This window comes from Paenibacillus sp. 1SOY10, assembly GCF_056836745.1.
Genome location: NZ_JBXENK010000001.1, coordinates 115,343 through 230,685, shown reverse-complemented (window position 1 = coordinate 230,685; position 115,343 = coordinate 115,343). Strand labels below are relative to the sequence as shown.

Annotated in this window: 94 protein-coding genes and 1 pseudogene (2 of these 95 running past the window's edge); 77 read left to right on the top strand and 18 right to left on the bottom strand. The window is 50.8% G+C overall.

All coding sequences use genetic code 11. The features are described from left to right. The 3 genes from AC1VOR_RS01020 to namA all read right to left on the bottom strand — a co-directional run. On the bottom strand, positions 1 to 671 hold the 5' portion of the coding sequence (locus tag AC1VOR_RS01020) for a 1,4-dihydroxy-6-naphtoate synthase (RefSeq protein WP_482615215.1). The gene continues 184 nt to the left of window position 1, outside the view; 671 of the gene's 855 nt are visible here — the first part of the coding sequence; the start codon lies at positions 669 to 671; its stop codon lies off the left edge, out of view. Continuing rightward, positions 668 to 1,375 carry a futalosine hydrolase gene (locus AC1VOR_RS01015; RefSeq protein ID WP_482615213.1) on the bottom strand — a complete coding sequence of 236 codons (708 nt, stop codon included), beginning with the start codon at positions 1,373 to 1,375 and terminating at the stop codon, positions 668 to 670. The genes AC1VOR_RS01020 and AC1VOR_RS01015 overlap by 4 nt, the downstream gene beginning before the upstream one ends. 168 nt (positions 1,376 to 1,543) lie before the next feature. Further along, complete coding sequence (gene namA / locus AC1VOR_RS01010) at positions 1,544 to 2,554, bottom strand: NADPH dehydrogenase NamA (protein WP_482615211.1); 1,011 nt, start codon at positions 2,552 to 2,554, stop codon at positions 1,544 to 1,546. 221 nt (positions 2,555 to 2,775) lie between these two features. On the opposite strand from namA, the gene AC1VOR_RS01005 reads away from it, so the two are divergent. Next, a complete protein-coding gene (locus AC1VOR_RS01005; protein ID WP_482615209.1) occupies positions 2,776 to 3,852 on the top strand; it encodes a glycosyltransferase family 4 protein in 1,077 nt (358 codons plus the stop codon). A gap of 170 nt (positions 3,853 to 4,022) precedes the next feature. Here AC1VOR_RS01005 and AC1VOR_RS01000 read toward each other — a convergent pair whose 3' ends face one another. Next, a complete protein-coding gene (locus AC1VOR_RS01000) occupies positions 4,023 to 4,799 on the bottom strand; it encodes a YheC/YheD family protein (protein WP_482615207.1) in 777 nt (258 codons plus the stop codon). A 214-nt stretch (positions 4,800 to 5,013) separates the two neighbouring features. Here AC1VOR_RS01000 and AC1VOR_RS00995 point away from each other — a divergent pair, with 214 nt between their 5' ends. Both AC1VOR_RS00995 and AC1VOR_RS00990 read left to right on the top strand, forming a co-directional pair. Then, positions 5,014 to 5,442, top strand: a complete 429-nt coding sequence (locus AC1VOR_RS00995) for a MarR family winged helix-turn-helix transcriptional regulator (protein ID WP_482616369.1) — start codon at positions 5,014 to 5,016, stop codon at positions 5,440 to 5,442. Positions 5,443 to 5,493: 51 nt separating this feature from the next. Further along, the gene (locus tag AC1VOR_RS00990) at positions 5,494 to 6,729 is read left to right on the top strand and encodes an MFS transporter (protein ID WP_482615205.1); all 1,236 of its coding nucleotides are present in this window, start codon (positions 5,494 to 5,496) and stop codon (positions 6,727 to 6,729) included. Positions 6,730 to 6,793: 64 nt separating this feature from the next. On the opposite strand, the gene AC1VOR_RS00985 is transcribed toward AC1VOR_RS00990, so the two are convergent. Both AC1VOR_RS00985 and AC1VOR_RS00980 read right to left on the bottom strand, forming a co-directional pair. Further along, positions 6,794 to 6,976, bottom strand: a complete 183-nt coding sequence (locus AC1VOR_RS00985; RefSeq protein ID WP_482615203.1) for a hypothetical protein — start codon at positions 6,974 to 6,976, stop codon at positions 6,794 to 6,796. 91 nt (positions 6,977 to 7,067) lie between these two features. Continuing rightward, positions 7,068 to 10,361 carry a DEAD/DEAH box helicase gene (locus AC1VOR_RS00980; RefSeq protein WP_482615202.1) on the bottom strand — a complete coding sequence of 1,098 codons (3,294 nt, stop codon included), beginning with the start codon at positions 10,359 to 10,361 and terminating at the stop codon, positions 7,068 to 7,070. 222 nt (positions 10,362 to 10,583) lie between these two features. Between AC1VOR_RS00980 and AC1VOR_RS00975 the strand changes: the two genes are divergently transcribed. From AC1VOR_RS00975 to AC1VOR_RS00965, 3 genes are read left to right on the top strand one after another with little or no spacing between them, the layout of a single operon-like run. Then, entirely contained in the window at positions 10,584 to 11,636 is a 1,053-nt protein-coding gene (locus tag AC1VOR_RS00975) for an ABC transporter ATP-binding protein (RefSeq protein ID WP_482615200.1), read from the top strand. Further along, entirely contained in the window at positions 11,629 to 12,432 is an 804-nt protein-coding gene (locus tag AC1VOR_RS00970; RefSeq protein WP_482615198.1) for an ABC transporter permease, read from the top strand. Before AC1VOR_RS00975 ends, AC1VOR_RS00970 begins: the two co-directional genes overlap by 8 nt. 7 nt (positions 12,433 to 12,439) lie before the next feature. Beyond that, positions 12,440 to 13,225 carry an ABC transporter permease gene (locus AC1VOR_RS00965; protein ID WP_482615196.1) on the top strand — a complete coding sequence of 262 codons (786 nt, stop codon included), beginning with the start codon at positions 12,440 to 12,442 and terminating at the stop codon, positions 13,223 to 13,225. Positions 13,226 to 13,318: 93 nt separating this feature from the next. On the opposite strand, the gene AC1VOR_RS00960 is transcribed toward AC1VOR_RS00965, so the two are convergent. From AC1VOR_RS00960 to AC1VOR_RS00940, 5 genes are all read right to left on the bottom strand, one after another. After that, positions 13,319 to 14,194, bottom strand: coding sequence for a YitT family protein (locus AC1VOR_RS00960; protein ID WP_482615194.1), 876 nt, complete (start codon positions 14,192 to 14,194; stop codon positions 13,319 to 13,321). Between the two features lie 131 nt (positions 14,195 to 14,325). Beyond that, positions 14,326 to 15,537: a Ger(x)C family spore germination protein gene (locus AC1VOR_RS00955; protein WP_482615192.1), complete on the bottom strand. Its 1,212-nt coding sequence runs from the start codon at positions 15,535 to 15,537 to the stop codon at positions 14,326 to 14,328. Positions 15,538 to 15,541: 4 nt separating this feature from the next. Next, a complete protein-coding gene (locus AC1VOR_RS00950) occupies positions 15,542 to 17,089 on the bottom strand; it encodes a spore germination protein (RefSeq protein WP_482615190.1) in 1,548 nt (515 codons plus the stop codon). Positions 17,090 to 17,105: 16 nt separating this feature from the next. Beyond that, a complete protein-coding gene (locus AC1VOR_RS00945) occupies positions 17,106 to 18,236 on the bottom strand; it encodes a GerAB/ArcD/ProY family transporter (protein WP_482615188.1) in 1,131 nt (376 codons plus the stop codon). 175 nt (positions 18,237 to 18,411) lie between these two features. After that, on the bottom strand, positions 18,412 to 19,641 hold the full coding sequence (locus AC1VOR_RS00940) for an aminopeptidase (protein WP_482616368.1): 1,230 nt from the start codon (positions 19,639 to 19,641) through the stop codon (positions 18,412 to 18,414). Positions 19,642 to 19,812: 171 nt separating this feature from the next. Here AC1VOR_RS00940 and AC1VOR_RS00935 point away from each other — a divergent pair, with 171 nt between their 5' ends. The 14 genes from AC1VOR_RS00935 (at position 19,813) to AC1VOR_RS00870 (ending at position 37,426) form a co-directional block, all read left to right on the top strand. Then, positions 19,813 to 20,961, top strand: a complete 1,149-nt coding sequence (locus AC1VOR_RS00935; protein ID WP_482615186.1) for an NAD-dependent epimerase/dehydratase family protein — start codon at positions 19,813 to 19,815, stop codon at positions 20,959 to 20,961. A 12-nt stretch (positions 20,962 to 20,973) separates the two neighbouring features. Continuing rightward, positions 20,974 to 22,158 carry a glycosyltransferase family 4 protein gene (locus AC1VOR_RS00930; RefSeq protein WP_482615184.1) on the top strand — a complete coding sequence of 395 codons (1,185 nt, stop codon included), beginning with the start codon at positions 20,974 to 20,976 and terminating at the stop codon, positions 22,156 to 22,158. A 168-nt stretch (positions 22,159 to 22,326) separates the two neighbouring features. Then, on the top strand, positions 22,327 to 23,073 hold the full coding sequence (locus AC1VOR_RS00925; RefSeq protein ID WP_482615182.1) for a DeoR/GlpR family DNA-binding transcription regulator: 747 nt from the start codon (positions 22,327 to 22,329) through the stop codon (positions 23,071 to 23,073). A 2-nt stretch (positions 23,074 to 23,075) separates the two neighbouring features. Next, positions 23,076 to 24,050, top strand: a complete 975-nt coding sequence (gene pfkB, locus AC1VOR_RS00920; protein WP_482615181.1) for a 1-phosphofructokinase — start codon at positions 23,076 to 23,078, stop codon at positions 24,048 to 24,050. Further along, positions 24,037 to 25,947 carry a PTS fructose transporter subunit IIABC gene (locus AC1VOR_RS00915; RefSeq protein ID WP_482615179.1) on the top strand — a complete coding sequence of 637 codons (1,911 nt, stop codon included), beginning with the start codon at positions 24,037 to 24,039 and terminating at the stop codon, positions 25,945 to 25,947. Before pfkB ends, AC1VOR_RS00915 begins: the two co-directional genes overlap by 14 nt. 253 nt (positions 25,948 to 26,200) lie before the next feature. Then, a complete protein-coding gene (locus AC1VOR_RS00910; RefSeq protein WP_482616367.1) occupies positions 26,201 to 27,745 on the top strand; it encodes an acetate--CoA ligase in 1,545 nt (514 codons plus the stop codon). 75 nt (positions 27,746 to 27,820) lie between these two features. Next, on the top strand, positions 27,821 to 28,087 hold the full coding sequence (locus tag AC1VOR_RS00905) for a hypothetical protein (RefSeq protein ID WP_482615177.1): 267 nt from the start codon (positions 27,821 to 27,823) through the stop codon (positions 28,085 to 28,087). A 143-nt stretch (positions 28,088 to 28,230) separates the two neighbouring features. After that, positions 28,231 to 29,064, top strand: coding sequence for an AraC family transcriptional regulator (locus tag AC1VOR_RS00900; RefSeq protein ID WP_482615176.1), 834 nt, complete (start codon positions 28,231 to 28,233; stop codon positions 29,062 to 29,064). 113 nt (positions 29,065 to 29,177) lie between these two features. Next, entirely contained in the window at positions 29,178 to 30,167 is a 990-nt protein-coding gene (locus tag AC1VOR_RS00895) for an aldo/keto reductase (RefSeq protein ID WP_482615174.1), read from the top strand. Positions 30,168 to 30,344: 177 nt separating this feature from the next. Continuing rightward, positions 30,345 to 31,901, top strand: a complete 1,557-nt coding sequence (locus tag AC1VOR_RS00890) for an ABC-F family ATP-binding cassette domain-containing protein (protein ID WP_482615173.1) — start codon at positions 30,345 to 30,347, stop codon at positions 31,899 to 31,901. 378 nt (positions 31,902 to 32,279) lie between these two features. Further along, positions 32,280 to 33,002, top strand: coding sequence for a YebC/PmpR family DNA-binding transcriptional regulator (locus AC1VOR_RS00885; protein ID WP_059053212.1), 723 nt, complete (start codon positions 32,280 to 32,282; stop codon positions 33,000 to 33,002). A 212-nt stretch (positions 33,003 to 33,214) separates the two neighbouring features. Then, positions 33,215 to 34,963: a sensor histidine kinase gene (locus tag AC1VOR_RS00880; protein WP_482615172.1), complete on the top strand. Its 1,749-nt coding sequence runs from the start codon at positions 33,215 to 33,217 to the stop codon at positions 34,961 to 34,963. Then, positions 34,956 to 36,590 carry a response regulator gene (locus AC1VOR_RS00875; protein ID WP_482615171.1) on the top strand — a complete coding sequence of 545 codons (1,635 nt, stop codon included), beginning with the start codon at positions 34,956 to 34,958 and terminating at the stop codon, positions 36,588 to 36,590. The genes AC1VOR_RS00880 and AC1VOR_RS00875 overlap by 8 nt, the downstream gene beginning before the upstream one ends. A 5-nt stretch (positions 36,591 to 36,595) precedes the next feature. Continuing rightward, positions 36,596 to 37,426, top strand: a complete 831-nt coding sequence (locus AC1VOR_RS00870; RefSeq protein WP_482615170.1) for a helix-turn-helix domain-containing protein — start codon at positions 36,596 to 36,598, stop codon at positions 37,424 to 37,426. Between the two features lie 8 nt (positions 37,427 to 37,434). Here AC1VOR_RS00870 and AC1VOR_RS00865 read toward each other — a convergent pair whose 3' ends face one another. Next, positions 37,435 to 38,940 carry an FAD-dependent oxidoreductase gene (locus tag AC1VOR_RS00865; protein WP_482615168.1) on the bottom strand — a complete coding sequence of 502 codons (1,506 nt, stop codon included), beginning with the start codon at positions 38,938 to 38,940 and terminating at the stop codon, positions 37,435 to 37,437. A 180-nt stretch (positions 38,941 to 39,120) separates the two neighbouring features. Between AC1VOR_RS00865 and AC1VOR_RS00860 the strand changes: the two genes are divergently transcribed. The 8 genes from AC1VOR_RS00860 to AC1VOR_RS00825 all read left to right on the top strand — a co-directional run bounded on the left by AC1VOR_RS00860 (position 39,121) and on the right by AC1VOR_RS00825 (position 50,624). Further along, positions 39,121 to 40,350 carry a glycoside hydrolase family 130 protein gene (locus tag AC1VOR_RS00860; RefSeq protein WP_482615166.1) on the top strand — a complete coding sequence of 410 codons (1,230 nt, stop codon included), beginning with the start codon at positions 39,121 to 39,123 and terminating at the stop codon, positions 40,348 to 40,350. Between the two features lie 92 nt (positions 40,351 to 40,442). Then, positions 40,443 to 41,852, top strand: coding sequence for an ABC transporter substrate-binding protein (locus AC1VOR_RS00855; RefSeq protein WP_482615165.1), 1,410 nt, complete (start codon positions 40,443 to 40,445; stop codon positions 41,850 to 41,852). 70 nt (positions 41,853 to 41,922) lie between these two features. Further along, the gene (locus AC1VOR_RS00850) at positions 41,923 to 42,822 is read left to right on the top strand and encodes a carbohydrate ABC transporter permease (protein WP_059053197.1); all 900 of its coding nucleotides are present in this window, start codon (positions 41,923 to 41,925) and stop codon (positions 42,820 to 42,822) included. An 18-nt stretch (positions 42,823 to 42,840) separates the two neighbouring features. Beyond that, entirely contained in the window at positions 42,841 to 43,743 is a 903-nt protein-coding gene (locus tag AC1VOR_RS00845; protein ID WP_482615163.1) for a carbohydrate ABC transporter permease, read from the top strand. 52 nt (positions 43,744 to 43,795) lie between these two features. Further along, on the top strand, positions 43,796 to 44,806 hold the full coding sequence (locus tag AC1VOR_RS00840; RefSeq protein ID WP_482615162.1) for a glycoside hydrolase family 130 protein: 1,011 nt from the start codon (positions 43,796 to 43,798) through the stop codon (positions 44,804 to 44,806). Positions 44,807 to 44,833: 27 nt separating this feature from the next. Further along, entirely contained in the window at positions 44,834 to 46,213 is a 1,380-nt protein-coding gene (locus tag AC1VOR_RS00835; protein ID WP_482615160.1) for an FAD-dependent oxidoreductase, read from the top strand. Further along, a complete protein-coding gene (locus AC1VOR_RS00830) occupies positions 46,156 to 47,223 on the top strand; it encodes an SGNH/GDSL hydrolase family protein (RefSeq protein WP_482615158.1) in 1,068 nt (355 codons plus the stop codon). Before AC1VOR_RS00835 ends, AC1VOR_RS00830 begins: the two co-directional genes overlap by 58 nt. A 212-nt stretch (positions 47,224 to 47,435) precedes the next feature. Continuing rightward, positions 47,436 to 50,624, top strand: a complete 3,189-nt coding sequence (locus AC1VOR_RS00825; protein WP_482615156.1) for a 3-keto-alpha-glucoside-1,2-lyase-like domain-containing protein — start codon at positions 47,436 to 47,438, stop codon at positions 50,622 to 50,624. A gap of 94 nt (positions 50,625 to 50,718) precedes the next feature. On the opposite strand, the gene AC1VOR_RS00820 is transcribed toward AC1VOR_RS00825, so the two are convergent. Continuing rightward, entirely contained in the window at positions 50,719 to 52,200 is a 1,482-nt protein-coding gene (locus AC1VOR_RS00820) for an MFS transporter (RefSeq protein ID WP_482615154.1), read from the bottom strand. 221 nt (positions 52,201 to 52,421) lie between these two features. On the opposite strand from AC1VOR_RS00820, the gene AC1VOR_RS00815 reads away from it, so the two are divergent. The 3 genes from AC1VOR_RS00815 to AC1VOR_RS00805 are packed head-to-tail and all read left to right on the top strand — an operon-like array spanning position 52,422 to position 54,051. After that, positions 52,422 to 52,847: a DMT family transporter gene (locus AC1VOR_RS00815; RefSeq protein WP_482615153.1), complete on the top strand. Its 426-nt coding sequence runs from the start codon at positions 52,422 to 52,424 to the stop codon at positions 52,845 to 52,847. 29 nt (positions 52,848 to 52,876) lie between these two features. Continuing rightward, positions 52,877 to 53,575: a Crp/Fnr family transcriptional regulator gene (locus AC1VOR_RS00810; RefSeq protein WP_482615152.1), complete on the top strand. Its 699-nt coding sequence runs from the start codon at positions 52,877 to 52,879 to the stop codon at positions 53,573 to 53,575. Between the two features lie 14 nt (positions 53,576 to 53,589). After that, on the top strand, positions 53,590 to 54,051 hold the full coding sequence (locus AC1VOR_RS00805; RefSeq protein ID WP_482615151.1) for a DMT family transporter: 462 nt from the start codon (positions 53,590 to 53,592) through the stop codon (positions 54,049 to 54,051). A gap of 133 nt (positions 54,052 to 54,184) precedes the next feature. Here AC1VOR_RS00805 and AC1VOR_RS00800 read toward each other — a convergent pair whose 3' ends face one another. From AC1VOR_RS00800 to AC1VOR_RS00785, 4 genes are all read right to left on the bottom strand, one after another. Next, entirely contained in the window at positions 54,185 to 55,090 is a 906-nt protein-coding gene (locus tag AC1VOR_RS00800; RefSeq protein ID WP_482615150.1) for an aldo/keto reductase, read from the bottom strand. A gap of 17 nt (positions 55,091 to 55,107) precedes the next feature. Next, positions 55,108 to 55,968 (bottom strand): YitT family protein, encoded by an 861-nt coding sequence (locus AC1VOR_RS00795; protein WP_482615149.1) that lies wholly within the window; start codon positions 55,966 to 55,968, stop codon positions 55,108 to 55,110. A 167-nt stretch (positions 55,969 to 56,135) separates the two neighbouring features. Then, entirely contained in the window at positions 56,136 to 57,326 is a 1,191-nt protein-coding gene (locus AC1VOR_RS00790; protein ID WP_482615147.1) for a M14 family metallopeptidase, read from the bottom strand. A 112-nt stretch (positions 57,327 to 57,438) separates the two neighbouring features. Further along, positions 57,439 to 58,908, bottom strand: a complete 1,470-nt coding sequence (locus AC1VOR_RS00785) for a 4-hydroxyphenylacetate 3-hydroxylase family protein (RefSeq protein WP_482615146.1) — start codon at positions 58,906 to 58,908, stop codon at positions 57,439 to 57,441. Between the two features lie 200 nt (positions 58,909 to 59,108). On the opposite strand from AC1VOR_RS00785, the gene AC1VOR_RS00780 reads away from it, so the two are divergent. The 41 genes and pseudogenes from AC1VOR_RS00780 to AC1VOR_RS00580 all read left to right on the top strand — a co-directional run bounded on the left by AC1VOR_RS00780 (position 59,109) and on the right by AC1VOR_RS00580 (position 107,065). Continuing rightward, positions 59,109 to 60,128 (top strand): ABC transporter substrate-binding protein, encoded by a 1,020-nt coding sequence (locus tag AC1VOR_RS00780; protein WP_482615145.1) that lies wholly within the window; start codon positions 59,109 to 59,111, stop codon positions 60,126 to 60,128. A 69-nt stretch (positions 60,129 to 60,197) separates the two neighbouring features. After that, positions 60,198 to 61,208 (top strand): FecCD family ABC transporter permease, encoded by a 1,011-nt coding sequence (locus tag AC1VOR_RS00775; RefSeq protein WP_482615143.1) that lies wholly within the window; start codon positions 60,198 to 60,200, stop codon positions 61,206 to 61,208. Continuing rightward, positions 61,205 to 62,248, top strand: a complete 1,044-nt coding sequence (locus AC1VOR_RS00770; RefSeq protein ID WP_482615141.1) for a FecCD family ABC transporter permease — start codon at positions 61,205 to 61,207, stop codon at positions 62,246 to 62,248. The genes AC1VOR_RS00775 and AC1VOR_RS00770 overlap by 4 nt, the downstream gene beginning before the upstream one ends. A gap of 15 nt (positions 62,249 to 62,263) precedes the next feature. Beyond that, positions 62,264 to 63,112, top strand: a complete 849-nt coding sequence (locus AC1VOR_RS00765; protein ID WP_482615140.1) for an ABC transporter ATP-binding protein — start codon at positions 62,264 to 62,266, stop codon at positions 63,110 to 63,112. Then, on the top strand, positions 63,054 to 63,836 hold the full coding sequence (locus AC1VOR_RS00760; protein ID WP_482615138.1) for an IucA/IucC family C-terminal-domain containing protein: 783 nt from the start codon (positions 63,054 to 63,056) through the stop codon (positions 63,834 to 63,836). Before AC1VOR_RS00765 ends, AC1VOR_RS00760 begins: the two co-directional genes overlap by 59 nt. Positions 63,837 to 64,081: 245 nt before the next feature. Continuing rightward, on the top strand, positions 64,082 to 65,098 hold the full coding sequence (locus AC1VOR_RS00755) for an ATP-grasp domain-containing protein (protein ID WP_482615136.1): 1,017 nt from the start codon (positions 64,082 to 64,084) through the stop codon (positions 65,096 to 65,098). A gap of 20 nt (positions 65,099 to 65,118) precedes the next feature. After that, a pseudogene (locus AC1VOR_RS00750) lies at positions 65,119 to 66,495 on the top strand (diaminobutyrate--2-oxoglutarate transaminase); the annotation flags it as partial. A gap of 34 nt (positions 66,496 to 66,529) precedes the next feature. Further along, entirely contained in the window at positions 66,530 to 68,224 is a 1,695-nt protein-coding gene (locus AC1VOR_RS00745) for an IucA/IucC family protein (RefSeq protein ID WP_482615134.1), read from the top strand. A gap of 4 nt (positions 68,225 to 68,228) precedes the next feature. Further along, positions 68,229 to 70,013, top strand: coding sequence for an IucA/IucC family protein (locus tag AC1VOR_RS00740; RefSeq protein ID WP_482615133.1), 1,785 nt, complete (start codon positions 68,229 to 68,231; stop codon positions 70,011 to 70,013). After that, on the top strand, positions 70,010 to 70,789 hold the full coding sequence (locus AC1VOR_RS00735) for an HpcH/HpaI aldolase family protein (RefSeq protein WP_482615131.1): 780 nt from the start codon (positions 70,010 to 70,012) through the stop codon (positions 70,787 to 70,789). The genes AC1VOR_RS00740 and AC1VOR_RS00735 overlap by 4 nt, the downstream gene beginning before the upstream one ends. Then, positions 70,786 to 72,090, top strand: a complete 1,305-nt coding sequence (locus tag AC1VOR_RS00730) for a type III PLP-dependent enzyme (RefSeq protein WP_482615130.1) — start codon at positions 70,786 to 70,788, stop codon at positions 72,088 to 72,090. Before AC1VOR_RS00735 ends, AC1VOR_RS00730 begins: the two co-directional genes overlap by 4 nt. After that, a complete protein-coding gene (locus AC1VOR_RS00725) occupies positions 71,996 to 73,867 on the top strand; it encodes an IucA/IucC family protein (protein WP_482615128.1) in 1,872 nt (623 codons plus the stop codon). The genes AC1VOR_RS00730 and AC1VOR_RS00725 overlap by 95 nt, the downstream gene beginning before the upstream one ends. Positions 73,868 to 74,183: 316 nt before the next feature. Next, a complete protein-coding gene (gene abc-f / locus AC1VOR_RS00720; RefSeq protein ID WP_482615126.1) occupies positions 74,184 to 75,662 on the top strand; it encodes a ribosomal protection-like ABC-F family protein in 1,479 nt (492 codons plus the stop codon). A 63-nt stretch (positions 75,663 to 75,725) separates the two neighbouring features. Continuing rightward, complete coding sequence (locus AC1VOR_RS00715) at positions 75,726 to 76,253, top strand: RNA polymerase sigma factor (protein ID WP_482615125.1); 528 nt, start codon at positions 75,726 to 75,728, stop codon at positions 76,251 to 76,253. Then, complete coding sequence (locus tag AC1VOR_RS00710) at positions 76,243 to 76,575, top strand: hypothetical protein (RefSeq protein ID WP_482615124.1); 333 nt, start codon at positions 76,243 to 76,245, stop codon at positions 76,573 to 76,575. The genes AC1VOR_RS00715 and AC1VOR_RS00710 overlap by 11 nt, the downstream gene beginning before the upstream one ends. Further along, entirely contained in the window at positions 76,556 to 77,308 is a 753-nt protein-coding gene (locus AC1VOR_RS00705; protein WP_482615122.1) for a zinc ribbon domain-containing protein, read from the top strand. Before AC1VOR_RS00710 ends, AC1VOR_RS00705 begins: the two co-directional genes overlap by 20 nt. A gap of 252 nt (positions 77,309 to 77,560) precedes the next feature. After that, the gene (locus AC1VOR_RS00700; RefSeq protein ID WP_482616364.1) at positions 77,561 to 78,562 is read left to right on the top strand and encodes a FecCD family ABC transporter permease; all 1,002 of its coding nucleotides are present in this window, start codon (positions 77,561 to 77,563) and stop codon (positions 78,560 to 78,562) included. A 4-nt stretch (positions 78,563 to 78,566) separates the two neighbouring features. Next, complete coding sequence (locus AC1VOR_RS00695; protein WP_482615120.1) at positions 78,567 to 79,328, top strand: ABC transporter ATP-binding protein; 762 nt, start codon at positions 78,567 to 78,569, stop codon at positions 79,326 to 79,328. Positions 79,329 to 79,378: 50 nt separating this feature from the next. Beyond that, positions 79,379 to 80,434, top strand: a complete 1,056-nt coding sequence (locus AC1VOR_RS00690) for an ABC transporter substrate-binding protein (protein ID WP_482615119.1) — start codon at positions 79,379 to 79,381, stop codon at positions 80,432 to 80,434. A 50-nt stretch (positions 80,435 to 80,484) separates the two neighbouring features. Beyond that, a complete protein-coding gene (locus AC1VOR_RS00685; protein ID WP_482615117.1) occupies positions 80,485 to 82,200 on the top strand; it encodes an ABC transporter ATP-binding protein in 1,716 nt (571 codons plus the stop codon). Positions 82,201 to 82,505: 305 nt separating this feature from the next. Continuing rightward, entirely contained in the window at positions 82,506 to 83,567 is a 1,062-nt protein-coding gene (locus AC1VOR_RS00680; protein WP_482615116.1) for an NAD(P)/FAD-dependent oxidoreductase, read from the top strand. A gap of 227 nt (positions 83,568 to 83,794) precedes the next feature. Further along, positions 83,795 to 85,309 (top strand): response regulator transcription factor, encoded by a 1,515-nt coding sequence (locus AC1VOR_RS00675; protein WP_482615113.1) that lies wholly within the window; start codon positions 83,795 to 83,797, stop codon positions 85,307 to 85,309. Between the two features lie 34 nt (positions 85,310 to 85,343). After that, the gene (locus AC1VOR_RS00670) at positions 85,344 to 87,164 is read left to right on the top strand and encodes a cache domain-containing sensor histidine kinase (RefSeq protein WP_482615112.1); all 1,821 of its coding nucleotides are present in this window, start codon (positions 85,344 to 85,346) and stop codon (positions 87,162 to 87,164) included. 99 nt (positions 87,165 to 87,263) lie between these two features. Next, on the top strand, positions 87,264 to 88,637 hold the full coding sequence (locus AC1VOR_RS00665; RefSeq protein WP_482615110.1) for an ABC transporter substrate-binding protein: 1,374 nt from the start codon (positions 87,264 to 87,266) through the stop codon (positions 88,635 to 88,637). Between the two features lie 141 nt (positions 88,638 to 88,778). After that, complete coding sequence (locus AC1VOR_RS00660; RefSeq protein ID WP_482616362.1) at positions 88,779 to 89,582, top strand: carbohydrate ABC transporter permease; 804 nt, start codon at positions 88,779 to 88,781, stop codon at positions 89,580 to 89,582. Between the two features lie 5 nt (positions 89,583 to 89,587). Continuing rightward, entirely contained in the window at positions 89,588 to 90,418 is an 831-nt protein-coding gene (locus AC1VOR_RS00655) for a carbohydrate ABC transporter permease (protein WP_482615108.1), read from the top strand. A gap of 42 nt (positions 90,419 to 90,460) precedes the next feature. Continuing rightward, positions 90,461 to 91,531, top strand: coding sequence for a M24 family metallopeptidase (locus AC1VOR_RS00650; RefSeq protein ID WP_482615106.1), 1,071 nt, complete (start codon positions 90,461 to 90,463; stop codon positions 91,529 to 91,531). Positions 91,532 to 91,550: 19 nt separating this feature from the next. Then, positions 91,551 to 92,747 carry an NAD(P)/FAD-dependent oxidoreductase gene (locus tag AC1VOR_RS00645; protein WP_482615104.1) on the top strand — a complete coding sequence of 399 codons (1,197 nt, stop codon included), beginning with the start codon at positions 91,551 to 91,553 and terminating at the stop codon, positions 92,745 to 92,747. A 2-nt stretch (positions 92,748 to 92,749) separates the two neighbouring features. Then, positions 92,750 to 93,751 (top strand): proline racemase family protein, encoded by a 1,002-nt coding sequence (locus tag AC1VOR_RS00640; protein ID WP_482616361.1) that lies wholly within the window; start codon positions 92,750 to 92,752, stop codon positions 93,749 to 93,751. 27 nt (positions 93,752 to 93,778) lie between these two features. Continuing rightward, positions 93,779 to 94,804: a proline racemase family protein gene (locus AC1VOR_RS00635; protein ID WP_482615103.1), complete on the top strand. Its 1,026-nt coding sequence runs from the start codon at positions 93,779 to 93,781 to the stop codon at positions 94,802 to 94,804. Between the two features lie 46 nt (positions 94,805 to 94,850). Further along, the gene (locus tag AC1VOR_RS00630; RefSeq protein ID WP_482615101.1) at positions 94,851 to 95,741 is read left to right on the top strand and encodes a dihydrodipicolinate synthase family protein; all 891 of its coding nucleotides are present in this window, start codon (positions 94,851 to 94,853) and stop codon (positions 95,739 to 95,741) included. A gap of 26 nt (positions 95,742 to 95,767) precedes the next feature. After that, complete coding sequence (locus AC1VOR_RS00625; protein ID WP_482616360.1) at positions 95,768 to 97,204, top strand: aldehyde dehydrogenase family protein; 1,437 nt, start codon at positions 95,768 to 95,770, stop codon at positions 97,202 to 97,204. A 13-nt stretch (positions 97,205 to 97,217) separates the two neighbouring features. Beyond that, positions 97,218 to 97,490, top strand: coding sequence for a (2Fe-2S)-binding protein (locus tag AC1VOR_RS00620; RefSeq protein WP_482615099.1), 273 nt, complete (start codon positions 97,218 to 97,220; stop codon positions 97,488 to 97,490). A 2-nt stretch (positions 97,491 to 97,492) separates the two neighbouring features. Further along, the gene (locus AC1VOR_RS00615; RefSeq protein WP_482615097.1) at positions 97,493 to 97,825 is read left to right on the top strand and encodes a (2Fe-2S)-binding protein; all 333 of its coding nucleotides are present in this window, start codon (positions 97,493 to 97,495) and stop codon (positions 97,823 to 97,825) included. Further along, positions 97,822 to 99,051, top strand: coding sequence for an NAD(P)/FAD-dependent oxidoreductase (locus AC1VOR_RS00610; protein WP_482615095.1), 1,230 nt, complete (start codon positions 97,822 to 97,824; stop codon positions 99,049 to 99,051). Before AC1VOR_RS00615 ends, AC1VOR_RS00610 begins: the two co-directional genes overlap by 4 nt. A 200-nt stretch (positions 99,052 to 99,251) precedes the next feature. Then, the gene (locus tag AC1VOR_RS00605) at positions 99,252 to 101,225 is read left to right on the top strand and encodes a putative Ig domain-containing protein (RefSeq protein ID WP_482615093.1); all 1,974 of its coding nucleotides are present in this window, start codon (positions 99,252 to 99,254) and stop codon (positions 101,223 to 101,225) included. Positions 101,226 to 101,447: 222 nt separating this feature from the next. Continuing rightward, positions 101,448 to 102,506, top strand: a complete 1,059-nt coding sequence (locus AC1VOR_RS00600) for a suppressor of fused domain protein (protein WP_482615091.1) — start codon at positions 101,448 to 101,450, stop codon at positions 102,504 to 102,506. 53 nt (positions 102,507 to 102,559) lie between these two features. Continuing rightward, on the top strand, positions 102,560 to 103,360 hold the full coding sequence (locus AC1VOR_RS00595) for a hypothetical protein (RefSeq protein ID WP_482615089.1): 801 nt from the start codon (positions 102,560 to 102,562) through the stop codon (positions 103,358 to 103,360). Between the two features lie 120 nt (positions 103,361 to 103,480). Beyond that, positions 103,481 to 104,881, top strand: a complete 1,401-nt coding sequence (locus AC1VOR_RS00590; RefSeq protein ID WP_482615088.1) for a glycoside hydrolase family 32 protein — start codon at positions 103,481 to 103,483, stop codon at positions 104,879 to 104,881. A 202-nt stretch (positions 104,882 to 105,083) separates the two neighbouring features. Beyond that, positions 105,084 to 106,460, top strand: a complete 1,377-nt coding sequence (locus AC1VOR_RS00585) for an MFS transporter (protein WP_482615086.1) — start codon at positions 105,084 to 105,086, stop codon at positions 106,458 to 106,460. Then, positions 106,457 to 107,065, top strand: coding sequence for a TetR/AcrR family transcriptional regulator (locus AC1VOR_RS00580; protein ID WP_482615084.1), 609 nt, complete (start codon positions 106,457 to 106,459; stop codon positions 107,063 to 107,065). The genes AC1VOR_RS00585 and AC1VOR_RS00580 overlap by 4 nt, the downstream gene beginning before the upstream one ends. 70 nt (positions 107,066 to 107,135) lie before the next feature. On the opposite strand, the gene AC1VOR_RS00575 is transcribed toward AC1VOR_RS00580, so the two are convergent. Continuing rightward, a complete protein-coding gene (locus tag AC1VOR_RS00575; protein ID WP_482615082.1) occupies positions 107,136 to 110,195 on the bottom strand; it encodes a X2-like carbohydrate binding domain-containing protein in 3,060 nt (1,019 codons plus the stop codon). A gap of 425 nt (positions 110,196 to 110,620) precedes the next feature. Between AC1VOR_RS00575 and AC1VOR_RS00570 the strand changes: the two genes are divergently transcribed. The 5 genes from AC1VOR_RS00570 to AC1VOR_RS00550 form a co-directional block, all read left to right on the top strand. Then, positions 110,621 to 111,658, top strand: coding sequence for a stalk domain-containing protein (locus AC1VOR_RS00570; protein ID WP_482615080.1), 1,038 nt, complete (start codon positions 110,621 to 110,623; stop codon positions 111,656 to 111,658). Positions 111,659 to 111,753: 95 nt separating this feature from the next. Beyond that, complete coding sequence (gene hfq, locus AC1VOR_RS00565) at positions 111,754 to 111,969, top strand: RNA chaperone Hfq (protein ID WP_482615079.1); 216 nt, start codon at positions 111,754 to 111,756, stop codon at positions 111,967 to 111,969. 489 nt (positions 111,970 to 112,458) lie between these two features. After that, positions 112,459 to 113,472, top strand: coding sequence for a LacI family DNA-binding transcriptional regulator (locus tag AC1VOR_RS00560; RefSeq protein ID WP_482615078.1), 1,014 nt, complete (start codon positions 112,459 to 112,461; stop codon positions 113,470 to 113,472). A 16-nt stretch (positions 113,473 to 113,488) separates the two neighbouring features. After that, entirely contained in the window at positions 113,489 to 114,406 is a 918-nt protein-coding gene (locus AC1VOR_RS00555; protein ID WP_482615076.1) for a ribokinase, read from the top strand. Between the two features lie 135 nt (positions 114,407 to 114,541). After that, positions 114,542 to 115,343, top strand: partial view of a sugar ABC transporter ATP-binding protein gene (locus tag AC1VOR_RS00550; protein WP_482615075.1) — the 5' portion only. 710 nt of this gene lie beyond the right edge of the window; only the first 802 of its 1,512 coding nucleotides appear in the window; it begins with the start codon at positions 114,542 to 114,544; its stop codon lies off the right edge, out of view.

Genomic DNA, 115,343 nt, shown 5'->3' with positions numbered 1-115,343 from the left:
CTCATGACATACTCAGCAGAGGCCTCGGGATGAGCCCAGGCATATTCTACAGATGCCGTTGTCCAGCGGGCAAGCTGCTGTAAATCCAGTGAGCGCCGCGCGATGATGGCACCCAGCGGTATCGGCAGTCCTGTATCTTCTTCCCACCAACTACCAAGATCCTGTAGAAGGTCCAGACCGTAAGAGGGATAAGTAAAGCGAGCTTCATGAATGACCAATCCGGCATCGATATCTCCACGCTGTACAGCAGGCATAATCTCATCAAACGGCATTACGACAATTTCGCCTACGCCACCTGGAATATGCTTCGCAGCCCATAGCCGAAAGAGCAAATAAGCCGTTGACCGTTCACTTGGAACGGCAACACGACGGCCCGACAATGCCGCTGCACTGATAGCCTCGGTTGCAGAACCTTTGGTTAATACCAGCGGGCCACAGCCACGGCCAAGGGCACCTCCGCATGGAAGTAGTGCATATTCATCAAGCACCCAAGGCAGGGCAGCGTAGGATATTTTCAGTACCTCAGGGCCTTCTCCGGAAGCAGCAAGCCCATTAGTAATATCGATGTCAGCGTAGGTGACATCCAATTCGGGAGCACCCGGAATCAAGCCATGAGCCCAGGCATGGAATACAAAGGTATCATTGGGACAAGGGGAAAAAGCAATTTTCATGATGACAGCACCTCCGTTAATATAGTGATAGCTTGTTCCAAAGCCTGCAGGGCTTCGCCAATCTTCCAAGACTCCCGATCACGGGGGCCAACCACATTGGAGATGGCGCGAATCTCAAGCGCAGGCAAGTCAAACTGCCTTGCCGCTTCAGCAACGCCGTAGCCCTCCATGGCTTCTGCGCCAACCCCTGGGTAACGCAAGGAGAGGTTCTGCGCGGTTGCGGCCGTTCCAGTCACGGTCGAAAGCGTCAATACCGGCGCAAGGCTTGCAGCAAGGCCAGCGGCTTGCAACGCCTCGGTCCAACGATGGGAGAGATCCTGCTCGGCAGAGATACGTGAAACCCCGAATCCCAGTGTATCTACACTGACATAACCCTCCGATGTCTCGGCTCCCAGATCAGCAGCGATGATGTCGCTTGACACGACCAGAGAACCGATAGGTGCGATATCTGCAAACCCGCCACCAATTCCAGCGCTAATAACGAGATCAAAGCTGTTCCCGCGGGGGCGATCTTCTGTGGGAATGGACAGTAACCCTCCGGTCACACCAGCCAGAGCCAGAATTTTCGCGGTGGAAGCCGACGCTGATGCCGGGCCAACGCCCGCGATTCGCACTTCGGCACCTTCATAGCTGCCGAGTCCACGCATCACGGCAGCTCGTTCTGCCTCTACTGCGGTCATAACTAGAATGCGAAGCTTGTTCATGGATCAGTCTCACTCCTCGCCAAATTCACTCTCCAAATTATATAGCTGCACAGAAACAAAGCCAAGCTTATCTTTAAAGGCATACATAAAACAACCAGCCCCGTACTCACCGATAGGCAAGCAGGGGCTGGTTGGTAATCAGGCTAACCATTCATGGGATGAATTAAATTAAGCCCGTTCGTAAGGCGCAGGACGATCCAGCGTAGTATGCAGTTCCTTAGCTGCTTCATAAGCCCAATAAGGGTTACGGAGCAGTTCACGACCCAGGAACACTAGGTCGGCCCGATCATTGCTCACAATTTCTTCGGCATGGGCCGGGCTGGTAATCAAGCCAACGGCTCCGGTAGCCATATCAGCTTGGCGCCGGATTTGATCAGCCAGATTGACTTGATATCCTGGATAAGGATGGATGGATGCCGGGACCAGACCGCCAGAGCTGCAATCCACAAGATCGACACCTTGTTCCTTCATCCGGCGAGCGTAATCAATATATTGCTCAAGCGAATTGCCCTGTGGATCGTATTCGTCTGCCGATATCCGCACAAGGAGTGGACCCGACCATTCTGTCTTGACCGCTTCAATAATTTCACCTAATAGACGATAGCGTGCTTCGGCACTGCCACCATACTCATCCTCACGATGGTTGGTGACAGGGGACAGGAATTCATTCAAGAGGTAGCCGTGAGCTGCATGAATCTCAATAACATCAAAGCCAGCTTCTCGCGTGCGGCGGGCGGCATCCCGGAAGTCGGAAATAATACCCTGAATATCCTGGGCGTCCGCTGCTTTAGGCGTCTTCTTGTCAGGAAAGGGGATGGCCGAAGGGGCAAGAATCGTTTCCTCTAGTTCAGCCTTGCGTCCGGCATGGGCTAACTGAATACCGATTTTAGAGCCATTCTGATGAACCAGATCGGCAATTTCCTTAAGGCCGGCCACATGCTCATCGCTCCAAATTCCAAGGTCCTTATAGCTGATTCGCCCTTCAGGGGACACAGCAGTTGCTTCAATTATAATAAGCCCTACGCCGCCAACGGCGCGAGTAGCATAATGGATTTTATGCCAATCTCCGGCGATTCCATCTTGCTGGGGAGTTGAATATTGACACATCGGAGACATGACGATGCGATTTTTAAAAGTAACCTCTTTTAGGGTGAACGGGGTAAATAGTTTGGAACTCACGGGCTACCACTCCTTTTATTTATAAATCTAATGTGAATCGTTGTCTTTTATCATGGTAGACCACATGGTCCTAAGTTACAAGTACGCACAAATATGTAGTATAGTATACTTTTTTATACTATTGGATGATGAGGTTAGGTTTTTAACGGGGGTGCGGATTTCTCTTTTGACGCATATGGTGAATAGATACAGGCCATTTGGTGAGGGAGGACATAGGGCTCATGAATATTCTGATGGTGGCACCCGAGCAGTTCCCGGTTCCCGGCAACGGGTCGGTGGAAATATGTATGCTGGCTATTGCACGGCAATGGGCGGCTTCAGGCCATACCATTACCCTGGTCAGCAGACGGGCAAGGCATCTGTCTCGTATAAGCCGTATGGGTAATTTGACAATTATCCGGGTAAGCGCGGGGGCTCCCCGTACCTATATGGCCTCGGTGCTACGTTATGTCAGAGGACGGAATTATGACCTCATCCAGGTGGATAACCGGCCCTATCACATGGCGAAATTGAAGAGAGCCTTTCCTAAGATACCCGTATCCTTGTTTCTCCATTCCCTAACGTTTGTCAGACCGACAGATCAAATTAGCCAATGTTTGGCTAAAGCCGATATAATTATCGCTAATAGTGAATCGTTGAGGACCCGTCTGTCGCAGCGATTTCCTGAGGACATCAGCAAAATGGTTACGATTCATCTTGGTGTGGATACCGACCGATTCAAGCCCAATATGCAAAAAGCTCCGTCTGCCGGATTCCACATCTTGTTTGCGGGCCGGGTTATTCCACGTAAGGGAGTTCCGGTGCTGATTCGAGCAATCAGCTTAGTCCGGAAGGCAGGGAAGGAAGTTACCTTGACTGTCGTTGGCCGAGGTAGACCAAGATATATGAGAGAGTTGCATAAGTTGGCCCGTCACAAGGGAGTTCCGGTCCGCTTCACAGGGAGAATTCCCCATGTGGTCATTCATCGCCAATTTCAGAGTGCAGATTGTCTGGCCTGTCCTTCGCAGGAACATGAGGCATTCGGACTGGTCAACGTGGAGGCCATGGCGTGTGGCTTGCCGGTTATCGCTTCGAATATTGGCGGTATTGGCGAGATTATCCGCCATGGCGAGAATGGATATTTGGTGGATGAATACAAACAGCCTGAAGAGCATGCTCGCTGGATCTGGCAATTGGTGCAATACCGCGAAGCCGCGAAGGAGATGTCGGTGAAGGCGAGGGAACATGCGGTCAAGCATTTTGGCTGGAAGCAAACAGCTACGAAGTTGATGGCTGTCTATCAGTCATTTGTGATGTAAGGGGGAAACTCCAACCAACTATGTAGTTGAATAAAAGAAATCCGTACTAATCATATATAGAAGGACAGAACTCCGGAAGAGCGTACCGGATGTTCTGTCCTTTTAGATTTGCCTTTAGAAGCTTAGCTATGGTTGATACTCGTCTTCGCCGAATCAATACACTTGCTGGCTCATCGTGCTTTTAGCTTGCCATTGGCGCGAGCATATTGCATAACGGTACGAAACATGCTCTTGTCCTTGAGCTTGCGGAAGATAAAGGGGTCCGGAGAGGTGTTGACCTCAAGAATCCAGGGACGAAGCTTCTGGTCCAGGGCTACATCTACGCCAAGGTCCCGAATTCCGGGGAAGCGGCTGTTTAAATGCTCGGCGATGTCCTCACCCAGGCTTTCCAGAGTGGCAAGATAAGTCGGAAGGTAAGACTCTCTCAAGTGGGGAGCCAACAACTTCTCTACAGGCATTAGCTTCCCGTCATTATGGTAGTTGGTCACAATTTTACGAGGATGGGCTAGCCTGCCGATGATTCCAGTCGTTTTCCAGCCTTTGTGCGAGGTGCGCTGCACCATGACTCTCAGATCAAAACGGCGGTTTTGGTATTTAAGCAAATCGATGCCTTGCTGAATAAGATAACGCTTCTTGAACTTCCGCTTGCAAATGGCGGTATAAAGCTCGTCAAAGGAAGAGCAGGTGCGGACCGTCGTATCCAGATGATATTGATAAGTTCCTTCACCGGATGTCGAGACCATCTCTACCCGGATAACGCCTTTACCCCAAGTCCCGCTGACGGGTTTAACATAAACCATCTTATATTTTCGCAGCATGTGAAGTAGATGCTCACGGCTAAAGCGCATCGATTCCGGAAGATGTGAACGTATCGTTCTGTGCTGCATCAGTACCTCATTTTTCTTCCACTTGCTGACGACATGGCGTGGTTGCCGGGTGGTCTTCATAAACGCAAGTCCCCTTCAGTACGTTTTTAATAGCACGTTGTAGAACTAGTGTATTCGCGCAGGATGAAAAGGGAAAAGATGATTACCTAATCCGTAACAAATAAACACATAGGCGTTGGGGAGCGAGCACTCGTCGTTTGACAGATATAGTTGACCTATATATAATTGTCTAGACAACTATTTTTGAAAAAAAGGAGGAGGGTACGTGACTACCATGGAGCCAGAGAGAGAGCCGGCGATAGGATTTGTAATGGGCGTAGCTTATCGAAAGATTGCCTCCTTGCTACAGCAACGTTTAAAGGACTATGACATTACGCCGGAGCAGTGGGCGGTGTTATATCAGATTGATTTGGCGGACGGGCTCATTCAGAAGGAAATAGCTAATCGGTCAGGAAAGGATAAGCCCACGACAACCCGAATCATTGACCATCTGGAGCACAAAGGCCTGATACGCAAACAAACGGGCAAGCAGGATCGCCGTTCTTTTCTCGTGTACAGCACAGTCAGGGGGAAGGCATTAATTCAGGAGACCCTACCTTTAGAGCAAAGTGTCACCGAGGATGTGAAGCAAATGATGAGCGAGGATGAATACAGCATGTTAATGGAACTGCTGCAGCGAATCAACTTCCAGCTTAGCGTTTAGACAAAACAGCCTTCGTAAGAACAAGACTTCATAGGAGAGCAGGAGAGAGAAATGCCTTTACAACAAGCAGGAGAAGCCCTTTGGACGAAATCGTTTATCTCATTAACGGTCTCAGCGTTTTTACTATTTTTAAATTTGCATATGTTATTATCTTCATTCTCGTCCTATGCCAAAAGCGAGTTCGGAGCCAGTGACCTGGAGGTCAGCCTGATCACTAGCGTATTTGCCTTATCGGCTATATTGACGCGATTTTTGGCCTCAGCCTTACTGAGACGATACTCCCCAAATGTACTCTTATTGGCAGGATTGATTATTGCGGCCGGCATGACGGCGCTAAATGCCGGGGCAGATGGCGTTGGGGAATTACTGATGGTACGAGCTGGTTATGGCGTTGGCTTCGGGCTGGGCAGTACCATCTTGCCGACCTTGGTCTCAAGGATTATTCCCTTATCCAGAATGGGGGAGGGCATCGGCTATTTCGGCTTGTCCAGCAGCCTGGCCATGTCTGTAGGGCCGATGATCGGCCTCAACGTAATGAAGCAGTTGGGCTTTGACGTGCTTACGTTAGGGGGAACCGTTACGGTGTTGTTGATGATTCCACTGCTACTACTCAGCCGTGCGTTGCCCAAGACTCGGGCGGTTCGCCCCCATGCCGCCGCCAAGAGTGGAAAGGAACCCGGCGATAGGTGGATTCGCGGACTTTGGTTTCCCGCTTTTCTTAATATGCTGTTGTCCATCACGTATAGCGGGTTACTTAGCTTTATAGCTCTGTACGGCGAGTTTGTTCATCTGGAGCAGGTTGGCTTGTTCTTCTTATTCAACGCACTCACCGTCATGCTCATTCGCCCGATTTCCGGCCGCATCTTTGATGCAAAAGGCCCGGCAAGGGTTCTTATTCCGGCTGCTTTAGTGGTGGTAACCAGTATGCTGGTTCTGTCCTTTGCCACATCCATGCCTATGTTAATTTGTTCGGCTCTACTTTACGGACTTGGTTTCGGGGCCATTCAGCCTACAATTCAGGCGTGGATGCTACGGGTTTGTCAGCCGGAACAATATGGCTCGGCCAACAGTATGTTCTACAATTCAATGGATTTCGGCGTGGCCGTAGGGGCGGTTCTGCTTGGTGCTATCGCATCCATAACGAATTACGCCGTGATGTATCGATATTCTGCCGCATTTATGGGTCTGTTCCTGCTAGTATACTTCATGGTCTACACCGTGTCGGCCAAGAAGAGAGGGACCCGCGCAAGCGCAGCAACCACCCCAACCGATGCAACAACTCTGTAAATAAACAATAATCCGCAAGCAGCACTATAGGCTGCTGCGGATTATATACGTCATAAGTGAGTTATTACTCGGAGTCAGTATCGCCATCGGCGAAAGGCACCGGCTTGGCCACCCATTCATCGGCTTCCGGTTCAATATCTACTCCGTTTTCCATTTTCTTCTTCTCCGCAAGTGAATCCCCTTCATGATCCATTTTATTACGCAACTTGGACTCATCCTGCGGCTCATGCCCTTCATAATGTACCATAATGATCCTCCTCTGGCGATTGATGGCGGGGTTACCCCTCACATTAGATTGTCCCGAACTCACCAATTAAACACATACTTTCGCCGATTTGTCAGATCATTAATATTTCGCGAATATCCTCTTCCGAAAGTGCTGATAAAGCTTCCTGTCCCGGCTTCAGCACCTCTTCAATCAAATTCTTCTTCTTTTGTTGTAACTCGTACATTTTGTCCTCTACAGTGCCCTGGGCGACGAGCCGGATGACCTGTACAATATTTTTCTGTCCAATCCGGTGAGCACGATCTGCGGCCTGTTGTTCAACGGCTGGGTTCCACCATAGATCGTACAGAATTACCGTATCCGCTCCGGTCAAATTAAGTCCCGTGCCCCCAGCCTTCAGCGAAATAAGGAACAAATCACGTTCTCCATCATTGAAGCGTTGGCATAGTCCGACCCGGTCCGCTGCAGGTGTCTTGCCATCCAGATAGAAGAAGGGGAGACCCCGGTATCCGAGCTCACGTCCGATCAAATCCAGCATTTGTGTAAACTGTGAAAAAATCAGTACGCGTTTGCCCGCACTTTGGCATTCCTCAATCATTTCCAGCAGTTGATCAAATTTGGCGGAGCCCCCTTCGTAACCGTCCACGAATAGGGAAGGGTGACAACAAAGCTGCCGCAGCCGGGTCAACCCCGCCAGGATACGAATGCGATTTTGCCCGAACGAATCTGCATCCAGATGCTTTAATGTTTCCTGTTGGAGCTTGGCGAGGTAAGCCAGGTATAGCTTCTTCTGCTCCGGTAGCAGTTCGCTGGCTTGCAGGGATTCAATCTTTTCTGGCAGCTCCTTGAGCACGTCTGTCTTCAACCGCCGGAGCAGGAACGGCCGAATTCGCCGGGAGATCTGATCCCGGGACAACTCCCCAAATGCCTGCCGACTAGGGAAGAGCCCGGGAAATACGGCATTGAAGATGGACCACAATTCCTCCAACGAATTCTCTACCGGTGTTCCGGTTAAGGCAAACCGCTGCCGGGCTTGCAGGCTCTTCACGGCTTGCGCCGTTTGCGAGGCATGATTCTTGAAGCTCTGAGCTTCATCAAGAATCAGCGTATGGAAGGACAGCTCGGCAAATTGGTCAACATCGCGTCGCAGCAGGGGGTAAGAGGTAATAATAACGTCAGCCGAATCCGCTTCGCGCAACGCCCGCACCCGTTCGGCTTTGCTTCCGTCAGCGATGACCACTTTGACCTGTGGGGCAAACTTGGTCAATTCATTTTGCCAGTTATAGACCAGCGATGCGGGTGCGACGATCAACGCAGGCTGACCGGATTCAGCAATTTCCGGTAGCACTGACACGATGAAGGCGATGCTTTGCAAGGTTTTGCCCAGCCCCATGTCATCGGCAAGAATTCCTCCGAAGCGGTAATGGGCCAGGGTCTTCAGCCATTGGTAGCCATGGGCCTGATAATCGCGAAGCACCGGAGCGAGCTGAGGTGGAACCGCAAATTCCAGATTGCCGGGACGCCGCAGGTTATGCAGCAACTCGCGAAATGATTTGCCCAGTCGTACGGCACTGCCTTGCAGTTCTTCCTCCTTAACATGCAGCCCCCGCGTTAGCGGAACCCGGAAGTCCGAACCACCAAAATCTTGAGGACGTAGGCCAACCTCGTTCATAAATTGGATGATTTCCTGGAACTCATCACTTTCAAGCGGCATGAAGGCTCCGCCAGGCAACCGGTAGTAACGACGCTTCTCCTCCAAGGCTTGCAGCAGCCCGCGAATTTCGGACTCTCCAATATCCGACATACTGAAGCGGAATTCCAGCCAATCGGTCCGCTCATCCAGTTCGACCGATATTTTGGGCGGCCTGAGATCATGGATCATTCTTGTCTTAACGGCAGAAGTGGCATAAACCTCCAGCAGCTTCTCAAGCTCAGGAATGATGTGGTAAAGGAATTGATATTCCGATTCCTCATCATCAAGGAAGTAGCCGCTCTCTGTTCGCGTAAAGAAGCCCGATTCCATCCATTCAAGAATTTGCCGTTCTTTATCCCCATCCCGGAGCAGTATCAGATCCGTTCCCCGTTTGGGACCATGCTCTTCCAGCGGGTTGAAGACGATATCACCATACTGGAACTCCAATCCGGCCACCAGGCGGTCCTTGATGCGATCCAGGTAAAGCTTGGCCACAAGCTTGGTGCGCACCATGCGGCGGGCGACACTCTCTTCAATATCAACATTCCCGAGCTTCATCAGCCCCGGCAGCACTCTCTCAACAAAGGGTTCGATTTGCTCAGAAGAGATCATAATATGCCGCTTGCGGGCCGTCGCCAGCATATGCTTCATTTCGGCCAAGCGGCGAACCTGTGCCGGAGTCTGACGAATAAGGCGGCCATCAAAGAGAATAACACCGTAAGCCTCCATGACTGTGATATCATCGAGACCTTGGGCAGTGAATTCAAAGCTGTTATCACTGCTCTGATTCAGATCAAAATGCAAGGGGAGAATCTCCTCCGATAGCTCCAGTCTGCTCCACATTTGCCCATCCTGTTCAAGCTGCACCGCAGGAGCCTGCATGAGCAAGGGCAACACAGCTTCCCAAAGAAACGGCGGAATCGGCAATAGTCGATCGCCCGTTCCTTGCGACTTATGTCTGGAGAAGCTGCTAAGCGTCTCTTGATACATTTGCTCGTTGTGGTAGATGTCCACCATTTTCTGAATCAAAGCCTCATCCTGAGGATGGAAGCTATGCCGCGCAGGATCATAAATAAAGTGCTTGGAGAAGCTATAAGGCTCCCGGCGCGAGAGCTTGTCCAGAAAGTCGCGAATGTTCTTGACAATATAAAGCCGCTTGGAGCCAATTTTCATCTCCAGGCCAAACAAATGCTTGCGGTAGCCGTAGGGAAAGGGGCGCAGCGTAAATTCACTTTCCAGCGGCGTCCGGGCATCGAACCTCGTGCCTGTGTGCAGTGGCTGCTGCGCATCTTCTTCAAAGAGTTGCATCATATCACGAGTAATCCAGATATCACGGGAAGAAATATCCCGGCCACGCCGCTGATCCTCATGAGAGTGGGGCGGGTGCAGAAGCGAAGGATACGCGCGTACCGGAGCTTTGCCATTCTGCTGCATGTCGTGAACTCCCATCATGACGGCGGCGATGTGCTTGCAATAATTGTTGTAGGAATAGAAGGCAGGACAGTTGCATTCAGCCTGGACATCGCCATGTTGATCAAGCTGCAAGGAGACATGGTAGTGCCCGGTTCCCGATACCGTGGCTTCATACACCCGGGACCCATGGTCAATGCGCAGAAAAGTAACCTTACCCGTCTTATAGTAGGCTTCGCCCCGTTCATAGGAAATCCGGCCGCAAAGCAGCTTGATGACACGCTGCGTTAATGGAAAGCTCATGAGTCATTTCCTCTCTATACTCTTAATCTGTTCGTTATCTGTTCGTATGTTTCTCCTGCCCCTATGATAACAGAAAAAGCGGCACTATAACATGCGGAGCTAAAGAGAGCAAGCTGGGCCAGGGATAGCCACTTTGTTGCAGGGTATGGTGCTTTTGTGGAAGTTACTATATAATTTTTAGCGGGGTTTCAACAAAGAAGCAGAAATGAGGTACAGCATAACATGGCAGCTATAGAAGTGCGTGATTTGCGCAAAACATTCAAAGTGCAGAAAAATCGCCAAGGCCTCAAAGGGGCCTTCCTCGATTTATTCAAGAGGGAATACAACGAAGTAGCCGCCGTGAAAGATATCTCCTTTGACATTCCGCAAGGGGAGATTTGCGGCTACATCGGAGAGAACGGAGCGGGCAAGTCGACGACGATCAAGATGCTGACCGGCATTCTCGTGCCGACGTCCGGTCATCTATCGGTTGGGGGCTTTGTTCCTTATGCCGAGCGGGAGAAATTCGTCCAGCATATCGGCGTCGTGTTCGGTCAACGCAGCCAGCTTTGGTGGGATATCGGTGTAATCGAATCCTTTGAGCTGCTGCGCAAGGTTTACCGCGTACCGCAGTCCGACTATAAGAAACGGCTGGATGAGCTTGTGGAGCGTCTTCAGTTACAGGACCTGCTCAATCGTCCGGTACGTAAGCTGAGCTTGGGGCAACGTATGCGTTGCGAATTGGTAGCGGCGTTGCTGCACAATCCCTCCATTGTCTTTCTGGACGAGCCGACGATCGGTTTGGACATTGTAGTAAAGTCGGAAATCCGTGATTTCCTGCAGGATATGAACCGTGAGCATGGAACGACAATTTTGCTGACAACACATGATTTGCAGGACATCGAGGCCCTTTGCTCCAGAGTTATCATGCTGGACGATGGCCAGATTATTTATGATGGTGGGCTGGATGAACTTAAGGACCGCTGGGGAACAGGCAAGGAAGTATTGTTCCAGTTCGGCACCGCGACCAAGCTGGAGCAATTACGGGCCTGGACCGGACAACAACCGGTGATCTGGAGTGCTGAGAATGATCTGAACGCCAAGGTCTGGATTCCACGAGATATCGGCGTATCTGAAGTGCTTGGCCAGGTTGTCGGTCAGGCCGATATTACAGATATCAAAATCATAGAGACCAATACCGACGAAATTGTGCGTAGCATTTATCAATCCGGTTCAGCCGAGAACAAATCCGGGGAGAAGGCGGATAACCGCGAAGGAGCGGTGATTCATGTCTAACACGATGGGGGCTTACCTTGATTTTATCCGCATCCGTTTCCTAACGATGCTTGCCTACCGCATTAACTATTATTCCGGTATTCTGATCTATACGCTGAACATCGGGGTGTACTATTTTACTTGGAAAGCCATTTACGGTGGTGGTGGGGAACTCGGGGGCTTTACCGCTTCACAGATGACGACGTACCTCGCCGTTTCCTGGATGGCCCGGGCCTTTTACTTCAACAATCTGGATCGGGAGATTTCTACCGATATCCGTGATGGCAGCATTGCGATTCAGTTCATTCGTCCTTATAACTATATTATGGTCAAAATGATGCAGGGCCTGGGGGAAGGCATGTTTCGATTCATGATGTTAATGATTCCCGGGATGGCCGTAGCGATGCTGCTTTATCCGGTACAATTGCCTACAGCACCCGAGGCTTGGATAGGGTTTCTCGTCATGCTGTTCTTCAGCTTCCTCATTAATTCGCAGCTTAATGTGATTACCGGGCTGATGGCTTTTTTTGTGGAAAATAACGAGGGGTTCATGCGGATGAAGCGGGTGATTGTGGATCTGTTCTCCGGATTGATTATCCCAATTAGCTTGTTTCCTTCCTGGCTGTCGGGCATCATGACTTTCCTGCCTTTTCAGGCGATTACGTATTTGCCGGGCTCTGTCTTTACCGGACGGATTCAGGGGGCATCTATCTGGGGTGTATTAGGCATTCAGGTCGTCTGGTTCCTCCTGCTGCTAATTCCAATGATATGGCTATACCGCGCCTCGCGGAAGCGCCTGTTCGTGCAAGGGGGTTGAGCAGAGTATGTACTATTTAGGCTTGATCGGCGAATACTTGAAGAATTATATGAAGACCCGCTTGACCTATCGTGCCGATTTCTGGGTGGAGGTCATTTCCGACTTGCTGTTTCAGGCAACGAACCTGATTTTTATCTTCGTCATCTTCATGCACACCAACAGCCTCGGGGGCTGGAGTGAAAGCGAGGTCGTGTTCGTTTACGGGTTCTTTATGGTTCCGTTTGGCATCTTCAGTTGCTTTATTAACTTGTGGGGGTTCAGTGAACGGTATATCGTCAAAGGCGAGATGGATCGGATTATGACACGTCCGGCCTACAATCTGTTCCAAATCTTCCTTGAGAATGTGGACCCTCCCGCTCTGGTTGGTTCAATCATCGGGATGGTGATTATGATAATCAGTGGGGGCCAGCTTGGTCTTAGCATGGAATGGTGGACGATTCCGGCCATGCTGCTATTCACCTTGAGCGCAACGGCCATCTATACCGGTATCTACACCACGCTGACCTCGTTGTCTTTCTACTCGGATGCACCTACGGGTATCTTGCCCTTGATGTACAATGTGCAAGGTTATGGCCGTTACCCAGTGACGATTTACAATCGGGCGATTCAGGTGTTATTGACCTGGGTGCTGCCGTTCGCCTTCGTTGGCGTGTACCCCGCCTCGTTGTTCCTGGAGCGGGAGGAGATGCAGCAGATGGCCTGGTTGACCCCACTCGTGGGCATCGTCTTCCTGGCTATCGGGCTTACGGCGTGGAACTTCGGGGTCAAGAAATACCGGGGAGCCGGCTCCTGATATAGAAATTGAGCTAAAATAAAGAAGCTTACGTAACCGCAGCCTATCACATGGCGGTTCGTAAGCTTTTTTTATTATATATTGCCCACACACTTATACCTTGGGTGGTCTGGCGAAGCGACCAAAAATTTCAGCAGATTGCACGACGTTCATAAAGGCATTGGGATCAGCTTCAGCTACGGCCTTGCGGACCGCTGCCAGTTCGTAACGGGTAGTTACCGTCATAAGCGTGCAATTCTCTTCTTCGCGATATCCACCTTCGGAATGAATGCAGGTAATGCCATGATGGAGCTTACGTAGCCCGCAAAGCATTTGCTCCTTCTGCTTCGTGATAATGAAGCAGGTGACCTTGATGTGTCCAATATGAATCATGTCAACAACCTTGCCCTTCACGAAGGTGGACAGCATGGAGTAGAGGGCAAGGTCCCAGCTTTGGAAGAAGCCCAAGGCCAGGATGACAACCCCGTTCAACAGGAAGAGGATGTTACCCATCGGCCAATCGTATTTCCTCGTTAGAATGGAACCCAGAATATCCAGCCCTCCGGTAGAACCCCCGACTCGCAACGAGAAGCCGATGCCTCCCGCGGAGATAATGCCACCGAATACAGCAGCCAGAATCGGATCCTTGGTCAATTGAACCTCAGGAATGAGGGACATGAACCAGGTCGTGCTGACGACGGAGATACAGCTTAATACAATATAACGTCTTCCTACTGCCCTCCAGCCCCAGGCAATCAAGGGGAGGTTCACCAGGAAATAGACAAGGGAAATATTCCATCCTGTCATATAACCAATGATGGAGGCAATCCCGGCCACACCTCCCGATAACAGCTTATGGGGGATGAGGAACAGATTGAGTCCCGCTGCCACCAGCAGTCCGCCCAGCAGAACAATGGCGACCTCCTGCGCTGGTTTTAGAGACGCCTTAATCGGTTTGCGGAGGGCAGGAGTGTATTGCTTTAGATTCATGGTATAAGCCTTCTTTTCTGGTAGAGGTAGTTCAAAAAGTCGTCTTCTAATAAAATATTGTTATCAGCTTAGATTATCTTTTTTATCAGTATAGCAGACTATGACATTTGTAACACCATCTGGACAAGACCTCATTCCGCGAATTCCTGGTAGGATTGGTTGGTGAGTCCCACACGCTCAATGGTGATTTGGACCGTGGGCTTAAACTCGATATCCGCAAAGGCGTTCTCCCACTGATCCTCAATTTGCCGCCATTCCTTTGGATATTTTCGACGGAACATTTCGGCAAAGCCAACGACGTCTGCCTTCAATTCATGCACACCATTCCAGCCTTGCCACACAATGTCTAACAGTTGCTTCTTGATGATTTGTTCCAGCTTCTGAACATGCCCAGGATCTGTGGCATCCAGCTTGAACTCGGTATCGGTGATCATCCCTTCAACCTTCAGGGTAGCGTCCACGATGATTTTGTCCTGTTCCCGGCGCATCTTCAACGAAGTGGAATTTGCCGAGATTTCAAAGGTTGCCCCGTTTCTGTTTTCATTGTCTGCTTCAGGGAACGAGAAGGGGATGACAGCCTGTTTCACCCGATTGCGGATAAAGGCGATACCCAGTGCTTCATCTTGATTCAGCCATCCGGTTAATTTGCCTGATTTGAGCACGGCCAGTCCGCCAAGCTTGAGCTTGGATGCGGAAATCGTTGTCTCAAGCGCCTTGGTCGAGCCCGTCTCTACAGAACCTGAAAGCATCAGCTCAGGAATAATAGCACATTTGGAAGACCCTGCCAACTGATTTGCCAGATCAAACATATTGACTTTTGGCAAAATCGAAGTGGCTTTGTTTTCCTTATCAATCAATTTGTGAATGCCTTCGCCGGTATTCTTCTCCAGATACATAAGCTGGGATACCAGCAGCCTAGGATCGCGCTTCGAGACAAAAACATCTACGGTTTCTCTGGCCTGAGGATTACGCAAATACGCATCAATTAAGGAATTCAATCCATACTTAGCTGCTGCTTCACCGATGACCACGACCCGGCTGTTGCCAAGATGGAGATGACGAGTATTTTCCATTTCATTGTTGGAGAATGCCTTGCGCAGCGTCTCCCCTTGGGTAGACAGTACGCTGATGGGTGGGCCAGAACCTGGGCCACCGCTGGCATTGGCTGAGGCATTAGCTGGAGTAAGGATCTGATAAGTAAGCTCCCACTGCTTATCCTTCCAGTTCACTCCGCTCGCTGAGACGATGGCCAGGTCCGTTAATTCGGTCTGATGCCAGCAACCGGAGAGAGTGCCCATGAGGCCAAGCGAGCAGAACATAAGAGTCAACTTTTTCTTCGCCATAGGACTACTCCTTTCTCGATTTGACTTTTGGGGGCGCAGGCTTTTGGTCTTTTCCTACACGAATACGGTTAGGCCCGGTGACACCGGCGGGACGGGTGCGCATCTTCCACAGGGGAAGACGGATAAAGACATCCTTCAAATTTTTCCATACTAACGGTGCGAGCGGCATCAGGTAAGGTACACCAAACGAGCGTAAGGAGGCCAGATGAATACAGAGCACCATCAGTCCAACCATAATTCCATACAATCCCAGCCCACCTGCCAGGAGCATCAGCAAAAAGCGAATCAAGCCCACTGTGACCGACAGGTTCGTGGAGGGGAGGACGAAGTTGGAGATCGCGGTAAAAGATACGATGATGACCATAGCTGCCGAGATCAGCCCGGCTTCTACCGCTGCTTGTCCCAGCACCAGCGCCCCGACAATGGAGATGGCTGCCCCAATGGCTTTGGGCATGCGCACCCCGGCTTCCCGCAGAATCTCGAAGGTAATCTCCATCAGGAATGCTTCTATTAGAGCAGGGAAAGGTACTCCTTCACGCTGGGCCACCAGGCTGATGAGCAACGTAGTAGGCAGCATTTCGGGATGATAGGTGGTGATGGCAATGTATAAGGACGGCAGCAGCAGTGACACGAAGAAGGCACCAAAACGTAACATTCGCCAGAAGGACGCGATGTAGAAGCGCTGGTAATAGTCCTCGCTGGATTGGAAGAAGCTGAAGAACGTGATTGGAGCCAGCAGAACAAAGGGGGTGCCATCGACAATGATAGCAACCCGTCCATCCAGAAGTCCCGCCGTTGCCACATCCGGACGCTCCGTATTGAATATGGTAGGGAAGGGGCTCAGTGCCGCATCCTCAATCAGCTCCTCAATATATCCGCTCTCCAGAATGGCGTCGATATCGATATGATCCAACCGTTTGTGAATTTCCTTGACGACAGAGGACTCAGCAATCCCCTCCAGGTAGACGACGGATACATTAGTCTGGGTCTGCACACCAATAACCTTGTCCTCAACCCGTAGCTTCGGCGATTTCAGCCTGCGGCTGATGAGAGAGGTATTGGTGCGCAAGTTCTCCGTAAATGCTTCTTTTGGGCCGCGAATCACATTTTGTGTTGTTGGCTCGGTCAGACTGCGGAATTCTCCCCCGGAAGTGCCGGCTGAGATGGCCCGATCAAATCCCTCGGCTAGAATAACGGTATTACCCTGCATGATTTGCTGCCATAAAGCGTCCATATCCTCAATCAATTCCGCAGGACCTGTGGCGGCTGCACAATTGCGGATTTCTGTGAAGCGCTCCTCTGTAGATTCCTCAAAGCCTGACATCGCTGACATTAAGGGCCGAACGAGGGATTCATTAATAGAAGCGATATCCACCAGACCCTCGATATAGACAAGTGCAAACTCCTTGCTGCCCGTAATAGAATCGTGAATCAGGCGGAGTACGATGTCTGAGCGGGTTTGCTCTGAATGTTGAAGCCGCGCGAGATTATCCTCCAAGCGGGATGATAATGGAACCGATTGTGGCTTAGCTGACTCTTGAGTAGGTTTCATATGATTCGCTCCTGCTTTATTCATTTGACGGTGGGTTACTGACAGGATCCTTCTCCTTGCGCTTACGTCTGACCCAATGGGTAATCATCATGAGCAGTAAGAGGACGATCGGCAATATAATCTGAAAGATGGGGAAATGCAGCTTGAGATTATAATCAAAGCCCACTCGAACCTGCTCAATGTAGCTGCGAAATAACCGCGCACCGATAAATATAGCGGCTCCGACAGGAATAACCATGGTTCGGTGTTTGACCTTGAATAGCTCTGAGGCTGCCAGAACCGCCGCCAGGTAATAGGTTGCTTGCTTGAAGAACACGCCCCCGAACAACAACAGACTGACAAAGGGGTCCATCCGTTCCAGAAAGCCACCGATTTGAATCAGACTGGTGCTGAACATGAACGGAACGACATAGGCGCCGGATATATCTCCCAGCACGGTAATAATCAGCACATTTGTAAGGACGATGAACAGCCCGGAACAGGTATAGGAGATCAGACTGAATTTTTTGAATTTATCAAATGGGGTGAGGTGCTTCCAGAACATGAGGAAGACCACCATTTCCCCAAAGGGGAAAGAAATGACCTCCGGGATCGCAGCGTCCCAAACCGGCTTCCAGCCATGCTCAAGCAAGGGCAGTAACCGCCTGAAGTCAACCAGATCTGAAGCAAACAAGAGGACAAAAAGCACAATGTAAATCAGCAACAGCCAGGGAAGCACCAATTGACCGACCCGGAAGAACACCTCCAAGCCGTGAAATATGGCATAAGCTCCCACACACATCAGCACGAGCATAATGACATCCAGTGACGACCTGGGCAGCATATAGAGGATGACCAGATCACCAAACTCTCGGACATTTCGCACGGATTTGTAAATAAAATATCCGACAAAGGATAAGCCAAGGATAAAGCCGAGGTATTTGCCGAAGTACCGGTTGAGTATCTCTATGAGACTGGCCTGTGGAGCTTTCGCTTGAATAGGCATTGTCACGAGGATTAACATGACCAAGCCCATGAGCATGGCGATCAATACAGAAATCCAGGCATCATGCTTGGCATCGCTGGCCAGCAGGAACAAGGATGAGCTCCCGATCTGGAACAATATAATAATCGAGGCCAGTTGGCCTGCACTGACTTTTTCCTGCAAAGAGTGAACCTCCCGTCGGAACCTGAAGATAATGACTATACTATTTCCAAAATCACTAATTTTACCCGCAAATTACGGATTTTAAAGAGGCGCCAAGTAAGGGGAGGGGCAAAAAAAGGGCTATGCCGCACCTAGGTTACTGGTGCAGGCATAGCCCTTGTTCGCTGCTGTTTGTTCAGGCCCAATTACCTTTACGGAACACAGGCTCTATCGTACCATCAGGAAGTTCACCGTCAATATCAAGCTCCGCAGAGCCAATCATAAAGTCCACATGCGTCAGGCTCACATTGGCCCCTCTGGCTACCAACTCTTCATTGCTTAGCTGAGTGCCGCCTTCCATATTGACTGGATAGGCACTGCCTAATGCGAAGTGACAAGAGGCATTCTCGTCAATTCCGGTGTTATAGAAAATGCGGTTCAACTGTGAAATGGGGGAGCTATGCGGCACCAGAGCCACTTCGCCCAGATGAGAAGCCCCTTCGTCTGTGGCGAGCAGGTGGGTCATATGCTCCCGTCCCGATGTGGCATCGTAATCGACAACCTTGCCATCCCGGAAGGTCAACTTCAATCCTTCGACAAGCTGTCCATTCAGGTTCAGCGGCATCGTGCTGGTCACTGTACCATTAACGCCGCTGCGGTGCGGCATAGAATAGATCTCCTCAGTCGGCATATTGGCTACAAAGTAAGTGCCGGAAGCGTTCGTATCTCCACCGCCTAACCATAAGTAGCCTTCAGGCATTTCCACCTCAAGATCCGTGCCGGGAGCGCGGTAATGCAGTTTTTTATAACGCTTGGCATTCATTTGCTCTTGTCTTAGCTTGAGCTCCTGAATATGCTCACGCCAGGCAGCTACTGGGTCTTCACGATAAACGCGGTTCATTTGGAAGACGGCTTCCCACATGGCCGGAATCCGCTTCTCCTCCGGCAGGTCGGCAAATACCTTGTCTGCCCAGGCACGGGTAGGGGCTTTGACGAGTGACCAGGTAATCTGATTGTTGCGGGTTTGCGCAGAATGCTTCTGCCGTGCTTTGGCTGCGGCTTTGACCGCTGTAGACACTTTAGATGAATCGATACCCTTAAAAAGCTCGGGGTCAGGGACTTTGATCCGCATGACCGCTCCACCCTCATCACCAAATTGCTCTGCCATATCGGCGAGCCATTTCGGATAGTAATCCAGCGATTCCTCGCTCGCTTCCTCGTAACGAATTCGCGTCAATTGTTCGTCTTCCCAATCGACGTGAACATATTTTGCACCGGCCCGGTATGCCTTGGTTACCAGCAGCCGGGTCAGTGGGGCCGTTTCCAGCGGGGCAGTAATCATCAAATTCTGACCGGGCTGAATGTTAACGCCTACCTTGATGACCAACTCCGCATATTTTTCCAGCAGGATCTCAAAAGATTCCATCATGAATTCCTCCAATAACAAGTGTAACGTCTCTAAACGTACTTTTATTCAAACACACAAATCTTATTGTAGCACGAACCGGGTCTAGCCTACTCATTTTATTTCTCCTTAATATTCCAATGTTATGGTTGTTTTGTAATCTTCAACCAACTTAAGGGGAGGAACAAATCGATGCGTGTTATAGTTGCGGGCGGTGACGGTTTTTGCGGATGGCCAACGGCGCTTTATTTATCCAAACGAGGACATGAGGTAGCCATCATTGATAATTTAGCCAGACGTAAATGGGATCATGAGCTACGTTCAAATTCCTTGACTCCAATTGCTACGCTGCCAGAACGTACAGAGCGCTGGAGGGAGCTCACGGGACACAGCATCACTTCTTATATCGGGGATCTGAACCATTATGATTTCCTGGGCGAAGTTATGCGCCAGTTCCGTCCCGATGCCTTCGTGCATTTTGCCGAGCAGCGTTCTGCTCCTTATTCCATGGTAGATCGGGAACACGCTGTATTCACCCAAGTGAACAATGTGGTGGGGACATTGAATGTCGGATATGCCATTCGTGAATACGCCCCTGACTGTCACTTGATCAAGCTGGGAACGATGGGGGAATACGGTACGCCGAACATTGACATCGAGGAAGGTTACCTTGAGATTGAACATAATGGACGCAAGGATATTTTGCCTTATCCCAAGCAACCGGGATCTTTCTATCATTTGTCCAAGGTGCACGATAGCCATAATCTGATGTTTATGTGCCGAATTTGGGGGCTGCGGGTGACCGATTTGAACCAAGGGGTCGTTTATGGACTGCATACCGAAGAGACCTTGCTTGATCCGGTGCTGACTAATCGCTTTGACTATGACGGCGTGTTCGGTACGGCCTTGAATCGTTTTCTCGTACAAGCGGCCATCGGGCATGACTTGACCGTTTATGGACGGGGAGGGCAAACCCGGGGATTTTTGAATATTGCCGATACGGTACGATGTATTGAAATCACGGTAGATCATCCGGCCGATCGCGGTGAGTTTCGAGTGTTTAACCAGTTCACTGAGGAATTCTCCGTGCTAGAGCTGGCCGAGAAGGTGAAGAGAGTCGCAGAGTATGAAGGTTATACCGTCAACATTGCTCATCTGGATAATCCACGCGTCGAGAAGGAAGAGCATTATTTCCATGCAAAAAATACGAAGCTACAAGCGTTAGGATTAGAGCCACAGTTGTTGACGGATCAGGTCTTGCTGGATATCTTTCAGACCGCAGTAGCTCATAAGAATCGTGTGGTCTTGGACAATGTGCTGCCCGGTGTCAAATGGGGATGAAGGAGTAGACGGATGAAAATTGTCATCATTACTGAGACGTTCTATCCCTCGACGAACGGGGTGGTTACCCGGCTATCCCATAGCATCCGCTGGCTGGTGCGACAGGGGCATGAGGTTATCGTCATTTGTCCTGATCAGGGTGTTGGCGAATTTGAGGGAGCGGCCATTCATGGCATCCCTTCCTTCCGTTTCATCCTATATCCCAATCTGCCCCTGTCTCTGCCTCACTGGAAGGTAGGCAAGTTACTGCGTCAGCATCATCCTGATGTGGTGCATGTCGTAAATCCGGCACTTCTCGGGGTGGCAGGGATTTGGTCCGGGAGACGTTATCCGCTAGTGGCTTCTTACCATACCCATGTTCCGCAATATGCCGATTATTATAGGTTGCCTTGGTTAAAGCCGATACTGTGGATGTATCTGCGCCTGCTCCATAATCGGGCCGATCTTAATCTTTGTACCTCACGGGCTGTGCTCGGGGAGCTTGAAGAGCGGGGCTTCCAGAGAATTCAGACTTGGCAACGTGGCGTGGATGCGGAGACGCTTGGTCCCCAACATCATAGTGAGGAGATGCGTCATCGGCTCTCTGGTGGAGAGAGCGACAAACGGCTGTTGTTGTTTGTCGGACGTCTGGCCGCGGAGAAGGAGATTGAGCGCATTCGTGATGTTTTACTCGCTTCCAGCGAATTCCGCCTGGCTATTGTTGGCGACGGTCCCCACCGGCCAGCGCTAGAGTCCTATTTTGCGGGCACGAACACCGTATTCACCGGATTCTTGCATGGGGAAGATTTGTTCCAAGCTTATGCCTCCTGCGATGTATTTGTGTTTCCGTCTACCACGGAAACGCTGGGCCTGGTGCTGCTGGAGGCGATGGTCTCCGGCTTGCCGGTGGTGGCCGCAGCAAGCGGTCCTACCCGGGAGCAGATTGAGGATGGCGTGACCGGGTTGTTGTTTGAGCCCGAGGTGGAGGGCACTTTGGTAGAAGCAGTGTGGCGCCTGCGAGATGTGGATCTCTTGCAGACCATGGGTACCGCTGCCCGGGACGGAGCATTGACGCAAGGCTGGGATGAACCCAGCCGACAACTATTGGGAATGTACAACGAGGCGATAAGGCAAACCCGAGACTTAGCCAAGGCAAGCCGCGGGACCGTATTCTCTCGCCGCAAGGGCTTGAAGCAAGCGAAGAAAAATGAGCTGTAAAAGATTAGCCTGCCGGACTGTGCGGCAGGTTATTTGTTGTGTACAACTTTGTTGTTGCCCAATAAACATGAACACTATCGTTTTGAAAGATTTTGAACGTTTTTGATAAATTATGATTGATTTTGAATGGAATTATGTTAGGATAAAGGGGAGTTGGGAGGGATTACGATGCTGATAGAAGAACGGTACGCCCTAATATTACAGCGCTTACAAGATCGCGGAGTAGTTAAGCTGCAAGAGCTTGTCGATTTGCTTGATGCTTCAGAATCTACGGTTAGACGGGATTTGGCTGATCTAGAGACCAAAGGGCTGCTCAAGCGGGTACATGGCGGAGCTTCGCTTCCGGGCGTGAAGAGCAGTGAGCCGGGGATGTCGGAGAAAACGTTCAAAAACGTTCAAGAGAAAGAAACCATCGCACGATTGGCAGCGGCTCAGTTAATGGGAGGCGAATGCGTTTATCTGGATGCCGGAACAACCACGCTAGCTATGATTGCACATATAGATGCGCCAGACATTACGGTAGTAACCAATGGTCTTTCTCATGTAGAGGCATTGGTGAGCAAGCAGATACGAAGCTACTTGCTCGGTGGGATGATGAAAAGCCACACGAAAGCAGTCATAGGAAGTATCGCCCTACAAAATTTGGATAATTTCCGGTTTGACCAATGCTTTCTGGGTACCAACGGGCTTGATGCCGAGTTGGGTTATACTACACCGGACCCAGAGGAAGTGCTAATCAAGCGGCGGGCACATCAATTATCTGCACGTTCTCACGTGCTGGCTGATTCCAGCAAGTTCGGCGAAGTATCGTTCGCCAAGCTCTTTGATATTGGTGAAGCTACAATCATTACTGATCGCCTTCCAGAGCATTTGCGCCACGTGATTGGGCATAAAACAAACATAATCGAGGGATGAACATGATCTACACCATAACACTGAACCCCTCCATCGACTACATTGTTGAGATCGAGGAACTGCAATTAGGTGGATTGAACCGCATCGAGAGTGAAGTTAAGCTGCCAGGGGGCAAGGGCATCAATGTTTCCCGTATCTTAAAGGAGCTGGGTACGGACAGCCTGGCGACGGGATTTCTGGGTGGCTTCACGGGAAGCTTCATTGAGCAATCGCTGGAGAAGCTGGATATTGAGCGCCGCTTCATTACGGTCGCGGGCGATACGCGGATCAACATTAAGTTGAAGCACGGAGAAGAGACAGAAATTAACGGGCCAGGCCCGCAGGTGACAACAGAGGAGGCCAACCAGTTGCTCGCTTTGCTCGCTGAGCTCGGCCAAGGCGATCTGGTCGTACTGTCGGGCAGTGCGCCTCCTTCGCTTGGCGGCGGTTTCTATGCCCGCTTGATTGAAGTATGCCAGGCAGCAGGCGCGGAATTCGTCATTGACACGACAGGTGATGCCCTGAAGGCGGCACTTCCAAGTAAGCCATTGCTCGTCAAGCCCAATCATCACGAACTGGCCGAGCTATTTGGTACGGAAATAAATTCTATGGAGGAGACGGTCCGGTATGGGCGGCAGTTACTGGAGCTGGGAGCCAAGCATGTCCTGGTCTCCATGGCCGGTGAAGGAGCGTTGTTCTTGACGCTGGAGGGAAGTTACCATGCTACTGCGCCGAAGGGGACGGTCATTAATTCTGTAGGAGCCGGCGATTCCATGATTGGCGGGTTTGTCGGAGCTTTGGCAGCGGGCGCGGACCTGTTGACTGCGTTCCGTACGGGGGTAGCGGCTGGTAGTGCCACTGCTTTTGCCCAGGATTTGGCTACGGGCGCAGAAATTCGCGCTTTACTGGAGCAGGTTCAGATTGCTCCCTTGTCTATAGACGATGAGGCGGCCCCAGGACCGCTGAGAAAGGAAGAGACGGACAATGAAAATCACTGATTTGATGCATCAGGATTTGATGATCATGGACCTGCACGCGACCTCCAAGGAGGAAGTGATGGATGAACTGATCGCTTCTCTCGCTGCGGCTGGCCGGCTTCAGGATGAGAAGCTGTTCCGGGAAATGATCTGGAAGCGTGAAGGGGAATCCAGTACAGGCATTGGCGGTGGTATTGCTATGCCCCATACCAAGACGAGTGCGGTAACTGCTCCGGCTGTCGTCTTTGCCAAAAGCGCAAAGGGAGTTGACTTTGACGCTCTGGATGAAGAACCGGCTTACCTGTTCTTCATGATCGCTGCACCGGAAGGAGCAGGGAATACCCATCTTCGTACACTGGCAGCACTGTCGCGACTACTGATTGATACCGAGTTCATCGACCAGTTGCGTCAGACTCGTACCCCTGACGAGGTAACGGCGCTGTTCAATGCCAGACAGGCGCAAGAGGAAGCCGAAAAGACGGCGAAGGAGCGGTCGAAGTCCGGTAACCTGGTTGCTGAGAAGCCATTTGTCGTAGCTGTGACCGCCTGTCCCACAGGCATCGCCCACACCTTCATGGCGGAGGATGCCTTGAAGAAAAAGGCCAACGAAATGGGTGTGAACATCCGCGTAGAAACCAATGGCTCGGAAGGGGTCAAAAATGTTCTTACTGCGGAGGAAATCGCCCGTGCCAGTGCCGTTATTGTAGCTGCGGGCAAAACGGTGGAAATGGCTCGATTTGAAGGCAAGCCACTCTTGCTGAGGCCTGTCAGCGATGGCATTCGCAAACCGGAAGAGCTGATCTCCAAGGCGGTAAAAGGAGATGCCCCAATCTATCGGAGCGGCGCTGCTGGTACCTCTGGAGCAGAGGAAGGCGCAAGCTCATCCGTAAATGGGAGCGTAGGCTCTAAAATTTATAAGGATTTGATGAACGGCGTTTCTCATATGCTGCCGTTTGTCGTGGGCGGCGGTATTTTGCTGGCGTTATCCTTCCTCTTGGAACGCTTCATGGCCCCAGATCATCCACTCGTCGTGCTGTTGCAAGCCCTGGGCGGTGGAGAAGGAGCTTTTCATTTCCTGATTCCTATTCTAGCCGGGTTTATTGCCATGAGCATTGGCGAGCGCCCAGCACTTATGCCGGGGATGGTCGGCGGATTGATGGCCACAGGAGCCGGGGCTGGCTTCCTGGGTGGATTGGCTGCCGGGTTCCTGGCGGGTTACGTTATCCTTGGCCTCCGACGCCTGTTCGCGGGATTGCCGCAGGCACTTAACGGCTTGAAGCCGATCCTGTTCTATCCGATCTTCGGTCTGCTGGTTACGGGGACGCTGATGTATTATGTGCTGTCACCGATTTTCAGCTGGATTAACACCGGAATGATTAATGGTCTTAATAGCTTGGGCACCGGTAACATGGTTCTGCTCGGTCTGGTCCTAGGAGGGATGATGGCCATTGATATGGGGGGCCCATTCAACAAAGCCGCCTACACATTCTCCATTGGCGTATTTACCTCTAGCGGCAACGTAAATGGTCTGATGATGGCTGCGGTTATGGCTGGAGGGATGGTGCCGCCACTGGCTATCGCCTTGGCAACTACCTTCTTCAAGAACAAGTTCACGGCTCAGGAACGGCAATCCGGCCTGACGAACTATGTGCTGGGCCTTTCGTTTATTACCGAAGGAGCAATCCCGTTCGCTGCCGCTGATCCGTTGCGCGTGCTTACTTCTTGTATTATTGGCTCGGCTGTGGCCGGCGGTCTGACCCAATGGTGGAGCGTGAACGTACCGGCTCCGCATGGCGGGGTCTTTGCAGCCGCGTTGGCAAATAATGCCGCGTTATTCCTTCTGGCGGTGCTGATTGGCTCCGTCATCTCAGGCCTGGTACTAGGACTGTGGAAGAAGCCGCTAGCTAAAGTTTCATAACATGTTGAGAGACACCTTCATGTACCACTTCTACTTTTGTGGTGATGAAGGTGTCTTTTGTTATGGGTGTATAGAAGGATTGTCAATTTATCGGCACACATGTCAGAGACTGATCTTAGCACCTGGTACTATATCGTGGTATAATGATTGATAATAAGAGTATTCATTATAGTAGCTGTAGTTGAAAAGGGGATAGGACGAATTGAAATACGAGCAATGGGTGGCTCCGGAATATTATAATCTAACATCGGAAATGGAAAAACACGATTCAAATAAGACAGCCTTGAAATGGCTAAGTGAGCAAGGAGAATACGAAGAGATTACCTATGGCAAGCTGCTTGCCATGGCCAATCGATTAGCTGGGGGCCTGGCTAACCTTGGACTTCATAAAGGTGATCGCGTGTTGGTTATGATGCCCCGCCGGATTATGGCCTACGCTATTTATCTGGCCTGCCTCAAGCAAGGTCTGATCATTATCCCTTCTTCCGAAATGCTGCGGGCCAAGGATTTGGCCTATCGCTTGCGTCATTCGGGAGCGCGTGCAGTGATTGTATGGCATAGTGTCACTGCAGAGGTTGACAAGCTTGATGGCGATATTCCAACTTTGGAGCATCAAATTCTAGTGGGCACGGGTGGTGACCTTGGCTCGCATTCCTCTCACTGGACCTTGGTCGAACAGCTTATGGACGGGCAGCCAGATACCTTCACCACGGTAGAGACCCATCGGGATGACACTGCGATTCTGGCCTACACCTCAGGCACTACGGGCAATCCAAAAGGGGTTGTGCATAGCCATGGTTGGGGATATGCGCATCTGCGTATCACCAAATCCTGGTTGGACATTCGCGATACCGATATCGTATGGGCAACGGCTGCACCAGGATGGCAGAAGTGGATCTGGAGTCCGTTCCTGTCAGTGCTGGGGAATGGTGCGACCGGATTTGTGTACCACGGTGCCTTCCAGCCCAATCGTTATTTACAGTTAATTCAAGAATATGGCGTACAAGTGATGTGCTGCACTCCGACAGAATATCGGATTATGTCCAAGACGGATACGCTGGGCAACTATAATCTTTCTTCTCTACGCAGTGCCGTATCAGCCGGAGAGCCGCTCAACCAGGAGGTTATTAATACCTTCCGCCGCTACTTCGATATTACGATTCGCGATGGGTATGGACAGACGGAGAGTACCTTGCTCATCGGAAATTTGAAGGATGCTCCGCTCCAGTTGGGGGCGATGGGCAAAGCCATTTCTCCTGGAGTCGTCGAAGTAGTGGATGATGAAGGTATTCCGCTTCCTGCTGGTGAGGTGGGGGATATTGCTGTTCATTTAGAGATGCCGGCATTGTTCCAATCCTATTATCAGGACCCTGAGCAGAAGGCACAGAATGTCCGGGGCAATTACTTCATTACCGGCGATCGGGCCAGAAGGGATGAAGAAGGGTACTTCTGGTTTGAAGGCCGGGGCGATGATATTATTATCAGTTCCGGGTATACGATTGGTCCATTTGAAGTTGAAGAAGCGTTGATGAGACACGACGCGGTGAAGGAATGTGCGGCGGTAGCCAGCCCGGATGAAATGCGGGGACATATCGTCAAGGCATTCATTGTACTCAAGGAGGGCTACACCGGGACTCCTGAATTGATAAAAGAACTGCAAAGCCACGTTAAATCCTGGACAGCTCCTTACAAGTATCCACGGCAAATCGAGTTTATGGAGGATCTGCCGAAGACGAACACGGGCAAGATCCGCCGTATTGAATTGCGACAAAGGGAAGAACGGGCAACGCAGGAATAGGCTTGCACGGATCATGCATGAATTCAGACGAAGCACCGCATGCTATACGTACTATCCGTCTGAGGAGGATGAAACATGGAAAACCCATACTCCAGCATGCAATCGCAAAACCCTATATCATCAGCGCAGCAATCGGTGAAGAAAGCGCACCGGGCAGTGACCCAAGCCCAATCTCATCCCAGTGAGGAGACGGTAGCCAATGCGCATAAGGCGATCGAGAAGGCCGAGAACGCCATCGCTCAGGCTGATGATCGCATGAACGAGGAGCCGTTGGAACGTGCGCGCGAAGATTTGAATGAAGATCAGGCCAATCTGGCCGAAGCGGAGAACCAGTTGAAATAACTACATGATGAAGGAAAGATCATTCGCCGAATTTGGCCGAATGATCTTTTTTGCTTACAGGTCTATGGAAAGAAATGATACAATGTTTTGCAAATGCAAGCTTAGTAGATACGAAAAATTGAGAGAACAAGGAAGGTGAGGCCATGGGGGCCATATTCCACTATAATCCGGACCTTGCGTTCCGCGAGTCGCCGGATATGTATCTATGTTTTTGGGGAAAGGAGCACTGTGAGCCTCTCCACACTTTTGGTCCGGGAGTGCGGGACATCTATAAAATTCACTTTGTCCATGCCGGACAGGGAGTGGTGCGAACTGAAGGAGATACCCATGTGGTCACGGCCGGACAAGCCTTTATTGCGTTCCCTGAGCATGTTATTTTCTATCAAGCGGATGAGCATGATCCCTGGACCTACTCATGGATTGGATTCTATGGGGAACAAGTGCCTCATTTGCTGAATCGGACGAGCTTAAGTCCCCGACATCCGGTATTTCCGATGGATACCAGGCTGATGCCCAGGCTCTATGAACTGTTGAACGAAGCAGAGCAAGAAGATTCCGCGGTGCGCGATCTGCGTGTGCAGGGGCTGCTTCATGATTTTTTTGCCGCAATGGTCAAGTTATCCCCAGTAACGGCGGAGAGCAGAGTCAAGCCCCAAACCAAGGATAGTTACATTCATCGTAGCCTTGACTTTCTGCATACTCATTATGCAGAGGACATTACCGTTACACAGTTGGCAACTATGGTAGGACTGGACCGAAAATATTTATCTGCTTTGTTCAAGAACACGGTTGGCTTGCCTCCACAACAATACTTGCTGAAATACCGAATGGAACGGGCCTGCGAGCTGCTCAAGAGAGGAAAATTCACAGTTGGTGAAGTAGCCCGATCTGTTGGCTATCAGGATGCCCTCTTGTTCTCCAAAATGTTCAGGAAAACCATTGGAGTAGCCCCTTCTGATTACCGTATGCAAAATTAAAGATCGTTCGAAAAAGAGACATTATGCCATATAGTCCATCCTTGCTGATATAGGTATCTCAGCCATCCTGCATTATATTAATGATATATCCATTGCGAGGAGGACAAGCATAGATGTATCAAGCAAATGATCAGAGATACGAATCGATGACATATCGTCGTTCAGGGAGAAGCGGCTTGAAGCTGCCGGCCATTTCACTTGGCTTATGGCATAATTTCGGAGGTATTCATTCACTGGAGAACGGACGGGCGATGCTGCATCGAGCGTTCGATCTGGGGATTACTCATTTTGATCTGGCGAATAATTACGGCCCTCCGGCTGGATCGGCGGAAGATACGTTTGGCAGAGTGCTAGAGGATTTCCGTGCTTATCGGGATGAAATGATTATCTCGACCAAGGCAGGATACTATATGTGGCCAGGTCCTTACGGGGATTGGGGCTCGAAAAAATATCTGGTCTCAAGTCTGGATCAAAGCCTGAAGCGGATGGGGCTGGAATATGTCGATATTTTCTACCATCATCGCCCTGATCCGGAGACTCCGCTGGAGGAGACCATGGCCGCGCTGGATTTGATCGTGCGGCAAGGAAAGGCTTTGTATGTCGGGTTGTCCAACTATCGCCCGGAGGAGACACGGGCTGCGGCACAAATTTTAAAACAATTAGGCACGCCAGCGGTCATTCACCAACCGAACTACTCCATGATGAATCGCTGGATCGAGGATGGACTTCAAGATGTGTTGGAGGAAGAAGGAATCGGCTCGATCGTATTCTCTCCGCTGGAGCGGGGCATTTTGACAGACCGCTATCTGCACGGCATTACCCCGGATTCTCGTGCTGCCGGGCCTAGTGTGTTCCTGCGGCCGGAAGAAATTAACGAGGAGCTTATTGCCAAGATAGCGCGGCTCAATACTCTGGCGGCAGAACGTGGACAGAAGCTGTCCCAAATGGCGTTAGCCTGGGTGCTACGGGGAGGCCGGGTGACCTCGGCTTTGATCGGTGCCAGCAAGGTGAGTCAGATCGAAGATGCGGCCCGTGCGCTGGATCAAGCTTCCTTCTCCAATGAGGAGCTGCGGTTAATCGACGACATTCTGGGCTATAGCTAAAGCCATGGTATCCTGGAAGTAAGGTGAGGAATTGTAGAAAAGGCATCGCCCGAAGAAATATTAGAGGGGATGCCTTTTTTAGGTTGAGCTTGAGTCCCTTTACCCGGTATAATATGACGAGTGTACCTGTAAACGGGTAGAATAACGACATTTTATATAGAAAAGGTGTTAAATCGCATGAGTATTTTGAATGTAGAACGTTTAAGCCACGGATTTGGGGATCGGGCGATCTTCACTGACGTGTCCTTTCGGTTGCTCAAGGGTGAGCATATCGGCTTAGTGGGAGCCAATGGTGAAGGCAAATCCACATTTATGAATATTATTACAGGTAAGCTCCAGCCCGACGAGGGCAAGGTGGAATGGGCAAGACGTGTGCGGGTAGGCTACCTAGATCAGCACGCCGTTCTTTCCCAAGGCATGACAATTCGTGATGTGCTTCGCGGTGCTTATCAGTATCTGTTCGATATGGAGCAGGAAATGAATGATATGTACGGGAAGATGGGCGAAGTGTCCCCCGAGGAGCTCGAGCAATTGCTGGAGGACGTCGGGACGATTCAGGACACGTTGACCAGCCAGGATTTTTACCTGATTGACGCCAAGGTCGAGGAAACCGCTCGCGGCTTGGGTCTTACAGACATTGGCCTGGATCGTGATGTGCATGATTTGAGCGGTGGACAACGGACGAAGGTATTGCTAGCCAAGCTGCTGCTGGAGAAGCCTGATATTCTACTACTGGACGAGCCGACGAACTACCTGGACGAGCAACATATTGAATGGTTGAAGCGTTATTTGCAGGAATATGAGAATGCGTTTATTTTGATCTCGCATGATATTCCGTTCCTGAATAGTGTCATTAACCTGATTTACCATATGGAAAATCAAGAATTGAACCGATATGTCGGCGATTATGATTACTTCCAGCAGGTGTACGAGGCCAAGAAGCTGCAGCTTGAATCGGCTTACAAACGGCAACAGCAGGAAATTGCTGGCTTGAAGGACTTCGTGGCTCGCAATAAGGCGAGCGTAGCGACCCGTAATATGGCCATGTCCAGACAGAAGAAGCTGGACAAGATGGATGTGATTGAACTGGCCAAGGAGAAGCCAAAGCCGCAATTCCTGTTCAGGGATGCGAGAACCTCGGGCAAGCTGATCTTTGAAGCAACAGATTTGGTTATCGGTTATGACTCGCCTTTGTCCAGACCCCTTAACCTGCGAATGGAGCGCGGCCAGAAGATTGCGCTGGTCGGGGCCAATGGAATCGGGAAGACGACCTTGCTACGGAGTATTCTCGGCCAAATACCGGCAATCTCCGGCCAGGTGCAATTGGGCGACATCCTGGAAATCGGATATTTCGAGCAAGAGATCAAGGATGCCAATTACAATACATGCATTGAAGAAGTCTGGAATGAGTTCCCGTCCTACACGCAGTTTGAGGTTCGTGCAGCGCTAGCGAAATGCGGTCTGACAACGAAACACATTGAGAGTAAAATTGCTGTGCTGAGCGGGGGCGAGAAGGCCAAGGTACGCCTGTGTAAGCTGATTAACCGGGAAACGAATGTACTCGTACTCGACGAGCCGACCAACCACCTGGATGTTGATGCGAAGGATGAGTTGAAGCGTGCGCTCAAGGCTTACAAGGGCAGCATTCTCCTCATATCCCATGAGCCTGAATTCTATCAGGATATCGTCACGGAAACGTGGAACTGCGAATCTTGGACAACGAAGACACTATAAATTCGTGTTTAAAAAGTCGGGTTTACAGGACCGAGAAGGTTGGATGAAGCTAGGGACTGAGTAGCGGAGCGTAGACAGATCTACGTGAGCAACGGAAGGCCCGGCTGAATTCAAGATTCGATGTCGTTTCTGCTGCCTGATCTGCTTCGTTCTGTAGAGACGACTTTTTAAACAACCTCTATAAATGGCAGCTCTCCCTGCTGGGGAGGGCTTTTGCCTGTACTTCTGTAAGCACACCCTGCTCCGCGCCTTGAGTAGAGAGTCGGAAGGGTAGGGGATTGAGTCAAGCTGACACAGAAGGTTTAAGGGAATAGCTCTACAAAGAGTAAGAAAATCGGTTATAATAGTTAGGTAGATTATATAGAAAGTGGGAAGAGTATGGGCCGCAAATGGAACAATATCAAAGAGAAGAAAGCTTCGAAGGACGCTAACACTAGCCGAGTCTATGCAAAATTCGGTGTAGAAATTTATGTTGCTGCCAAGAAGGGCGAGCCGGACCCGGAATCGAACCGCGCATTGCGGGTTGTTCTGGAAAGAGCTAAAACCTATAACGTGCCTAAAGCGATCATCGACCGTGCGCTTGACAAGGCCAAGGGCAGCTCGGAAGAGACCTATCAGGAGCTGCGTTATGAAGGCTTCGGTCCAAATGGCTCTATGGTCATTGTAGATACATTGACGAACAACGTAAACCGTACGGCTCCCGAGGTTCGTTCCGCATTCAACAAGAATGGCGGAAACATGGGCGTCAGCGGTTCCGTTTCCTATATGTTTGATGCTACAGCCGTCATCGGGATGGAAGGCAAAACCCTGGATGAGGTATTTGATATTTTGCTAGAGGCCGATATTGAAGTTCGCGATATTCTGGAGGAGGACGAGTCGGTTATCGTATATGCCGAACCCGACCAGTTCCATGTCGTTCAGGAAGCGCTCAAGAATGCAGGTATTACCGAATTTACGGTGGCCGAGCTAACCATGCTGGCTCAAAATGAGTTGTCGCTTGCCCCGGATGCTGAAGCACAGTTCGAGAAGTTGATCGATGCGCTTGAGGATTTGGAAGATGTACAACAGGTGTACCATAACGTGGAGTTTGCTGAAGAATAATCCGCTACAGGCTATATGATGAACAGGTAGATAAGAAGAATTTCTTCTTGTCTATCTGTTTTTTTATGTTCCAATGTTTTAGGGTTACCTGTGGTAAATCTACGGTCGGCATACGGTCAATTGACTGTTCTCCATATCGGTTATTGTCGATTGAGGGGGTAGAGTGACATAATCGAAGGGATAGGGACTTCTAAGGGAAGGCGTGAACAAGCTTGGACTACCTTCGCAGGCAATCATTCCGCAACAAACTCAAAATCGCATTTCTCGTTGTCATTGTGCTCTCTGTACTGATGACCGGCGGACTGTCCTATTATATTTCCGCTGCTACTATGGAGAAGAATGCGCTGAAGCTCACCCAGGACACGGTGGTCAGGTCAGCACAAATCGTGGATGAGAAGCTGAACAAGCTGATGCTGATCATGATGACGTTTATGATTAGCCAGCCTTTTTACGATATGCTTAAGGATGCCGCCTCCGGGGATGCCAGTAGATATTATACACATCTGAATGATCTTGATAACGTTTTCTCGCAGGCCCGCATTGCTGAGCCGCTGATTCATTCTATCTATGTTTCCACGCCGATCGGGGAGTTCTATCCTTCATCCATGAACCGCAATCGGGTGAATACCTTTGAGAATACATTTCTGTTTGAACGGATTGAGCGAGAGAAGAAAAATATCTGGGTGGAGGGTCATGAGGACATGCTTTTCTCCGGTGGCGACCGGGTTATTTCTTTGATTCTGGAGCCGATTTTCGACTTCCCGGTCAACGATGTATATATTGTTGTCAACATTCGCGAGGACGGCTTCCGTAAGCTGGTGCAAGGAGAGAGCGGAACGTCCAGCTTCAGCTTCCTGCTGAATGCCGAGGGAGAGACCGTGTACCCTGCCAGGGAACCGCTGGTTCGACAAGCCGTGGACGCAGGGAATCTCAGGCATATGATGAATCGTCCGGAAGGCAATCAGTCCTTTGAATTAAATGGCAAAGCCTACTTGCTGAACTATGCCAAGCTTGGTATTGCCGACTGGACCATGACTACAGTACAATCCCAGGCCAGTGTGCTGAAGGACATGGTATACGTGAAATGGCTAATCGCGGGGATCGCCTTGGCTGCTTTTGTCGTAGCGGCCCTGATCTCCGGCGCACTTACGCGATATCTACTCAAGCCGTTACAAGGGCTTATGAAAGTGATGAGGCGAGTGGAGAACAATGATTTGTCTGCCCGCTTCGAGAGTGGCGGTGGAGACGAGTTGGCCCAGGTTGGTTTGCGGTTTAACCGGATGCTGGAGCAAATCGTGCTACTGATCGAAGAGGTTACGGAGGCGCAGACCAATAAGCGCTCAGCCGAGATTAAGGCATTGTCGGCGCAGATGGACCCGCATTTTCTGTACAATACGCTCAACACCATCTATTGGAAGTTGAACTTGAAGCAAGTTGAACCCTCGCAGAAAATGGTCATGTCACTTTCCCGTCTGTTTCAGCTTGGGTTGAATAACGGTCAGGAGATTACGACCTTGTCCAAGGAACTGGAGCATGTGCGTCAATATCTGGAGTTACAATCAAGCTGTTATGAGGGATTGTTCTCCTATGACATCCATGTACACGAACCGGAGCTGTCCGCACTTTCCATACCGCGCATTATTTTGCAGCCGCTGGCGGAGAACAGCATTTTACATGGATTCCATGACATGGGGAGCGGCGGACGGATTGAGATCGAGATTGCCGGAGAAGGGGAACGGTGGACTCTCATTGTCAAGGATAACGGTAGTGGCATGGATGAAGACCAGGTCCGCTCCCTATTCTGGCGAGAATCGGAGAAAGGCTATGCCGTGTCCAATCTGATTCGGCGGCTTCAACTCTATTACGGGGACAGTGCAGAATTTCATGTAGACAGTATACCGGATGAAGGAACGACGATACGAATTTCTTTACCCAAGAAGGGAGAACGTGCGGATGCGTAACCATGAGGCGATCAAACTGTGCATTATTGATGATATCAAAAGCGTGGTGGATGGTCTGACGGCCATCCATTGGGAAGACGAGGGAATCCGTGTTGCCGGGGTGGCCAGCAATGGAGAGGAGGGGCTCAATCTCATCCAGGAGTTGCATCCGGATTTGGTTATTACGGATATACGCATGCCGAGAATGGACGGACTGAGCTTGCTGCGGGCTGTATTGGAAGAAAACCGTGGCTGCAAAGTCATTTTGATCAGTGGTTATGCCGACTTTGAGTACGCGCAGCAGGCGGTGCAGTTAGGAGCATTTGATTTTGTGGTCAAGCCCTTCTCCCAGGAAGACATTATGTCGACGGTACTACGAGCGAAGGCGGCAATTATGGTCGAGCGGTCCAAGCTGCTAGGTCTGGCGGAAATGGAGGCCAGGCTGCGGGAAAGTATGCCGGTATTGCGAAATGAATATTTTGCGTTGCTGGTGAGCCACCGCACTTCCTGGGAAGAGGCCTCAAGACGATGGGATTTCCTCAATATTGAGTTGGCACCACAGGGATTTGTGGTCATGCTGCTGGAAATCGATCGTTTTCAGGAGCAGGTTGCTGAAATATCCATCCGGGAGGTGGAGCTGATACGCTTCTCCTTGTTGAATATCATGCAAGAGACCTTGGTCGATTATGCCCGTAGCGTCGTTTTTCGTGCACGTCACAATCGGTATCTGGCTGTGCTCAATGATCCGGATGTCTCCCATCCGCTCAGTCCAGTCGAAATTGCGGAACAGTGCTGCCGGAATATTGAACGGTATACCAAATTCACGATTTCGGTGGGGGTTGGTGGTAGAGTGGAGGAGATAAGCGAGCTGCCGGATTCCTATCGTCAGGCGCAGCAAGCGCTGTCCCATCATCTGTTCACCGAAGGGAATGCAGCTATCATGTACAATGATGTTCATCAGAGTGGGATCCAGGTACCGCTTGCCCTGGAATACAAGGATGAACTCCTGCTTGCCCTTCGCTCCGGAAATGCTGATCGAACGGCTACTATTCTCGCGGCGATTGCGGAAACGCTGCAAAGCTTGATCTCACGGCAAAATCCTGATTATCTGCTTAGTTTGTATGATGAGCTGGCTGCATCAGCCATCCGTACCTTTTATGAAATGATTCCATATTCGGATATTCAGCCGCTCATTCAGCGTTTCCGGGCTGTACAAGGTACCGCCGGGCTGTCGCTTTCCTCTTTGCAGCGTCATTTGCTGGTCTTGTGTACGGAAGGAGCGGAATTGGTACGCCGGAACAGCTTGTCCGAAGGACAGCGGGTTATTTATGAGGCTATTGATTATATCAAAGGTCGCTTATCTCGGGATATTACCGTTGGCGAATGCGCTGCTCATGTTCATCTCAGCGCCAGTTACTTTTCCAGCCTGTTCAAGAAAGTAACCGGCATGACGGTCACGCAGTATACGACCTCTGAACGAATTCAGAAGGCGAAGCTGCTGCTGGTTGAAGGGGTGCAGGTACAAGAAGTGGCCTCAGCCGTAGGTTATGAGGAGCGCCGCTACTTTAGCGAGATGTTCAAGAAGGTGACCGGTCAGACACCATCGGAGTTCAGAGCTGGCTATCACCCTGATCGGCCGGAGGCGTGAGGCCAATGTCCGATTTATTGCCGCAACGCACCTGTGTCCTTTATGCTAATTATTCCGCACATACCCAGCCTCATGCTGTTGAATATATGAAGGGGCTGACCTTCTATCTGTTCCGGCTACAGGCAGAAGGAACCTGCCGTATGCTGATCGAAGGGAAATATGAGACGATCATCCCTGGCGACCTGCTTATTTATCCTCCGGATCAGCCTTATGGACTCCAGGTGCTGCCTCGGAGCGGCCCCCAATTGAAGGGAATTCAACCCGTAGCTGACTATTTTCTGGCGGGTAAGGGGGAGTGGATAGACACGTGGTGGAAAGACAAAGGCTTGCCGCTCAAAGCAAACATCGGGTTTGACGATACGGTCATTACCTTATGGAAGCATATCGTCGGTGAGAAGAAGAAAATCATGCAGAACCAAGAGGAGATCATGGACTATCTACTCAGAACGCTTTGCCTGACCCTGGAGCAAGTCATCGAGATCAAGCAACACCGTAAGGGGGGAGATACTGCCTATAAGCTCAAGCTATTCATCGAGAATCATGCCCATGAGCCCCTTAGTCTGGAACAAATATCAGCCTCCGTCGGCCTAAGTGTGTCTCGTTGCTCCTATCTGTTCAAAGCCGCATTTGGCCAATCCTTGTTCGCCTACTGCATTGCTGTCAGATTGAAGCTTGCGCAGCAGCAAGTGCTCTACAGTAATGTGGCGTTGGAGCAGGTTGCCGAGAATACAGGCTTTCAGAGCTACGCTCATTTCAGCCGTGTGTTCCGTGAGCGCTTGGGACATCCTCCGGGAGAATATCGACGCAAGTTCGGCTATCCATTCAATCATGATTGAGGCAGAGGCTAGAATCCCTCGTACAATACTTGGCTCTCATTAACAAGCACGGCATTCAACTCATTGTACTTTACAAGTTGCACGATACCGTCCGCATCAAGCGCCAGTGCGGCTGCGGCGGCAGCCGATTGCCCCAGAATCATGAATACGGGTTCCATCCGAATGGAGCCGTAGGCGGCATGAGTAGCGGAGACGCATATAGGTACGATCAAATTCGTACATTCCGACCGTTTCGGCACAATTGCCCGGTAGCTGATAGGATAAGGAGCTTCCAGTCTTATATAAAATCCGCCCTCTGTGCTTACATGTCCGTCTTCATTCACATAGTATTGCGTATGATGCGAGTCCATGGCAAAGGAGCCCATTCCGATGGAGTCCGGCACCGGGTTGTCCAGTCTGACCTCATGCTCGGTAACTACATAATCACCAATCATTCGGCGAGACTCCCTAATATATAACTGAGGTGTCCAATGACCGGACTCAACAAATTCATCCAACGGGAGCCCCCATGGCTTATATACGTTGCGGATCTCCTCTGGTACACGTAGATGATTTTGAATGGTCCAGACATATCCTTGCTGATAGATCCGGTGGGCCTCCCAAATTTGTTCGCGCGTACGATAGTCTGCTTCTGCATAGTGGTGATTCATGCCGTTATAATCCGTAGATATGCCGCTGTTGTTGTTCGAATCCGTCTTGTCCGGGGTGACTCGATTTAATTTGAAGAAGCTGGAGTTCTGTCCTTGCTCAATAGACCGAAACAGAATTTCATAATCCGCCTCGTTGTATCCTTCTGGCTTTTCAATAGGTAGACGGTTGTCCGGATTATTCGTGAGACACATGCGGAAGTTATAGGCTTGTAGTTTATTGTCGCCATCACCAATGTTGCCTCCACGATTGGAATTAACACGCAGGAGCAGGCCGCTGGAGGGAACGCCCTTCACTAGATAAGGATCAATCCCGGCGGGCAGTTCATTGAGTTCATCACCAGGCTGAATGCCATTAAGCGTCTCGTCATATTGTGAATTCGACTCCCGACCGACGAAGTAAGATACGCCCGCATTACCCATCAAATCTCCTTCATACGTAGCATCAATAAATACTTTGGCTTGATAAATGGTTGCGGATTCCGTACGGAGGGAGGTGATTTTTGTTCCTTGTTTGGTCACCCCGTTCTTCAAGTCCAGTCTTTCCCCGTAAACGACTTCAATATGGTGTTCTGTGACCCAATCTTGTAACACTTCGAGCGCTACCTTTGGTTCGAACAGCCAACAAGCCCCATCTTGCGAATACTTTCGAGCGACCCGCTGGTAAAATTCCAGGGATAATCCGCCAACAGCCTGCTTCATCCCGATATCTGTATCTCCAAGGCCACCGCTGGTCATTCCCCCGATGCGCTGGCTCGGTTCAATAACAATTACTGATTTGTTCATTTTTTTCGCTTGAACTGCCGCCGTAATCCCCGCCGCTGTACCTCCGTAAATGACAATATCATATTGTTTCTCTGGGCTCATTTTAGCCCCTCCTCCATGATGAATTGGCTTGTCAACGTTATTATAAAGCGGTAAGAGCTTGGCGGGAATGATGGATCTTCCTTTTCTATTTGATGCATCTTACTGTTTTTGCAAGAGGGTGGAAAGGCTTTCATATTTAAGGTTTAATGATAGGGAAAAATGGTAAACCAGGAGGAACTTATGAAGCCCCAATTTCGCTATTTGAACAAGCCCGCCCTTGAACCTGTACCCGGTTGTGATTGGGCGGATAAGATGGTTCTGAATCCGGCTATCGTTAAAGCTCCGGAGTCGGATGACATTCATATGCTCTTCCGGGCGACGGGTCCATGGCCGCAGAAGAGAAGAGCAGGCTGCCACGATCCTTACCCGATTTTCTTGGGATATGCCAAGAGCAAGGATAGGGGAGAAACCTGGGATGCAGACTTCTCCAGACCCGCTCTGGCCCCAGCCTTGGGTTATGAGGAGCATGAGTTGTATATCAACGATATTCACGGCAACACGGTACGTAATTATGCTAATGGTTGTGTGGAAGATCCACGGATCTTTGATCTTGAAGGACAGCTTTATTTGACGGTTGCTTGCCGCCCGTTCCCCCCAGGACCCTATTGGCTCAGTAGTCAGCATCCTCCGGTACAAACGCGTTTTGAATATGTTCCGGATTGGATATTTGAAGGGAACGATGCAGATCCATTTATCCAAACCGCTCGATCCAATGATACGGTCAGCGTTCTCTACAAGCTGAACCTGGACGAATTGAAGCAAGGGAACTATGAAGCCGCATTTCAATATGTGGGCCCGCTTACTGCGGGACAAGTAAGTGATAACCGGGATGTATTCTTATTTCCCGAGAAAATGAGGATTGCCGGCAAACCGCAGTATCTTATGTTGCATCGCCCTATGAACGTTGTCCCGTTCGAAGGGGGAGCAGCAGTTGAGAAGCCATCCATCTATTTGGCCGCAGCAGAAAGGATAGAGGACTTGGCTTCGCCCCAAGCAAGCCACAAGCTGCTGGCCCATCCCGTCTTTGAATGGGAGGAGAATCGGGTCGGCGCAAGCTGGCCACCGCTACCCCTGGGCCATAAAGAGTGGCTGCTGGCTTACCACGCGAAGAAGGATGCGCAGCTTGGATATACGCAATCCTTTATGATTCTAAGAGAACAGGAAGATGATTTCCCCTTAGTCATTCACCGTTGCTCTGACCGCCTGATGTTTGCAGAACGGGATTGGGAGATGCCGGAGGATTACCCGACACCTTGTCTGTTCACCACTGGAGGAATTGTCATGGGGGAGGATTTGATCATGTCTTATGGCGCAGCGGATCAGAAGGTTGGTATTTCCTGGGTCAACTTTCATGAGTTAGTGGCCTATATACGGAAATTTGATGAGAACGGAATAGAATTCTGTCCCTGAACAGTGAGTCTGCCTCACTCCATTTCCAGGGCCGAGGGCCTATAATAAAAATCGAGCTCATCATAAAATAATCAATTAAAGGGGTAGAAGGTATGCAAAAGAAATGGTTAGGCCTCGGATTGAGTCTCTTGCTGACCGCAGGCATCGTAGGTTGTGGCGGGAACAACGGCAACGCCGCGACGCAAGCGCCGGGCGACAACAAGACGAATTCCGCAGCAGAAGCAGGCGGCAACAAGGCAACAGGCGAGCCTATACAGCTTAAATACTGGACGGATGATCGCCATGACCAGGAGTATGTTAAGGAATTGATTAACAATTTCAATGAGACCAACGGTGAGAACATCCAGGTTGAATTGACGGTGATGTCCGAGAATTACGCACAAAGTGTTGACATTGCCTTCTCTAGCAACCAGGCACCGGACGTGTTGCGTCTCAAGAGTGGTAATACAGGAGAGTTTGTAAAAAAAGGCTATCTTGCTCCGATTGATGATTTTCTGACTGACGACATGAAGACGGAATTCGGGGGTCTGCTGATCGATAATGTGAACCGTTTTGATGGCAAGGTGTATTCCTTGGCCAATACCGGTCTTACCTTGCGTATGGTCTACAACAAGGATCTCTTCGCCAAGGCTGGTATCGCAAATCCTCCAGCATCATTGCAAGAAATGGTGGACGCGGCCAAGAAGATTACCGAAGTGGGCAAGTCCGAGGGGATCTACGGCTTTGCGTTGAATTTTAAGAGTCCGAAGTCGGCATTTGACCGTTCCATTCGGGAGATTCTCTCCTTAAGCGGCCATCAGGGACTGGGTTTTGATATGAAAACAGGCCAATTTGATTTCGAGCCTTATTCTCAGGTGATTGAGTATTTCAAACAAATGTATGAAGACGGAAGTATTCTGCCTGGTGCAGAATCACTGGATATCGACCCGCTACGGGCTCAATTTGCGGCAGGCAAAATCGGGATGTATCTCTCCTTCTCGACGGAACCAGGGGTGTATCAGGATCAGTTCCCGACGGAGATTGACTGGGCGGGTGCGCTGGCTCCAACATTGGACGGACAGATCAAGGGAACATCGGAGATTGTGTCCGCCGGGACCTGGCTTGGTATTAGCGCCACATCCGCTAATCAGGAAGCCGCCTGGAAGTTCATGCAATACATGTATGGGGACGAAGTCTTGAAGACCTATCATGAGAAGGGCTTCGGCATTGCCATCGTGCCACGTATTGTGGAGCAGGCCAAAAATCCGGAAATCGACGGCATGGAAGGCTTCCTGGTCGGAGAACATGACTCGCTTTGGCCAGCTACTCCAAGCGTAACACCAGAAGGTTCCACCTATGCGGATGCTTTCTTCAAATACATGCTTGATGGCGGAGACTTGAAAGCGGTCACAGCCGATTTGAACGCAAAATATAACGAAGCTTTGAGCAAATCGGTAGAGAAGGGTGAGGTTACTGTAACACCAAATCCTGCTTTTGATCCAAGCCAACCGCAGGGAGAATAACAGGAAGGATGGGGCTACCGCGCACTTCTTGGCGCAGGGCCCCTTTCTTTTTCCGAAGGAGGAATCAATCATGAGCTTTAACTGGAAGCGGCTAGGGGAGAATACCTTGTTCCTAATCCCGAGTATCATTTTGACGGTCGCCTTGGGCATCTATCCCTTGCTTTGGATGTTGCGTTATATGTTTTATGATTATGCCGGATATGGCGAAGCGCTGTTCGTCGGGCTAGACAATTTCCGTCGCTTGATGCGTGACGGGCTGTTCTGGGAATCGGTGGGCAACACCTTTGTTTATGCCGGAGGCAAGTTGCTGCTAACCCTGCCGTTGTCCTTGCTGTTAGCCGTTATTCTGAATGGCAAGCTGCGGGGCAGCAATTTACTGCGAGGTATTTACTTCATGCCTACGGTCATCAGTACGGCTGTCATCTCAGTAGTATTCTATAATATCTTCAATTCCTATAACGGTATGGTCAATACCGTGCTGATGAAGCTACATTTAGTGTCGCAACCGATTGACTGGCTTGGGCCCAAGCATGCGATGCTCACCGTCATTCTGGTGGCGGTGTGGGGCGCGGTTGGTAACTATATGCTCCTGTTCCTGGCCGGGTTGCAAAGTATTCCTCAGGATTTGTATGAGAGTGCAGCCATTGATGGAGCGAATGCGGGAAGACGCTTCTGGAACATTACTCTTCCCATGCTGGCCCCGGTTGCCCAAATGGTTATGATGCTGGCGATTATCGCTTCCCTGAAGGGCTATGAGAGCATTATGGTCATTACGGAAGGTGGTCCAATTGGCAAAACCGAGGTCATGTATCTTTATCTCTACAAATTGTTGTTCCCGGTATCGACAGGTTCGCCCGTAGTGCAGCAGCTTGGGTACGGCAGCGCCGTTGGCTTCGCCAGCGCTGTTATCGTTGGGGCAATCACCGGCTTGTATTTCTTCTTGAGCCGCAAAATGAGCAAGGTGTATTAGTGACAGGAGGTTCATCCTATGAACGAACAGGTATTATCCCCGCAACCGGACGGACGAGGCAAGCTTGCCGAGCGTGCACCTTCCGGCTCGGCAGGTAGAGTGGTGGCCCGCACAGCCATGTGGTTATTGTTATTAATTACGGCGCTGTTAACTTTGTTCCCTCTGCTCATGACCGTCTCGGGTTCTTTGAAGACCGGAGCCGAAATGATGACTGGAGGAAGCCTGCTACCAGCAAAGTTGCAATTCGTCAATTATGTGGAGGCCTGGAAGCAGGCGAACTTCGCACGTTATACCTGGAACAGTGCTTTTGTCAGTATTATGGTGACGATAGGCACGCTGCTGGTTGCTTCCATGGCGGCCTATGTCGTGGATCGGCGCAACTTTCCTGGTAAATCGCTTTATGTGACCGTGCAGGCATCCATGATGTTTATATCGGTTGGCGCTATCGTACTGCGGCCACAATTTGATCTCATGGTGGCGCTACATCTGAATACGACACTCTGGGGAGTTATTCTCATTCTGATCAGCGCGCATTCCAGTACATTCTTTATGCTGCAAGGTTTCTTCAAAGCCATCCCCCGTGAGCTTGATGAAGCAGCGATGGTGGACGGTTCCGGATTCATTCGTACGTTCTTTCGGATTATTCTACCGCTGCTGACGCCAGGGCTAGGCGTAGCCGGATTGTTCGCCTTCCGCCATGCCTGGAACGAATATATCCTGCCGCTGGTGTTCACGATGACCAATCCACAGCTTCAAACGCTCACCGTAGGGCTGGCGAATCTCCGCTATGGCTCTTCCGCAGCCATGCAGATTCATCTGATGATGGCAGGGGCTTGTCTGTCAATCCTGCCGATGCTGCTGGTATATATCTTGGCCAACAAGACGTTTATCCAGGTGACCGCAGGTTCGGTCAAAGGTTAAAGGTTCTCTATATTAGTTTCATTCCAATTCATACAAAAGGAGCATCAGGGATATGAGTCAGTTTACAATTGGACCCTTGGCTTCCAGCCCGGTCATCACCCGCTATGCAAATAATCCGATTCTGTCACCGGGGGAGGTACCTTACGGTCCGGCGATGGTCTTCAATGCGGGAGTTACCAAGTTTAAAGGAAAATATGTCATGGTTTTCCGCAATGATTACGGGGATGAACAGCAAGGAATCGTCGCTCCACATCATACCACTAACCTCGGGCTGGCCTTTAGCGACGACGGAATCAAGTGGGAGGTTCAGCCTGAGCCTTGCTGGTCCTGGCATGATGAAGAGGTCATCCGGGTATATGATCCGCGCCTGACCGTGATTGGAGAGCAATGCTATATGTGCTTTGCAGTCGATACAAAGCATGGGCTGCGCGGGGGGATTGCCGTAACCGAAGATTTCCGTTCCTTCAAGGTGCTTAGCCTGTCGTTACCGGACAACCGGAACATGGTATTGTTCCCGGAGCGAATCGGAGGGAGCTATGTACGTCTGGAGCGCCCCATGCCCGTATACAGCCGGGGAGGGAAGGACCGATTTGACATGTGGATGAGCGATTCGCCTGACCTGAAATACTGGGGCAACTCCCGACTGCTGCTGACCGTTGAAGATGTCGCATTTGCCAACGACAAGGTAGGACCGGGTGCCCCACCAATCAAGACGGATAAGGGATGGCTGACTCTGTTCCATGCCGTGGATCTGGATCTTGGCCGGGGCAAGAACGGATGGGAGGATAGCTGGAAGAAGCGCTATACCGCCGGTATTATGTTGCTTGACCTGGCTGACCCGAGCCGAATTATCGGCAGAGCGGCAGCACCATTGCTCGCTCCAGAAGCAGAATATGAAATTAGCGGGGGGTTCCGTAATGATGTTATTTTCCCGGGCGGTATGATCCTGGAGGATTCGGGAGAAGTGAAAATCTACTACGGTGCGGCTGATACGGTAGAATGCCTGGCAACAGCCCAGGTAGACGATCTGTTGCGTCTCTGTCTTGAAGGGAAGACCCATTAATGGGAACACCGATTGGAGGGATTCTGTATGAATATTAAGGAGATTACACTGCCTTCGGCTAATATTCCGGTGGCCCACGAGGTGGATGTACTGGTCATAGGTGGGGGGGCTTCCGGGATTGCAGCAGCCATTGCCGCCGCAGAAGGGGGAGCCCGCACGATGCTGGTGGAACAGCGTGGATTCCTTGGCGGCATGGGCACCGTTGCGCTGGTACCAGCCTTCTGTCCTTATACAGATAAGCAAAAGCTCATTATTCGCGGTCTCGGCCTGAAGCTGATGGAACGGATGAAGCAAGGCTGCGAGCCGGAGTATCGTGAGGAATACCGGGATCTGCTGGATTGGGTGCCCATTGACCCCGAGGTGCTGAAGCGCGTCTATGATGATGCCATTCTGGAGAGTGGAGTTACCCCGCTATATCATAGCTTTGTCTATGATGTTGTACTCTCGGAGGATCGCCAAAACGTGCAAGGCGTCGTGGTGGTTAACAAAACAGGAAGATCATTTATCTCCTGCCGGTATATTATTGATTGCTCGGGTGATGGGGATATTGCTGCTTTAGCGGGAGTCCCGTTTCAGAAGGGCGGTGAAGAAGGAGAACTTCAGCCCGGCAGTATGTGTTATCTGCTTGCCAATGTAGACCGTCCAAAGTTCAAGCGCTTCCTGGAGGAGAGCGGGGACACCGGTCAACTACACAATACGGTGGAACAAGCGATTCAGGACGGAGCGCTGCCGGAGGGGCGCAAGTCAATCTCTGGCTTGGCCTGGGTCAGTGATTACCTGGTGGGTGTCAACTTCGGCCATGTTTTCGGTGTCGATGGTACGCTTGCCGAGGATTTAACGCGGGGAGCGATTGAAGGACGACGCACCGCCGAGCGTCAATTGCAATTCTTCCGCCGCTATGTTCCGGGCTTTGAACAGGCTCATATGGTAGCTAGTGGAGAGCAACTCGGTATCAGGGAGACCCGGCGCATCGAAGGGGACTATGTGCTGACGGTGGATGATTTTCAGGCTGCGCGCTCCTTCCCGGATGACATCGCCCGTAACGCTTACTACATCGATATCCATCTCGCCAACAGCCAAAGTGAGATGACCTTCAACCACTTGCCCCCAGGCGTTTCGCATGGGGTACCGTACCGGATTATGCTCCCCGTTGGAATTGACAACCTCTGGGTGGCTGGTCGCTCCGTATCCTCGGACCGGGCGGTGCAAGGCTCCTTGCGAGTCATGCCCAATTGCTTCTCCATGGGTCAGGCGTCCGGAACAGCAGCCGCTTTGGCCTTGCAAGATGGCAATACCTCACGTGGCATCTCGATTGCCGAGCTTCAACGACGGCTACTGGAGCAGGATGTGTGGCTAGGAGAGGATTTTGTGCTGGCCGGGAGCAAGAAGGCGAGCGATACGCTGTGAAGCCGATTACTTTAACGGATGAATGGTTCCATGGGGCCGTTTCCTTAGAGCATCTGGAGCATGGAATCAAGCCGTGGCGTATTCCTTACCAGGATTATGACCTGTATCCACCTGAGGGGATCGAGGGTAAGGCAGAGATCTGTGCGGGTGTGCGGCTGCGATTGTATACGGATGCGATAGCCATTCAAGTCTCGTTCGCTCCACTTCATGAAGCCATCGCACTGGATTGCCTGGTAGGGGGAGTGACGGCGCAGACACTTCATCTGTCTGTTGGAGTGACGAACGCATTATTCGATAAAGCTATTCCGAGTGGCTTCAAGGAGCTGGAAATCTGGCTCCCGCAAAATACAGGAATGACCGTGACCGGCCTGTGGATTGATGAAGATGCTTCGGCCAAGCCGCTGCCAGACACCCGGCCGCGCTGGATTACTTACGGTAGCTCCATCACCCAATGCGTAGCTGCTTCCAGCCCCACGCGTACCTGGCCTGCTATTGCGGCAGCTAAGTGTGGCTTCAACCTGACCAATCTCGGCTTCTCCGGTAATTGCCACATGGAGCCGATGATTGGACGGCTAATCCGCGACCTTCCGGCGGATTTCATTTCGCTTTGCGTAGGCGTGAATATCTATGGGGCCGGCACCTTAAGCCCACGGATGTTCCAGCCGCTGCTGATCGGACTACTGGAGACCATTCGTGACAAGCACCCGAATACGCCGCTGCTGATCATTTCACCCATCTATGGCACTCATCGTGAGACAGAGCTTAACGGGCTTGGCTTCACCTTGCCGATGATGCGAGAGGCCATTCATAAGACCATTCGAATGCTGCAAGCACGGGGGGATCGACACCTGTATTATCAGGATGGACTAAGCTGGTTTGGGCCAGAGGATGGAGACCTGTTAACGGACGGCCTACACCCTGGAGCCGAGGGTTACGAGCTGTTGGGCCAGCGTTTTCCCGTACTTCAGCAAGCAGCTTTTTCGTCTAAGCCAAGCTCTACCAATTCATAAGTTTGTATCCCTAGAGAGTGGGCTTACCCCACTCTTTTTGGCTTGGGAGAAGACTATAATGAAATAGATCTATATCATAAAATGAGGGAGGTATGAGAGTATTTACCTATGGTTCGGATATTTTTGTTAACGCTTACAAATTGAGACGGAGTACATTATTTAATGAATCAAGGGGAATTGCCGGCAATTTACTAAAGTAGGAGGAGGTACTTATGTTTAATCGAAAAGCATTTACCTTATTGTTACTGTTTGCCGTCTTCATTTCAGGCTGGTTACCGCAAATGACTGCTGCTAATACGCTTGCTGAGAATCATACTATAATCTCCATGGATGAGGAGGGCTTAGCTGAGATGGATGCAGGCGGTGAGGTCATTGTAAATGATCCCTTACCTGTCAGTGAAGACGAGCCAATCCTCGTAGCCGAGCCTGAACCTTCGCCCGAAGCCTTGGAAGAGGCTAGCGTGACGGATGATGTGTATTTGCAGGCTCTGGACCCTGCAGCCTTTGAAATCACCGATTTGGCTGCTACGATTCAGAACTATCCTATGCCGTCCATTTATACCGCTTCAAGCGTATTTTCATTAAAAGCAAATGGCAACAACGTGCCCGTTATTGCTTACGTGAGCGATTACGACTACGCCCAATTTTCCTTCTCTGGGACCGTGACCCTCGAAGTGACGGCCAGCGAGAATATAGATTCTTATTCCATCAGTCCCATGGCCAAAAATATTCAGGGTACAGTGAGCGGGAAAAAGCTGACGTTTACGCTATCCACCTCAACGTATGTCATCGTTAAAATCAATGATCTCAAAAAAATCGTCATTGCCGCCGATCCTCTGGAGACGGATATTCCCGCTTCTTCGGGTCCCGGGATCTATAACGTGACCCAATCGCCGTACAATGCGGATCGCACAGGCAATATCATGGCAACCACAGCCATTCAGAGAGCGATTGACGATGCGAACCAGGCGGGCGGAGGTACCGTATTTGTCCCAGCCGGGGTCTATAAGAGCGGGAACCTTACGCTGAAGAGTAACGTAACCTTCTATCTGGCCGGAGGTGCCGTCATTGTCGGTACAGGCAAAGGGGAGGACTACGCCAATGATTTCCGTAAGGATTCGCTAAACAGGGACGGGACCTATTTTATCCGTACAGCAATCAACTCCACCAATATTACTCTGCGAGGACGGGGTACCATTGATGGAAAGGGCATGGAGATGCGTGACCGCAAGATGCCCGCACCCCACAAAAATGAAGGGTTCATCAACAACCTGCTAGTTCCGCTCGCAACTTCTCACTTTACATTTGATGGTCTAATTTTGCGGGATGCTGGCTTCTGGTCGTTCATGGTGGTTCGCTCCGATCATGTCACTATTACGAATCTCAAAGGGTTTCAGGACCTGCACAAGCTTGAGAACGACGTGATCGACATTAATGAAAGTCAAGACGTGCTGGTTAAGCATGCAATTGCGATCTCGGATGATGATACGTATTCCACAAAAACCTGGCTGCAAACGGGCATGTCCAAAGGGTGGCCAGGCCAGCTTGAGCATTTGGAGAATGTGGTTTTTGATGACGCGTTGGCCTGGACAAGATGTGCTGCCTTCAAGATTGGCATGGGCGTAGCCCAGCCGCAAATCGGAGTTACGGTGCGAAATTCCTATGTATATCAAAGCGCTCGGGCCTTACTCATCGATCACGGTTACCAGTACAATACACTACCAGAGGAAGGTTACGCTCAGAATATTACATTTGAGAATATCGATATTGAACGGGTTGGCATCAATCAGTTCGGGAATTACTGGCTTGGGGTATCCACCAGCACCTCCGGGGATATCAGTAATGTAATCGTTAAGGACATTAACATTCGTGAACTGGGGTCTCAAAACTCCAGACTCTCCGGCAACGCCACGAAAGGCGGCATGGTTAACGGCGTCATGTTCTCGGATGTGGTTGTGAAAGGCGAACTCGCTACGAAGCTGAGCGATATGAAAATCACTGTCAATAGCAATGTCAACGGAGTGATGTTTGCTAACTCCAGACCTCCGCTGTTCAGCGATAATTTTGAAGACGGAGATTCAGCAGGCTGGACCGCTCATTCCGGTTCCTGGAGCGTAGTCACAGAGGATACGCAGGTTCTGGCTCAGAAGGCTACGGCTACATCACTCATTACGGCTGGAAGCTCGTGGACGGATTACGCTTATCAAGCCAAAGTGAAGATGCCGATTAATAACGCAAATGCCGGAATTGTATTCCGGGTTAAGGATACGAACAACTACTATATGTATAGAATTAATGCGACGGCACAAGAGGTGGAGTTATACAAGAGTGTTAATGGGACTTTGACGAAAGTGTCCAATACGAGCTTTGCCGCAGTCGCCAAGCGGTGGTATACGCTTAAAGTGGTGGTCCAGGGGAACACCATTGAAGGTTATGTAGACGGAGCATTGAAGACGCAATGGACCAATCCCGTGACCGAATTAACAAGCGGCAAAATCGGCTTCAGAACAACGTCAGCGGATGTGTTGTTTGATCATGCCGTCGTGTCCAGCTTGAACAAAGCTCCTACAAATCTTACATTAAGTCATAGCAGCGTGCCTGAACATACAACGGCTGGAGGCAGCGTGGGCAGCTTTACCACGACGGACCCGGACGACGGTGATACCTTCATCTACCAACTGGTCGCTGGTGCTGGCGATACCAATAACGGGAGCTTTGATATTTCAGGAAATGCGCTCATCCTCAAGATAACCCCGGACTATGAAACTAAGTCCAGCTACTCCATTCGGGTCAGAACGGTGGATTCTGGTGGACTCTATTACGAGAAGGCATTTACGATTCAAATTACGGATGTAAATGAAACGCCCAATCCGCTGCCTAACATTACGTTGTTCAGTGACAACTTCGAGGATGGAAATACAACAGGCTGGACGGCTCACTCCGGCTCCTGGAGTGTAGTAACCGACACTTCACAGGCATTGGCACAGAAGGCATCAGCAACCTCCCTGATTACAGCCGGGGAGACCTGGACGGATTATTCCTACGAAGCCAAGGCGAAGGTGCCCATCGCCAATGCGAATGCGGGAATTACCTTCAGAGTGCAAGACACCAATCATTACTACATGTTCAGAATCAATTCAACTGCCAAAACACTGGAGCTTTACAAAGCCGTCGACGGTATCTTGACCAGCGTATCCAGCACGCCATTTACCGCCACTGCTAATCAGTGGTATACGCTCAAAGCTGTGGTCCAAGGCAATAATATCAAGGCTTATGTGGATGGAGTATTGAAGATAGAATGGACGAATCCAATTATAGAGTTGACCACCGGCAAAATTGGACTCCGAACAACATCAGTGAATGCGTTATTTGATGATATTGTGGTCAAAGGTGATCACTAACTAGGTAAGAAACGCTGCCACTATGAACCAAAAACAGCCCATCAGATAGGTATTATCTAATGGGCTGTTTTTTATCTTTGCAGGGTGCAGAGGCTCAAAGTGTTTGCGATGATTCCTTACTACGCCGTAGTGCGCGTCGGGCCCACCAGAGCCGACCACCTGTCAATAGACCAGCCACCAGACAGATCGAAGCCGAGGTAACGAACACAACATGCATCCCGGACAGGAACAAATCAGGCCGATCCGGGATTAGGCCGATGACCCGGTAGCCCGCCCGGTTGCTCATGACATTGAACAACGTGGTGGTGGCGACCGTAATACCCACGACCATGCCGATGTTGCGTACGAGGGAGTTAATGCTGCCAGCAATGCCGAGTTGCGTTCGCGGCACCTTGGACATGACCAGTGAATTGTTTGGAGACTGGAAGAGGCCGCTGCCGAGACCCAGCATACCAATCCATACGCCTACCAAGGCAATCGGGCTGCGGTCATGCAACTGGGCTAATCCAATTTGAGCGATGACCATGACGATCAGGCCGGCGAAGGTAAGGAATTCGGAACCGATCTTATCGGATAAAGCCCCACTTAACGGAGCTACAATCACCATGACAATCGGGAACAACATCATCAGGAACCCGGCTTCGGAAGGGGATAGATTCAAAATATTTTGTGTATAGAAAGGGGCGATGATATTAAAACAAAAGTTCGCCACAAACACCAGGAACCCGCACAGGATGCTGAGACTGAACATAGGGTTCCGGAAGAGGCTCAACTGCAACATAGGCTGGCGATGGCGTCCTTCTACGAATAAGAACAGGATGAACACCATAACGGCCAGTACAAGTGAGCCGATAATACGAATATCTTGGTAGCCTATCTGTTGACCCAGTAGCAGCCCGGAGAATAAAGCGAGAATAAATAGCGGAAACAGGATACTACCTGCTTTATCGATATGCACCTGCAAGCGTGTCCGGTCTTCCGGCAGCAAACTCCACCCGATCACAATAGCCATTAGACCGACAGGGATATTCACCCAGAAGATATATTCCCAGCCCAAGCTGGCTACAATGACTCCACCCAGACTTGGCCCCGCAATACTGCCGAGAGATACAAAGGTCCCAATCAGCCCCAAAGCCTTGCCACGTTCCGTGGACGGGAAGATATCGGTAATGATACCCTGGCTATTCGCCATCGTCATGGAGGCACCCAGGGCCTGAATTAATCGTGACCCAACCAGCATCGGTAAAGAGTCGCTGAACCCGCAGAGCAGGGAGCCTAGCGTGAAGATAACCATACCCCATTTGAATACCTTGATCTTCCCAACGATATCGCCCAGCTTGCCAAAGAAGAGAATCGCTGCGCAAATCATCATTAGATAGGCGGTGACAATCCATTCAGCTTGAGCCACTGATAACTTCATCTGCTCTGAAATAACAGGCAACGCAATATTTACGATGCTGCCATCAAGTGTAGCCATAAATGTAAACAGGTTCAACACAATCAGGATCATCCAACGTTTACGCTGTATCTCCGGATCGTCCTGATAGGTAGAAGACATACTGCGGTTTGCGGTCATATACAAATAGCACCTCGTTCTGTTATGTGTGCGTGTCATGCGCATAAGCTAGCGCAGGGCCGAGCAAATTACCTATTTATTGTATACCTAGTTCCTTCCATGTTACAATGAAGGGCATTTTTTCGTTTAGGACATATGTCCTTTGCAAACGTGAAAAGATATCTTTTAATAAGAAATTGACAGAGAGCTACGGAAAGTTGTAAGGATGAAGGAGAGAGAAAATGAAAGGTTTGTTATTTGCTTTGCTGGCCGGGGCTTTTATTACGCTACAAGGAGTTGCCAATACGCGAATTAGCGCGGATATCGGAACATGGCCAGCCGCTGCCCTAACCCAGTTTATCGGCTTTGTGGCCGCCTTCATGATTTGGATATTAGTCCGGGATGGTGGCAAACGGGAACTGGGGAAGGTGCATCCGCTTTATTTAAGTGGGGGAGCGCTGGCTGCGGTTATCATTTTTACCAACGTTACCGCGATTCAGCAGGTGGGCGTAACTATGACTATTTCCATTCTATTGATCGCCCAGCTATGCATCACCTTCCTTATCGACAGCATGGGGTGGTTTGGCGTAAGGAAGCAGCAGATGCGCTGGCCGCAATTTATGGGGATTGCACTCATGATTGCCGGGGTTATCATTTTAAAATTTTAGGAGCCGGGTAAGGAGAACGGGGGACTAAGATGAGAGAGATTGCCGATCGTGGGCTGCTGGAAGCCTACATGGATAAATACGAATTGCACCAGGTGTTCACTCCTGAGTTAACACCGTATTTAAGCTTGATTAGCTTCGATGAAGGCGAACTGATCTGTGCCCAGGGCGAGCCTTCCCATACGATGTATGTGCTGGTTAAAGGCAAGATCAAGATCTACAACACCTCGCCGGAAGGCCGTACCTTGGTCATTTCATTCAAAAATCCACTTGAAGTAATTGGCGATATAGAGTATATCCGCACTGGAGATATCATTAACACGGTTGAGGCAGTGTCAGCCGTTCAGGCTATTGCCGTGGAGTATCGCTGGGTGCAAAAAATATGCGGTAATCATTCGCCACTGCTGAATTTTCTGCTGGATATCATCACAAAGAAATTTTATATGAAGTCCAGCTCGATGAGCTTTAACCTGCTTTACCCGGTGGAGGTCAGACTAGCCAGCTATCTGCTATCTGTGTCCTTCGATGAGACAGATATTCTGTTCCGGGGGGAGCTAAGCACCAGCGACTTGGTGGATGCAGCCAATCTGATTGGAACCAGCTACCGACATGTGAACCGGGTACTACAGAAGTTCACTGCCCATGGGCTGGTGGAACGGGAACGTGGCGGTATCCGTGTGAAGGATCAGGCGGGGCTACGTCGCCTGGCCGAACGCAATATTTATGAATAGTAGGAGTTGGAGATGTGATTGCGGGATTGATGTTGGCATTAACGGCCGGGACCTTGGTCGGGATGCAAAATGTATTTAATGCGAGAGTTAATCAACAAACAGGGAATTGGACGACCACAACGCTGGTGCTGGGCTTAGGCTTTGCGGCATCCTTTTTACTGGGATTATGCTTTGAAGGCATGGGGATGTTCCGTTTTTGGCCAAATATGCAAACGTGGTTTTGGTTCAGTGGATTGATTGGAGTGGGTGTGGTTATCAGCCTGGTACAGGGCATCAAATTATTGGGCCCCACGTATGCTATTGCTATCATGATGACCTCAGAGTTGGGTTTTGCCGTCTTGTTTGATTCCATGGGCTGGCTTGGTCTGGAGAAGGTGCCATTCACGTTGAATCAGTTGCTTGGTGTGCTGGTCATCGTGGGGGGGATATTCGTGTTTAAGCTGGGAGAGAGACAGCCTGCTAAAGCTGTGGCTTGATGGTTATGCATTGATTAATCCGCATTATATTAGAACAGACCCCTGAACTCTTCAGGGGTCTGTTCTAAAGTTGATGGAATTTACAAGTTTTCAGCCGAGATACATTTCCATCATTTCACTTATGTACGACCAATCACCGATGAAGCTTGTAGGTATTGGCCTTACTGACTTCACGGATGAGATTGACTTCCGGGTCCGTCAAATCCGGGAGATCGGCTGCGGCGAGGTTCTGTTGAAGCTGCTCTCGCGTGCTGGCGCCTGGAATCACAGTGGCTACTGCGGGATGGGCTAACGAGTAGCGAATAGCCAATTGGGTCAGTGAGCGTTCTGGTGTTACGAGAGATTCCTCCAGCGTGCGGCGAAGCTCAAGCAATTCGGTTAATTCGTAGTCCGGTACTCCCTTGACTGGCTGTCTATGGGCAGCCAGTGCGCCACTGGACAGAGGACCACGGGCGATGACGCTGATGCCTTGCTCTTGAAGAAGCGGTAGCACGGCTTCCTCTGCGCGCCGATCTACGATGCTATAAGCATTCATCACGCTCACGATAGAAGAGCGACCTGCATATTCCCGAATAACGTTAGGACGAATAGAGGAGATGCCGTATTGACGAATGTAGCCTTCCTGTTGAAGTTGCTCAAAGGCTTCAATCGTATCGTCTATGGGATCATCGAGAGTTCCTCCGTGAAGCTGGTACAAATCAATATAGTCCGTACCCAGACGTAGCAGGCTATCCTTGACCGCAGCAAGAATGTAGCTCTTGGAAGCATCCCAAGTCCAGCCTTCTTGCCCCGGAATGCGCTTATTCCCCACTTTGGTTGCGAGAATAACCTGGTCGCGGCGACCGCGAATAGCTTTGCCTACGATTTCCTCATTACGGCCGCTGTCATACAGATCGGCGGTATCCAGCAGATTAACTCCACGATCAAGTGCCTCATGAATGATAGCAATGGCTTTGTTCTCTTCTACGCCTAGCGACATACAGCCAAGACCAATCTCACTCACCAGCAGGTCAGAAGAGCCTAAGCGATTTAGCTTCATAGTTAGTGAACTCCTTCCTAGTGTATATTACGTTTCTTGAAGCTACCGCCACGAACCTCGGATACGTCGGACACAACAACAAATGCACCGTGGTCAAATTCTTTGATAATGGACAGCAGCTTGGTTTCCTCCATCCGGTTAATGACGCATGTGATTACATCGGTAGCTTCTCCCGTATATCCGCCATGCCCGTGCATGAAGGTGACACTACGTCCCAAGCGCGATTGAATGGCCGCTCCGATATCTTCCGTCTTGCTGCTAACAACCTGAACAGATTTGGATTTTTCTAAACCGGTTTGAATAATATCAATGACATTTTTGGCGATAAAATAGGTGAGTGCAGAATAAAGAGCGTTCTCCAGGCCATAAATAAATCCAGCGCCAATGAAGATGAAGGCGTTAATGAACAGGATAATGTCGCCGACCGAGAAGGGCATATTACGCGATAACAATACGGCAAGCACCTCGGAGCCATCGAGCGCTCCGCCACTACGCAACACAATTCCGATGCCAATTCCCAGTAGCATGCCGCCTGCCAGAACAACGAGCAACGGATCTTTGGGACCTAAAATGGTGTCAACATGATGGAATAGGATGGTGAATGCAGACAAGGCAGCGATGCCGATGCTGCTCATAATAGCGAAGGTTTTACCAATTTGCTTGTAGCCCAGGAAGACGAACGGAATGTTGAGAACGAAGAGGAAAAAACCTAGGGGAATACCGAACAAGTCCATACCCATGATACTTACGCCGGTTACGCCGCCGTCGATGACGTTGTTGGGAATCAGGACCGCTTCCAGTCCGTACGCCGCAATCATGGCTCCGATCACAATCATAATAATTCTGCCGATGGTAACGAATAATTTGTTTTCTTTCATAACTTTGGCTCCTTGCTGTTAGATTGGCTCGTTCCTTTATTTTACTCTATTTCATGGAATGAATAAAGTTTGGTGGAGAGATGAAAGAAGCAGCGCTTCGCGTAACCCGCCTGGTAGCGGATTAACAAAGCGCTGCTATTCTTTCAGTGAAACGGCCAAAATAATAGTCACATATACAAGGAGGCCAGTAGAATTCCTAGACTTTGTTCATAAATCTCATCAAATTGCGAGAGTGGTAGAGGGTTAACGCCGTATCCAAGCTCTACGGTAAATCCCGGACGCCGCCAATCCTGAATGAACCAGTCCTTGTAGCCGGCATAGCTCTCGATATTACGTATCGGCTCATAACAGCTAACTCGGGCAAATTCGTTAACGATCGTCTCGGCATAGGGGGGTTCTAGCTGTTCAAAACCCCAATAAATAACCTGGCCCTGGGTATGAAAAGCCAGTACCTGGGCGAAGTTGCTCTGTCTGGTCAACTCAGCCATGGCGATGGACTCGGGCTGGGTTAACGGAGCGGTACCCGGGTAATCTCTGGGTCCGGGGCGATCAGGGTTACGAGCCACCTCACGTTCCCAGAGCGCAGGGAATTGGTCATTCAAATCAACGCCGTTAATATTCGCTTTCCACCCTTGAAAATCGGTATTTCCATCATTGTAGGATAATACGTTGCTCCTGTAAGGCTCTTGCTCGGGTAGCCCCTGAATGACCAGATCAACTCCATCGGGATTAACCATGGGCACCATGGATAAGGTGACTCCCTCATAGTAAGGCCACATTTGCAGCCCACGGATGTCCGTATTGTTCGTGATTGCCAGCAGGTACTGATTCAAGAATTTGATCAGGATGGAGGTGGTAATCCATTCATTGGCATGGAAGGACCCATTGACATGTACCTGCTTGGCGCCCTTGCCAATCCTTAGCTCCGGAATCGGCTTGCCCATCACCGTATTGCCAATGGTGCGAGGAGCTATAAACGGGTATATATCCATCAAACGGTTTAAATCGGCTCTCAATGCTTGATAGTCATAGGGCTTGCGCACATCGACCACAAACCAGGTTACTCGTAGTGGCAGCAGCAATCGCTCTCCCACAACCAGCCGATTCGGATTGACAGAGGGGTTTAACAGCAATAAGACATCGAGTGGGAACCCGCGATCTCTGGCCAATCTCCAGATGGAATCCCCAGCCTTGATCTGATATTCGCTAACCAGAAATCCGGGGATTTGTAGCTCCTGGCCTACGCTCAAGCTGGTTCCGTCGATGCCTGGATTAGAATCCAGAATCAAGGGGAGCGGTAATTGGAATAACTGGCTATAATACCACAGCGTATCACCCGGCCGAACTTGAATCTGCATGAATTATCCCTCCTGCACGATGAATTCCTTAGTTATAGCCTATGTGAAGGGGAAGGGGCACCATGCCTGCATTTTGTCCGGCAGAGCCATCATCCAGCCTGCTAATTGACTATTATCTCTTCGTATCGGAATCCTCTCGGCCAAGGAATCGGTACACCCGGCTCTTATACGCTTCAAGCTCCTTGCAGCAATCGTTCATACGGCCCGCGATGGTCTTCCCGTTGCCGAAGAAGAATCGTTCAAATTGACTTTGTCTTCCCCCGAAAGGACCGGCTCCAAGCTCCCAAGCGAGTCTGAATAAGGCGATTCGGTCCTTCGCCGAACTGGACAGTCCCGGCAAGTAGGCCTCCAGTTCGCGCTGATTAGGGGAAGTTAAATCGGCTTCTACGGGGTTCATAATCAATTGACTGGCGCTTAGCGACTGCAGCATTTGGATGATCTGCGCATGCAGCTTCGGATATTGCAATCCCGCAGCAGTTAAGGGAGCCAGCGCCGGGACAAAATAGCCTTGAGCATCAGGCGCTGCGTTTACCTCGGAGGATAACCTTAACGCCCTGACATTCTCCAGTCCGGCTAGAATGCTTGCAAGCTGCTCTCGAATGGCTGGTTCTTCCTCACAATTTTGCTCCTCTGCCAGCCCCAGCAGGAGACCGAGCAGGAATTCGGTCTTGGCGATATACCGGGAACAAATCTGATGTCCGGCATAGGCGTGGAAGTGCCCCCCATGAAACAGCCGATCGTATATTCGTTCATCTCCATAATAGAAAACACGTTCACGCGGAATCTGTACCCGGTCAAAGATGACCATGGTGTCCATTTCCTCGTAGCGGCTGCTTAAGGGGTAGTCAAACGTAGACTCACTAGCATAGCTCTCCCGGCAGATAAAGGTGATTCCCTCCAAATCGTTGGGAATAGCAAAGGCAAAGGCGCTAGGGTTCGTTTTATGCTCTGAAAGAGTAAAAGATGGGGTGGGAAATACCAGGATTTCCTCGCAGGTTGGCCCTTGAGTAGCCATCATAAAGGCTCCGCTGACCACCAGACCCTTTGGTCCTGATTCCACCACTTTAGCGACAAGGGAAGCTTCATGATCTGCTGGTCCCGACCATTTGGAAGCCATTGGCTGCACAAAGGCATGGGAGAGAGTAATATCCTGATCGCGACAGTAAGCGTAATAGGTTCGCAAGTTCTGGGCATATTCCGGCATTTCGTCCTCTAATAGCGAGGCCGCGGTATAAAAGGCCATCAGGGTTGTGTTCATATAATCGGGTGAACGTCCCAGGAAACCATGATGATGTGCGGCCCAAATCTCATTCAGCTTGCGTCTGCGTACCAGATCCTCATAAGAATGGGGAGGGAGGAAGGATAAGCCTACCGGCTCTCCGGTAGCTGGTGACGCGTAGGTCATAAGCTCAATGTAGTGGTCCTGGCCCTGTAAATCATACATTTCAGCTTGCGTCTGGATCAGTCCACGGAAGGCCGGATGGCGGGATAAGGGGGAGATTACTTGCTCACCGTTATACCAGAGGTTGATGTGTTGCCGGTCAATGCGTTCAATATATTGCTCACCATTCTTGATAGACATAAATGTTCGTGCCCCTTTACGCTGAAATCCTGCTACTTCATATATAGCAAGGAACGGCGGAGTGGTGAAAAACAACCTCTGCAACTAAAAAAATATTATAAATTTAAAATAAGTGTTGAAATCGTTTCCCGCTTCTATTACAATCCTAAATGATAATGAGTTTCAATATCAATTGGTAGAAGCGGGGGAAGATGGTCATTATGTTGAAGTTGAGAAAAGGGTTGTTCAGTTCGATAGCACTACTTTTAATCATTGCTGTGGTATCCGGTTGTGCATCGGGAGGAGCCGCAGAAGGTACAACGAACAATAAGGGGACCAATACGGCTGAGAACACAGAACAGACCGCCAGCAACAATACACAATCCAGTGCAGCCGAAGATACCCGTGTGGTCAAGCATGCCATGGGCGAAACCGAAATTACCGGCACACCCAAGAAGGTCGTAACCTTGTTCCAAGGAGCTACGGATGTAGTCGTCTCGCTGGGCGTAACGCCAACGGCGATTGTGGAGTCATGGGTGCAGCAGCCGGTTTATGAATACCTGCGTGCCGATCTGGAAGGCGTACCCGTTATCGGGCAAGAAACACAACCGAATCTGGAGGAGATTCATAAGCTGCAGCCGGATTTGATTCTCGCCACAAAGATTCGTCATGAAGAGATTTATGAGCAATTATCGCAAATTGCCCCTACCGTCGTAACCGAGACCCTTTTCGATTGGAAGGAGACGTTGGCTACGACCGGGGAAGCTATGAACATGCAGGATGAATCAGATCAATTGCTGGCTGATTGGGAAGCGCGTGTAGCCGACTTCAAAGAGAAAATGGGTGATCGTCTGCCTATCGAAGCTACGATTACTAACTTCCGGGCAGATCAGGTGCGGATTTTCTATATGGGTTACGCCGGTAAAATTCTCAAGGAGCTTGGCTTCACCAGACCGGAAGGTCATGATGATGATGCTACTTGGGGAGTCATTTTGGCCTCCAAGGAAAGTATCCCTGACATGAACGCCGACTTGATTTTCAACTTTAATTCCGGCACAGATACCGAGGCCATCCAGAAGAACTATGAGGATTGGACCAAGAGCAAGCTGTGGACCAATCTGGATGCAGTGAAGAATGGTCAGCTCGTCCAGGTAGATGAGGTGGCATGGAATAGTGCCGGGGGTTACAAGACAGCCCACATGGTGCTTGACGAACTGTATGAATACTTCAAGCTGAATTAATCGCAGCAGGGAGGCTTGCCTTTAACAGGGCAGGTCTCTGTGCATTTCAATATACGAAAGAGTGAGACTATGCTTCCGCTGTTACGAGACAAATCGAAGATATGGGGACTTGTAGCCCTGTTTGTTCTGCTGACTGCAGCCTCTGCTGCCAGCCTGGTGCTTGGCCGTACGGAGATTACGTTCTCCACTGCCGTGGAAGCATTCAGGGATTATAACGAGGATTCTATTGAACATATCGTGCTACATACCGAAAGGCTGCCCCGAACGGTTATTGCCGGGGTGGTAGGGGCAGCGCTGGCGGTTGCCGGAGCGCTTATGCAGGCACTCACCCGGAATCCGCTAGCTTCACCAAGCGTGTTTGGAATTAATGCCGGAGCCATTTTTTTTATTGTGTTCGCCATTGTGGTGTTATCTGTATCTTCCTTAAATACGATGATGTGGTTTGGCTTCGCCGGAGCGGCCTTAGCGGCGCTGATCGTCTATGCGCTAGGCTCACTTGGAAGGGATGGCATCACTCCCATCAAGATTGTATTAGCGGGAACGGCAATTACGGCTTTGTTCACGTCATTTACGCAAGCGATGCTCGTTCTGAACTCAACCGGCTTGCAGGATGTATTGTTCTGGCTTGCGGGTTCCGTCAGTGGACGGACGCTGGAGATGTTGTACCCAATGTTACCGTACATGATTGTCGCGGCATTGGTAGCGCTCTTCATGGGCCGGGCAATTAATCTACTCTTGACAGGTGAGGACATTGCCAAGGGAATGGGACAGAATGTCCTGCTGGTCAAATTGCTCATGGGAGGGGTTGTGGTGTTCCTCGCTGGAGGCTCGGTGGCCGTTGCTGGGTCTGTTGGCCTTGTTGGCCTTGTTGTTCCTCATGTTATGCGGGCTCTGGTTGGCAATGATTACCGTTGGCTCATTCCTTATTCACTGTTCGGGGGAGCCGTGCTGCTGCTCTGCTCCGATGTGATTGCGCGCCTGGTTATTCTGCCGAATGAACTGCCTATTGGCGTGGTTACCGCCCTGATTGGCGGGCCGTTCTTCGTTTATATCGCGCGCAAGGGAGGGACCAAGGTATGAGGAAAACCTATGTTCTCCGCAGCAAGGGCGAAAGATTTTCTTTCCTGATCGAGCGGCGGGCCGTGCTGGTTATCACCGCACTTATGCTGCTAGTGCTAATCTGCGCCGTAGTAGGGACTAGTATAGGCAGTGACTTTATCTCACCGCTTCAAGTGCTGTGGACTATTCTGGGACTTAACGAGGGTCAACATGACTTTGTGGTGCTGACATTGAGACTGCCACGGGTGTTATTGTCCATATTGGTGGGCGCGGCACTCGGCATGTCCGGAGCGATTCTCCAGGGAATTGCTCGCAATCCCTTGGCTTCGCCGGATGTCATCGGGATTACGGGCGGCGCGGCGGTTGCGGCCGTTGGCTTCGTGACTATTTTCGGAGGAGCCCTTAGTATCAAGTTCTTGCCGATCTTTGCAGTCATCGGTGCCTTGGTTACTTCGCTAATTATTTATGCGTTAGCCTGGAAATCCGGGGTAACCCCTATTAGGTTGGTGCTCATCGGCATCGGGATATCTTCGATTACCGGGGCAGGAACGACGTTTATGTTGATCCTGAGTCCGTTTTATAGTGCGGGGCAAGCTTATATCTGGCTGACAGGAAGTGTCTACGGGGCAGCCTGGCGTGAGGTTTACACCATTCTGCCCGTCATATTACTCATCATACCGCTATCGCTCTGGTTTGCACGAAGCCTTAACGCTCAGGCCTTCGGTGATGATTTGGCGGCAGGACTAGGCGTAGCGGTACAGCGTGAAAGGATGGGCCTCTTATTATGCAGCGTGCTGCTGGCCGGCTTTGCCGTATCTGTCGCAGGGACAGTCGGCTTCGTAGGACTCATTGCTCCCCACATTGCCAGAAGGTTGGTAGGCAACCTGTTCGGAAGCCTGCTACTGGCATCAGCACCTATTGGGGCATTGCTGGTGTGTGGAGCTGATTTAATTGGACGAACAGCCTTCTTGCCACTCGATGTGCCTGCGGGAGTATTTACTGCCGGAATCGGTGCGCCATTCTTCTTATATTTATTGTTCAGGAACAGAAATCAATTCTGATTGGGGGAGAGCAGCTTGAGCATTTTGGAAGCAAAAAATCTAACGATTGCCTATGGCCCGGAGCCGGTCATCGAGGACTTGAATTTAACGATACCACAAGGGCAAATTACCGTTCTGATCGGTAGCAATGGCTGCGGCAAATCAACTTTATTGCGTACCATGGCCCGCTTGCAAGCGCCCCGCTCCGGCACGGTCCTGCTGAGTGGGGAGGAGATTGCCAAATTGCCAACCAAAGAAATTGCCAAGCGGATGTCGATTTTGCCGCAAGGTCCATCTGCTCCGGAAGGACTGACGGTCAATCAATTGGTCAGGCAGGGGAGATATGCTCATCAAAGCTGGCTCAAGCAATGGTCGCGTGAAGATGAACGGATGGTGCGGCAGGCGCTTGCGTCCACACGCTTGACGGAACTAGCCGATCGTCCTGTAGATGCGTTATCCGGAGGACAGCGGCAACGGGCATGGATTGCCATGACGCTTGCCCAGGGGGCGGGCACCTTATTACTGGACGAACCGACGACCTATCTGGACATGAGCCATCAGATTGAAGTGCTGGACCTGCTGTTTGAATTGAACGAGAAGGAACAGCGTACCATTGTGATGGTGCTACATGATTTGAATTTGGCCTGTCGCTACGCGCATCATGTTGTAGCTGTAAATGAGAAATCGATATATGCTCAAGGACAACCTGAGGATATTGTTACGCGCGAGCTCGTTTCGCACGTATTTGGTATGGAATGTGAGATTACGATGGATCCATTGTTTGGCACACCGTTATGTATTCCACATGGAAGGGGCAGGAGCATTCATGGAAAACCACGCTATGATCAACTCGTTGCAGCCGGAGCAATATCAAGTTCTGGCTGATAACTATCGCTTAACCCGAGAGGTGACGGAGGACCGGACTTATTGTCTGCCGTTCACTGACTTGCTGGACCCGGACAAGAGCCAAGCGTACCTTGAGAAGGTAAGTAAGATCTATGAGACGGATTCATCGGTAGCTACAGTCTCCATGTTCGCCAAACGTTACGCCTACTTAGTCATCGCCGCTAATTTGTATGCCATATCCTATTTCAACAAGGCCTATAACCTGGAACTGGAAAATGGAGACATGGAATCCGAGTATCACGGCGGAGCCTGGCTGCCCAAGGCGCGGCTAAAGAATTGGACCCTAACGGAGCCTGTTCCCGGAAGGCGCGCCGAGTGGCGGGACGAAGTGCTGGAACGCATATTTGCGGGGAACCTGTCCCGGGTGTGGGCTGCTCTGGCCAAGCATGCCAAGGTACCGAAATCGATCTTGTGGGAGAACACAGCGATTTATGTTTATTGGCTTTACGAGAAAAACTTCGGGGAGGGCGCCAATCCGAAGCAGCAGCAACAATTGGAGGAAGACTACCACTATCTGCTGCACGGCGCACCTGCGCATCTATTTGGAGAGAAGCGGAATCCCCTGATGCAATTCAACAGTCCCAAGATAGCGAGAAGTGGATACGAGCAGCCGCTAAGAGTACGAAAAACCTGCTGTTTTTACTATATAACCTCAGATAAACAGGATGATTATTGCTCGACCTGTCCGAAACGAACCTCTTGATCAACGGCCTTCCAAGTAGGTCACCCAAATCAGCTCCATGCAGATAAGCGCTCAAGAAGTATCATCACGCTTACCTGCATGGAGCTATCTTCTTTAGAAAAGAATTTATTCCCTTTAGAGTTTATTATTGACAATTAATGAATCCTTAATTTAAGATATTACCAATGATATTGATAATCATTATCATAATAAGTCGAATGAGCCCGGCTTGGATATATATCGGTGCTCTAGGGAGGGGTTATGTGGTGTATCCGGCAAAAAGCCGCAATACGCTAAACCAACTGATCATAGGCAAAGCCGAAGAAATGGGAATTCGCTCCCGGCTGCTTCTGGAGGGCTGTGAGGATTTTCTGGAGCTAACGTACCGAGGGAAGAGTCTCATCATTAATAAAACCCGCTCCCATAGGTTGCCTCTGATTGCCGGACTATTGGCAAAGAACAAGCAGGTTACCAATCGATTGCTTGAGCAACAGGGGCTTCCGGTGCCTTCCTTTCTGGTTATAACCGAGGCATCTGCGGAGGCGCAGCAGTTTCTAGCAGAGCAGGGCTCTGTCGTAGTCAAGCCGCTGGATGCCAGTGGCGGGGCCGGGGTTACGCTGGATGTACGTACGGAAGCGCAGCTTGAGAACGCGATCCAGCAGGCTGGTGGCGAACATGGCGGGCAAGTCATGCTGCAAAGGTTCGTTCCGGGTCTCGATTTTCGTGTATTAGTCATCAATGGCCAGGTTGCCGCGGTGACGGAATATTGTCCCGCTTATGTAATCGGTGATGGTTCGTCCTCACTGAGGGAATTGATTGAGCGTCTGAATGCAACACGCTTGCGTCGTAGCGGATCTGTCCAGATCGAAGCTTTTTCACAAATCCCTCTGGATTCCGCAAGCTTGCTGGCCGCATTACAATTTCAGAACAAGACGCTGGATGAGATTATTTGTGCGGGAGACAAGGTGAATGTACAGGATACACACTATGCATCAGCCGTGGATATCCGCGAAGTATATGCCGATCGGACAAGCACCATCTGTCCTGAAAATATGGCGATTGCCATTCAGGCAGCCAACACATTGAATATTGATGTCGCCGGAATCGATATGCGCTGCCGGGATATTGGTAAGCCGATCACGCTGGCTTCTGGAGGAATATTGGAGGTGAACGCCTTGCCCGACATGACACACCATGCCATTCCTTATGAAGGCGCTTCACAGGATGTGTTCCGCTTGTATCTGGAGTATCTGTTTGAAGAGGTGCCTTTAGCCAAGTCCTAGACCATAAAAAGGAGCGTAAGCCCGATATGTCAGCAAAGGTCCGAAATATCCAGAATGAACTCTTAAAGCGTCAGGAAGAGAAGGAATCCAATGCCCGGGCCTATCCCCGGCATTTTCCGTTGGTCATTGCGAAAGCCAAAGGTGTAAAAGTGACGGATACGGAAGGAAAGATGTATTACGACTGCCTGGCCGGAGCGGGTACGCTGGCCCTGGGACATAATCACGAGGTAGCCCTTGAGTCCATTCGCAGTGTGATTGAGCAGGAAATTCCGCTGCATACGCTGGACCTTGCGACCCCACTGAAGCTGGCGTTTATGGAAGAGATCTTTGCTGTTCTCCCCGAGGGCTTCAGAGATCATAGTAAAATCCAGTTCTGCGGGCCAACCGGAGCTGATGCGGTAGAAGCAGCTATTAAACTGGTTAAGCATGCGACTCACGGCAAATCCATCCTGGCCTTTCAGGGAGCCTATCATGGTTCCACACAGGCCACCATGGCGATGAGCGGCAATCTGGACAAAAAGCAGGAGCTGCAAAGCTTGCTGCCTGACGTGCATTTTCTCCCGTTTCCCTACCAGTACCGTTGTCCATTCGGGATGGGCGGCGAAATGACGGCCAAGTTGAGCGCAAACTACATCGAAAATATACTGGATGACCCGGAAAGTGGCATTTCTGCTCCCTGCGCTGTAATTGTGGAAACGGTCCAAGGCGAGGGCGGTGCGATTCCTGCCGATTTGGAGTGGCTGCGAGCGCTGCGGCGTATTACCGCCGAGCGGAATTTGCCGCTGATCATTGATGAGGTGCAGACGGGGATCGGCCGGACGGGAAGAATGTTCTCCTTCGAGCATGCCGGAATTGTGCCTGATGTCATCATATGCTCCAAAGCCATTGGGGGCGGACTGCCCATGTCCTTGATCATTTATAAGGAGGAGCTGGATGTTTGGCGTCCGGGTGCCCATACGGGAACCTTTCGCGGGAACCAGCTTGCCATGGCTACAGGGCTGGCTACCCTGCGCTATATACGGGATCATAACGTCCTGCTGAATGTGCAGGAGCGGAGCCGGCAATTTATGACGAGACTGGGCGCCTTGCAGGGGCGCTATGAAGCTATTGGCGATGTCCGTGGTCGCGGACTGATGATTGGCATAGAGATGGTGGACACCAAGGGAGCACGGGATCAACTCGGACATTATCCACCCGCGGGCAAGTTGGCCGCAGCTATTCAGCACAAATGCTTCCAGAACGGCCTGATTGTAGAGGTTGGCGGGCGCCATTCTTCGGTCATTCGTTTCCTGCCGCCGCTGATTATTACAGAATATGAATCGGAAGCTGTGCTGGATATCTTCGAGAAGTCTTTGGCCGAAGCCTTGGAGGCAGCAATTACGCCAGCCTCATGCTGAAGTTACTCTACTTAGCTGAAAGAAGGTGGCACCTTTGTTAAGGACAGCAAACAGACCTCGACCGGAAAGCCTAAAGCAAGCCGACGCGCATACATGCAAGCTGCTGCTTAACTGTTATATCCGTGAGCTGGCGCAGGAGAAGTATACCCAGATTCGGTTGAAGCCCCAGATAACCGATTATGCGATTGCTTTTCCCACAAGTGGAGTTACGGTGTTTGGCCAGTTAGCCTACTACTCGGCGATGGGGGAACACGAATATGACAGCATGAACTGGTTCAACGTGCAAGGTGAGGGTGGGGGTGTTGAGTATTCAGCATTAGCCGAATGGATCATGACTGAACTGGAGCAGACGCGGTTGTCTGTGGCGGACACACCGATTACTGTAGCCATGCAAACCGCCTTTATAGATAAAATTGCTAACAGTTGCCGCAATCTCGCTCTCTATATAGAACGATCTGCCGAATATGCGGTCTATGATTACTGCTCCTCAGAGCAGGCGCTCGTCTACGGTCATCCGTTCCATCCCTTTCCCAAGCATGTCTCCGGGTTCAAGGGTGAGGATGTGCAGCGATACAGTCCCGAGCTGCGGACCTCGTTCCAGCTTGCTTACTTTGCCGTAAGTAAGGAGATCTATCGGGAAGAGTGGGTGGCAGAGGAGCTTAAGATTGAGCTACCCGAAAGCGTGATCTTCCAACTTCACCGTCAGCTCGGAGAGCACCAACACCACTATACGTTACTACCTGCCCACCCTTGGCAATATGAGCATGTACTTGGATTACCCAAAGTAGACGCCTATGTTCGCTCTCGCAAACTTATTCCTCTTGGCGTCTTTGGACCGGCTGCCTATCCTACTACCTCGGTACGCACGGTCTATATCCCTGAACTGAACTGCAATCTGAAGTTACCCTTGAACCTGCAAATTACCAACATGATTCGTACCAACAGCGATGAGCAAATGCGCAGAACCTTGGATGCTTCCCGTTATTTGCTGCAGCAAGGCGGATTTGGTCCGGATTCTCCAGCTCAAATCGCTTATGAAACGGGGGTAGCTACCTGTGCATTTGCTGACGAAGCGTTAACCCGACTATTTACCGTCGCTTATCGTCCGATTTCCTTTGATGTGTCCTGTACCTATGTCATGGCTAGCTTGGTGGAGGCCCCTCAACCAGAGGCACCATCCCGGCTGATGGGCCTGATTCGCAAGCAGAACATAGCTCCGGAGGTCTGGTTTGAGCGATATCTTGAAGTGTCGGTGTTGCCGCTTGTGCACTTGGCCTGGACGAAGGGCATTCATTTTGAAGCCCATCTGCAAAATACGCTGCTTACGATCCGTAATGGACTGCCGGATTCGTTCATCATCCGCGATCTGGAGGGGGTTAGCGTGGAACAGCGACCGGTACCACCAGTCGAACAGGAGACGGCTCCGACCGGTCCGCTCTTTTATTCCAGAGAGCAGACCTGGGCCAGAACCTCTTATTATTTGTTCGTCAATCATTTAGGCTCGCTGATTCATGCCATGGCACGGGATACTCAGATGCCGGAAGAGCGGTATTGGGAGATGGTGCGCCAAGTGCTGAGACGTGAGCAGGTGAGAAGTGACAACGGCTTTGCCAGACATTTGCTGACGGTAGAGTCCTTCCCGGCCAAGCGGAATATGCTGAGCTGTCTCATGGGCAGCGGGGAGAGTCCATCCTATGCCGAGGTCCCCAATATGTTAAGGGAGGCATGAACAAGTGGAAACAAGAGTAAGCGTGGCCCGGGAAAATAAAGCAAGTTCTAAAGATGCACGGGAGAGAGTCATGCGCCAGACGCTGGAGGCCTTGTGGTTTGAGGGGATATTGGATTACACCCTGTCGGGAGAGAAGTGGCAGACCTATGGAGTTGACCTGAACGGCCAGCCTGTGGAATATATCTGCCAAGCGGAAGAGAAATTTTCATTCGGCCGAATCAGGATTGTGCCTCATTCGCTTCAGCGAGCTGGGGAGCCTTTCCATGATCCGTATCTGTTTCTGACCGAGTTGGTTCACAACAAACTCAGGGGAGAACGGCTAACCGTTTTTATCGGCGAATTGCTTGAGACACTGGCGAAGGATAGCCAAAGCCTGGAGATACTGCCGGAATACATTGCGGAGACAGAGCGTCATTATGAAGCCTTGGAGAGCCATATGACCGAAGGTCACCCTTACCATCCCGCCTATAAATCCAGACTTGGGTTTACGCTCAGCGACAATCGCCGCTATGGGCCAGAATTTAATCAAAGACTGGACCTGTTCTGGGTTGCGGTTCGGGAAGGGCTGGTGGATACTAGCGTTTCAGCAGGTTATACGGTGGAAGAGCTTTACAGGCAGCATTTGACGGCTGGAGATATCGAGCGGTTTGGGCAAATCCTGGAGCAAGCGGGAGTTCAAGATCAGCAGAAGTATGTCATGATTCCGGTCCATCCCTGGCAATGGGAGCATCGGCTGGAGACGATCTTTACTTCCCAGCGGCTTAGCGGGGAGATGATTCCGCTCGGGTTCGCGGAAGGGCAGTATCGGGCCCAGCAATCCATTCGTACATGGTCGCATCGCGGGAATGACAAGGCTCCTTACCTTAAGCTGTCCCTGGGCATTACCAACACATCGTCCGGGCGGATCCTGGCTTATCATACAACCCAGAACGCTCCCTTGATCAGCGATTGGCTGGAGCAATTGGTCAGGGAGGACGCGCTATTGCAGCAAGAGCAGTTCGCTATTCTCAAGGAAGTGCTGGGGATTTCGTTCCGATATGATAAGCTACTGCCCATTCAGCAAGAACAGGCCTACGGTTCATTGGGGACGATTTGGCGTGAGAATGTAGCCCTGCATCTGACGGAAGGTGAAGAGGCCTGGCCGCTAAATGCAGTAAGCCTGGTACAGATAAATGGAGAGCCCTTAATCCGTTCATTCCTGCTCCAGCATGGCGTAACCGCTTGGGCCAAGTCACTGATTCGGGTATTGACTGTCCCTATGATTCATTTGCTCTATGCTCACGGCCTGGCGCTGGAAGCTCATGCGCAGAATATCATTCTTGTGCTGGAGAATGGACTGCCCAAACGCATAATCGTCAAGGATTTGCATGACGGTGTCCGGTTCGTACCGGGCAAGCTGCGCCAACCAGACCTTGCGCCCAAGTTACATCCGGAGCCGGAGGTCCACCGTCAGTTCAACCGCTACTCATTCATTCATGCCGAGACTCCAGCGGATGTACGGGATTATGTATATGATGCCTTTTTCTTCATCTGCATGTCGGAAATCGCCTGGATGCTGCAAGGCTTCGGGCTGGCGGAGCAGCAATTCTGGACCTGGTGCAGAGAGACTATCGTTCAATATCAGGAGCAGTTCCCTGAGTATGGGGAGGCATTCAAGGAATATGATCTGTTTGCAGGTGATGCCTTAATCGAGGAAATGACCAAACGTCGACTCTATGGCGATGGCGAGTTATATTTCAGGAAGGTCCGCAATCCGCTTCTGTGGGCTAAGGAAGTAGAATCGTTATGATTAGGCCAAATACGCTCAAACTGAAAATAGAGAGCGGTCAGCCTGTCTTCGGGTTATTCGTTTCCATCCCGCATCCGGTCATTGTAGAGATGATTGGTCATGCAGAATATGACTTCGTTATCATCGATCATGAACATGCAGCCATCGGCATGGAGCAGATTGAAGAGCTGGTCCGGGCTGCGGAATTGCTAGGGATGACCCCGCTGGTCAGGGTGTCCGGCATCCACCGGACTGAAATCCTGAAGGTGCTGGATTGTGGAGCCCAGGGAATTGTGATTCCTCATGTCCAGCAGAGAGAACAGCTTGAGGAAGCAGCCCGTCACGCTTATTACCATCCGATTGGCCGTCGCAGCCTGAATAGTGGGCGAGCCGGAACCTTTGCCAAATATGCATTAACCGATTACATTCGGGAGGCCAATGAGGCCGTCATGCTGGTGCCAATGGTCGAGAGCATCGAAGGGATTAGGAACCGCGAAGCTATCCTGACTCATCCGCAGGTCAGCTTTGTTCTGGAAGGAGCGGCTGATCTGTCGCAATCACTAGGCGTACCCTGGCAGACCCATCATCCCGAGGTACTTGACCATCTGGAGCAGCTAAGACTGACCGTACATCAATGCGGAATTCCATACGCGGCAGTTGCAAGGAGCAAAGAGGACATGCCTGCCTTGGCTGAGCAAGGTGTACGCATGTTTGTGCTGGGGGACGACAGAAATACCGCGTTCCGTGCTTACGGGCAGAAGCTAAGCGACTACAGAGATATGGGTGGGTGGATATGAAGGATACAGTAAAAGAGCGGCTGATGAAGCTGCAAACGGCCCATCTTGAGGGACCTTTTTGCGCCTATTTATACGATCTGGATGGGATTCAGACCCAGGTGTGTAACATGCTGCAAGGCTTGCCAGAACGAACAGGGCTGTTCTACGCGATTAAGGCTAACCCGGACCTTCGTATCATTGAGGCATTGTTGCCGTATGTGGCAGGGTTCGAGGTGGCCTCCGCAGGAGAATTGCTCAAGGTCAGAGAGGTGAGCGCTAGCGTGCCTATTCTGTTTGGTGGGCCAGGTAAGACCGAAGCTGAACTAGCTACAGCCCTTCGTCATAACGTTGCTTATATTCATGTGGAAAGTTTGCTGGAATTACGTAGACTGATTCGGCTGGCCGAGGGACATAGCGAACCTGTTGGCATATTGCTGCGCATGAATTTACGCACAGGCACGTTGCCGCAGACGGGAATTACTATGGGTGGGCGGCCCACGCCCTTTGGTCTGGATGAAGATTTGCTGGAGGCAGCGATCGCGATCCTGCGTGAAGAGGGACGGGGAAGGGTGCGTCTTAGTGGTTTTCATTTTCACTCCTTATCCAATAACCTGAATGCCCGGCTCCACGCTGAAATGATTGAGTTTTATTTACGCAAGGCGGCGGGGTGGAGCGAACAATATGGACTGGAGCTGGAGATTGTGAATGCAGGCGGTGGATTTGGCATCTCTTACGAAGATGCCCCACCTTTTGACTGGCAGGTCTTCACGGAACTAGTCGCTGCTAGCAAGGCTCTCAGGGAGCTTCCAGGCACGAAGCTATGGTTCGAGCCAGGACGCTACCTGGTGGCCAAACATGGGTATTATGCTGCCGAGGTGATCGATCTCAAATCGTCACATGATCAGTATTTTGCCGTACTTCGAGGTGGAACACACCACCATCGCTTACCCGCATCATGGGGACATAATCAGCCGTTTGAGGTGCTGCCCGCGGAGCGCTGGAGCCATCCCTTCCCCAGACCGGAAATCCGCCAAGATCGGGTGACGTTGGTCGGGGAGCTTTGTACACCCAAGGATCGGATGCATGCCGATGCTGCTGTTGAACGACTCCGCGTAGGTGATATTGTAGTGTTCCAACAATCCGGTGCTTATTGCTGGACCATATCACATCATGACTTTCTCTCGCATCCGCATCCGGAATTTTATTATTTAACGGAAGGAAATGATTATGGGGACAGAGACGATCAACACAGGCCGCAAGGCTGCTCAAGTACAAGTGATGGCGGACTTGCTGAACACGCTGCTAAGCGAACGGTTCTTTGAACTGGACGAGGGGAGCTTATGTCCGTTAGCTGTTGCGCCTGACCTTATCAGAGGGTTATTCAGCAACAGTAGTCTGAGCATGCATACTATGGTTTATGCGGCAGAAATGGCCTTCTTGCTGGAAAAGAACCCGCGTACAGGACTGCAATGGGTACAGGACACGCCTATCTTCAAGCAGAGGCTGGGCGAAGGTTGGAGCGCGGTGACTTCTCCTGAAGAGTTGGCGGAGGTGGTGCTGCGTTCAGCACTGACGGAGGAAGCCTACGCTCAGCCCGGGGTAGCCGACTTCCTATCAGGCTTGAAGCTGGCGGTGCAGCAGCTTGCACTTAGCTTGCATCCGGCAGTCTTGGAGTCATTGCTGGCAGACACACCGAATTCCCCCTACGGCTGGTTTATTAAGGGGGAACAGGTGGCCGCACTGCGTGATCGTCCGTTCCATCCTTCGTCCAAGGCGAAGGTCGGCTTCAGCACTCAGGACTACGAGGAGTATTCGGCGGAGTTCGGCAAGACAGTGCGCCTGGGCTGGGTGGCCCTCCGGGCAGATATGGTGGAGCGGGGGACCGAGCAGGAGGAAGGGTCCTGTCTGGACCTGCTTGACGTAGAAGAACGCTCCCGGCTGGAAAGTGAACTGCGGCAGCGCGGGCTTATGCCGGATCAATATGTCCCGCTACCCGTGCATCCCTGGCAGTTGCAGCAGGTAATCCTGCCTCGATTTTACCGGGAGATCGCGGAGGGGACCCTCGTTGTACTGGACACACAAGCCGGGGATTTCCTGGCGACTTCCTCGCTGAGATCCCTGAGCCCGGTAACGATTCTCACGGGTCAAGAGGATGAAGGGCAGGCACATGCTATAGCGATGTTGAAGCTTCCGGTCAGCGTACTGTCTCTGGGGGCAGCTCGCTACTTGCCAGTCGTGAAGCTGCTCAATGGCCTGGCCGGGGAGAAGATGCTAAGGCAGGCTGTGCTGTGCGACGAGACACTGGCAGACCGGGTCTTCTTATGTGAAGAGCAACACTGGTGGGGGTACATGCCCCGTGAAATGAGCTTGTTCGACGACCATCCCCGCCACTTGGCTGCGCAAATCCGTCTCTATCCATCAGCGCTCTTTGCGGAAGGATACCGGGTCATCCCCATGGCTGCGCTAGGCGTGGAACGGGGGGGATGGCATATGCTTCCAGAGCTACTGGGCAGACGTTTATCCAGTGAAGAGGTCATATGCTTTTATCGTGAGCTGGCCTACTTGTTCTATGATGTGATTATACGGCTGTTCAAGGTAGGGGTCATGCCGGAAATTCATGGGCAGAATTGTTGCCTGGTGCTGGAGCACGGGCGCCCGAGGGGCCTGTTGTTCCGTGACCACGATTCCGTTCGGCTACACCCGCCGTATCTGGACAAGCACGGGATTGGCGACCCTGAGTACCATATCCGTCCCGGCTATTCCAACAGCCTGTATAACGAGACGATTCATAAGCTGATCTTCTATGTGCAGTCGCTTGGAACTCAAATCAACCTTGGCAGTATTATTGAAGCTTTAAGTCGTGCTTATAACCTTAAACCTGCCCGTTTCTGGGAAATTACAGAGCTGGCTTGGAAGGAAGCACTGCAGACTGCTGGACTGCCGGAGGAAGACCAAGACGAGTTGTACAGAGTGGTCTTTACGCAACCCGAGTGGCCCACGAAGCTGGTCATCCGTCCGTTGCTTGAGGCCGAGGGGGTACCCGGCGCTATGCCTTCTGGCAAAGGCCAGGGCCATAATCCTTTCTGGCATAACACCTAAGAGCAAGCAGGAGGCAAACGTTTCCTGCATTGAAATCGCTTAACGGTTATGATAAGATACACCTAACTTTGATGAGGGAGCTGAAGTGGATGGATATTTCTTGCTAAGGAATGGATATAGAATGCGAGGTTTATTTTCGCATGTCTGTTTTATTCTTGCGCAAGAAAGCAGTTCCATCTTCTCACTCCAATCGTATATACGGTCCGGACCTTTCGTTTGATTTTGATGCGCAAAGGCTCGGATTTGTGTTATCCGCCTGGGCTGTAAGAAGGGAAACTTTCTTGCAGCCTTTTTATGTGCGGGAGGAATTTAATTTATGACATTAATTAATGTAAATCATTTAACCTTTGCTTATGAGGGAAGCTACGATCCGATCTTTGAAGACGTCAGCTTCCAGATGGATACAAATTGGAAGCTGGGATTTACGGGGAGAAATGGGCGGGGGAAAACCACTTTTCTGGAGCTGTTATTAGGCAAACATGCTTATAGTGGACAAATCTCTACGGACATAGAGTGCGAATATTTCCCCTTCGAGGTTCAGCACCCGGAACATCATACGCTGGACGTTGTGAGCGAGATTGTTCCACATGTAGTACATTGGGAGCTACTACGCGAGCTTTCCTTGTTGCAGGTGGCGGAGGATGTATTATATCGGCCCTATCAATCATTGTCTAACGGCGAACAGACCAAGGTCATGTTGGCAGCGCTGTTTCTGAAGGAAAATCGCTTTCTGCTGATTGATGAGCCTACCAATCATTTAGACCTGGCTGGCCGGGAGTTGGTCAGTGGATACTTGAATCGAAAGTGTGGATATATTCTGGTATCTCATGACCGGGCATTCCTCGATCGCTGTGTCGATCATATTCTGTCTATCAACAAAACGGATATCACCGTACAGAAAGGGAATTTCTCGGATTGGTGGGAGAATAAGCGGCGGCAGGATCAGCGGGAGCTGGCAGAGAACGAAATGCTGCGCAAGGATGTCAAACGTTTGGCAGAAGCGGCTAAACGTACGGGAGAATGGTCGCAAGCGGTGGAGAAGACCAAGAACGGCACCCGAATTTCGGGCGTCAAGGCGGACAAAGGCTACATTGGTCATAAGGCGGCAAAGATGATGAAGCGCTCCAAGTCGCTGGAGCAACGCCAACAATCGGCTATTGAGCAGAAGTCCAAGCTCCTTAAGAACGTGGAGACTTCAGAGCGTCTCAAGATTGCCCAATTGCCTTACCACAAAACCCAGCTAGCCGAGCTGGATCGGGTTGCGATTTATTATGGACAGAAGCAGGCTAGTCCGGAAGTCAGCTTCTCCATTGGGCAGGGTGACCGAGTTGCCTTAACCGGTAAGAACGGCTCAGGTAAATCGAGCATTATGAAGCTCATTTGCGGTGAGGAGCTTACTTATACAGGGACGCTTCGGATCGGTAGCCGATTGAAGGTGTCTTATGTATCGCAGGATACCTCTTACTTGCAGGGCGATTGTTCAAATTACGCCCTTGAGCACGGCATAGATGAAAGCTTATTCAAAGCGATTTTGCGGAAGCTGGATTTCTCTAGAGTGCAATTCGAGAAGGATATGGCTGATTATAGCGGTGGCCAGAAGAAAAAAGTGCTGATTGCCCGCAGTCTGTGCGAGCAGTCGCATTTGCTGGTCTGGGATGAACCGCTGAATTTTATCGATGTCATCTCCCGCATGCAGATTGAGAATTTGCTGCTGGAATACGCCCCTACCTTGCTGTTCGTTGAGCATGACCGCGAATTCTGCGAGCAAATCGCTACAAAGGTCATTCAGCTATAAGGATCCCTCTTATAGAACCAAATTCATTCATGTGCGGATATATAAGTGAAGGGAGGGGAGAGCGTGGCAACAGAGAGGGAAGTTGTCGAACAACTGGTACATGATTATGGCACCCGGTTATATACCTTCTGCCGAAGGCTGGCTTTTACCTCGGGCGATGCGGATGACTTGTACCAGCAAACCTATCTTCGCATTCTTGATATGAAGGGGACCCTGGATTTATCTCATAATCCGGTCGGGTTTCTGATGTCAGTAGCCACCCGAATCTGGTCGGATGAACGGAGGAAATTTGCCCGCAGACAAAGAATTGCCCCCTTGCACTACAGTCATGCTCAAGTGAATGAAGTGCCGGATGAGAAGTCCACGGAAAAAATGGTAGAACAGCAGCAAACTCAGATCGAGCTTCGAGAGGCAGTGCAGCAATTATCCGATGCTTTGCGAGTCCCCGTGCTGCTGTATTACATGGCAGACATGTCTGTTCAGGACATTTCGGACGTGTTGCGCATACCACAAGGCACTGTTAAGAGCCGACTGCATCAAGCGCGTCAGAAACTCAAATTGAGATTGGAGGAATCGGGTTATGACGGATAAAGAAGAGAAAATAGATGGATTACTCCGTATGTCTCTGATGGAAGAAGAAGTCCCGCCTCCAGCCGTTCAGGCGGCTCTTCTTGAGCAAATTCGCCGGCAACCTGACAAGCGAGAGATATCGTGGTGGCTGCCCACGGTGGTTGGGGGATTGCAGACCATCACTTTGGTGGCTGGCGTGAATGTTATGTTTCCCAATTCATGGCTATCTTTGCTATCACTGCCGACGGGGGCCGGCCTGATCCTCTGCTCGGTGACATTATCAGCAGCGGCTCAGGTATGGACCAGAAAGGAGCGTAAACTCTATGTCGTGGATGACCTATGAGCAAATGTGGATTGGAATTGGCGTTGTATTATTGTTGGTGCTAGGGTTTAGAACCTGTTTGGGAATATGGACGTATCGGGATGCCAGGGCACGTGGCCTTGATGCCAAAATATGGACTGTTATTGTAGTTCTAGTACCTAATTTGATGGGCCTGCTACTCTACTTTCTAATTGGTCGCAGGCAGCAAAAAGTACGATGCGCTTCATGTGGTGATCAGACGGAGCCTGGCAAACAATATTGCTCAAATTGCGGCGCCTCATTGGCCCAACCGGGGATGATCGTGCCTTCAGATGTGAAGCACAGCAAGAAGCCGCTGATCGCGGCACTGGTGGGTATGGTTTTAACCAGCTTGCTAGTGCTCGTGATCGTCTTCGGAAGTCTCTATAGCGCTCAGCCCGAAATGTTTGCTGCCAAAAATGTTTCGATCGGACAGGCGCAAACGATGCGGCCGGGGTTATGGAAGCTGTCATTTTGGTATTTTAATGGTGAGAAGGTTCAGGCTATTGATCTCAAGCAGGGAGAACCCCGTCAAATCACGCTGGACACCGAAATCAAGAAAGGTACGGTCGAAGCGGCTATATCTGTGGATGGCCAAGAACAGGAGCGGCTTCTGCTTAACGATTTGGACACCCCCTATATTTGGGATTTAAGTGGCCTTCCCGATTCAGGCAGGATCACGCTGCATCTGTATGCCGAAGAGGCCAAAGGTAAAGTGAATATGGATTGGCGCTAAAATAACAACCTCCAAAAACAAAAAGAAAGCTCCCCACCAAGCGAAGAAGCTGGGTCGGGGAGCTTTTGCATGCTAAAGGATTGAAATGAAGCTACGGATCATGTAATATATGATAATGATAATCGTTATCACTATCAATTATCAATGACAGAGGAGTGGGCAGGGAGGTGAATTTTGAGTGTGATTGACGCCAAAAAAAGAGAGAAAGGTCGTCTTTATTATACGATCATTTGTGGTTTGATCGGATCGATTATGGTATCCGCCGTATTCTCCGTCTCTATCGGGCAGGTACATATTCCGTTCACGCAATCTATGAACATCATGCTGCATACGCTAACCCACGGTTATCTGGGTTCGATTGACCAGATCGATAACGAGTCTTACTTGAACATCATCATGCAAGTGAGAATGCCCCGCGTCTTGTTCGCCTTACTCATAGGCATGGGGTTGTCTTTGTGTGGAGCGATTATGCAGGCGATTGTCCAAAATCCGCTTGCCGATCCTTATATTCTCGGCATTTCGTCGGGGGCTTCGCTGGGAGCTACATTTGCCATCCTGGTCGGGTTCGGTAGCGGTGCGATGCTGGCACAATTAGGCGTTGCGTTTGGGGCGTTCGTCGGTGCGATGATTACTTCAATAGCCGTACTGGTGCTATCCAGTATCGGCGGCAAGGCGACTTCGGTGAAGCTGGTCTTGTCCGGGGTGGTAATCGGAGCGCTGTGCAGCTCCTTCTCCAGCCTGATTATCTATTTTGCGAATAATGCCGAGGGTATCAAAACAGTGACCTTCTGGTCCATGGGGAGTCTGGCTTCAGCAAGCTGGCAGAAAGCGCCGGTGCTGGCGTTGGTCGTGTTGGTGGGCTGTGCGGTATTCCTGTTCCAGCATCGGGTACTCAACACCATGTTAGTGGGCGATGAGTCCGCTATTACGCTTGGCATCAACCTTAGCGTCTATCGCAAGCTGTATATGATCGTAACGGCCCTGATCACAGGAACGATGGTTGCTTATGCCGGGATGATTGGCTTTGTAGGCCTGATTGTGCCCCATATTTCGCGGGGGCTGTTCGGAGCGGATCACAAGCGTCTTATGCCAGGTACCTTATTGCTTGGTGGGTTGTTCCTGATCTGGTCCGATATTTTGTCCAGAACGTTGATCACGAATGTAGAGTTACCTATCGGTATCATTACATCGGTGATAGGTTCGCCGCTATTTATTTATATGATTGTGAAAAAAGGCTACAATTTCGGAGGCTAAATATATGGAATTGAGCGCACAAGGAATGGGCGTCAGTATCGGTAAGAAAGAGATTGTGAGAAACGTCTCGATTCTGGTGAAGAAACGTCAGTTTGTAGGCCTGATTGGGCCCAATGGGTGTGGGAAATCAACGCTGCTCAAGAGCATTTACAAGAGTATCAGCCCGCAGAGTGGCGTAGTTCATCTAGGGGACATGGATATTCTCAACACTACGGAGAAAAAGGTGTCCCGTCGCTTGGGCGTTGTAGGGCAATTTAATGAGATGAATTTTGATCTCAGTGTTCAGCAGATGGTCATGCTGGGGCGTACACCCCATAAGAAGCTGCTGGAGTCGGATAAACAAGAAGACTATGACATTGTGGAGGATGCGCTCGCCAGAACGAATTTGCTCCATTACAAGGACCGCAGTTATTTGTCACTATCAGGCGGGGAGAAGCAGCGGGTTATTCTGGCGAGAACGATTGCCCAGCAGCCGCAATTCATGATTTTGGACGAGCCTACCAATCACCTGGATATCCGCTATCAGCTAGAGATTCTATCCTGTGTCAAGGAACTGAATATCGGCGTACTGGCAGCCTTGCACGACCTGGAGATGGCCGCGTATTACTGTGACTACATTTATGCCGTCAAGCAGGGAGAGGTCTATGCCCACGGAACACCGGAGCAGGTGTTGACGCCAGAAACCATTGAATCGTTGTATCAAGTCAAATGCCAAACCTATATCAACCCGGTCACGCATGGGCTGGGCTTTGCTTATGGCATCTAAATAACATCACGAATATCTAAAGATCCTTTTAAGGGGGAGAAATGATAACTATGAAGAAGAAATTAGCGATGAAAAATAGATTTGTCATGATGAGTGCTGCGTTAACACTGGCTTTGGCTTTGAGTGCTTGTGGAAATACGGCTGAGTCTGGCGGGGCACAACAATCCGAGACACCCGCACCGGAAGCTAGTAAATACCCAATTACCATTCAGAACTTCGCCAAGCCCGAAGGGGGGACAGAGTGGGAACCAAAGGAGCAGGTATTCGACAAAGCTCCTGAACGCGTTATGGCAAATACCAGACCGGCAGCCGAGTTGCTGTTGCATTTGGGGCTGGGCGACAAAATTGTTGGAGTGGGGGCCAACTTCGGAGCTCCTGACACGACAGTGGAAGAGGAATATAGCAAGCTGAACATTCTCGCAGATGAATATGTTGGGAAGGAAGTTACTTTGGGGACGAACCCGGATTTGGTCTACGGTCGGGGCGGACTGTTCGATAATGCCGATTGGGGCGTAGGAACGGTAGATTCCTTGAATGAAATTGGTGTCAAAACGTATGTTTGGGAATCCTCGGTGACCGGGGGGAGTTATGCTTCAATATATAAGGATATCGAAAACCTCGGGAAAATATTTGATGTAGAGGACAAGGCCGCGGCTTTTGCCAAGCAATTGAAGGACCGTCAGGACGAAATTGCCTCCAGCTTGTCCAGCATTACAGAACAGAAGACTTTTGCCTATTTGCATATGAGCGATCCAAATGAGGTTTATGTATATGCTGCCCAGAAGGAGACGTTCTTCAATGACTCGTTCAATATGGTCAAGCTGGATAATATCTTCAAGGATGCCCCTGGGGAGGTCACTGTGGAGAGTCTCATCGACGCCGACCCTGATGTACTGATCATTCCCGACTGGACGGGCGAGGACAGTGCCGGTGCACAAGCGCTGAAGGATGCACTCTATAGCAATCCGAAGCTTTCCAGTATGAAGGCGATCAAGAATAAGCAGATTTTTGCGGTTGATTATAACTATATGTTCGGATACAGCTATAACACGATTGACGGGATGGAGAAGCTGGCCCGTGAGATGTACCCGGATTTGTTTAAATAAAAATACATGAGCTAGAGGGGCGTAAACGCCGGAAAGGGGTTGTATATCCGTTGATCCGCAGATTTTTTGCCTATTACCAGCCCTATAAATGGTTGTTTCTCCTCGATTTCGGCTGTGCCATTATCGCAGGCTTGCTGGAACTCGCCTTCCCGATGGCGGTAAATATGTTCGTTGATGATTTTCTGCCAGGTGGCAAATGGGACATCGTCGTCTGGGCGTCCATCGGCCTGATCGTGCTGTATGCCTTAAGCGCGGTATTAACTTATGTGGTTAACTATTGGGGCCATATGCTGGGAATTAATATTGAGACGGATATGAGGCACAAGCTGTTTGCTCATATTCAGAAGCTATCGTTCCGATTCTTTGACAATACAAAGACGGGCCACCTGATCGGACGTCTGACCAATGATATGAACATGATTGGCGAGATGGCGCATCACGGACCGGAGGATTTGTTCATTGCCGTGATGACGCTCGCGGGTTCCTTTGCCTTAATGTTATCTATTAACTGGCAGTTGGCCTTGCTGACCTTTGTGGTCGTTCCAGCCATTCTGTGGGTCGTCATTTATTTCAATCAGAAAATGACCAAAGCGATTCATCAGCTATTCAGCGATATCGGTGACTTTAATGCTCGCATTGAGGATAACGTCGGAGGTATTCGCGTGGTGAAGGCATTCTCGAATGAAGCGCATGAGGAAGCTCAGTTTGCCGTAAACAACGGACGGTTCCGCCGCACGAAGCTGGCTTCCTATAAGCTGATCGCCCGTAACGGCTCCATCAGCTATGTGATGATGCGGTTCGTGACGGTATTCGTCATGGTCTGTGGCACGTGGTTTGTTATTCAAGGCCAGCTTACCTACGGCGAGTTTGTTGGCTTTCTCTTGCTGACCAACGTGTTCTTCCGTCCAATCGAGAAGATTAATGCTATTGTGGAGAGCTATCCGCAAGGTTTTGCCGGGTTTAAACGATATACGGAGTTGCTCGATACGGAACCCGATGTGGAGGATACGCCGGGTGCTGGAGAGATGAAGCCGTTCGAGCGAGAGATTAGCTATGAGCAGGTTACCTTCGGCTATGATGAAGATCAGAAGGTGCTGAACGAAGTAAGCCTGACCATTCGCAAGGGCGAAACCATCGCCTTCGTCGGACCATCCGGTGCCGGGAAGACCACGCTGTGCAGTCTGCTGCCCCGCTTCTATGAGGTAGAGAGCGGAGCAATTCGTATCGATGGCGTGGACATCCGTGAGGTGACACAAGCCTCGCTGCGCAGCCAAATTGGGATTGTACAACAAGATGTGTTCCTGTTCTCCGGGACGATTCGCGAGAACATCTTGTATGGCAAGCTCGGAGCTTCCGAGGAGGAAGTGTGGGAAGCGGCCAGGCGCGCCCATCTGGACGAGTTCATCCGCACCCTGGAACAAGGCATGGATACGGTAATCGGGGAACGGGGCGTGAAGCTATCCGGGGGACAGAAGCAACGTCTTGCTATTGCCCGAATGTTCCTGAAGAATCCGCCTATTCTTATCCTTGATGAGGCGACTTCTGCGCTCGACACCGAGACGGAACAAGCGATTCAACAGTCGTTGATGGAGTTATCGCAAGGCCGGACGACGCTGATTATTGCCCATCGTCTAGCGACGATCAAGGAGGCCGACCGAATTGTGGTCGTTACTGCGGATGGCATTGCGGAGCAAGGAAGACATCAGGAGCTTGTAACAGCAGGCGGCGTATACAGCCGTTTGCATCAGGCCCAATTCGGCAGCTAAGTTGAACTAATGAAAAGGCATAACAAGCAAGCGAGAAAAATGATTCTGAAAAAGGTCAAAGCTTTCTGCAAGAAAGCTGCATCGGAAGCCTACGCTTGTTCGCCTTTGGGAATGGATTTCTACTTCATCTGAATTCGTTAATTCAAGAAATCCATGAGCAACAGCGATCGTAAGAACATTTTCTCGTCTGCTTCTTTGCGTTAATCACAAGTTCAACTGATAAAGCTAAGTTGAATTAACATGTAGGCATAACAAGGAAGAAAACCGGATTGGGAGCAATCCGTGAGGGATGGAGGAGTATTACCATGGCAGAGAACCTGGAGCTTTATGACGTAACGATCATCGGCGGTGGCCCCGCGGGGCTGTACGCCGCGTTCTATAGCGGTATGCGAGATATGAAGACTAAGCTGGTTGAGGCCAAGGACGAGTTGGGCGGCAAGCCCTTAATCTACCCTGAGAAAATGATTTGGGATGTCGGTGGGATTACTCCCATGCGTTGCGAGCAATTAACCCGGCAAATGATTAGCCAAGCCATGACCTTTGAACCGACGGTTGTCCTGGGTCAGCAAATCAGTGGACTGGAACGGTTAGCCGACGGGACCATGATACTCCAGTCCGAATCGGGAGAACGTCACTGGACCCGGACGGTCATTCTGGCTTTGGGTCGGGGAGTGCTCAAGATGGCCAAGCTTGACATTGAAGGGGCAGAACGCTATGAAGTTGGCAATCTGCATTACACGGTACAGGAGCTGGAAGTGTTCCGGGATAAACGGGTGCTTATTTCCGGAGGCGGCGATTCGGCGGTGGATTGGGCTAACGAATTGGAGCCGCTGGCTGCCAGCGTAACCGTGGTGCATCGCCGCGAACGCTTCGGCGGTCATGAGCGTAATGTGAAGCGGATGATGGATTCTTCGGTCCGCGTGCTGACACCTTATGCCCTCAAGCTGCTTCATGGCAGCCAGGATGGCAAATCCATTGAAGCGGTCTCGATTTCGAAGGTGGATGAGGAAGGGCAACTATCGGAAACCGTGGAGCGGCTTGAAGTAGACGCGATTATTGTCAATCATGGATTGCGCGGGGACTTCGGCAATATTGTCAACTGGGGCTTGGACATGGGGCAATGGGATATCCAGGGAAGCGAGCGGCTGGAGACGAATTTGCCAGGCATCTTCGTAGCCGGAGATGTGGCTCAGTACGCCAGCAAGCTCCATCTGATTGCTGGCGCCTTCACAGATGCCGCCCTGGCGGTCAATAGCGCCAAGCTTTATCTGGAGCCAGAAGCTTCGAAGGTAGCTTATGTATCCTCCCATAATGCCAAATTCAAAGAGCGGAACATCGCACTGGGTGTGGCAGAAGAAGACGCTTAGTTCATCAAGACCATCTCAAATATAATTTTCTTACGTGTCAGGAAAGGAAAGTCTCCTAAACCATGTCAGCATGGGATAGGAGACTTTTTGCTTGCATAGAATTTTACAAGTGGAATTACCACATTAGCCTCTGCTGATTGGGCATAAATGTTAATAATCATTGACAATTTTCATTTGCTAGAGATCCGCATGCGTTGTTTTGAGTCAAAACCTGGGAGGGATGCGGAATGCTAAATATTTTAGTAGTGGATGACGAGCCGAAGCATAGAAGAGGCTTGTCCCGCATGCTGAAAGCCTTGAAGCCGGATTATAACATATTTGATGCCAGGGATGGAGAAGAAGCGCTGCAAAGTATGGACACCCATCCGGTAGATTTGATCTTTACAGATATTCAGATGCCGATGATGAACGGCCTTGAGTTGGTGGAGCAATTGAACCGGCGTGGAGGTAGCGAGAGTATTATCATTATGAGTGCCTATCCCGATTTTGCTTATGCGCAGCGTGCTTTACAATTAGGCGCAAGCGATTATTTGCTCAAGCCAGTGGAGGAATGCAAAATCATCCCCTTGCTGGACAAGGCCGAATGCAGAGCTCATGGAGTAAGGCGCAATTCTCTGGAATTGGCGCTCTCTGAATGCTTGAGGGGAGAAGCCACTGATGAACATATTCTCTTGCTGGAGCAAGCTTTCCCCAGCTTCCAACGTGGTCATGTTCTGGCCGCCTCGCTAAGCATATCTCAGAATCGGAACGCGATATTGGCGGAGCTACAGACTCGCTTGAGCTCGCTGCTCAAGGCCCGTGGATTGTCCTGCGCCTGTTGCCAGTCTGACCATTTACTGATGATCTTCCTGATTAGCCCCCATCCTTCACCTGTGTTCTCCAGTGAACTGGAGGCACAGCTTCGGCAGTTAAATGACGAATTTGCTCAAGCTGGGAAAGGGAATTTGAGCTTTGGCCTGGGGGGTGAATTTACCGATTGGACCGAAGGGGTCCGTCATGCCTGCCTACGAGCGCACCATTCTCTCAAGGCGAGCTTCTATCATGGCTGTCAGGTGATCTACCATCCTGAACAAATGGTGAGGGACAGCCATGTTACGATTCAGCTTGATGCCGGGCGCCTGACCCGGGCCGTTCTGGACGGAGACTCAAACGATGTCAGGGACTGTATGGACACAGCCATTGATCTGACCTATGCTGAAGGATGCCCTGACCCCCAGCAACTCAAATATGCTGTTGCTGCCGCCATCCATCAGCTTGGCTCTGTGTTTCATGAATCCGGGCTGCCTGTTGTACATAGCCCCGACTTTGAGCAAGTATTATGGCAGGGTCAAAATGTGGAGGCCCTTAAGCAAGCGGCCCGGGCCTGGCTGTTCGAGCTAATAGATCGCTTGGAGCAGCGTAAGCCCAATAGAGCGGAATTTATCATTGGCCATTGTAAAGCGTATATTGAGACCCATTATCATGAGCCCGACTTGTCGCTTAGCACGCTATCCCTGAAATTTCATTTTAACCCCTCGTATTTCTGTCTCCTCTTCAAAACTCATACCGGTACCACCATTCATCAATTCATTACGCAAACCCGTTTAAAGGCTGCCTCGCAAAGGCTGCTTCATACGTCCGATAAGGTCTATATGATCGCCCAGCAAGTCGGCTATAAGGATGTTAAGTATTTCATCCGTCTGTTCAAGAAGCAGTCCGGCATGAGTCCCGAGGAGTTCCGGCATGTGTCCGCAATTCGCTAGAAGCATAACCTCTAGAAAGAGGAGGGGATGACAGATGAGACGTTATCGGGGTTTGCGGTTACAAGACTTGAGTTATCGGACCAAGCTCTTCTTGACCTATGCACTTATCGTAGCTATTCCACTCAGCCTGTTGAGCGGACTGTACTACTCCTCTGGACGAGAAACCGTGTCCGATTTGGCGCGGCAAAATCTTTACTCTATCGTCAAGCAAAATAACGAAATTATGGATGCGGAGCTGACCCGAATTGAAGAGAGCAGCCTGGCGCTGATTGCAGAACAGGTGTTGTACGAGCAATATTTGCAAGCGGATGCCAAGGACGGGTACAGCATGGTGACGATGGAGAAGAAGGTCAGCCGGGCATTGAACAAATATTTCCCCGAATTGCGTGATATTTACTCAATTCATTTAATGACCAGCTATGCCAGTATTGGCCCTACCGGAGCATCGGCGCTAATTCCATATGATAACTTCACACATAGTAGACTCTATCAGATGGCTCTGGAGGGGGAGGGGGATATGAGCTGGATGCCGACGTTTGCCTATTCGGAAATGTTCGAGCCGGAACCCGGTGTCTCGGTCCCTCTGGAGAGCTTACGTCTGCTGGCCGGAGTGCGTCTGCTGCGACTGTTCCAAATTGAGCACGGGCAGGTGACTGAGCTAGAGCATCAAGCGGAGCTGCCGGTGCTCTTAATCACTTATCGGCCTGAATATTATGACAATCGATTCACCGCTACGCTCCCGTCCACCGGGGCTTCTTTTTTTGTACTTAGCGAGGACGGGGACCAGGTAGCCGGTACAATGCCGGCGCCGTTAGAACTTATAGACTCCCACGGAGTGCTTGAGGACATGGCACGGCTAAAAAGCGGGACGCTGACGGTAATACAAGACGGCAAACCGCTCATTATCTGCTTCGACACCTCGAAAGTTACGGGGTGGATCTCGGGTATCGCGATTTCCCCGGAGGCACTGGGTGCTGCCTTCCTGCCGCAGATTCAAGCTTATACCTTCTACCTGGCTTTGTTCCTGCTGCTGGTGTCGCTCCTGCTGGCTTTTATTTTCGCCAATTCCATCACCAAACCCATCCAGAGATTACTACAGGCCATCAAGAAGACGGGGGAAGGGGAGTTCGATACCCGCGTCCCGGTGGAATCCTACAATGAGATGGGGCTACTTATGCACAAGTTCAATCAAATGAATGGCAAGATTAATCATCTGATTGAGGAAAATTACAAGGTCAAGCTACGGGAGAAGGAGACACAAATGATGGCCTTGAATGTGCAATTAAATCCACATTTCCTCTATAACACGTTAAATATGATGAACTGGACCGCCTTGGAGAATGGCCAAGCCGAGCTAAGCCGAATGATCGTAGGATTGTCCTCCATGCTGCAATATACTGCGCAGAACCACCGGGAGACCGGGGATTTCACAGAGGAACTGCAATGGCTGGAGAATTACATCTACATGACGAGTCAGCGCTTCGAGGACAAATTTACGGTGGTCTTCAACATCTCACCCGAGTTGTATGCGCTTCAGGTTCCGAAGCTATTCTTGCAGCCGTTCGTGGAGAACGCTATCGTTCATGGCTTTGCCCGGCAGCACAGCGGCGGCAGGATTGTCATCACGGGGCGGATAGAAGGAGATACACGGGTATTCACGGTAGAGGACAACGGAGGCGGCATTTCTGCTGCTCGATTGGAGCAGTTAACCCGGGTTCGCAGTGATTCCATCGGCATTCAGAACGTAGACACGCGCATTAAGCTTATTTACGGAGAAGCCTATGGCGTTACTCTGGATTCCGTAGAAAATCAAGGGACGCGTGTGAACATTACGTTACCAGCGACGAACAAATGAAAATTATCCACCTATCCGAAAATGTTCGAATACTTATTGTAAACGTTATTTTTTACAATAAATATACAAAGCAAATTTGCAAGAATGGAGGATGGGCGAATGAAAGTGAGGCGTCTGGCAGGATGGATCTTATCGGTAACCTTAGCCATCAGCGTATTGTTGACCGCTTGCTCGGATCGCGGGGGTGGAGAAGCCGGTAGCGCAGGCGGTAGCCAAAGCACCGGGGAAGAGCAGGTTACCCTCCGGTTCTCCTTCTGGGGGGATACGATTGAGAAGAAGACGATTACGGAAGCGCTTGAACGATTTGAGCAGGAGACCGGGATTCAGGTAGAGCCCATGCATGTTCCGGCAGACTATCTGACCAAGCTGACGACGATGGTGGCCGGGAATGTCGCGCCTGACCTGGGTTATCTGTCCTCCGGTGCGGCATTGAGCTGGGGAGCGGATGGGAAGCTGCTGAATCTGGCTCGACTGATCGATAATGACCCGGAGTTCAAGCGAGAGGATTATCTGGATCAGATCTGGTACGAGATTGCACCCGATCATATTATCGGGATGAGTACCGCCGTCGAAGGATACGGCTTGATGTACAACAAGGATTTGCTCCTTGAAGCGGGGGTGGAGCTGCCGCCCGTGGAGGCTGAGCAAGCCTGGGACTGGGATACGTTCGTGGAATACGCCAAGAAGCTTACGCTCGATGATCAGGGACGAAATGCACTGGACTCGGAGTTCAACCCGGACAAAATCAGACAATACGGCTTGCAGTATGATCCCTACAATATGATGGCGGCGGTCGTATCCAACGGAGGTAACTTTCTGACGGAGGACGGCAAGGAGTTCGGGCTCGCCAAGCCTGAGGCCATCGAAGCGATTCAGAAGCTGGCAGACCTGATGTATGTACATCATGTATCGCCGACCCCGCTGCAGACCAAGAATTTGCCGGAGACAGCCCTGCAAACCAAAAAGGTGGCAATGACGGTGTCTGGCAACTGGGCCTTGCAGGCCTACGGGGAGCAGGATATCAGCCTTGGTGTAGGAGTGCTGCCCAAGCTGAAGATCAGCAACACGCTGCTGGATGGAGCGCCAACCGTTATTTTTCAAACGACAAAACATCCCGAAGAAGCCTGGTTGCTCTATAAATACATGGCTGACCCCGAGTCGGTGCTGCCGCTAATAGCCGGAGGCCTATGGATGCCACTGAAGAAAGAATGGTACTCCAATCCGGAATTGATCAATCAATGGGCAGCGGGCAATAGAGCTCATCCCGACGGATATACCGAAGCCTTCATGGTACAGACGATTGAGAATGGCATTCGCACCCCCGGCTTCGAGGTGAAGAATCTCGATAAAATCAACGCATTAGTCACACCAGCCCTCGATCTGGTCTGGACGGGTAAACGAAGTGCCGAAGAAGCGCTGAAGGAGGTTGAGGTTAAGGTACAACCTCTAATTGAAGGATATTACGGCCGGTAAGGTGAACCAGCCAGACCCTGAATAGCCATTATCCGGATTAGGGGAGGGATTACTATTCGTCATCAACGCCGTATTGCTCTGGCCGGTATCCTGTTCGCCCTGCCCAGCATTTGCGGGCTGACGCTATTCGTCATTTTGCCGATGATCGCCAGCTTGCTGCTTAGCTTCACGGATTACCGGATCGTCAATGCCCCTCGATTCATTGGACTTGAGAATTACATCCGGCTCTTCAACGGGACGGACGAATACTTCTACAATTCGTTATGGGTGACCTTCAAGTACGTGATTCTCCGGGTGCCGTTGGGCCTGGTGTTCTCGTTCATGATGGCCTTCCTGCTAAATATGGAGTTCATTCGCGGCAAGTCCGTATTCCGCACGATCTTTTACCTGCCAGCTATCGTCCCTGCCGTTGCGTCCTCCATGATCTGGTTGTGGTTATTCAGCCCTGATATGGGACTGTTCAACAGCATTCTGGAGGCCCTATATCTGCCTAAGCTTGATTGGCTCTATTCCGAAGCCACCGTTGTTCCTTCCATTGTACTGATGAGCTTGTGGGCGATGGGGAGCACCATCATTATTTTTCTGGCTGGGCTGCAAGGCGTCCCACGTTCGTTATATGAGGCCGCAACCGTGGATGGAGCCGGACCGCTCCGCAAATTCAGGCATATTACTATTCCGATCATGACTCCGATTATTTTCTTCAATCTGATTATGGGCTCGATTGGCGCGTTTCAGGTCTTCACGGAGGCGCTGATCATGACTCAGGGCGGTCCGAATAATGCCAGCTTGTTCTATAACTACTTTATTTACCGTCAAGCGTTCCAGTTCGGGGAAATGGGGCAGGCCTCGGCGATTGCCTGGATTTTGTTCATGATTATCCTGCTGGTTACGGTTATATTCTTCCGTACATCCAGGTCCTGGGTGTTCTATGAGAGCGAGGTGTAACCTCGATGCGCAGAACCCGATTCATCTCGCAAATCATTGTATATACGTTGCTGCTGGTCGGGGCGTGCTTCTGCCTGCTCCCGTTGTTCTGGCTGGTGCGCAGCTCACTGATGGCCTCGATGCAAATTTTCGAGATGCCGCCCAGGTGGATTCCGTCTCCATTTCGCTGGGAGAACTATGTAGAAGCACTGACAACCATCGATTTCTTCCGCTTCTTTCGCAACACGGTGACGATCACGCTGTTATGCCTGATGGGTGCGCTGATTGGCAGCTCGTTGGGAGCCTACAGCTATGCCCGGCTTAACTGGCCGGGGAAGAAGTTCTTCTTCGGCTTATTGCTGGCCAGCATGATGCTACCCAGCGCTGTAACGCTCATCCCTACATTTATCGGCTGGAAGTTCGCTGGTCTGATCAATACCTATGTTCCGCTAATTCTACCAATTTGGTTCGGCTCGGCCTTTGACATCTTTCTGCTGCGGCAGTTCTATTCCAGTATCCCCAGAGATTTGGATGAAGCCGCTTATGTAGACGGTGCCGGGCCCTGGACGGTATTCTCCCGAGTGATTATCCCTTTGTCAAAGCCACCGCTTATCGTGATTGGTTTGTTCTCCTTCATGAATACGTGGAATGACTTTATGGGGCCACTGGTGTATTTGAACGAAGAGAAAAAATTCACCGTGGCGTTAGGTCTGCAAATGTTTCAGTCCTTGCATAGTGCCCAGTGGCATCTGCTGATGGCGGCTTCGACCGTCGTGATCCTGCCCGTCATCGTGGTCTTCTTCATCGGCCAACGTTATTTTATTGAAGGCATCGCGTTGACGGGGATGAAGGGATAAACAGAAAACAAAACTGTATGGGTTGAGGGGAGTGTGCAGATCATGGAAGCCAGGCGCCTACAGGAAGTCAGGAAAGTAATGGGTCGCGAGGGGTTGGACGCCTTGCTGATCGCAAGTCCCTATAACCGCCGTTATGTAACGGGGTTTAGCGGAACTGCGGGGACGGTTGTGATTACGCGCGACCGCGCCTGGCTGGTCACGGACTTCCGTTATACTCGCCAAGCTCTGCAACAGGCAAAGCAAATGGAGGTCGTGCAAGCAGCGGGTGATCCTCTGGAGTGGATCCGGGAGCAGCTAAGCGCAGCAGGTGTGAAACGCTTGGGCTTTGAGAAGCTGCAAGTGACCTATGGGAGTTATGAGGCTTACCAGCAGCAGCTTCCCGGTATTGAGCTCGTTCCCACGGAACATCTTATTGAGAAGTTACGCAGCCGAAAGGATGAGCGAGAGCAGGAGTACATTCGCAAGGCGGTGGAGATTACGGACCAGGCCTTCAATCACATCCTGGGTTATCTCAAGCCGGGGGTGACCGAACGGGACATCGCCGCTGAATTGGAATACTTCATGCGAACCCATGGTGCCGTGTCCTCTGCTTACCCGACGATTATCGCTTCCGGGGTGCGTTCGTCACTGCCTCATGGCCTGGCTAGCGATAAAAAGCTGGGCTTGCACGAGTTCGTGACCATGGATTTTGGAGCGAGCTACGAAGGATATTGCTCGGATTTGACGCGGACCGTCTTCATTGGACGGCCAACCATGCGGCACCGGGAGATGTATCAGGTTGTGCTGGAGGCGAATCAGGCCACTCTGAAGGGGCTTAAGCCGGGGATGACCGGACAGGAGGGAGACTCCTTGGCCCGGGATTGTATCGCCAGTCACGGGTATGGCGATTACTTCGGCCATGGGCTGGGTCACGCCTTTGGTCTGGAAATTCATGAGCTTATGCGTCTATCTCAGTCCACGCAAGAGGTACTGGAGCCAGGAATGGTCATGACGGTGGAGCCGGGAATTTACCTCCCTGACTTCGGCGGTGTCCGCATCGAGGATGATGTGCTGATTACCGCGCAGGGAATTGAGGTACTGACCACATCCAACAAGGAGCTCATCCTACTGTAGAGGGAAGGAGGGGGCGACGATGAATGAAGAAACGGCAGAAGTGGCCATCATTGGCGGGGGCATCATCGGGTTATCCATTGCTTATTATGCAGCTAAATCCGGCATGGATGTCGTCGTGCTGGAGCGTGGCGAGCTTGCTGGTGGTACTTCTTCGAAATGTGACGGCAATATTCTGGCGATCGATAAGGAACCAGGCTTCGACAGTCAGATGTCGCTAATATCGCAGGCCTTGGTGGCCGATTGGGCCAAGGAGCTTGATGAGGAATTTGAGTACCGCGCGCCCGGAAGCATCCTCGTCTGTGAAACGCAGGAGGAGATCGAGGCCGCAGCCCTTTGGGTGTCCCGCCAGCAGGAAGCTGGATTGCCCTTCCGCCTGCTGGACCGGAAGGAGTTGCAGGAGGAATCCCCTTATTTGGCAGATGATCTGCTTGGGGGTCTGGAATGCGCCACCGATTCCACCGTTCATCCGGTGCTGCTGGCTTACTCCTTGGCTGCAACCGCACAGCGATACGGGGCCAAACTGCGTACGCATACCCCGGTAAGGTCGCTGATTCTGGATGCAGGAAAGCGCATCAAGGGGGTGGAGACGACCGCCGGACCCATTTATGCCAAATATGTGGTGATTGCTGCGGGAGTATGGGCTAAGCAGATCGGCAGTATGGCGGGCATAGATATTCCCATTGAGCCCAGAAAGGGACATATTCTGGTGGCTTCTCGCTCGGTGAACTTGGGCACACGCAAGGTGATGGAATTTGGCTACTTGCTGAGCAAGTTTGGTGGAGAGCGCAAGGTCGATGCCCGGTTTGAGCAATACGGCATTGCTCTGGTATACGAACCCACGGCCTCGCAAAATTGTCTCATCGGCTCAAGCCGTCAGTTTGTGGGGATGGATACCCGCGTTGATCAGGAGGTCATTCGTTTGATTGCGGAACGAGCCATCCGGTTCTATCCTGCGCTGGAGCAAATTCCGCTGTTGCGTACTTATGCCGGGCTCCGGCCGTGGACACCGGATCATCTTCCCATTGTGTCAGCCATTGACGAAGTTCCCGGCCTGTACGTAGCTGCCGGGCATGAAGGCGATGGCATCAGCCTTGCGGCGGTGACTGGGAAGCTGATGAGCGAAATGCTACGTGGAGCGCCGGACACCTGTATTCCGTCAGAGCCGCTGCGTTACGACCGCTTCCGCCTCGCTGGCTGCGGGGAGGCCGGGAGATGAGCATGAAATTTTCAAGGATGATCCATACGATTGATACCCATACCGGGGGCAATCCGACCCGCACTATCATCAGCGGGGCACCGGAACTGCCAGGCAAGACGATGACCGAGAAGATGGACTACATGTCCCGTCATTATGATCATTTCCGGACGGCAATGATGCTGGAGCCGCGTGGACATGAGGTCATGTCCGGCTGCGTGCTCACCTCACCTTGTGACGAACGAGCAGACGTGGGTGTCGTGTTCATCGAAACTGGCGGATACTTGCCGATGTGCGGACATGACACGATTGGCCTTTGCACGGCGCTGGTTGAGGGCGGGTTATACCCAGAGAGTACAGAACTGTTGCGGCTGGATACCCCGGCAGGCCTGGTCGAGGCCCGGCTTGTGATTGAAGCTGGCAAGGTTCGGGAGGTGTCTTTTACAAATATTCCTTCTTTCTTATACCAGCAAGAGGTACGGGTAGAACTGGAGGAGCACGGGGAAATATCCGTGGACATTGCTTATGGAGGGAACTTCTACGGCTTAGTTGACGCTCGCCCACTAGGGCTGGAGCTTCAGCCCCAGCGGGGAGCAGAACTTATTCGCACAGCCATCGCCATACGAGAAGCAATCAATCGGAAGCTGGAGATTGTGCATCCTGAAATTCCGCTGATTCGCGGACTAACTCACATTGAGTTTTACAGCGAGCCGGTGTCTCCACAGGCACATTGCCGCAATACCGTGGTTGTACCTCCCGGCGGAATTGACCGCTCTCCCTGCGGGACGGGGACCTCGGCCAAGATCGCTGTACTCTATGCCAGGAAGGAGATCGGGCTGGGAGAGGAATTCGTGCATGAGAGCATTGTAGGCTCGCTATTTCGGGCCGTGGTAGTGGAGGAATCAAGCGTAGGGGGTTATCCCGCGATCGTCCCCCGGATTTCCGGATCGGCCTGGATCACGGGCTTCCACCAATTTGTTTGGCAAGAGCAGGATGCACTGAATCGTGGCTTTTTCCTGAAGTAGCTTATTTCATAGTTGCGGAGGCAGGATATGCAATTAAAAAGATGGTACGGGGCGATCGATATACATGCCGGGGGCCAGCCTTTGCGAATTATTACCGGTGGCCTGCCCCCGTTGACGGGAGATACGCTGCTAGAGAAAGGGGAGGATTTCCGCCAGCACTACGATACAACAAGAAGATTGCTGTTAGCCGAGCCTCGGGGACATTACGGGATGACCGGAGCGGTGGTGACCGCCCCCATGACAGAGGGAGCCAGGCTGGGCCTGTTGTTCATGAACCAGCAAGGCCAGGAGGCCATTAGCGGGACGGGCATATTCGGAGTGGTTGCCGCTTGGCTGGCTACGGGACAACTCAGTCCTGAAGAAGCGGCAGTTGGACTGAAGATTGATTGTCCGGCGGGGAGCGTTAGAGCCATTATCAAGTCTACCGGCGATCAGGAAGTTGGCTCGGTCATCGTACAGAGTGTCCCCAGCCTCGCCTATGCGGGTCCAATCCTGGTCTGTCTTCAAGGAAGCGAAGTGCGCGTGGATATTGCGTATAGCGGAGAGTTTTATGCGGTGGTGGATATCTCTTCAATATGGAGCGATTCGAGTACAGTTCCGTTAGCATGGCTACGGGAATGGGAGGGTACCATCCGTAGGGAAGTAGAAGCACGGCATAGCTTGAAGCACCCGTTGCCAGGCTGGAAAGATGGGATATACGGCGTATTTTTTTATCGTAAAGCGGTTGCCACCATCCCTACTGTTCAGAAGCAACGCACCTATGATAGTACGTCCGTATTTGCGGGAGGACAGGTGGATCGTTCCCCCGGTGGAGCAGGGATTTGCGCACATCTGGCGGTCCTGCAGAAGCGCGGCTTGCTCCATCCGGGGGAAGAAGTGCTGTACCAGGGGATTAGCGGAGGCGAGGTCTGCGGCAAGATTATGGCGGGAACGACCGCTTATGGCTGTCAGGCCGTGCTGCCGCAGATCACAGGGAATGCCTATGTTCTGGGCTTCATGAACTTTGTGCTTGATCCTTCTGATCCGTTCGCGGAAGGATTTACACTTTACTAGGTGAATGATTCATATCATTAATTTAATATGAGGGGAGCGTTTCGCAATGCCGAAGTTCGAAGGAGTTTACGTGGCTCTTGTTACACCATTCACGGCGAATCATGAGGTGGATTATCAGCGGTTGATCGAGCTATGCCATTGGCTCATTGGGGAAGGCATTCACGGTTTGGTCCCAACGGGGTCTCTGGGGGAATATGCCACCATGAGTGATGAGGAACGGGCCAAAGTGGTTGAAACGGTCATTGAAGCCTCGGGTGGACGCGTGCCTGTGGTGGTTGGCTCGGCAGCGCCCTCTACACGGCAGGCCGTAAGCTGGGTAAAACATGCCAAGGCTTCGGGCGCGGCAGGCGTTATGGCGTTGCCTCCCATCAATTATCGACCGCTGGAGCATGAGGTCATTGCCCATTATGAGGCGCTCAATGAGGTGGGACTTCCGATTATTGCCTACAATAACCCGCATGATTACAAGGTGGACTTGACACCGCCACTATTGGCTCAATTATCCCGGCTGGAGCACATCGTGGCCGTGAAGGAGTTCTCTGGCGATATCCGCCGCGTACATGATATTCAGACACAAACGAATCTGGACGTGATGATCGGGGTGGATGATGTTGCTATGGAAGGCGTGTTGTTCGGTGCTACGGGCTGGATTTCCGGTGTGCCCAATGCCTTGCCCAAGGAAGGAGTCGAACTATTCCAACTGGCGAAGCAAGGCAAGGTTCAGGAAGCAACGGCTTTATACCGCAAATTGCTTCCGCTATTCCACTTCGATGCCAGCCCACAGCTTGTACAATCCATCAAGTACATGATGGAGCTGGCGGGCTTCCCGGTCGGATCGACCCGACCACCACGCTTGCCTCTGCCTAGTCCAGATTATGCAAGCATCAAGCAAGCCTTCGAATTGGCTACAGGACAACGTGAAGCTATTACGGATTGAGACAAGGGAGGGAGGATGTGATGCAGATGCACAGCCGGAATTGGATTGGTGGTGATTGGAGTCTGCCTGCGGCTGGTGTGGCCGCTGTGATCAATCCATCGAACATCCACGAAGAGGTGGGCTTGCTCCATCTCTCAGACGGTGCTGCCGCCGTGCAGGCGGGGCAAGCGGCTCGCGTTGCCTTCACTACCTGGTCCCGGCTGACGGGAGCGGCTCGGGCCGAGCATTTGCATCGGTTGGCGGCGGCACTGGAGGCCAAGCTGGGCGAGGTCGCACAGTTGGCCAGCCGGGAAATGGGCAAGCCGATAACCGAAATGCGTGGGGAAGTGATGCGTGGGGTTCATCTGCTGCGTTATTATGCCGCAGAGGGTGTCCGCGCAGAGGGCGCGGTGATTCCTTCCAGCGAGGCCAATGTCTTGCAATATACAAGAAGGGTGCCGCTAGGGACAGTTGCCGTGATTACGCCCTGGAATTTTCCTGTCGCAATCCCCATCTGGAAGATTGCCCCGGCACTGATCTGTGGGAACACCGTCATTTGGAAGCCTGCCGAATCGGCTTCTTTGACGGCTACCCGATTGACCGAGATTTTTGCCGAGGCGGGGCTTCCTCCCGGCGTTATCAATCTGGTCATTGGAAAAGGGAGTGTCATCGGCGGGCCGCTGCTCGAGCAAGGGGATGTAGATGCGGTGAGTTTTACGGGGTCTACGATGACCGGGACACATATTGCCCAAGTATGCGCGAGACGTAACATCAAATATCAGACGGAAATGGGCGGCAAAAATGCCGCCGTCGTGCTCAACGACGCAGACTTGGAGCAGACCGTTCCGTTGATTGTCAGCGGTGCATTCCGCTCGGCCGGGCAGAAGTGTACAGCGACGAGCCGCATTGTGGTGCAATCAGGCATTTATGCTGCCTTTACCGAAGCTTTGGCGCAGGCCGTTGTCAAGCTCAGGCTGGCTCCGGCCCTGGACCCGGAAGCCTATCTTGGACCCGTATCCTCTGCCAGTCAGCAGCAGTCAGTGAATTCCTACGTCCAGATGGCTTTGGAGCAAGCGGAGATCTTAGCCCAAGGCCCAGACCCGGCCGGCGGCTTGGCAGGGTACTACGTCCGTCCTCTGGTCGCCGCCGGGCTGACGGCAAAGCATCCGCTGGTACAAGAGGAGATCTTCGGACCGGTAGCTGTCGTCCTGGAAGCGGCGGACTTTGAAGAGGCTGTCGGTTTGTGCAACGCCTCTGTATATGGTTTGAGCGCTTCCTTATTTACTCGTGATTTGGCCCATGCCCACCGCTTTCTTCAGGAAGCCGAGGCGGGCATGGTTCGCGTGAACCAGGAGACGGCAGGAGTGGAATATCAGTCTCCCTTTGGTGGCTTGAAGCTGTCCAGCTCCCATACAAGAGAGCAGGGTCAAGCCGCTCTGGACTTCTACACGGGGCTGAAAACCTGTGCCATTCGCTATTTCTAAGGAGGAAGTTGCTATGCATCCTTCATCGTTGATGATTTGTCGCTGTGAAGAAGTGACCGTAGGGCAGCTAGAGCAGGCTTATAAATCAGGCTGTCATACTGCACGTCAGCTCAAGCTGAAGACCCGCTCCACCATGGGGGCGTGCCAAGGGCGGGTTTGCCGGCAATTATTGGAGACCTGGGTTCATGCCCAGGCTCCTGGGTCGTTACCAGATGCCGAATTGCTGGCGTATCGCCCGCCCATTCGCCCGGTGACCTTCGGCCAATTGGCAAAGGAGGAGGGTTAGCTATGAAGCGAATCGTCAATCACCCGATTTTGGGGCCACGGGAAGATTCGCGTCAAGAGGTAACCTTTACGTTCAATGAACAGATGCTCACAGGTCTGGAAGGGGAACCCGTAGCCGCCGCGCTGCTTGCTGCGGGGATTCGCATATGGCGGCGGCATGAAGAATCGGGCAGTCCCCGGGGACTGTATTGTGCCATCGGGCACTGCATAGAATGCCGCTTGCTTGTGGAGGGCAAGGAATCCATTCGCGCCTGCCTGACCCCGCTGGAAGCCAATATGCAGCTAGCCGAAGGGCCCCAGCTCCCCAATGAGATCATGGGGAGGAAGCTGACGTGACATCGCCGTTGCCCCTTGACTTGCTCATTGTAGGTGCTGGTCCGGCTGGTTTATCTGCGGCTGTTGTCAGCGCCCGTTATGGACTTAACGTCCTCGTGCTGGATGAGTTCCCCGAGCCCGGCGGGCGTATGCTGGGACAATTCCATGAGGAGAACGGCGCCTGGTGGGTCGGAAAATTAGAGGCCAAGCGGTTATTCGCAGAGTGTGCAGGGCTGGGCGTGGATATCTGCTGCGGCATTTCCGTATACGGCATAACCCGGGCAGATCATCACTGGCTCCTTCGCACAACACAAGGCACGAAGTCGGCTACTAATGTACTAATCGCAACGGGCGCGGCCGAAATTCCTTGTCCTTGCCCAGGCTGGACCCTGCCTGGCGTCATGTCCATCGGCGCGGCTCAGGTGATGACAAATGTGCATTATGTAAAGCCCGGCGAGCGGGGGCTAATCATCGGTGCGAATATGCTGGCCTTGGCCATTGCCCGCGAGCTGGCGGTCAGCGGAGTGACGCTGGCCGGCATCGTGCTGCCGTCTCCTGGACCATTGGCCGGAGCAGACGCTGCCCCGAGACAACAGCTCAAGCGACTGCTGGGCCTGGCGGCCCTGGCTCCTACTCCACTGCTACGCCTCGGGGGAAGGCTGGCCAGCTCCCTTGGCTTGGCCCACGTAGTATTACGGTTCCTGCCGCGTAAAGGCCTGCACATCTGGGGCGTTCCGCTGATGCTTCGCACGGCTGCCGTCTCGATTAACGGCCAGCATCAAGTAGAGTCGGTCAGGCTGGCCGACCTGACAGATGACGGGAAGATCATCGCCGGAACAGAGCGGGAGGAGAAGGTGGATTTCGTAGCGTTGGCTGGAGGATTGTATCCGCTGGCGGAACTGGCAGCAGTCGCCGGCTGTCCCTTTGACTTTGCCGTTGAACTAGGTGGGCATATTCCGCTGCACGACGAGCAGATGAGAACGCCGCTGGCGGGCTTGTATGTGGCCGGTAATATTACCGGCATTGAAAGTGCACAGGTGGCCATGGCTCAAGGGCGGCTGGCAGGTCTGTCCATATGCAGCAAGATGAGACGATTGGGTGAGTATCCTGACAAGTTGCTGCAGGATGGGCTGGCCGAGGTATCTCAGGCACGTAACTCCGCGTTAATTCAATTTCAGACGGGTATTCCACTGGCGAGAGAGCGTATTTACCAGAAATTCAGAGCGTTTCAGGAGCAGCAATCATGACGGTTGCGGGTAGATCCCGGTCTCCACCTACCCTTCGGGCAGGAAGCGGAGTGGGTTTCATTTTAGTGAAAAGGGGCGCACCAAGCTGCAATCGTAGCCGTATCGTAAAGCATCGATGTCTATGAATCTATCATCGATAGAGCGCGCAGGGAGATATGCACTCACAAGAGATCATTATATGAATTGGAGAGGGTATGAACATGAGAAAATGGATTTCGGTATGGCTTAGTGTTGCGTTAATGCTTTCGGTATTCGCTTTCCCGGCTGCGGCCGAGACGAACTCACCACAACAAAGCAGCGATGATGCCCAGATCATTGATATTTTCGGAAGAACCCTGAATGACTATGGCGTAGAATTGGTAGATTGGCAGGGATATATCGCCAACCCCTATGTGAAGCTGAAGGTGGTTCCACCGCAAAATGCTTCCTACCCGTTGACGATGACGATTAAGGCAAAAGGAACTTCCCGCCTGATGATGGATCGGCCGAGTACGCTGAGCGCAACTGGCGCACAGAAGACACTTTCGTTCCAGAACGGCAGTCAAAGCAGAGATTTCTTGCTCGAAATCCATCCTGACCGTATTGGAGGGAATGGGGAGATTGAGCACTACACGCTAGAGCTGACGTCAACGGGAGCCAATGGCGCCGTACGTACACAAACGACTCCTATTCGTGTACTGGATCAGGATGATAACGGCGAGCCTGGCTTGCCGCTGAAGTTCGATTACAGATACGATAATATCCAGCCTTATTTCAGCGACCCGGATATTCGGGAAGTGAGTGAACAGGCCATTAAGGACTGGTTCTATTTCTTCGATATGGAGCCTTTCGATACGGTTCCCGCCTTTGCAGAAACGACCTGGTTGCCCGGAGATGGCTTCACCAACCATATTCAGGTCACCAATAACGAGGCCTATAACGGGATGTGGATTTACTTGAGAGGGCTGAATGGCCCGTACTCCACTGGCGGACCCGCCAATAACGGCAACTATCACAAACGCAACGGAGTGACGATTCCAGACAACATTCACCGCTCCTTGCTGACGATTCTTGATTTTTATGATACCGCCACACCATTTGCTTCATTGGATGATGAACTATGGTATTTGACGGAAATGTCCAATACCTCTACGGACGTGCATGGTCTGATTATGCATGAGTTCGGTCATGCCCTGGCCTTCTCGGATAGCTGGAAAGGGATGGCTCAATACAAGCAAAGTGGGGGAAATGCAGCCAACATCGTGGCCTATCAAGGGAATGCGGTTCCCTTGGATAACACCTATCACATTCCTGGAGATTCCCAATATTGGGATCGAATCAGTGGTCAAAGTGGCGGACGTGATCATCTCTTTCACAATAAGCGCTGGATGCTGACAAAGCTGACGTTACTAATTGCCGAAAAGGCAGGCTGGAAGCTGGATCGTACGCTAACGCCGTTCCTTAGCCCTGCGATCAAGAGCACGACAGTTCCAAGCGCCTCGCCAGGGGATGGCTATCTGGCGAAGCTGCAGGCGGAGGGTGGCGTTCCGTTCTATGACTGGAACATTACGTCAGGGTCGCTACCCGGCGGACTTACGCTAGACCGCTTCACCGGCGAAATTAAAGGTACCGTATCCGCCAGTGCCCAAGGAAGCTACAACTTTACGGTTCAGCTTCGTGATTATGATGAAATGAGTACCCCAGTATACAAACAGTTCACAATCAACGTGGGTCAGGGAGGCAATCCGGGGAACCCGGTTGAGAATGTCGCGTTGGCAGCTACTGCTTCCACCTCGTATGTATCTGCTTGGGAGAGCTTGACCGGGCTTAATGACGGGTATGAGCCAGTAAGTTCGGCTGACCGGGGACATCCGGTATATGGCAACTGGGATAACCCCGGAACGGTGCAATGGGTACAATACGATTTTGCCCAGCCCGTAACCGTGTCTTCCAGTGAGGTGTACTGGTTCGATGATGATCAGGGCATCGATCTGCCCGCATCCTTCTCGATTCAATATTGGGATGGCGCAGCCTGGAGGCAAGTGGCGAATCCATCGGCCTACGGAGTACTTGGGAATCAATATAATGTGACGAACTTTGACCCTGTCACGACCACCCGCGTTCGTTTGCTGATTCAGGCCAAGGCGAATTTCTCTACAGGCATTCAGCAGTGGAAGGTACTGGGAACGAACTAAAATTATGGCCTGTGTGCACTACATCGAGGAATACCCAATGATTGGGTATTCCTCTTTTAATTAATGTAGACCCATTGGCTCACTCGGGTATTTATGCCAATGGGTCTATTCGAGATAGGACGAAGGAAGCCTTTTCCCATTCCACGAAGCTATATGGTTGATTGTAAATCTGAGGGAGCCTTATACTGGATGAAATCAGACCAGAAATGTGGAGGGATGTACATGAGCGAGGATGTTGCAGTGGGTTGGGACGCGATAGAAGAGCAAATGAAGCGTTTATACGGGGGACAGGTGCCTAAGCATTACGGGACTTCACTCCCTTATCAGCTTGGAGGAAATGACCCGCTCGACGGACTTAGCGCCTATAAAGCCACGCATCCGGTTCCGCATTGGCATATTGTCACCTTTGGCTTCTCAGAGCTGTATAGCAAAGAATCTGAAAATATGATGTACAGCGGCTATGGATTTGAGCTTACCTTTCGCGTAGCAAGGCAAGCAGATGAGGAAGAACCTCCGATGTGGGCATTGAACCTGCTACAAAATATGGGACGTTATGTCTTTAATAGTGGAAATATCTTTGTGGGCGGCGACTATCTGGATGCGAATGGGCCTATCTGTCTGGGTGCAGACACATTGCTCACAGCGCTGGCCTTCACAGAGGACCCGGCGCTTCCGCCAATACATACTGCCAATGGCAGAGTGGAATTTCTGCAAATGGTCGGCATTTCAGGGGATGAGCTTGAAGCTATGAAAACCTGGAGCACCGTCGGCTTGTTGGAAGCGGGGCAATCCGTTATTCCAGGGTATGTCACCGATTTATCCCGAGATTCCATGCTGCAAATTCCTGCCGTTGCTGAGGCTGTAGAGCAGGGCATTGAACGCGATGGCTCCAATACGGGATTTCTGTTTGTCGATGAGCTAGGCTTTGAGCCTGGCAAGAAGAAGCTGTTTCGCAAGACGCCAGCCAAGCTGACGATGGGGGCCAAGCAGGCGGAAACGGTAGGGAAGCTACTGCGAGGAAGACTGCTGAAGGGCAAGGACTTGACCTTGGCCAGCCGCGATTGTCAGATTATCCTGGAACCGGCCGAAGCTACGTCCTATGAGAAGGGCGGGGAAGCGTTCCAAGTACATCTAAGTGATGCAGTGTCCACGGAGCTGGCCCAGAAGCTGCAAGCCAAAGAAGGAATGGTCCAATTATCCGCTTATGATGGACTGATTATTCAAGTCGTAAAAACTTACATCAAGGATCAGGAAGGAAATGTAGTTTCAACTATTGGCTAATAAGCCCCATTGTATAAGGATTTTATGACGTATTAATATCAGGAGCGCTGTCTATGGATGCCAAAGCTAAAAAGATATTGCACAACACTTATTGGGCTGGCGGCCGCTGGAAGCCTGGCGGTCCCTCCTGTACGGATGAAGACTTTGAATATGCCAAGAGCAAGGGAGTCATGTTCGACCCGGTGACCATAACGCATGATGAATGTGTGCTGAAGCTAAGGGAACTGCATGAACATAAGATTACCAAGGAAAAGGTAGTGCGTGCCTTTCTACATAGCTTGTCCACCCGCAAGGTTTATTTGCGCAGCGCCTTGTCCAGCTTTGCGTTAACGCATGATCTGCCCGTACATAAGTTTGAAGAGCGGAAGGCCGAGGAGATGCATTACTCCTCTTGTCATGATTGCAACGAGAGAATGCTGATGTCCGACGAGCAATATGTCAATGTGGATGTTAATGTGCTTAACTTTGAACGAAGCAAATGGGGCGGGGTGCGTTTAAACCGCCTGCTTTACTGTCTATTGGACCTGGAGCTATTGAGCCGGGAAGAAGATCTGGATGTCACGAATGAGGATATCGCCATACTAAAGAGCATGGTGCAGGCCATTGAAGACTGTTCAGATAAGGATGCGGCAAGGCAATTAGAGAAGCGTTGGAAGGACTTGTTCAAGGCCAATCAGTATGAGCGGGATTTCGTGCTGGAAATCTGGGGTTATGCTGGCCTGCTGCAATCCACCGATCGATACCGTAAGGAACGAGGACGAGGTGGGACCGACTTTATGTCTGTGGCTACCTGGCGGGGCGAGGATGGCTATTCCGCGGAGTGGATGAATCATTATTTTGGACCCTATCTCTAATGAAGAATCAGATTGAATTGAATAAAAAAAGGTTTATTACAATGTATAGAGAATGAATATGAGGTTGTTTGGTGTGTTAACAGCATCCATCAGTTATCCGAAATGAAGGAGCGATGATGTATGGACAATTACAGGCCAAGATACCATTTTACAGCACCACAGCACTGGATGAACGATCCGAACGGCCCGTTTCAAAAAGACGGAGAATATCATTTGTTCTATCAGCATAATCCCCATGCTGCGAAGTGGGGCGACATCCATTGGGGGCATGCCAAGAGCCCTGACTTGATTAACTGGAGCCATCTGCCAATCGCTCTGGCTCCCTCAACGGATCTGGAGGAAGAGCATTGCTTCTCGGGATGCTCTGTCATTCAGGGGGATGAGGTGATGTTATTCTACACCAGCATCGGGGATGGAGAGCGAAATGCCAAGACCGGGGCCCAGCAATGGACCGCGAGGAGCAAGGATCTTCTCCACTGGCATAAATCCGAGAACCATCCAGCGTTAAGCCTGGATTTGCATGGAGATGTAGAGGTTACGGAATGGAGAGATCCCTATGTCTGGCAAGAGCGGGACGGCTGGCGTATGCTGCTTGGCGGGGTTTATCAAGATAAGGGTTGCAGCTTGATTTATCGTTCCGATGATTTGGAGCAATGGACCTTCCAAGGTATCTTCCACCGCGGCGACGAAGAGATTTGGGAATGTCCTCACCTGTTCCGCTTTGATGATCGAGTCGTATTGTTCTATTCTCCAAGCGGCCCTGTTCGCTATATAACAGGCACGATTCGCGAGGATAAATTGACGGATGTCGTAAGACACGGCACGGTGGACTATGGCGGCTGGGAAGGCTATTACGCTTCTACAGGGTTCGTGGATGAGAAGGGGCGCAAGATCATGCACGGCTGGATTCCGGAAGGTCGAGGGGATAATTTCCCAGTGCGGCTGAATTGGGCGGGAGTGCTGGCCTTGCCGCGAGTGGTCAACCTCAAGTCCAATGGCAGCATCACGATGTCGCCTGTGCCCGAGATAGAAAAGCTGAGAGGTAGGCATTATGGCTTTAAAAACATCGACGTAGGGCAAACCCCGGTGGATACGGAGGTGCATTCGACCTCGTTTGAATGTTCGCTGAAGCTGGAGAAGGGCGCCTTGGAGAACGGGAACCTGATCCTTTCCCTATTTGCTTCCTCCAGTGGTCTGGAGCATACGGATGTACGACTGGATTTGGCGAAAGGCTCAATTTGCATTGATCGATCGCAATCCAGCCAATTCTACAAAGTCAACAAGACTTCGGTGAAAGGCGAACTGCCCCAAGAGGATGAAGGAGGGCCGCTGCGCTTGCGAATCTTTGCAGACCAATCGGTGATCGAGGTATTTGTTAATGATGAGGTTTGTCTTACGGCCAGAGTGTATCCTTCCTTGGAGGATAGCCATGGCATTCTGTTAACCTCCGAAGGTGAAGTAAATGTAGCAAGTATGGACATTTGGGAAATGCAAGCTGCGGAGATTGGTACCGTAGACTAAGCAAACTCGTGAGGATTCGAAAAGTTATAGATTTCAGGGGGAAGTGCGGGCAAGATTGCCGCACTTTCTTTTGCATATGCTGATATTCAGCCACGGCTGAAAAACACCTCGCCATTGACAAAATACACAAAGGCAACTAAGATGATAAATGTCAGTCAGCACTGACATTACTTCAAAAGATAGTCATGAATGGGGAGAAAACATGAACACTACAAATAACACACCAAGAAACAATGGCCCGGTACTGCTTCGTGTACTGGTGTTTACTTTAATTATCTCCGTCATGAACGGAACAATGTTTAATGTGGTCTTGCCCGCAATTAGCAAGGAGTTGAACCTCTCGGCCTCACAGGGAAGCTGGATTGTTACCAGTTATCTAATCGTCTATGCCATTGGCACGGTCACCTTCGGCAAGCTAACCGATAAATACAAGCTAAAGGACCTACTCACCTTTGGACTCTTGCTACTGGCTGCTGGCTCTGTGCTCGGCATGATGGCAACCCAGTTCTGGATGATCATTATGGCTCGTATTGTTCAAGCCACTGGAGCCTCGGTTATTCCGGCATTAAGCATGATTATCCCTGTTCGCTATTTCCTGCCGAAGGAGCGGGGACGCGCCTTGGGCACTACCGCCATCGGAACCTCTCTGGGAGCCGCCCTTGGCCCGATTATCGCAGGATTCGTCACCAGCGCATTGAGCTGGCAGTTCCTGTTCGCCATTCCTTTACTGGCCTTGATCACGCTGCCTTTTTATCGTAAATATCTGGATGATCAAACAGGCCTGAATCAGAAGATTGACTATGTGGGCGGTGTTCTTCTGGCAGGCAGTGTTGCCTTCTTGCTGCTGGCCTTAACCAATACAAATATTTATTTCCTCCTGTCCGGTGCAGTAGCGTTGATCTTGTTCATTTTAAGAATTCGCCATGCTGCCAGTCCCTTTGTTAACCCGGAGCTCTTCCGGAATAAATTATATTCACTGGGGATATTCATCACATTCATTATGGTAGCTATCGGCTTCAGTGTTCCATTTATTATGCCGCAACTCCTTGCCGCCCTGAACGATTTATCGCCTGCCTGGATTGGGCTGGTCATGCTGCCATCTGCTCTCATCACAGCATTTTTCGGGCGAGTGGGAGGAAGGCTGGCGGATCGGAAAGGGAATGCCTTTCTACTCTATATTGCCTCGGCACTTCTCATGATTGGTTTTCTTTGCTTATCCATGGTCGCCGGAATGTCGCCCCTCTTTATTGGTTTTTTCCTTATTTTCGGGATTCTTGGCCAATCGCTTATGCTTATCTCGTTATCCAATACGATTTCACAGACTTTATCCAAAGAGCAGGTGGGGATCGGAATGGGCCTACTATCCATGCTTAATTTCATCGCGGGCGCTGTATCTACGGCGGTGATCGGGAAGGTGCTTGATCATCATCAAGGAGCTACCTCTGTATATAGCAACGTGTTCCTTGTACTCGCGGTGCTGGTTGCATCCATGACACTCCTTTATTATTTCCAATTCAGACGCTCCATGCAGAAGAGAGCGCCAGGGCATTCATTTCCTAAGGAGGGGAAGGAAGTATGAGTGACGGCAAGCGCGGGGGTGGAGGCCCAAGACAAAGCACCCATGACAAGCTGCTGCTGGCAGCGATTGATCTCATTTCGCAAAAGGGATATAAGGGCGTTACGACGCAAGAGATCGCGGCGGCTGCCGAGGTCACCGAAAAAACATTGTTCCGCCATTTTGGCAGCAAACTGAATCTTCTCGAAACAGCCTTTGATCGTTTTCATTATACCGAGGAAATGACCAAGCTGTTTAAGGAGAGAATCATTTGGGATTTGCAAGCCGACTTGACCTTAATTACTCAAACGTATCATGACATGATGAACCGTAACCGCAAAATGATTATGATTAGCATTAAGGAAGGGGATTACCTGGAGGGATTTCGTGCGAAAACGATGAAGCACCCCAGACAACTGGTGGAATTCTTAACCCGTTACTTTCATACCATGTTTGAACAAGGAAAGCTGATCAAGGTGAACCCTGAAATTCAGGCGTTTGCTTTTATCACCATGCATTATGGCGCGTTTCTGAACCATCTGGACAGTGGGGCTAACTTCCCAAACGTATCATTAGAGGATTTTATCGTTGAAAGTGTAAAGACCTTCACCCGGGCATTAACGCCCTAGTGAAGGCCTTACTTATGCTATAGGAATGAATAGGTTGATGATGAGCTAATCATTATAGCTTGTTTGACTCCTAAGGCTCCAACCCCCAGGCCAACGTACCCCCGATATACGCGGGTGTGAGCGGACTATCTACATAAGTCGTAGCTGTAGCATTGAAGGAATAATCATCCGACTGTGAATAGTTGGTCCAGTCCGTCTTGGAGATACGGGTCTGAATCTCAATACTTTGCCCGGCAGCAAGAACTCCCGCTCCATTAGTGAAGCCCCACTCAGCGTAAGTGTCGGCCGTCGGTTTGGCTGTATCCAGCTTCGCGAAGGTACCCGTCACGTTGCCGGTTCCTGCCGATGACCAGTCTACGAATAGCTGCTGGTCCTGGTTCCCGTTGCTCGTGTAATAATAACGAATCTGTACAGCCGACAAATCGATGTCATTACTACCCGTATTTGTCAGCTTAATGCGTGGATTCAAGGTATTTACGGTATTGCCCAGTGACCCATTAAACATCTGGACTTTGATGTCTCCAGTGACAGGCGGCTGCTCCGTGGTATCGTTGATGGTAATCCCTAAAGTTGCGGGACTGCCTGCACTGAATACAAAGGTCAAGTGAGTCAAACCGAGCGCTTGCGCAGCCAGATAATTCTCACTGATGCTAACCGTGGTCCCGGATACGGTATAATCCGTGCCGGACACAAGAGCGTTGCTGCCATTGCGAATTGCAGTTAGTGTATTTCCATTTAAGGTCAACGCGACAGAAATAGCTGCCGGATTATGCTTATCAAACTGAGCGGTTAGCGGAGTAATCACGGAGTCTTCATCCGGATCCGGGTTCGGTGTAGCATTTACAGGATCTCCGTAAACGATACCGTGACCGTTGGTACCCAGATATACGCGGCCGAATACTTTCGGATCGCCCGTGATAGCCGAATTGGTCACCCCATACTGATGTTGATCATCATTGATTCGCACCCAGCTTGCTCCGGCGTCGATGGAGCGGAAGATCCCGCGGACACCGTCAACTTTCGCGCTGGTATAGATGGCTTTATAGCTACGGCCAGGGGCTTCCTTCCCGAAGCCAACCACGTCTGCTTCTTCAACATTTGCCAATCTGGTAAAGGTGGCTCCTGAATTGGTGGAATGCCAAAGTCCATAGGCGCCATCGGCACTACCCCCAGCCAGCCAAATGTCGCCCTCCGTACCGGGCAATGCCTTCACATTACCGGTAGCAGGTAGCCCCGAGGCAGCCGTAGGTGTAAAGGAGGCCCCTCCGTCTGTACTTACATAGAAGGTACCGCCACCGATTGCATAGAACTTGTTCTTATTCACTCGGTCCGAGGCCACCTTGGCTCCGGCCGGTAGTCCCGTGCTGGCCGACCAGGAGTTGCCACCGGTCCTGGAGTATTGCACACCGGCATCCTCCATCGACCAGACGATGGAGCTTCCGTCAGCAGCGAGGGCTACCGTTCCGCCACCCTTCTGGGTGGATGGCTGACTGTTCGGCGAATACCAGTTGCTAGCACTGTCCCGGGAGATCCCGATCAGCTTCTGATCCGGGTAGTTGGTATCATAGGTACCGACCCGGACGATGAATGCAGGATCCAGTTCAGCATAGTCCATGCTGGCCGTGCTCTTTGGATTGATCATCATCTTGGATGGAACCTTAGTTACATCATCATGGCGGAAGCCGCTGACATCGAGTACACCGCTAATGACCTCAGGGCCGATAGGGGTACTGAGCAGCGAGGTCACGGCTTCCTCCTCAATGCCCTTGGCCATGACGGAAATATTGATTTTGCCGCCATTATCCCAAGCCGTCAGATTGTTGGTTCCGTACAGCGTAGCCCCGGTACCGTACATCATTCGGTCGGAGTTAAACGGATCAATTTCGATATCACCGATCATCCAGCCCAGCTTGGGAGTCGTTTCTGGTGGCTCAGGATTGGCAGCAAAATCCAGCCAAGGCGCCGCGGAAATATTCTGGGTGTAACGCAGAGTACGGCTCGGAAAACCATTCCAGTCCCAGATGGACGTCCAGGTAGCGCCGCCGTCTGTGCTGCGGAAAATTTTCTCATCCGGCCACCACGCATTCATGGAAGATACCATCAGCGTGTCCGGTTGTTGCGGATCAACGGCCAAGCCACCATAACCAAACCAGTTGTCCTCGCTATCAGAATCAACCGGGCTGATCTCCGTCCAGACACCGGTAGACGTATCCAGCTTCCAGACTTGTCCTTTGCTGCCGCCATATGGGCCGACGTCATTGCTGTAGTTGACATATAACGTACCGTTGGCGGCAAGCACACCGTGATGAGGGAGGAACCCGGTAGGCTGACCAGGAACCGCCTGCCAAGTTACTCCGCCATCTGTACTGCGAAAGATATTGTTAGACGGGTCGGCAACGCCTACATAAATCGTTTGTGTGGCACTGCCAGGAGAGCCCGTGCTTCGATCAAAGGCAATCCAGGCGATGCCCATAATATCCCCTTGGTAGGAGTCGCCAGGGACAGGAATATAAGTACCCGGATTCGGGAAGCTAGTAACTTTGCTCCACGTCTGTCCATAGTTGGTGCTTCTCCACAAGCCGTTGCCGCTACGCGCACCAAGATAGAGAATATTGTTGCGATTAGGGTCTATTACCAGACGTTCGCCCATGGAGCGGCCCGGCATATTGCCGCCGACCTTGAAGGGCAGGGGAGAAGCAACAAAGGAATTCCCCCGGTCGGTGGAGATCAGCACATTTCCGTTGTTGTAATCCCATTCATTCGTATACATCCCGGTTAGCAAATACAAACGGTCAGGGTCTACCGGGTCTGTGGCCAAACCATCAATTCCGTTCTTGTTCCAGTCGTCCCAACCGACGAAACGGGTCAGTTGAATCCAACTGTTATCACCAGGATTCCAGCGGTACGCACCACCAATATCTGTGCGAGCGTAGATCAAATCTTCCTCGGATTCGTTGAAGATAATGCCAGGAATAAATCCGCCTCCCGCACCCGTATTTACATTTTTCCAAACGTAGTCTTCACTAGGAGCGGAATGGGCGGTAGGGGTCCATTGCAAGAAAGACGTTCCAATCAGTGTTACAGCGAGCAGTAAAACAGTAGCGAATGAACTTCTTCTTTTGCGTACCATTCATCTTCACCCTCCGTAAAATAGTTTTGTTACAACCAAAGATGGAACACGGCCTTCCATGCCAACCTCCGAGCATCACTCCTTCTATTCAAAGTACATCCAGGTTCCAGCGCGACGATCAAGAGATTACATAAGATACCATAATTCACAAAGATAGCGCATACAATTCTTTTCATAAAATGTCTCTTCACCTTCATGAAAGGAGATCGCGCCTTCAAATAAATTCTAACAAGGCTTGTATCTTTAGTAAACCCCAATTATGGATGATTATGGTATAAGTCTGCGATAAGTAGACACATTTATTTCATAGATGCACCTATTTTTTGGTAGAGAGAAGATTTGTCCTTGACTCCATAGAAAAAGCAGAGCTATGATTTGTGACAAGTTTCACGATCGATTATAAACTTAATTTAGGAGGCTGTTTCATGAAAAAAACGAAGGTTTCTTTGGCATTCATGCTTTCTGCCATCATGCTGCTTTGCATTTCAATTCCTGCATTTGCTGCAGAGGTGCCTGCCGATAAGTACACTTATACCTTATCCGGTAAGACAGGGACTCAATCCAAGAAGATTGAAATCGAAGACTATGATGATAACCAAAATTTCAGAGACATTCTGGCGGCAGAAAAATATGAAATCGTTCTCGTGAAGGAAGGGGCCGAAATCAAATTTACGCCCAAGGAAAAAATGCGTGCCATAGTTGATTATTTTAGCGTGGATGGTTCCTACGGGGGAGCTCTCTTGTGGACCATCGACGGTTCCGAGGAAATGGTAAATGAGCTTGCTGCCAATCAGACAGCCACCGTCAAGCTCTCCAAGAGCTATGGTGGATTTAGCGGATTTGTGTACTATGTATTCAGCTTTGGTGAAAGCGAACAAACCAGTAATATCATTTACCTAGTATCTGAGGGAACCCCGACAGAACCTGTTGCAGAGCCTGAGTTCACACTCCCCGTTGAACAGCAAGAGACCCCTGAACCCTCTGTCACCGAACCGGCTTCTCCACCTGCAAATCCTGCCGTGAAACCGATAGAGACGGCTACAGCTAACCCTTCAGTCTCCAAAGTGCTGGTGAATGGGAAGCAGGTTGCCTTCGAAGCTTACAACATTAACAATAATACGTTCTTTAAGCTGCGCGATATCGCTATGGCTGTAAATGGGACTGAGAAAGGGTTTGAAGTGGGCTGGGACGGGCAGCACAATGCCATCAGCTTAAGTTCTGGCGAGACTTATACTCCACAAGGCGGAGAACTGGTGGTATCGAGCAAACCAGCCGCCAAGAAGGCCACTCTATCCACAGCCAAACTCTACCTGGATGAAGAAGAGGTGCAATTGACCGCCTATACCATTGGGGGCAACAACTACTTCAAGCTTCGCGATCTAGCAGATGCTATGGGCATCACCATTACCTTTGAGGCAGCAACAAATACTATTGGTATCGATACAACCGAGCAAAGCAATTAATGATAGACATCATGCTTCAATGGACATCCCTATGTTACAATGGGCATAAGAACTTATAGATATCCTTATTAGACAGAGAGAGAGGAAGAAGTGAAATGCCCAGATATGAATCAGAATTCGATATTAATCAAGACAAACTATTAAACAGTTTAAAAAAGGAACAAGCTCTTTGTACGATCATTACGAAAAATGGTGTTCCCATTAAGGGAAAGATTGCGGCTTTTGATAAATTTGTGATCTTGGTTCATACGCAAATAGGGAAGCAGAGTATGGTATACAAACATGCCGTATCCACCATCGTACAAGGTTAAATCTAACCGCATAAAAAAGGCCTGCGAGTCGTTATCGGCTGGCAGGCCTTTTTTCCATGCTACAGTGGACTAAGCTAAATCGATGAAAACGGTGAAGGTTAGATAATTCCAAAATATAGAACATTATTTGCGTAAACGTTTTTACATCTCATTTACTTCGAAATCAATCTACACTTTGCACATTTCTCATCTTGCGATTAAAACGGATGACCAACATATTACATGTAACTAAACATGACATAAATCGATTAATTAGCTCATTCATATCCCAATTAATACCAAATACCTAACGTATATATGTTATATATTTATTTTGTAAGCGTTTTTATTTTAATTATTTTAAATTAAGCTATTGTAATCCCGGAAAAGCTGTACTAAAATGAAGTCAGAAATTGAGTAAACGTTTTTGCAAAAGAGGAAACATTTCTCTACAAATCCTTATGGCTGTATGACTGAGTTTTGCGTAAACGTTATGACAAGGGTGGGACGATGAAAGACAAAGAAATCACGATTAAGGACATCGCTCGATTAGCTAATGTTTCAGTGGCCACCGTGTCGCGAGCGATCAACGGACGGGACAGGGTAAGCGAAACTACGCGAAAGAAAATTCTGAAAATTATTGAAGAAGTCAACTTTGTACCTAATGCAATGGCCGCATCCATGGTTAATAAGCGAACTCATATGCTTGCCGTGGTTGTGCCAGACATCCAGAACCCGTTTTACACGGCTGTTATTGGTGGCACGGTAGAAGCAGCCAAGAAGGAAGGCTATTCAACGCTGGTAGTTTCCACCTACGGGGATGAGGCTGAAGAGGAAGAGTTCTTTGAGGGTTTTCTCGGAAGAAATGTTGACGGAATCATCTTGATCGGGACTCATAAGGAAGCTAACTTTTATAGAAATATTCGCAAACCTGCCATATTGGTGGACCGTTATATCAATGACTGTGGACATGATGGCGTAATTATTGATAACTTTCGTGGGGCTTATGAGGCGGTCAAGCATTTTGTAGAGTTTGGGCATGAACGAATAGCGATCATTGACGGTGCTCATGATTTTAATGATGGCAAGGATCGTTATTGGGGTTATCACCAGGCACTGCACGAGAGTGGAATCGAGCCCGCTCCGGAATACCACAAGCAAGGAAAGTGGCTGGGGGAGGATGGATATCAATTTGCCATCGAGCTTATGCGTTCCGAGCAACCACCCACCGCAATTTTTGCAGCGAACAACGTGATATGCACGGGCGTAATCAAGGCGGTTCGGGATTTGAACCTGGTGATCGGCGAGGATATTTCTTTAATCGGCTTTGATGATAATGAGCTAGCTCAATTTGTTCAGCCTCGCGTAACTATTGTAAGCAGACCTACCAGGGAGATGGGGGTTAGCGCCACGGAGATTCTCATTCAGAAGATTAAGGGGCGTACGAATGATCCATCCAAAATGAAGAAGGTCGTGCTTGACGTAGAACTCATCAAACGTGGGTCCGTTAAAAAGCTGAACTAGCAGATAGGAGAAGGCTATGTCCAACATTCTGGTTGTAGGCAGCATGAACATGGATATTGTAACAAAGGTGGGAGAGCTTCCAAAGCCAGGTGAAACCATTCATGGCATGGGTACCGGCTTTCACATTGGCGGAAAGGGAGCCAATCAGGCCTGCGCTGCCTCCCGGTCCGGCGCCAAGGTAGCTATGGCAGGAGCGCTTGGCACAGATGTTTTTGCGGGGAATATACTTGAAGGATTAAAGAAAGACCGGATTAATACACAGCATATCGTAGCGAAGCAGGGGACAACCGGAATGGCTCTCATTACGATAAATGGCGCAGGAGAGAACTGCATTATTCTTTCTCCAGAAGCAAATTATAGATATGAAGAACAAGATATGATGCAGATCAATTGGTCTGATTACGATGTGATTTTATTGCAAAATGAAATTCCCGGAAGAGTGAATGTCAAGGTGCTCCAATTGGCTAGCGAAGCAGGGATTCCTGTGTGTGTCAATCCGGGTCCAATGACCGACTTTGATCGCGACCTGCTTGGTCAAATTACTTATCTCATTGTCAACGAGGTGGAGGCGGAGGAACTGGCCGGGGTGCCAGTACATGATGTCGATTCAGCTCGTCAAGCGGCTCAATACTTACTGGAGCAAGGCACTCAGCATGTGATTATAACACTGGGTAGCCGGGGATCAGTCTACTTGGATCTGTCCGGAAATTGGATTGCAACTCCCGCATTTTCCGTGTCTTCGGTCGATTCTACCGCTGCCGGGGATACATTTATTGGAGCATTCGTTGCCAGCTATTTTGCGGGTACTGAGCTCAAGGAAAGTCTTCGTTATGCAACCGCCGCTTCTGCCCTGGCAGTATCCACTGCAGGTGCCTATGATTCCATACCTGCCCAGAACAGCATTCGTTCCTTCCTTAATCAAGTAGCAACATAACGCAAGGTGAAGCAAAAAACATATAGATCTACAAGGACATTCTTCGTCAGGAAGAGTGTCGCACAACCTTGCACTTTGATCTATTAACGCTTGGTCTTGTTAAAGTTATCCAAAATATGCAGAGGAGGGGTTTAGATGAATCGACCTGTATTAACGATGGAAGGCATCAGCAAAGAGTTTCCCGGGGTAAAAGCCTTGGAATCGGTCGATTTTGAACTTTTTCCAGGGGAAGTTCACGCCTTAATGGGTGAGAATGGTGCGGGAAAGTCCACACTTATGAAAATCCTCTCCGGCGTATACGCTCCTACACAAGGTACGATCAGGCTCAAGGGGGAGGAGGTTGCCTTCCGCGGTACGCTCGATGCCCAGCGTCAAGGTGTATCTATCATCCACCAGGAGTTCAACTTATTCTCGAATCTCTCCGTAGCGGAAAATATCTTCATCGATCGCCCTGAAATGACTGGACCCTTCGGCCGCATAAAGTGGTCCAAGATGATAGAGGAGGCACAAGCGCTGATCAATTCGATCGGGGGCAGCGATTTGGATGTCCGGCAGGAGGTGCGTCATCTTGGTGTACACAGCCAGCAGGTTGTTGAAATTGCCAAGGCACTCTCGTTCAAAGCCGACGTGTTAATTATGGACGAGCCGTCTGCTGCCCTTCCTGAAAATGAAGTCAAAAAAATGTTCGAAGTCATCCATCTTTTGAGATCACAGGGAGTAGCCATCGTCTATGTTTCACACCGGATGAAGGAAATATTTGAAATTGCGGACAAGGTAACCGTGCTTAGAGATGGACAAAAAATCGATACTAAAAGCATTGATGAAGTCACAGAGCCACAGTTGATTCAAATGATGGTCGGCAAGGAAGTGCAGCAGTTGTATCCAATTCGCCAGCAGCCACATGACGAAGAGGCCATTCTCAAGGTAAAAGATCTGT

Excerpts from the sequence above, each read along its gene's own strand:
- AC1VOR_RS01015 (WP_482615213.1), bottom strand. The coding sequence starts at position 1,375 with ATGAACAAGCTTCGCATTCTAGTTATGACCGCAGTAGAGGCAGAACGA.
- AC1VOR_RS01005 (WP_482615209.1), top strand. The coding sequence starts at position 2,776 with ATGAATATTCTGATGGTGGCACCCGAGCAGTTCCCGGTTCCCGGCAAC.
- AC1VOR_RS01000 (WP_482615207.1), bottom strand. The coding sequence starts at position 4,799 with ATGAAGACCACCCGGCAACCACGCCATGTCGTCAGCAAGTGGAAGAAA.
- AC1VOR_RS00995 (WP_482616369.1), top strand. The coding sequence starts at position 5,014 with ATGGAGCCAGAGAGAGAGCCGGCGATAGGATTTGTAATGGGCGTAGCT.
- AC1VOR_RS00990 (WP_482615205.1), top strand. The coding sequence starts at position 5,494 with ATGCCTTTACAACAAGCAGGAGAAGCCCTTTGGACGAAATCGTTTATC.
- AC1VOR_RS00985 (WP_482615203.1), bottom strand. The coding sequence starts at position 6,976 with ATGGTACATTATGAAGGGCATGAGCCGCAGGATGAGTCCAAGTTGCGT.
- AC1VOR_RS00980 (WP_482615202.1), bottom strand. The coding sequence starts at position 10,361 with ATGAGCTTTCCATTAACGCAGCGTGTCATCAAGCTGCTTTGCGGCCGG.
- AC1VOR_RS00975 (WP_482615200.1), top strand. The coding sequence starts at position 10,584 with ATGGCAGCTATAGAAGTGCGTGATTTGCGCAAAACATTCAAAGTGCAG.
- AC1VOR_RS00970 (WP_482615198.1), top strand. The coding sequence starts at position 11,629 with ATGTCTAACACGATGGGGGCTTACCTTGATTTTATCCGCATCCGTTTC.
- AC1VOR_RS00965 (WP_482615196.1), top strand. The coding sequence starts at position 12,440 with ATGTACTATTTAGGCTTGATCGGCGAATACTTGAAGAATTATATGAAG.
- AC1VOR_RS00960 (WP_482615194.1), bottom strand. The coding sequence starts at position 14,194 with ATGAATCTAAAGCAATACACTCCTGCCCTCCGCAAACCGATTAAGGCG.
- AC1VOR_RS00955 (WP_482615192.1), bottom strand. The coding sequence starts at position 15,537 with ATGGCGAAGAAAAAGTTGACTCTTATGTTCTGCTCGCTTGGCCTCATG.
- AC1VOR_RS00950 (WP_482615190.1), bottom strand. The coding sequence starts at position 17,089 with ATGAAACCTACTCAAGAGTCAGCTAAGCCACAATCGGTTCCATTATCA.
- AC1VOR_RS00940 (WP_482616368.1), bottom strand. The coding sequence starts at position 19,641 with ATGGAATCTTTTGAGATCCTGCTGGAAAAATATGCGGAGTTGGTCATC.
- AC1VOR_RS00935 (WP_482615186.1), top strand. The coding sequence starts at position 19,813 with ATGCGTGTTATAGTTGCGGGCGGTGACGGTTTTTGCGGATGGCCAACG.
- AC1VOR_RS00930 (WP_482615184.1), top strand. The coding sequence starts at position 20,974 with ATGAAAATTGTCATCATTACTGAGACGTTCTATCCCTCGACGAACGGG.
- AC1VOR_RS00925 (WP_482615182.1), top strand. The coding sequence starts at position 22,327 with ATGCTGATAGAAGAACGGTACGCCCTAATATTACAGCGCTTACAAGAT.
- pfkB (WP_482615181.1), top strand. The coding sequence starts at position 23,076 with ATGATCTACACCATAACACTGAACCCCTCCATCGACTACATTGTTGAG.
- AC1VOR_RS00915 (WP_482615179.1), top strand. The coding sequence starts at position 24,037 with ATGAAAATCACTGATTTGATGCATCAGGATTTGATGATCATGGACCTG.
- AC1VOR_RS00910 (WP_482616367.1), top strand. The coding sequence starts at position 26,201 with ATGGAAAAACACGATTCAAATAAGACAGCCTTGAAATGGCTAAGTGAG.
- AC1VOR_RS00905 (WP_482615177.1), top strand. The coding sequence starts at position 27,821 with ATGGAAAACCCATACTCCAGCATGCAATCGCAAAACCCTATATCATCA.
- AC1VOR_RS00900 (WP_482615176.1), top strand. The coding sequence starts at position 28,231 with ATGGGGGCCATATTCCACTATAATCCGGACCTTGCGTTCCGCGAGTCG.
- AC1VOR_RS00895 (WP_482615174.1), top strand. The coding sequence starts at position 29,178 with ATGTATCAAGCAAATGATCAGAGATACGAATCGATGACATATCGTCGT.
- AC1VOR_RS00890 (WP_482615173.1), top strand. The coding sequence starts at position 30,345 with ATGAGTATTTTGAATGTAGAACGTTTAAGCCACGGATTTGGGGATCGG.
- AC1VOR_RS00885 (WP_059053212.1), top strand. The coding sequence starts at position 32,280 with ATGGGCCGCAAATGGAACAATATCAAAGAGAAGAAAGCTTCGAAGGAC.
- AC1VOR_RS00875 (WP_482615171.1), top strand. The coding sequence starts at position 34,956 with ATGCGTAACCATGAGGCGATCAAACTGTGCATTATTGATGATATCAAA.
- AC1VOR_RS00870 (WP_482615170.1), top strand. The coding sequence starts at position 36,596 with ATGTCCGATTTATTGCCGCAACGCACCTGTGTCCTTTATGCTAATTAT.
- AC1VOR_RS00865 (WP_482615168.1), bottom strand. The coding sequence starts at position 38,940 with ATGAGCCCAGAGAAACAATATGATATTGTCATTTACGGAGGTACAGCG.
- AC1VOR_RS00860 (WP_482615166.1), top strand. The coding sequence starts at position 39,121 with ATGAAGCCCCAATTTCGCTATTTGAACAAGCCCGCCCTTGAACCTGTA.
- AC1VOR_RS00855 (WP_482615165.1), top strand. The coding sequence starts at position 40,443 with ATGCAAAAGAAATGGTTAGGCCTCGGATTGAGTCTCTTGCTGACCGCA.
- AC1VOR_RS00850 (WP_059053197.1), top strand. The coding sequence starts at position 41,923 with ATGAGCTTTAACTGGAAGCGGCTAGGGGAGAATACCTTGTTCCTAATC.
- AC1VOR_RS00845 (WP_482615163.1), top strand. The coding sequence starts at position 42,841 with ATGAACGAACAGGTATTATCCCCGCAACCGGACGGACGAGGCAAGCTT.
- AC1VOR_RS00840 (WP_482615162.1), top strand. The coding sequence starts at position 43,796 with ATGAGTCAGTTTACAATTGGACCCTTGGCTTCCAGCCCGGTCATCACC.
- AC1VOR_RS00835 (WP_482615160.1), top strand. The coding sequence starts at position 44,834 with ATGAATATTAAGGAGATTACACTGCCTTCGGCTAATATTCCGGTGGCC.
- AC1VOR_RS00825 (WP_482615156.1), top strand. The coding sequence starts at position 47,436 with ATGTTTAATCGAAAAGCATTTACCTTATTGTTACTGTTTGCCGTCTTC.
- AC1VOR_RS00820 (WP_482615154.1), bottom strand. The coding sequence starts at position 52,200 with ATGACCGCAAACCGCAGTATGTCTTCTACCTATCAGGACGATCCGGAG.
- AC1VOR_RS00815 (WP_482615153.1), top strand. The coding sequence starts at position 52,422 with ATGAAAGGTTTGTTATTTGCTTTGCTGGCCGGGGCTTTTATTACGCTA.
- AC1VOR_RS00810 (WP_482615152.1), top strand. The coding sequence starts at position 52,877 with ATGAGAGAGATTGCCGATCGTGGGCTGCTGGAAGCCTACATGGATAAA.
- AC1VOR_RS00800 (WP_482615150.1), bottom strand. The coding sequence starts at position 55,090 with ATGAAGCTAAATCGCTTAGGCTCTTCTGACCTGCTGGTGAGTGAGATT.
- AC1VOR_RS00795 (WP_482615149.1), bottom strand. The coding sequence starts at position 55,968 with ATGAAAGAAAACAAATTATTCGTTACCATCGGCAGAATTATTATGATT.
- AC1VOR_RS00790 (WP_482615147.1), bottom strand. The coding sequence starts at position 57,326 with ATGCAGATTCAAGTTCGGCCGGGTGATACGCTGTGGTATTATAGCCAG.
- AC1VOR_RS00785 (WP_482615146.1), bottom strand. The coding sequence starts at position 58,908 with ATGTCTATCAAGAATGGTGAGCAATATATTGAACGCATTGACCGGCAA.
- AC1VOR_RS00780 (WP_482615145.1), top strand. The coding sequence starts at position 59,109 with ATGTTGAAGTTGAGAAAAGGGTTGTTCAGTTCGATAGCACTACTTTTA.
- AC1VOR_RS00775 (WP_482615143.1), top strand. The coding sequence starts at position 60,198 with ATGCTTCCGCTGTTACGAGACAAATCGAAGATATGGGGACTTGTAGCC.
- AC1VOR_RS00770 (WP_482615141.1), top strand. The coding sequence starts at position 61,205 with ATGAGGAAAACCTATGTTCTCCGCAGCAAGGGCGAAAGATTTTCTTTC.
- AC1VOR_RS00760 (WP_482615138.1), top strand. The coding sequence starts at position 63,054 with ATGGAAAACCACGCTATGATCAACTCGTTGCAGCCGGAGCAATATCAA.
- AC1VOR_RS00735 (WP_482615131.1), top strand. The coding sequence starts at position 70,010 with ATGATTAGGCCAAATACGCTCAAACTGAAAATAGAGAGCGGTCAGCCT.
- AC1VOR_RS00730 (WP_482615130.1), top strand. The coding sequence starts at position 70,786 with ATGAAGGATACAGTAAAAGAGCGGCTGATGAAGCTGCAAACGGCCCAT.
- AC1VOR_RS00725 (WP_482615128.1), top strand. The coding sequence starts at position 71,996 with ATGGGGACAGAGACGATCAACACAGGCCGCAAGGCTGCTCAAGTACAA.
- abc-f (WP_482615126.1), top strand. The coding sequence starts at position 74,184 with ATGACATTAATTAATGTAAATCATTTAACCTTTGCTTATGAGGGAAGC.
- AC1VOR_RS00710 (WP_482615124.1), top strand. The coding sequence starts at position 76,243 with ATGACGGATAAAGAAGAGAAAATAGATGGATTACTCCGTATGTCTCTG.
- AC1VOR_RS00705 (WP_482615122.1), top strand. The coding sequence starts at position 76,556 with ATGTCGTGGATGACCTATGAGCAAATGTGGATTGGAATTGGCGTTGTA.
- AC1VOR_RS00700 (WP_482616364.1), top strand. The coding sequence starts at position 77,561 with ATGGTATCCGCCGTATTCTCCGTCTCTATCGGGCAGGTACATATTCCG.
- AC1VOR_RS00695 (WP_482615120.1), top strand. The coding sequence starts at position 78,567 with ATGGAATTGAGCGCACAAGGAATGGGCGTCAGTATCGGTAAGAAAGAG.
- AC1VOR_RS00690 (WP_482615119.1), top strand. The coding sequence starts at position 79,379 with ATGAAGAAGAAATTAGCGATGAAAAATAGATTTGTCATGATGAGTGCT.
- AC1VOR_RS00680 (WP_482615116.1), top strand. The coding sequence starts at position 82,506 with ATGGCAGAGAACCTGGAGCTTTATGACGTAACGATCATCGGCGGTGGC.
- AC1VOR_RS00675 (WP_482615113.1), top strand. The coding sequence starts at position 83,795 with ATGCTAAATATTTTAGTAGTGGATGACGAGCCGAAGCATAGAAGAGGC.
- AC1VOR_RS00670 (WP_482615112.1), top strand. The coding sequence starts at position 85,344 with ATGAGACGTTATCGGGGTTTGCGGTTACAAGACTTGAGTTATCGGACC.
- AC1VOR_RS00665 (WP_482615110.1), top strand. The coding sequence starts at position 87,264 with ATGAAAGTGAGGCGTCTGGCAGGATGGATCTTATCGGTAACCTTAGCC.
- AC1VOR_RS00660 (WP_482616362.1), top strand. The coding sequence starts at position 88,779 with ATGATCGCCAGCTTGCTGCTTAGCTTCACGGATTACCGGATCGTCAAT.
- AC1VOR_RS00655 (WP_482615108.1), top strand. The coding sequence starts at position 89,588 with ATGCGCAGAACCCGATTCATCTCGCAAATCATTGTATATACGTTGCTG.
- AC1VOR_RS00650 (WP_482615106.1), top strand. The coding sequence starts at position 90,461 with ATGGAAGCCAGGCGCCTACAGGAAGTCAGGAAAGTAATGGGTCGCGAG.
- AC1VOR_RS00645 (WP_482615104.1), top strand. The coding sequence starts at position 91,551 with ATGAATGAAGAAACGGCAGAAGTGGCCATCATTGGCGGGGGCATCATC.
- AC1VOR_RS00640 (WP_482616361.1), top strand. The coding sequence starts at position 92,750 with ATGAAATTTTCAAGGATGATCCATACGATTGATACCCATACCGGGGGC.
- AC1VOR_RS00635 (WP_482615103.1), top strand. The coding sequence starts at position 93,779 with ATGCAATTAAAAAGATGGTACGGGGCGATCGATATACATGCCGGGGGC.
- AC1VOR_RS00630 (WP_482615101.1), top strand. The coding sequence starts at position 94,851 with ATGCCGAAGTTCGAAGGAGTTTACGTGGCTCTTGTTACACCATTCACG.
- AC1VOR_RS00625 (WP_482616360.1), top strand. The coding sequence starts at position 95,768 with ATGCACAGCCGGAATTGGATTGGTGGTGATTGGAGTCTGCCTGCGGCT.
- AC1VOR_RS00620 (WP_482615099.1), top strand. The coding sequence starts at position 97,218 with ATGCATCCTTCATCGTTGATGATTTGTCGCTGTGAAGAAGTGACCGTA.
- AC1VOR_RS00615 (WP_482615097.1), top strand. The coding sequence starts at position 97,493 with ATGAAGCGAATCGTCAATCACCCGATTTTGGGGCCACGGGAAGATTCG.
- AC1VOR_RS00605 (WP_482615093.1), top strand. The coding sequence starts at position 99,252 with ATGAGAAAATGGATTTCGGTATGGCTTAGTGTTGCGTTAATGCTTTCG.
- AC1VOR_RS00600 (WP_482615091.1), top strand. The coding sequence starts at position 101,448 with ATGAGCGAGGATGTTGCAGTGGGTTGGGACGCGATAGAAGAGCAAATG.
- AC1VOR_RS00595 (WP_482615089.1), top strand. The coding sequence starts at position 102,560 with ATGGATGCCAAAGCTAAAAAGATATTGCACAACACTTATTGGGCTGGC.
- AC1VOR_RS00590 (WP_482615088.1), top strand. The coding sequence starts at position 103,481 with ATGGACAATTACAGGCCAAGATACCATTTTACAGCACCACAGCACTGG.
- AC1VOR_RS00585 (WP_482615086.1), top strand. The coding sequence starts at position 105,084 with ATGAACACTACAAATAACACACCAAGAAACAATGGCCCGGTACTGCTT.
- AC1VOR_RS00580 (WP_482615084.1), top strand. The coding sequence starts at position 106,457 with ATGAGTGACGGCAAGCGCGGGGGTGGAGGCCCAAGACAAAGCACCCAT.
- AC1VOR_RS00575 (WP_482615082.1), bottom strand. The coding sequence starts at position 110,195 with ATGGTACGCAAAAGAAGAAGTTCATTCGCTACTGTTTTACTGCTCGCT.
- AC1VOR_RS00570 (WP_482615080.1), top strand. The coding sequence starts at position 110,621 with ATGAAAAAAACGAAGGTTTCTTTGGCATTCATGCTTTCTGCCATCATG.
- hfq (WP_482615079.1), top strand. The coding sequence starts at position 111,754 with ATGCCCAGATATGAATCAGAATTCGATATTAATCAAGACAAACTATTA.
- AC1VOR_RS00560 (WP_482615078.1), top strand. The coding sequence starts at position 112,459 with ATGAAAGACAAAGAAATCACGATTAAGGACATCGCTCGATTAGCTAAT.
- AC1VOR_RS00555 (WP_482615076.1), top strand. The coding sequence starts at position 113,489 with ATGTCCAACATTCTGGTTGTAGGCAGCATGAACATGGATATTGTAACA.